This window comes from Pseudomonas sp. NPDC087612 (genome assembly GCF_044743505.1).
Lineage (GTDB): Bacteria > Pseudomonadota > Gammaproteobacteria > Pseudomonadales > Pseudomonadaceae > Aquipseudomonas.
Genome location: NZ_JBIUWO010000001.1, coordinates 1 through 111,925 on the forward strand (window position 1 = coordinate 1; position 111,925 = coordinate 111,925).

Annotated in this window: 103 protein-coding genes, 1 pseudogene and 3 riboswitches (1 of these 107 cut by a window edge); of the genes and pseudogenes, 43 read left to right on the top strand and 61 right to left on the bottom strand. The window is 63.3% G+C overall.

What is annotated here, in order from left to right; translation table 11 throughout:
- From ACIOVF_RS00005 to ACIOVF_RS00015, 3 genes are all read left to right on the top strand, one after another.
- On the top strand, nt 1-267 hold a 267-nt coding region (locus ACIOVF_RS00005; RefSeq protein ID WP_401286460.1), incomplete at its 5' end, for a hypothetical protein.
- Nucleotides 267-1,232 carry a fimbrial protein gene (locus ACIOVF_RS00010; protein WP_401286462.1) on the top strand — a complete coding sequence of 322 codons (966 nt, stop codon included), beginning with the start codon at nt 267-269 and terminating at the stop codon, nt 1,230-1,232. The genes ACIOVF_RS00005 and ACIOVF_RS00010, both read left to right, overlap by 1 nt.
- Before the next feature lie 6 nt (nt 1,233-1,238).
- Nucleotides 1,239-1,436 (top strand): hypothetical protein, encoded by a 198-nt coding sequence (locus ACIOVF_RS00015; RefSeq protein WP_401286464.1) that lies wholly within the window; start codon nt 1,239-1,241, stop codon nt 1,434-1,436.
- A gap of 276 nt (nt 1,437-1,712) precedes the next feature.
- On the opposite strand, the gene ACIOVF_RS00020 is transcribed toward ACIOVF_RS00015, so the two are convergent.
- A complete protein-coding gene (locus ACIOVF_RS00020; RefSeq protein WP_401286465.1) occupies nt 1,713-2,729 on the bottom strand; it encodes an AraC family transcriptional regulator ligand-binding domain-containing protein in 1,017 nt (338 codons plus the stop codon).
- Between the two features lie 185 nt (nt 2,730-2,914).
- On the opposite strand from ACIOVF_RS00020, the gene ACIOVF_RS00025 reads away from it, so the two are divergent.
- The 4 genes from ACIOVF_RS00025 to ACIOVF_RS00040 all read left to right on the top strand — a co-directional run bounded on the left by ACIOVF_RS00025 (nt 2,915) and on the right by ACIOVF_RS00040 (nt 7,496).
- Nucleotides 2,915-3,931, top strand: a complete 1,017-nt coding sequence (locus ACIOVF_RS00025) for a hypothetical protein (protein ID WP_401286467.1) — start codon at nt 2,915-2,917, stop codon at nt 3,929-3,931.
- Nucleotides 3,932-4,119: 188 nt separating this feature from the next.
- On the top strand, nt 4,120-4,548 hold the full coding sequence (locus ACIOVF_RS00030) for a site-specific integrase (protein WP_401286469.1): 429 nt from the start codon (nt 4,120-4,122) through the stop codon (nt 4,546-4,548).
- A gap of 20 nt (nt 4,549-4,568) precedes the next feature.
- A complete protein-coding gene (locus tag ACIOVF_RS00035; protein WP_010226270.1) occupies nt 4,569-6,155 on the top strand; it encodes an ABC-F family ATPase in 1,587 nt (528 codons plus the stop codon).
- 150 nt (nt 6,156-6,305) lie between these two features.
- Nucleotides 6,306-7,496, top strand: a complete 1,191-nt coding sequence (locus tag ACIOVF_RS00040; RefSeq protein WP_093382364.1) for an MFS transporter — start codon at nt 6,306-6,308, stop codon at nt 7,494-7,496.
- Here the strand turns inward: ACIOVF_RS00040 and ACIOVF_RS00045 are convergent.
- Both ACIOVF_RS00045 and ACIOVF_RS00050 read right to left on the bottom strand, forming a co-directional pair.
- A complete protein-coding gene (locus ACIOVF_RS00045; RefSeq protein WP_258606862.1) occupies nt 7,490-8,521 on the bottom strand; it encodes a dienelactone hydrolase in 1,032 nt (343 codons plus the stop codon). The two genes, ACIOVF_RS00040 and ACIOVF_RS00045, sit on opposite strands and share 7 nt — an antisense overlap.
- 140 nt (nt 8,522-8,661) lie before the next feature.
- Complete coding sequence (locus tag ACIOVF_RS00050; RefSeq protein WP_093382354.1) at nt 8,662-9,273, bottom strand: FMN-dependent NADH-azoreductase; 612 nt, start codon at nt 9,271-9,273, stop codon at nt 8,662-8,664.
- Between the two features lie 128 nt (nt 9,274-9,401).
- Between ACIOVF_RS00050 and ACIOVF_RS00055 the strand changes: the two genes are divergently transcribed.
- Nucleotides 9,402-10,310 (top strand): LysR substrate-binding domain-containing protein, encoded by a 909-nt coding sequence (locus ACIOVF_RS00055; RefSeq protein WP_401286473.1) that lies wholly within the window; start codon nt 9,402-9,404, stop codon nt 10,308-10,310.
- Nucleotides 10,303-10,662, top strand: a complete 360-nt coding sequence (locus tag ACIOVF_RS00060) for an MmcQ/YjbR family DNA-binding protein (RefSeq protein WP_045198357.1) — start codon at nt 10,303-10,305, stop codon at nt 10,660-10,662. Before ACIOVF_RS00055 ends, ACIOVF_RS00060 begins: the two co-directional genes overlap by 8 nt.
- Here ACIOVF_RS00060 and ACIOVF_RS00065 read toward each other — a convergent pair.
- Both ACIOVF_RS00065 and ACIOVF_RS00070 read right to left on the bottom strand, forming a co-directional pair.
- Nucleotides 10,655-11,101, bottom strand: a complete 447-nt coding sequence (locus tag ACIOVF_RS00065; protein WP_401286475.1) for a DUF1294 domain-containing protein — start codon at nt 11,099-11,101, stop codon at nt 10,655-10,657. The genes ACIOVF_RS00060 and ACIOVF_RS00065 overlap by 8 nt on opposite strands.
- Nucleotide 11,102: 1 nt before the next feature.
- Nucleotides 11,103-11,933, bottom strand: a complete 831-nt coding sequence (locus ACIOVF_RS00070) for an undecaprenyl-diphosphate phosphatase (protein WP_093382336.1) — start codon at nt 11,931-11,933, stop codon at nt 11,103-11,105.
- Nucleotides 11,934-12,325: 392 nt separating this feature from the next.
- Between ACIOVF_RS00070 and ACIOVF_RS00075 the strand changes: the two are divergent.
- From ACIOVF_RS00075 to ACIOVF_RS00090, 4 genes and pseudogenes are all read left to right on the top strand, one after another.
- Nucleotides 12,326-13,012: pseudogene (locus tag ACIOVF_RS00075) on the top strand (cache domain-containing protein); the annotation flags it as partial.
- Between the two features lie 123 nt (nt 13,013-13,135).
- On the top strand, nt 13,136-13,870 hold the full coding sequence (locus ACIOVF_RS00080) for a methyl-accepting chemotaxis protein (protein ID WP_371128679.1): 735 nt from the start codon (nt 13,136-13,138) through the stop codon (nt 13,868-13,870).
- Between the two features lie 112 nt (nt 13,871-13,982).
- Nucleotides 13,983-14,549 carry a nicotinamide riboside transporter PnuC gene (gene pnuC, locus ACIOVF_RS00085; RefSeq protein ID WP_045198353.1) on the top strand — a complete coding sequence of 189 codons (567 nt, stop codon included), beginning with the start codon at nt 13,983-13,985 and terminating at the stop codon, nt 14,547-14,549.
- Entirely contained in the window at nt 14,546-15,070 is a 525-nt protein-coding gene (locus ACIOVF_RS00090; RefSeq protein ID WP_401286478.1) for an AAA family ATPase, read from the top strand. Before pnuC ends, ACIOVF_RS00090 begins: the two co-directional genes overlap by 4 nt.
- A gap of 151 nt (nt 15,071-15,221) precedes the next feature.
- Here ACIOVF_RS00090 and ACIOVF_RS00095 read toward each other — a convergent pair whose 3' ends face one another.
- On the bottom strand, nt 15,222-15,416 hold the full coding sequence (locus tag ACIOVF_RS00095; protein ID WP_156160209.1) for a hypothetical protein: 195 nt from the start codon (nt 15,414-15,416) through the stop codon (nt 15,222-15,224).
- On the opposite strand from ACIOVF_RS00095, the gene ACIOVF_RS00100 reads away from it, so the two are divergent.
- The 6 genes from ACIOVF_RS00100 (at nt 15,394) to ACIOVF_RS00125 (ending at nt 20,637) form a co-directional block, all read left to right on the top strand.
- Complete coding sequence (locus tag ACIOVF_RS00100; protein ID WP_093382321.1) at nt 15,394-15,837, top strand: hypothetical protein; 444 nt, start codon at nt 15,394-15,396, stop codon at nt 15,835-15,837. The genes ACIOVF_RS00095 and ACIOVF_RS00100 overlap by 23 nt on opposite strands.
- A gap of 1 nt (nt 15,838) precedes the next feature.
- Nucleotides 15,839-16,411, top strand: a complete 573-nt coding sequence (locus tag ACIOVF_RS00105) for a hypothetical protein (RefSeq protein WP_045198343.1) — start codon at nt 15,839-15,841, stop codon at nt 16,409-16,411.
- 52 nt (nt 16,412-16,463) lie between these two features.
- Nucleotides 16,464-17,780 (top strand): hypothetical protein, encoded by a 1,317-nt coding sequence (locus ACIOVF_RS00110; RefSeq protein ID WP_045198342.1) that lies wholly within the window; start codon nt 16,464-16,466, stop codon nt 17,778-17,780.
- 63 nt (nt 17,781-17,843) lie between these two features.
- On the top strand, nt 17,844-18,524 hold the full coding sequence (locus ACIOVF_RS00115) for a C39 family peptidase (protein WP_045198341.1): 681 nt from the start codon (nt 17,844-17,846) through the stop codon (nt 18,522-18,524).
- Between the two features lie 33 nt (nt 18,525-18,557).
- Entirely contained in the window at nt 18,558-19,310 is a 753-nt protein-coding gene (locus ACIOVF_RS00120; protein WP_045198340.1) for a hypothetical protein, read from the top strand.
- Nucleotides 19,311-19,356: 46 nt separating this feature from the next.
- Nucleotides 19,357-20,637, top strand: a complete 1,281-nt coding sequence (locus tag ACIOVF_RS00125) for a hypothetical protein (RefSeq protein ID WP_045198339.1) — start codon at nt 19,357-19,359, stop codon at nt 20,635-20,637.
- A gap of 59 nt (nt 20,638-20,696) precedes the next feature.
- Here ACIOVF_RS00125 and ACIOVF_RS00130 read toward each other — a convergent pair whose 3' ends face one another.
- The 4 genes from ACIOVF_RS00130 to ACIOVF_RS00145 all read right to left on the bottom strand — a co-directional run bounded on the left by ACIOVF_RS00130 (nt 20,697) and on the right by ACIOVF_RS00145 (nt 29,109).
- Complete coding sequence (locus ACIOVF_RS00130) at nt 20,697-22,022, bottom strand: sigma-54 dependent transcriptional regulator (protein WP_045198338.1); 1,326 nt, start codon at nt 22,020-22,022, stop codon at nt 20,697-20,699.
- Nucleotides 22,023-22,256: 234 nt separating this feature from the next.
- On the bottom strand, nt 22,257-22,616 hold the full coding sequence (locus ACIOVF_RS00135) for a chitin binding peritrophin-A domain-containing protein (RefSeq protein WP_082075449.1): 360 nt from the start codon (nt 22,614-22,616) through the stop codon (nt 22,257-22,259).
- Between the two features lie 43 nt (nt 22,617-22,659).
- The gene (locus ACIOVF_RS00140; protein ID WP_045198337.1) at nt 22,660-25,782 is read right to left on the bottom strand and encodes a hypothetical protein; all 3,123 of its coding nucleotides are present in this window, start codon (nt 25,780-25,782) and stop codon (nt 22,660-22,662) included.
- Between the two features lie 138 nt (nt 25,783-25,920).
- Nucleotides 25,921-29,109 (bottom strand): hypothetical protein, encoded by a 3,189-nt coding sequence (locus ACIOVF_RS00145; RefSeq protein WP_401286482.1) that lies wholly within the window; start codon nt 29,107-29,109, stop codon nt 25,921-25,923.
- A 280-nt stretch (nt 29,110-29,389) separates the two neighbouring features.
- Between ACIOVF_RS00145 and ACIOVF_RS00150 the strand changes: the two genes are divergently transcribed.
- On the top strand, nt 29,390-29,656 hold the full coding sequence (locus ACIOVF_RS00150) for a hypothetical protein (protein WP_045198333.1): 267 nt from the start codon (nt 29,390-29,392) through the stop codon (nt 29,654-29,656).
- A gap of 110 nt (nt 29,657-29,766) precedes the next feature.
- On the opposite strand, the gene ACIOVF_RS00155 is transcribed toward ACIOVF_RS00150, so the two are convergent.
- The 4 genes from ACIOVF_RS00155 to cobW are packed head-to-tail and all read right to left on the bottom strand — an operon-like array spanning nt 29,767 to nt 36,264.
- Nucleotides 29,767-30,507, bottom strand: coding sequence for a VWA domain-containing protein (locus ACIOVF_RS00155; RefSeq protein WP_082075448.1), 741 nt, complete (start codon nt 30,505-30,507; stop codon nt 29,767-29,769).
- On the bottom strand, nt 30,432-31,433 hold the full coding sequence (locus ACIOVF_RS00160; RefSeq protein WP_045198329.1) for an ATP-binding protein: 1,002 nt from the start codon (nt 31,431-31,433) through the stop codon (nt 30,432-30,434). The genes ACIOVF_RS00155 and ACIOVF_RS00160 overlap by 76 nt, the downstream gene beginning before the upstream one ends.
- 1 nt (nt 31,434) lies before the next feature.
- Nucleotides 31,435-35,193 carry a cobaltochelatase subunit CobN gene (gene cobN / locus ACIOVF_RS00165; protein WP_401286485.1) on the bottom strand — a complete coding sequence of 1,253 codons (3,759 nt, stop codon included), beginning with the start codon at nt 35,191-35,193 and terminating at the stop codon, nt 31,435-31,437.
- Nucleotides 35,194-35,196: 3 nt separating this feature from the next.
- The gene (cobW, locus tag ACIOVF_RS00170; RefSeq protein ID WP_045198466.1) at nt 35,197-36,264 is read right to left on the bottom strand and encodes a cobalamin biosynthesis protein CobW; all 1,068 of its coding nucleotides are present in this window, start codon (nt 36,262-36,264) and stop codon (nt 35,197-35,199) included.
- Nucleotides 36,265-36,359: 95 nt separating this feature from the next.
- Nucleotides 36,360-36,559: riboswitch (cobalamin riboswitch) on the bottom strand.
- Nucleotides 36,560-36,619: 60 nt separating this feature from the next.
- A riboswitch (cobalamin riboswitch) is annotated at nt 36,620-36,847 on the top strand.
- Nucleotides 36,848-36,944: 97 nt separating this feature from the next.
- On the opposite strand from cobW, the gene ACIOVF_RS00175 reads away from it, so the two are divergent.
- The 5 genes from ACIOVF_RS00175 to ACIOVF_RS00195 are packed head-to-tail and all read left to right on the top strand — an operon-like array spanning nt 36,945 to nt 39,301.
- Nucleotides 36,945-37,130: a CbtB domain-containing protein gene (locus tag ACIOVF_RS00175; protein WP_036995824.1), complete on the top strand. Its 186-nt coding sequence runs from the start codon at nt 36,945-36,947 to the stop codon at nt 37,128-37,130.
- 11 nt (nt 37,131-37,141) lie between these two features.
- Entirely contained in the window at nt 37,142-37,834 is a 693-nt protein-coding gene (locus ACIOVF_RS00180; protein ID WP_045198325.1) for a CbtA family protein, read from the top strand.
- A gap of 2 nt (nt 37,835-37,836) precedes the next feature.
- A complete protein-coding gene (locus ACIOVF_RS00185; RefSeq protein ID WP_401286488.1) occupies nt 37,837-38,235 on the top strand; it encodes a cobalamin biosynthesis protein in 399 nt (132 codons plus the stop codon).
- 30 nt (nt 38,236-38,265) lie between these two features.
- A complete protein-coding gene (gene cobM, locus ACIOVF_RS00190; protein ID WP_045198321.1) occupies nt 38,266-39,012 on the top strand; it encodes a precorrin-4 C(11)-methyltransferase in 747 nt (248 codons plus the stop codon).
- Between the two features lie 43 nt (nt 39,013-39,055).
- A complete protein-coding gene (locus ACIOVF_RS00195) occupies nt 39,056-39,301 on the top strand; it encodes a DUF1272 domain-containing protein (protein WP_045198320.1) in 246 nt (81 codons plus the stop codon).
- A 213-nt stretch (nt 39,302-39,514) separates the two neighbouring features.
- Here the strand turns inward: ACIOVF_RS00195 and ACIOVF_RS00200 are convergent, their stop codons facing one another.
- The 20 genes from ACIOVF_RS00200 to ACIOVF_RS00295 all read right to left on the bottom strand — a co-directional run bounded on the left by ACIOVF_RS00200 (nt 39,515) and on the right by ACIOVF_RS00295 (nt 61,383).
- The gene (locus ACIOVF_RS00200) at nt 39,515-40,357 is read right to left on the bottom strand and encodes a CsgG/HfaB family protein (protein ID WP_045198319.1); all 843 of its coding nucleotides are present in this window, start codon (nt 40,355-40,357) and stop codon (nt 39,515-39,517) included.
- Nucleotides 40,358-40,385: 28 nt separating this feature from the next.
- Nucleotides 40,386-40,805 carry a curli assembly protein CsgF gene (locus tag ACIOVF_RS00205; protein ID WP_045198317.1) on the bottom strand — a complete coding sequence of 140 codons (420 nt, stop codon included), beginning with the start codon at nt 40,803-40,805 and terminating at the stop codon, nt 40,386-40,388.
- Nucleotides 40,802-41,197 carry a curli production assembly/transport protein CsgE gene (gene csgE / locus ACIOVF_RS00210; protein WP_045198315.1) on the bottom strand — a complete coding sequence of 132 codons (396 nt, stop codon included), beginning with the start codon at nt 41,195-41,197 and terminating at the stop codon, nt 40,802-40,804. The genes ACIOVF_RS00205 and csgE overlap by 4 nt, the downstream gene beginning before the upstream one ends.
- Nucleotides 41,194-41,724: a type II secretion system protein gene (locus tag ACIOVF_RS00215; protein WP_045198314.1), complete on the bottom strand. Its 531-nt coding sequence runs from the start codon at nt 41,722-41,724 to the stop codon at nt 41,194-41,196. The genes csgE and ACIOVF_RS00215 overlap by 4 nt, the downstream gene beginning before the upstream one ends.
- On the bottom strand, nt 41,699-42,073 hold the full coding sequence (locus tag ACIOVF_RS00220; RefSeq protein ID WP_045198313.1) for a type II secretion system protein: 375 nt from the start codon (nt 42,071-42,073) through the stop codon (nt 41,699-41,701). Before ACIOVF_RS00220 ends, ACIOVF_RS00215 begins: the two co-directional genes overlap by 26 nt.
- A 5-nt stretch (nt 42,074-42,078) precedes the next feature.
- Nucleotides 42,079-42,555 carry a prepilin-type N-terminal cleavage/methylation domain-containing protein gene (locus ACIOVF_RS00225; protein WP_401286491.1) on the bottom strand — a complete coding sequence of 159 codons (477 nt, stop codon included), beginning with the start codon at nt 42,553-42,555 and terminating at the stop codon, nt 42,079-42,081.
- Between the two features lie 3 nt (nt 42,556-42,558).
- On the bottom strand, nt 42,559-44,382 hold the full coding sequence (locus ACIOVF_RS00230) for a secretin N-terminal domain-containing protein (protein WP_045198310.1): 1,824 nt from the start codon (nt 44,380-44,382) through the stop codon (nt 42,559-42,561).
- Nucleotides 44,379-44,879, bottom strand: coding sequence for a hypothetical protein (locus ACIOVF_RS00235; protein WP_401286493.1), 501 nt, complete (start codon nt 44,877-44,879; stop codon nt 44,379-44,381). Before ACIOVF_RS00235 ends, ACIOVF_RS00230 begins: the two co-directional genes overlap by 4 nt.
- Nucleotides 44,879-45,427 (bottom strand): pilus assembly protein PilO, encoded by a 549-nt coding sequence (locus ACIOVF_RS00240; protein WP_401286495.1) that lies wholly within the window; start codon nt 45,425-45,427, stop codon nt 44,879-44,881. The genes ACIOVF_RS00235 and ACIOVF_RS00240 overlap by 1 nt, the downstream gene beginning before the upstream one ends.
- On the bottom strand, nt 45,414-45,956 hold the full coding sequence (locus ACIOVF_RS00245) for a pilus assembly protein (protein ID WP_045198305.1): 543 nt from the start codon (nt 45,954-45,956) through the stop codon (nt 45,414-45,416). Before ACIOVF_RS00245 ends, ACIOVF_RS00240 begins: the two co-directional genes overlap by 14 nt.
- Before the next feature lies 1 nt (nt 45,957).
- Nucleotides 45,958-46,785: a hypothetical protein gene (locus ACIOVF_RS00250; protein ID WP_093382252.1), complete on the bottom strand. Its 828-nt coding sequence runs from the start codon at nt 46,783-46,785 to the stop codon at nt 45,958-45,960.
- Complete coding sequence (locus ACIOVF_RS00255) at nt 46,736-48,436, bottom strand: GspE/PulE family protein (protein WP_195884247.1); 1,701 nt, start codon at nt 48,434-48,436, stop codon at nt 46,736-46,738. Before ACIOVF_RS00255 ends, ACIOVF_RS00250 begins: the two co-directional genes overlap by 50 nt.
- 53 nt (nt 48,437-48,489) lie before the next feature.
- On the bottom strand, nt 48,490-49,026 hold the full coding sequence (locus ACIOVF_RS00260) for a response regulator (RefSeq protein ID WP_401286498.1): 537 nt from the start codon (nt 49,024-49,026) through the stop codon (nt 48,490-48,492).
- A 229-nt stretch (nt 49,027-49,255) separates the two neighbouring features.
- Nucleotides 49,256-49,903, bottom strand: a complete 648-nt coding sequence (locus ACIOVF_RS00265; RefSeq protein WP_401286500.1) for a SurA N-terminal domain-containing protein — start codon at nt 49,901-49,903, stop codon at nt 49,256-49,258.
- The gene (locus tag ACIOVF_RS00270) at nt 49,900-51,435 is read right to left on the bottom strand and encodes an ABC transporter substrate-binding protein (protein ID WP_401286502.1); all 1,536 of its coding nucleotides are present in this window, start codon (nt 51,433-51,435) and stop codon (nt 49,900-49,902) included. Before ACIOVF_RS00270 ends, ACIOVF_RS00265 begins: the two co-directional genes overlap by 4 nt.
- Nucleotides 51,436-51,438: 3 nt before the next feature.
- Nucleotides 51,439-52,062 carry an SCO family protein gene (locus ACIOVF_RS00275; RefSeq protein ID WP_401287558.1) on the bottom strand — a complete coding sequence of 208 codons (624 nt, stop codon included), beginning with the start codon at nt 52,060-52,062 and terminating at the stop codon, nt 51,439-51,441.
- Between the two features lie 17 nt (nt 52,063-52,079).
- Nucleotides 52,080-52,727, bottom strand: a complete 648-nt coding sequence (locus tag ACIOVF_RS00280; protein WP_401286504.1) for an SCO family protein — start codon at nt 52,725-52,727, stop codon at nt 52,080-52,082.
- Nucleotides 52,724-54,703 (bottom strand): YncE family protein, encoded by a 1,980-nt coding sequence (locus tag ACIOVF_RS00285; protein WP_401286506.1) that lies wholly within the window; start codon nt 54,701-54,703, stop codon nt 52,724-52,726. The genes ACIOVF_RS00280 and ACIOVF_RS00285 overlap by 4 nt, the downstream gene beginning before the upstream one ends.
- Nucleotides 54,704-54,717: 14 nt before the next feature.
- Entirely contained in the window at nt 54,718-60,597 is a 5,880-nt protein-coding gene (mnxG, locus tag ACIOVF_RS00290) for a manganese-oxidizing multicopper oxidase MnxG (protein ID WP_401286508.1), read from the bottom strand.
- A gap of 186 nt (nt 60,598-60,783) precedes the next feature.
- Complete coding sequence (locus ACIOVF_RS00295) at nt 60,784-61,383, bottom strand: lytic transglycosylase domain-containing protein (protein WP_045198280.1); 600 nt, start codon at nt 61,381-61,383, stop codon at nt 60,784-60,786.
- Nucleotides 61,384-61,560: 177 nt separating this feature from the next.
- Between ACIOVF_RS00295 and gspG the strand changes: the two genes are divergently transcribed.
- The 4 genes from gspG (at nt 61,561) to tenA (ending at nt 64,737) form a co-directional block, all read left to right on the top strand.
- A complete protein-coding gene (gene gspG / locus ACIOVF_RS00300) occupies nt 61,561-61,983 on the top strand; it encodes a type II secretion system major pseudopilin GspG (protein WP_045198278.1) in 423 nt (140 codons plus the stop codon).
- Nucleotides 61,984-61,998: 15 nt separating this feature from the next.
- Entirely contained in the window at nt 61,999-63,186 is a 1,188-nt protein-coding gene (locus ACIOVF_RS00305; RefSeq protein ID WP_045198276.1) for a type II secretion system F family protein, read from the top strand.
- 38 nt (nt 63,187-63,224) lie between these two features.
- Nucleotides 63,225-63,339, top strand: a riboswitch (TPP riboswitch).
- 81 nt (nt 63,340-63,420) lie between these two features.
- Entirely contained in the window at nt 63,421-64,068 is a 648-nt protein-coding gene (locus ACIOVF_RS00310) for a TenA family protein (RefSeq protein ID WP_045198274.1), read from the top strand.
- A gap of 3 nt (nt 64,069-64,071) precedes the next feature.
- The gene (gene tenA / locus ACIOVF_RS00315; protein ID WP_401286511.1) at nt 64,072-64,737 is read left to right on the top strand and encodes a thiaminase II; all 666 of its coding nucleotides are present in this window, start codon (nt 64,072-64,074) and stop codon (nt 64,735-64,737) included.
- Between the two features lie 147 nt (nt 64,738-64,884).
- On the opposite strand, the gene xerC is transcribed toward tenA, so the two are convergent.
- Entirely contained in the window at nt 64,885-65,799 is a 915-nt protein-coding gene (gene xerC / locus ACIOVF_RS00320; protein WP_401286513.1) for a tyrosine recombinase XerC, read from the bottom strand.
- Nucleotides 65,800-65,980: 181 nt separating this feature from the next.
- Nucleotides 65,981-66,787 carry a hypothetical protein gene (locus ACIOVF_RS00325; protein ID WP_156160208.1) on the bottom strand — a complete coding sequence of 269 codons (807 nt, stop codon included), beginning with the start codon at nt 66,785-66,787 and terminating at the stop codon, nt 65,981-65,983.
- A 115-nt stretch (nt 66,788-66,902) separates the two neighbouring features.
- On the opposite strand from ACIOVF_RS00325, the gene ACIOVF_RS00330 reads away from it, so the two are divergent.
- A complete protein-coding gene (locus ACIOVF_RS00330) occupies nt 66,903-67,550 on the top strand; it encodes a DUF1345 domain-containing protein (protein ID WP_093382204.1) in 648 nt (215 codons plus the stop codon).
- Here the strand turns inward: ACIOVF_RS00330 and ACIOVF_RS00335 are convergent.
- Nucleotides 67,476-68,732 (bottom strand): pyridoxal phosphate-dependent aminotransferase, encoded by a 1,257-nt coding sequence (locus tag ACIOVF_RS00335; RefSeq protein WP_258606902.1) that lies wholly within the window; start codon nt 68,730-68,732, stop codon nt 67,476-67,478. The genes ACIOVF_RS00330 and ACIOVF_RS00335 overlap by 75 nt on opposite strands.
- A 308-nt stretch (nt 68,733-69,040) precedes the next feature.
- On the opposite strand from ACIOVF_RS00335, the gene ACIOVF_RS00340 reads away from it, so the two are divergent.
- Nucleotides 69,041-69,301 (top strand): DUF1652 domain-containing protein, encoded by a 261-nt coding sequence (locus ACIOVF_RS00340; protein ID WP_045198261.1) that lies wholly within the window; start codon nt 69,041-69,043, stop codon nt 69,299-69,301.
- Here the strand turns inward: ACIOVF_RS00340 and ACIOVF_RS00345 are convergent, their stop codons facing one another.
- From ACIOVF_RS00345 to ACIOVF_RS00355, 3 genes are all read right to left on the bottom strand, one after another.
- Complete coding sequence (locus tag ACIOVF_RS00345) at nt 69,302-71,386, bottom strand: bifunctional diguanylate cyclase/phosphodiesterase (protein WP_093382198.1); 2,085 nt, start codon at nt 71,384-71,386, stop codon at nt 69,302-69,304.
- A 207-nt stretch (nt 71,387-71,593) separates the two neighbouring features.
- Nucleotides 71,594-72,529: a hypothetical protein gene (locus ACIOVF_RS00350; protein WP_401286517.1), complete on the bottom strand. Its 936-nt coding sequence runs from the start codon at nt 72,527-72,529 to the stop codon at nt 71,594-71,596.
- Between the two features lie 207 nt (nt 72,530-72,736).
- Nucleotides 72,737-72,982, bottom strand: a complete 246-nt coding sequence (locus ACIOVF_RS00355) for a hypothetical protein (RefSeq protein WP_401286519.1) — start codon at nt 72,980-72,982, stop codon at nt 72,737-72,739.
- Between ACIOVF_RS00355 and ACIOVF_RS00360 the strand changes: the two genes are divergently transcribed.
- Entirely contained in the window at nt 72,981-74,117 is a 1,137-nt protein-coding gene (locus ACIOVF_RS00360; protein ID WP_093382190.1) for a hypothetical protein, read from the top strand. The two genes, ACIOVF_RS00355 and ACIOVF_RS00360, sit on opposite strands and share 2 nt — an antisense overlap.
- A gap of 91 nt (nt 74,118-74,208) precedes the next feature.
- Here ACIOVF_RS00360 and ACIOVF_RS00365 read toward each other — a convergent pair whose 3' ends face one another.
- The 8 genes from ACIOVF_RS00365 to ACIOVF_RS00400 form a co-directional block, all read right to left on the bottom strand.
- On the bottom strand, nt 74,209-75,693 hold the full coding sequence (locus ACIOVF_RS00365; protein ID WP_093382187.1) for an efflux transporter outer membrane subunit: 1,485 nt from the start codon (nt 75,691-75,693) through the stop codon (nt 74,209-74,211).
- A complete protein-coding gene (locus ACIOVF_RS00370) occupies nt 75,690-78,797 on the bottom strand; it encodes an efflux RND transporter permease subunit (RefSeq protein WP_258606905.1) in 3,108 nt (1,035 codons plus the stop codon). Before ACIOVF_RS00370 ends, ACIOVF_RS00365 begins: the two co-directional genes overlap by 4 nt.
- A 121-nt stretch (nt 78,798-78,918) precedes the next feature.
- On the bottom strand, nt 78,919-82,014 hold the full coding sequence (locus ACIOVF_RS00375; RefSeq protein WP_045198253.1) for an MdtB/MuxB family multidrug efflux RND transporter permease subunit: 3,096 nt from the start codon (nt 82,012-82,014) through the stop codon (nt 78,919-78,921).
- The gene (locus tag ACIOVF_RS00380; protein ID WP_045198251.1) at nt 82,011-83,294 is read right to left on the bottom strand and encodes an MdtA/MuxA family multidrug efflux RND transporter periplasmic adaptor subunit; all 1,284 of its coding nucleotides are present in this window, start codon (nt 83,292-83,294) and stop codon (nt 82,011-82,013) included. The genes ACIOVF_RS00375 and ACIOVF_RS00380 overlap by 4 nt, the downstream gene beginning before the upstream one ends.
- A 234-nt stretch (nt 83,295-83,528) precedes the next feature.
- A complete protein-coding gene (tpx, locus tag ACIOVF_RS00385; RefSeq protein ID WP_195884259.1) occupies nt 83,529-84,029 on the bottom strand; it encodes a thiol peroxidase in 501 nt (166 codons plus the stop codon).
- 159 nt (nt 84,030-84,188) lie between these two features.
- Nucleotides 84,189-85,466, bottom strand: a complete 1,278-nt coding sequence (locus tag ACIOVF_RS00390; RefSeq protein ID WP_045198247.1) for a serine/threonine transporter — start codon at nt 85,464-85,466, stop codon at nt 84,189-84,191.
- 250 nt (nt 85,467-85,716) lie between these two features.
- Nucleotides 85,717-86,910, bottom strand: coding sequence for an aromatic amino acid transaminase (locus tag ACIOVF_RS00395; RefSeq protein ID WP_401286523.1), 1,194 nt, complete (start codon nt 86,908-86,910; stop codon nt 85,717-85,719).
- Nucleotides 86,911-87,041: 131 nt separating this feature from the next.
- A complete protein-coding gene (locus ACIOVF_RS00400) occupies nt 87,042-88,067 on the bottom strand; it encodes an Ldh family oxidoreductase (protein ID WP_401286525.1) in 1,026 nt (341 codons plus the stop codon).
- A 150-nt stretch (nt 88,068-88,217) separates the two neighbouring features.
- Here ACIOVF_RS00400 and ACIOVF_RS00405 point away from each other — a divergent pair, with 150 nt between their 5' ends.
- The 7 genes from ACIOVF_RS00405 (at nt 88,218) to ACIOVF_RS00435 (ending at nt 94,859) form a co-directional block, all read left to right on the top strand.
- Nucleotides 88,218-89,087 carry a MurR/RpiR family transcriptional regulator gene (locus tag ACIOVF_RS00405; protein WP_045198460.1) on the top strand — a complete coding sequence of 290 codons (870 nt, stop codon included), beginning with the start codon at nt 88,218-88,220 and terminating at the stop codon, nt 89,085-89,087.
- Nucleotides 89,088-89,121: 34 nt separating this feature from the next.
- A complete protein-coding gene (locus tag ACIOVF_RS00410) occupies nt 89,122-89,880 on the top strand; it encodes a transporter substrate-binding domain-containing protein (RefSeq protein WP_045198241.1) in 759 nt (252 codons plus the stop codon).
- A gap of 143 nt (nt 89,881-90,023) precedes the next feature.
- Nucleotides 90,024-90,743, top strand: coding sequence for an ABC transporter permease (locus ACIOVF_RS00415; protein ID WP_045198240.1), 720 nt, complete (start codon nt 90,024-90,026; stop codon nt 90,741-90,743).
- Nucleotides 90,740-91,450, top strand: a complete 711-nt coding sequence (locus ACIOVF_RS00420) for an ABC transporter permease (protein ID WP_045198238.1) — start codon at nt 90,740-90,742, stop codon at nt 91,448-91,450. Before ACIOVF_RS00415 ends, ACIOVF_RS00420 begins: the two co-directional genes overlap by 4 nt.
- A gap of 25 nt (nt 91,451-91,475) precedes the next feature.
- On the top strand, nt 91,476-92,717 hold the full coding sequence (locus ACIOVF_RS00425) for an NAD(P)/FAD-dependent oxidoreductase (RefSeq protein WP_401286528.1): 1,242 nt from the start codon (nt 91,476-91,478) through the stop codon (nt 92,715-92,717).
- Nucleotides 92,718-92,735: 18 nt separating this feature from the next.
- Entirely contained in the window at nt 92,736-93,524 is a 789-nt protein-coding gene (locus ACIOVF_RS00430; RefSeq protein ID WP_401286530.1) for an amino acid ABC transporter ATP-binding protein, read from the top strand.
- A 189-nt stretch (nt 93,525-93,713) separates the two neighbouring features.
- Nucleotides 93,714-94,859, top strand: a complete 1,146-nt coding sequence (locus tag ACIOVF_RS00435; RefSeq protein WP_401286532.1) for a DUF1624 domain-containing protein — start codon at nt 93,714-93,716, stop codon at nt 94,857-94,859.
- Nucleotides 94,860-94,902: 43 nt separating this feature from the next.
- On the opposite strand, the gene ACIOVF_RS00440 is transcribed toward ACIOVF_RS00435, so the two are convergent.
- Together ACIOVF_RS00440 and hpaR are read right to left on the bottom strand one after the other, a co-directional pair.
- Nucleotides 94,903-95,196 carry a hypothetical protein gene (locus ACIOVF_RS00440; protein WP_010222003.1) on the bottom strand — a complete coding sequence of 98 codons (294 nt, stop codon included), beginning with the start codon at nt 95,194-95,196 and terminating at the stop codon, nt 94,903-94,905.
- Nucleotides 95,197-95,357: 161 nt separating this feature from the next.
- Nucleotides 95,358-95,780, bottom strand: coding sequence for a homoprotocatechuate degradation operon regulator HpaR (hpaR, locus tag ACIOVF_RS00445; RefSeq protein WP_401286534.1), 423 nt, complete (start codon nt 95,778-95,780; stop codon nt 95,358-95,360).
- A 367-nt stretch (nt 95,781-96,147) separates the two neighbouring features.
- Here hpaR and ACIOVF_RS00450 point away from each other — a divergent pair, with 367 nt between their 5' ends.
- Nucleotides 96,148-96,963 (top strand): gamma-glutamyl-gamma-aminobutyrate hydrolase family protein, encoded by an 816-nt coding sequence (locus ACIOVF_RS00450; RefSeq protein ID WP_045198229.1) that lies wholly within the window; start codon nt 96,148-96,150, stop codon nt 96,961-96,963.
- 47 nt (nt 96,964-97,010) lie between these two features.
- Here the strand turns inward: ACIOVF_RS00450 and ACIOVF_RS00455 are convergent, their stop codons facing one another.
- Nucleotides 97,011-97,934, bottom strand: a complete 924-nt coding sequence (locus tag ACIOVF_RS00455; RefSeq protein WP_258593650.1) for an EamA family transporter — start codon at nt 97,932-97,934, stop codon at nt 97,011-97,013.
- A gap of 154 nt (nt 97,935-98,088) precedes the next feature.
- A complete protein-coding gene (locus ACIOVF_RS00460) occupies nt 98,089-98,796 on the bottom strand; it encodes an MOSC domain-containing protein (RefSeq protein WP_401286537.1) in 708 nt (235 codons plus the stop codon).
- A 38-nt stretch (nt 98,797-98,834) separates the two neighbouring features.
- Between ACIOVF_RS00460 and ACIOVF_RS00465 the strand changes: the two genes are divergently transcribed.
- Entirely contained in the window at nt 98,835-100,145 is a 1,311-nt protein-coding gene (locus ACIOVF_RS00465; RefSeq protein WP_401286539.1) for an RES family NAD+ phosphorylase, read from the top strand.
- A gap of 45 nt (nt 100,146-100,190) precedes the next feature.
- On the top strand, nt 100,191-100,577 hold the full coding sequence (locus ACIOVF_RS00470; RefSeq protein WP_176794330.1) for a hypothetical protein: 387 nt from the start codon (nt 100,191-100,193) through the stop codon (nt 100,575-100,577).
- Nucleotides 100,578-100,581: 4 nt separating this feature from the next.
- Here the strand turns inward: ACIOVF_RS00470 and ACIOVF_RS00475 are convergent, their stop codons facing one another.
- The 9 genes from ACIOVF_RS00475 to ACIOVF_RS00515 form a co-directional block, all read right to left on the bottom strand.
- The gene (locus tag ACIOVF_RS00475; protein WP_401286541.1) at nt 100,582-103,023 is read right to left on the bottom strand and encodes a TonB-dependent siderophore receptor; all 2,442 of its coding nucleotides are present in this window, start codon (nt 103,021-103,023) and stop codon (nt 100,582-100,584) included.
- A gap of 87 nt (nt 103,024-103,110) precedes the next feature.
- Nucleotides 103,111-104,085, bottom strand: a complete 975-nt coding sequence (locus ACIOVF_RS00480; RefSeq protein WP_401286543.1) for a FecR family protein — start codon at nt 104,083-104,085, stop codon at nt 103,111-103,113.
- Entirely contained in the window at nt 104,082-104,588 is a 507-nt protein-coding gene (locus tag ACIOVF_RS00485) for a sigma-70 family RNA polymerase sigma factor (protein ID WP_401286545.1), read from the bottom strand. Before ACIOVF_RS00485 ends, ACIOVF_RS00480 begins: the two co-directional genes overlap by 4 nt.
- Before the next feature lie 104 nt (nt 104,589-104,692).
- Nucleotides 104,693-105,121 carry a MarR family winged helix-turn-helix transcriptional regulator gene (locus ACIOVF_RS00490; protein ID WP_038994982.1) on the bottom strand — a complete coding sequence of 143 codons (429 nt, stop codon included), beginning with the start codon at nt 105,119-105,121 and terminating at the stop codon, nt 104,693-104,695.
- Nucleotides 105,114-106,190, bottom strand: a complete 1,077-nt coding sequence (hemE, locus tag ACIOVF_RS00495) for a uroporphyrinogen decarboxylase (protein WP_045198217.1) — start codon at nt 106,188-106,190, stop codon at nt 105,114-105,116. Before hemE ends, ACIOVF_RS00490 begins: the two co-directional genes overlap by 8 nt.
- Before the next feature lie 44 nt (nt 106,191-106,234).
- Nucleotides 106,235-106,918 carry a ribulose-phosphate 3-epimerase gene (rpe, locus tag ACIOVF_RS00500; RefSeq protein ID WP_401286547.1) on the bottom strand — a complete coding sequence of 228 codons (684 nt, stop codon included), beginning with the start codon at nt 106,916-106,918 and terminating at the stop codon, nt 106,235-106,237.
- Between the two features lie 12 nt (nt 106,919-106,930).
- Nucleotides 106,931-107,857, bottom strand: coding sequence for an alpha/beta fold hydrolase (locus tag ACIOVF_RS00505; RefSeq protein ID WP_045198213.1), 927 nt, complete (start codon nt 107,855-107,857; stop codon nt 106,931-106,933).
- A gap of 45 nt (nt 107,858-107,902) precedes the next feature.
- On the bottom strand, nt 107,903-109,480 hold the full coding sequence (locus tag ACIOVF_RS00510; protein WP_093382133.1) for a class I adenylate-forming enzyme family protein: 1,578 nt from the start codon (nt 109,478-109,480) through the stop codon (nt 107,903-107,905).
- A complete protein-coding gene (locus ACIOVF_RS00515) occupies nt 109,467-111,077 on the bottom strand; it encodes a phosphopantetheine-binding protein (RefSeq protein WP_045198211.1) in 1,611 nt (536 codons plus the stop codon). The genes ACIOVF_RS00510 and ACIOVF_RS00515 overlap by 14 nt, the downstream gene beginning before the upstream one ends.
- A gap of 451 nt (nt 111,078-111,528) precedes the next feature.
- On the opposite strand from ACIOVF_RS00515, the gene ccoN reads away from it, so the two are divergent.
- Nucleotides 111,529-111,925, top strand: partial view of a cytochrome-c oxidase, cbb3-type subunit I gene (gene ccoN / locus ACIOVF_RS00520; RefSeq protein WP_045198209.1) — the 5' end (the start) only. Its footprint extends 1,031 nt past the window's final position; 397 of the gene's 1,428 nt are visible here — the first part of the coding sequence; its start codon is at nt 111,529-111,531; its stop codon lies off the right edge, out of view.

A 111,925-nucleotide genomic window follows, 5' to 3' on the forward strand; every position in this document is an offset into this window, starting at 1 on the left:
CAAGCAAGCAAGCAAGCAAGCAAGCAAGCAAGCAAGCAAGCAAGCAAGCAAGCAAGCAAGCAAGCAAGCAAGCAAGCAAGCAAGCAAGCAAGCAATTATAAGCTAAATCCAGCTTTCCTCGCAAGTTTTTTTACTGCGCTTTCTGGGTGTGCGTCCCCTGACCAGCATATAAAACCCGAGCCAACCGGCTTTACTCACTACTACGACAAAATAAAGTCTGAAAACCCCGATTATCACTGGGAATTCATTGAGGGGTCATCCAAATAATGGCCCTTAAAAAGAACTTCTTGTTTATGGCTTTAGTTTGCGCATGGTTCGACGCCTCGGCAGACTGCAAATATTATGAGGGCCACCAACAAAATTCCATAATTTTTGATATACCTTCAACACTTTCAATCCCCAGGGACACAGCAGACGGCACGACCATCTATCAAACAAACACCGTGACATTTCAAGGAAACAGCTCACACAATTGCACAACCACATTCGACAAGGGGATCAAGAATAACCTAGGAACAACCCTCCCCACCTCAGTCATATTCCCTATTAGCAATAGCGGCCTGGCTTGGCAATGGATAAGGGAGACTGGCCCAGTCAAAGGGTTTGGCGGTAGCTTTGGGGAACCTGGGGGATATGGCTTCAATGGCACAACCCACACACTACATCTACTTAAGATAGCCCCGCTCAAGGGAAACTTAACCATCCCAGCAGGGGATATTGGTTATTACCAGATAGGTACGCTGCAACCTCTGGCAATGCGCATATCCAAAAACGTATCGATTGTAGCTCAGTCCTGCGAAACCCCAGATGTAAACGTTGAAATGGGACAGTATGATCTTGGCGTTTTTTCCGACATTGGTGACACTTCGAAAGCAACTGCATTCAACATCCTACTCAACAACTGTCCCAGTGGAATAAATAAGGTTATGTACAGTTTAGCTCCAAACCCGACCACCCCAGCCTGGGATGCAGGCCAGGGCATCATCGAGCTAAACAAGACCTCAACGGCCAAAGGCATTGCCCTACAAATACTAGACAGCAATCAAACCCCTCTGGAACTAAACAAAGATCACGCATTCAGCGACTACACCTCTACAGGCGGAAATTTCCGGATACCACTGAGCGCACGATATTATCGAATACTTCCCGCAAGCAACGGCGGCAAGAATGACTCAGGGGTAAGTCCTGGAACGGCTAACAGCGAGGTGTCATTCGTTATGAGCTATCTATGAACCCTCGTGGAGGCAACAACCGCGAACATCCGGCGCATTATCGTCGATGGCCAGCCGGAAGACCGGATCAAGACCCAGCAGCACCGGGTGATCCTGCTCAATGAGCGCGCACTCCTCGCCTTGCGCCAGGCCCGGCGCCTGGCCGATCTGCGCCGAATCGCTGCGAAGTCCACGACACCCACCAGCCCATTTGTTCCTTCTTGAACGCATAGCCTGTGCTTTGATGTGAGATCACTGATGCCAGACAGTGTATCCCACCGAATGTCTACCCTGGGTTGTGGATTCAGCCAATCTGTTGCATCGACCGGTTGAATCCACAACCTATAGCTGCCGGTCGCGACGGGCAGAAATCGGCCAGAAGCGGACTGATTCGCAGCAGGCCAGTCTCCTGCATTGAGGTTCGCAGGCACCTACCTTTTCAGGGGCAATTCAATCGCCTCGCTTAACGCGCCATTGGCGCCGAAAGCGGCAAGCCCACTGCTAGTCTCGAAAGGCTCCCGGAGGGCGGTCGAACCAGCGCTTGAAGGCACGGTGGAAAGTGCTGGTATCCCTGAACCCCAGCCGCTCGCTGACCGTCGCCACGGGCAGCCCCTGGCGAATCAGCTCCGCGGACAACTCGCGACGTACCTTCGCCACCAGCGCGCTGAAACTGGTGCCCTCTTCCTTCAAGCGTCGGTAGAGGGTGGTGCGACTGACGTGCAACGCCTGGCAGGTTGGCTCGATGCTCACGCCTTCTGGCAGGCTTGCGAGAATCAAGCGACGCACCGTGCCGGCAAGCGTATCTGCGTCTTGCAGCTGCGCGAGTGTCGCCCTTGCACGAGACTCCAGCATCTGTCGCAGGTAGTCGCTGGCGCCGAGAATGGGATGCTGCAGGAAGTCGCGCGGCAGGTGGAGGCTGTTTCTCTCGCTGTCGAAGCGCAGCTCGCTGCCGAACAGCTCGACATAGTGCGCATGGTAGGCCGGGGATGGGAAAGCGAACTCGCAGGCCAGAGGCCGCAGCTCTACGCCGGTCATCTCCCGGCTCCAGCGCAGCACTGCACTCATGCTGCGTTCGATGGCCGCCTGCGGGTAGGTTTTGCCGGGGGCGAAGGTGATCTCCAGCACCAGAGCATCTGCCGTTTCACTGTACTGCCAGCTCTCCGAAGGGTTCATCAGCGCGATATGCCGCTGGAACACTTCCAGCACCTCGCTCACCCGACTGCATTGGCGCAACCAACTAGCCAGCACGCCATGCGTGGCGGGGTTGAAGGTCTGCCCGATCAGCAGGCCGATATGCGGCAATTGCGTGTTGTTCGCGGCGAACTGCCACAGCGCCAGTAACTGGGTCTCGTCGACACGCTGCTCCTGGATCGGCGATGCCGCAGCCCCCTGGTCGAGAAGTTTGGCACCCTCCACCCCGGCCTCCCGCAACTGGGTTGCAGTGACCACGCCGAGATTCAGCAACTGGTCGTGCAGATCCAGCACTGCGACGGCAGATACGGTGGTACTTCTGACCATCGGACTTGCTCTTGGTAGTTGCTTGGGTAACGACTCTAACGCACGGTGCAGAGCGGCGGCCAGCCGTCGGCCGTGCAAGTGCAGGTTGCAACCAAAAGCCATGCAGGTTGAACCGCAGAGCCATGGCTAGCCGTCATCGGACTGCCTAGCATCGACGACACGACCATGGCACAGGAAGACCTGCTATGCCCGAGCACAGAATCGAATCGTTAAGCGCCTTGCGCGCACTGATTCCGCCACCACCGGCGATGATGCACAAACGACTGCAGCGCAAGTTGGATGAGCACTGCCTGCTGATGATCCGCCAAGCGACGGTTTGCGCCGTCGGCTTCGCCGACCCGCGGTTAGATATCGAGTACCTCGATTTGCGCCACCATCCAGTGTTACGGGCCGAGGGCCAGGACATCTTGCTGCCCTGGCCGGCAGACAAAGCGATCTCACAGCAGCCGATAGAGGAAATGGCCTGCAGTCTGTATTTCATCCTGCCCGGCGTGGGGTTCAGCCTGCGCGCCAATGGCCGGGGCTCTCTGCGGGCCGGAAAGCTGTTGGAGTTTCGCGCCGAGGCGCTGTTCCTGCACTGTTCGCGAGCCAAGGTACGCGCCGATTTCTGGCGGGCCAGAGAGTACACCACGCCCTTTTTAGCTGACACAGGGCAGGCCTTGTCCGAGCCAGCGCAGGCCTTTATCGCCGCCTCGCCGTACCTGCTGATGCTTACGCAGCGCCAGGCCGACGCCACCGAGATGTCGCCACGAGGTGACCCGGCTGGTTTCGTACAGGTACTGGATCGCCACACTCTGCTGGTACCGGAACGCCCTGGCAACAAGGTTGCCTGCAGCCTGAGCAATATTCTCGTCGATGGCGCCTTGCGCCTGTCCTTCCTTCAGCCCGGCGCCGACACGGTTTTATCTGTGGCCGGGCGCGCCTGGTTGAACAACGACTCGAACTTGCTCGCCCCACTGGCAATCAACGGCAAGCCACCTCGGGTCGCTACCGTCGTGAACGTCGAGCGCTATCGCTTCCAGCACTGCCCAGCACTGCTGGCCGCGGGCTTGTGGGATCGCGCAACACACCTGGACGAAAGGCAGATTCCAGCCTTTTCCAGGATGCTGTCCGAGCACATGAACGGTACGGGCCTGTTGGGCAAGGCCACCAGCCTGGTGGTCGATGCGGTGGTCAAGCATGACCTGCGCCATCTCTACTGAGGTGACGGGGTAGGCGACGGCTTAAATGCCCTTCTGTACCTTGCCCAGCCGGATGCTTATTGCTGTCCGTCAGCATCCGAATCCACTGCGCTTTCTAGCGAGGTTCTGCTCTAGCCGGTCAGATCACCGCCAGGCTCTACAAGCACCCGCACTGGCCAAGCCAGATCTACGCGGCGTTCTTCGAGTTCGTGTTCTTCAGCGGCGTACGCCTGTCGGAGGGCCTGGCGCTGCGCTGGGATGCTGTCGACTTGGAGAAGAAGGTTGCCCATGTGAAGCAGGAAAGGAAAGGGGCGGGTCACGGAGTCACCGTTCATTTCCCCCCATCGAAGAACGCAGAGTACGTCCGGCAGACCTCTGATCTGCATCATCAGTGGCGGCCGGTACTTAAAGAACTGGGGATTCGTTACCGTCCGCCATACAACTGTCGTCACACCTATGCGACAATATGCTTAATGTCTGGCCTCAACCCCGCATTTATCTCCCAACAGCTCGGCCACAGCGTGCAAATGCTGCTGTCGACGTATGCGCGTTGGATTAACTCAAGCTCCGACTGGAGCGAGCTGGAAAAGCTGCAAATTGGTATCAAATCGGTATCAGCCGCAATGCCAGCGACGTAAGCTATTGATAGGTAAGCCCTTTGATCTCCACCGCTAACATCACCATGCAGTTCGGCGCCAAGCCCTTGTTCGAGAACGTCTCGGTCAAGTTCAACAACGGCAACCGCTACGGCCTGATCGGCGCCAACGGCTGCGGCAAGTCGACCTTCATGAAAATCCTCGGCAACGATCTGGAGCCGTCCGCCGGCCAGGTCATGCTCGAGCCGAACGTGCGCCTGGGTAAATTGCGCCAGGATCAGTTCGCCTACGAAGAGTTCACCGTGATCGACACCGTGATCATGGGCCATGAAGAGCTGTGGAAGGTCAAGGCCGAGCGCGATCGCATCTATTCGCTGCCGGAAATGACCGAAGAAGACGGTATGGCCGTCGCCGAGCTGGAAACCGAGTTCGCCGAGATGGACGGCTACACCGCCGAATCCCGCGCCGGTGAGCTGCTGCTGGGCCTGGGTATCCCGCTGGAACAGCATTTCGGCCCGATGACCGAAGTCGCGCCAGGCTGGAAACTGCGTGTATTGCTGGCCCAGGCGCTGTTCTCGGACCCGGAAGTGTTGCTGCTCGACGAGCCAACCAACCACCTGGACATCAACACCATCCGCTGGCTGGAAAACATTCTCACGGCGCGTAACAGCACCATGATCATCATTTCCCACGACCGCCACTTCCTCAACAGCGTCTGCACCCACATGGCCGACCTGGACTACGGCGAACTGCGCCTGTTCCCGGGCAACTACGACGAGTACATGACCGCCGCGACCCAGTCGCGCGAGCAGCTGCTGTCGGACAACGCCAAGAAGAAGGCCCAGATCGCCGAACTGCAGACCTTCGTCAGCCGCTTCTCGGCCAACGCCTCGAAAGCCAAGCAGGCCACCTCGCGCGCCAAACAGATCGACAAGATCCAGCTGGCCGAGGTCAAGCCATCGAGCCGGGTCAGCCCGTTCATCCGCTTTGAGCAGACCAAAAAGCTGCACCGCCAGGCCGTGACCATCGAGAAGATGTCCAAGGGCTTCGACGGCAAGACCCTGTTCGAAAACTTCAGCTTCACCGTCGAAGCCGGCGAACGCGTAGCGATCATCGGCCCCAACGGTATCGGCAAGACTACCCTGCTGCGTACCCTGGTCGGTGAACTGAGCCCGGATGCCGGCGCGGTAAAGTGGACCGAAAGCGCGGAACTGGGCTACTACGCCCAGGACCACGCCCACGACTTCGAAGAGGACCTGAGCCTGTTCGACTGGATGGGCCAGTGGACTCAAGGCGAGCAGGTAATCCGTGGCACCCTGGGGCGCATGCTGTTCTCCAACGACGAGATCCTCAAGTCGGTCAAGGTGATCTCCGGTGGTGAGCAAGGCCGCATGCTGTTCGGCAAGCTGATCCTGCAAAAGCCCAACGTACTGGTGATGGACGAACCGACCAACCACCTGGACATGGAATCGATCGAGGCGCTCAACCTGGCGCTGGAGAACTACCCGGGCACGCTGATCTTCGTCAGCCACGACCGTGAGTTCGTATCGTCGCTGGCCACCCGCATCATCGAGCTGAGCCCGAGCGGTGTGGTGGACTTCAGCGGCACCTACGATGACTACCTGCGCAGCCAGGGTGTGGTGATCTGATCCAGATCTGATCGCGGGGCAAGCCCGCTCCTATAATCCTGTAGGAGCGGGCTTGCCCCGCGATGCTGGAAAATCCGTTAGCCTGCTTCCTTTTCTCTTCGCACCCGGCGATCATGGGCCCTCTCCCACCGCCCGCCAGCGAACGAGCTCATGTCCGCGCAAGCACCCGCCCCCGTCGATACCGGGTCGATCACCCGGCAAATCCTTTCGATTGTCTTTTATACCTTTATCGCCTTCCTCTGCATCGGTTTGCCGATCGCGGTGCTGCCGAGCTATGTGCATGACCAGTTAGGCTTCAGTGCGGTGATCGCCGGTATCACCATCGGCCTGCAATACCTGGCCACCCTGCTCAGCCGGCCGCTGGCCGGACGCGCGGCAGACAGCCTGGGTACCAAGCGGGCAATCATTTACGGCCTGATCGGTATTGCCGCCAGCGGTGTGCTGACCTTTGCTTCAGCGCTGACAGTCGATGTGCCGTTGCTGAGCCTGCTGGCGCTGCTGGGCGGGCGCGTGCTGCTGGGCATCGCCCAGGGTCTGATCGGCGTCGGCACCTTGAGCTGGGGCATCGGTGCGGTGGGCGCCGAGCACACCGCGCGGGTGATTTCCTGGAACGGCATTGCCTCCTACGGGGCCATCGCCATCGGTGCGCCGCTGGGCGTGGCACTGGTCGACCGAGTCAATTTCGCCACCCTGGGCCTGGCCTTGAGCGTCCTGGCAGTGCTGGCCCTGTTGGTAATCCGCAACAAACCGTCGACGCCGGTGGTACGTGGCGAGCGCCTGCCGTTCTGGGCCGCATTCGGCCGGGTTGCGCCGTGCGGGGTCAGCCTGACTCTGGCGTCGATCGGCTACGGCACCCTGACCACTTTCGTCACCCTGTTCTACCTCGAGCAGGGCTGGAGCGGCGCAGCCTGGTGCCTCAGCGCATTCGGCGTGTGTTTCATCCTCTCACGGCTCTTGTTCGTCAACGCAGTCAACCGCTTTGGCGGCTATCCCGTGGCGATGGCCTGCATGGCCACCGAAGCCCTGGGCCTGGCCTTATTGTGGCTGGCACCCAGCCCGGTGCTGGCATTGATTGGCGCAGGCTTTGCCGGTTTCGGCCTGTCGCTGGTGTATCCGGCGTTGGGTGTCGAGGCGATCAAACAGGTGCCCAGTTCCAGCCGCGGTGCAGGCCTGGGCGCCTATGCGGTGTTCTTCGACCTGGCCCTGGCGATTGCCGGGCCATTGATGGGTGCGGTGGCCCTGCACCTGGGCTATGCCTGGATTTTTTGCCTGGCTGCTTTGCTTTCGCTGCTTGGCGTCGGCCTCACCCTCCTGCTGTCACGGCGCGCCGGCAACTACTGATCGGCCATGTGCAGGCCGCCCTGATGGCGGTCAGCCAGGGTGTGGTTGAAAAACCGCGCAGCCTCAGCCTGTAGCGTCAGGTGAATATCCTCACGGTCGACGCCGTCCGGGTCGTTGCACAAGGCGGCCATTTTCTGGCGCTGCTCGTCGTCGCACGGCGCCATGAACACGAAGTGCCCGGCACCGGCCAACAGCTTGTAGTTGGGCGTGACCGGCAGCTTGCGCGCCAGGGCCTGGGCATTCTTGTCGATGGCCAGCAACTGGTCCTTGTCGCCGCTGTAGATCAACGCCGGGACCTTGACCTCGGCCAACGCATGACGGCCGAACATCAGGCTCAGCGGCGCCATCAACATCAGCGCCTTGACCCGCGGATCGGGCGCGGCACGCAGGTCGGCGCGGTCGGCGATCAGCACGCCCTTGGTTTTGCAGGCATCGGCATCCAGCGGCCGCTCCTGGCAGTAGCGCTGCAAACGCTCCAGGTCCGGTTGCGCCCCGGACAGGATCAAGGCGGTCTCACCGCCAGCCGAATAGCCGATGACGCCCACCTGCGGGCCATTGATGTACGGCGCCAGAAAGCTATCGCCGAGGCTGGCGGTGATCGCTGCGCTGATCTGCAACGGCCGCCCGTAAAGGTTGCTCAAGGTGCCCAGGCGGCTGTGGTCGCGGGCATTATCGCCCGGGTGGGTGACGGCGACGACGATAAAGCCGCGCCGCGCCAGGGCGGTGGCCAGATCGTGCAAGGCCAGCGGCGTGCCGGTATTGCCGTGGGACAGCATCAACAGCGGATAACGGCCGATAACCATCGGCGCACCTTCCCAAGCCTGGACCCGGTAGCCGTCGATGCGGCTGCTGCGCTCAACTGCACTGGAAGGATAGAACGCCAGGGCCTGCACCGGCTGCGCATCGAGCGGGTCGGCGAAACTGAGGCGATGCACGCCGACACTCCAGTGCGCAGCCGGCTCGGCCTGCACCATCAGCGGGCTGCCCAACAGGACTAACAGGAGTAATGCGCCAAGACGCCGCATCGTATTGCACCTTAAGCAACGCTATCGATCAATGCTGATAGTGCGCAGCATAGAACGGGCCAGCCCGGCGCAGATGAAACCTCAATGAAAAAACCGACTGCAGGCGCTGCCGGCAGTCGGTTTGATTACTGGCCCAGAGATCAGGCGGCGACGAACAGGTCGGTGCTGATCTGCACTTGCGCGGCGTTCAGGGCCTTGGCCCGGTGCTCATCGCCATAGGCCAGGCCATGGGCACGGACGATTTCCAGGTCGGTGATGCCGATGAAACCAAGGAACACCTTGAGGAACTCTTCATGGCCGACCGCGGTAGGCTGGCCGGCGTGCAGGCCGCCTGCGGTCGATACCAGGATCACCTTCTTGTTGCCGCACAGGCCTTCAGGGCCGGCTTCGGTGTAGCGGAAGGTCTTGCCGGCCACTGCGACGCGGTCAATCCAGGCCTTGAGCTGGGTCGGCACGGTGAAGTTGTACATCGGCGCGGCCAGTACCACGGCGTCGGCGTCGAGAAACTCCTGCAGGGTTTCGGCGCTGAGTTTGGCTTCATGCTGCTGGGCGGCGTCGCGCAGTTCTTCCGGGGTGCCGGCGGCGACCAGGGTCGCGGCCGAGAAGTGGCTGATGGCGTCGCCGGCCAGGTCACGGTAAGTCACTTGCAGCGAGGGCTCGGCGGCTTTCCAGGCTTCAACCACGCTGCGGCTCAGCTGACGGGAGGCGGAATTATCGCCCAGGATGCTCGAATCGATATGCAACAGTTTCATGGGACTCTCCTGAATGAAGACCGCGAGTGGGCGATCACGATGGGGAGAATCCTACTTGGGTGGCGAATAGCTGATAAGTCAGCAAAAATGCGTTAGTTTGTCCTACTGGCAGGACAATGGTGACGCACATGCAAGACCTCAATGATCTGTTCTACTTCGCCCGGGTGGTCGAAGCCGGTGGTTTTGCCGCCGCTGGCCGTGTGCTCGGGATTCCCAAATCACGCCTGTCGCGACGTATCGCCGAACTCGAAGAGCGCCTGGGCACGCGCCTGCTGCAACGCACCACACGCCAGTTGAAGCTGACGGCCGTGGGTGAACGTTATTTGCGCCACTGCCAGGCCATGCTGCTGGAGGCGGAAATGGCCGACGAAGCGGTGGCGAGCATGACCAGCGAACCGCGCGGGCGCTTGCGGGTGTCGTGCCCGGTGGGCCTGGCCCATGAATTTTTACCGAACGTGATCAGCCGCTTCCTGCAGCAATACCCGCAGGTGCAACTGGACATGATCCTCCTCAACCGTCGCGTCGACCTGATCACCGAAGGTGTCGACGTTGCCCTGCGAGTGCGCGACCTGGGCGATGAAGACCCGGCGCTGGTCACCCGGCGCCTGCGTCAGGCGCAGATGCTGCTGGTAGCCGCCCCGCAGTTTGCTGCCGCGCAGGCGCTCAACCACCCGCAAGACCTGGCCAGCCTGCCGGTACTCGGTGCGGTGGATGCCGACCGCCTGGTGCATCTGCGCCTGCTCGATGGCCAGGGCCACAAGCACGAACTGGCCCTGGAGGCACGCCTGGCGATCGACGACTTTGTCGTGCGCAAAGCCGCCGCTGTCGCCGGCCTTGGCTTTACCACGCTGCCGATCATGCACTGCGAAGAAGAACTCGAACGTGGCGAGCTGGTGTGCCTGCTGCCAGACTGGTCGCTGCCCGGCGGTTATCTGCAGGCGGTCTACCCCCATCGGCGCGGGCTGCTGCCGGCGGTGCGGGTATGGATCGATCACCTGGTCGCGGAATTTGCCCAATGCGGGGAGCGTTATGTCTGACAAGAAAATCAGCGAAGAACAGGTCGCGGCCTTCTGCCTGAGCCTCCCGGGTGCGCGCGAAGACTACAAATGGGGCGGCATCCGGGTGTTCTCGGTGGCCGGCAACAAGATGTTTGCCGTGCTTGACCTGGGCGGCGCCGGGTTGTCGTTCAAGGTCGATAGCGAGCTGTTTCTCGGCTACGTCGACCGCCCCGGCGTGCGCCCGGCGCCTTACCTTGCGCGCGCGCACTGGGTCAGCATGGCAGCACCCTACCCCATGGGCCGCGCCGAGCTGACCGAATTGCTGCAACGCTCCCACCAACTGGTGGTCCGGCGCCTGCCCAAGCGCCTGCAGCCAGGCTTGCTTATCTGAGGATTGGCGCCAGGGCAGCGCCAAGCCAGCGGCCGCCGAGCAGCAGGTGGTCGATCCAGAACAACTGATGCACGCCGACAATGGTCCAGAAACTGAACTGAAACGACAGTTTGCGGGTCTTGTGCCGAAAGCGTTGCTGGGCCAGCAAGGCGCCCGGCCAGCCGCCGCACAGCTCACTGGCGTGAAGGACTTTCTCTGGCGTGCGCCAGGCCTGGTTGCGGGCCTGCTGCTTGTCGCGCCAATACAGCACAAAGCTCACCAGGCTGGCCAGCGGATAGGCCAGCGCCGGCACCCAGGACTGCCCGCTCAACAGCATCTGCAGGGCCCCGCCCACGGGCAGCAGGCACAGGGCGACAAAAACCAGCAGCTTGCTGCGCGGGTTTTGCATGGCGCCGCTGGCAGAGGCTGCGCGGCGCTGTTGGCTCTGGCTACGGCTCATCTCAACCGTGCGCCGTGGTCCAGTCGACCCAGCCGAACAGCCAGGTGCCGAGGATGATCAAACCGAACACGATACGGTACCAGGCAAAGGCCGCGTAACTGTGGTTGGCAATGAACTTGAGCAGGCCGCGTACCGCGATCATGGCGAAGATGAACGAGACCACAAAGCCGATGGCGAACACCGGGAAGTCGTCTGGCTGGAACAGATCGCGGTACTTGTAGCCCGAATACACCGCCGCACCGACCATGGTCGGCATGGCCAGGAAGAACGAGAACTCGGTGGCTGCTTTGCGCGACAGGCCGAACAGCAGGCCGCCAATGATGGTCGAGCCGGAGCGCGAAGTACCCGGGATCATCGCCAGGCACTGAGCGCAACCAATCTTCAGGGCGTCGGACCAGCGCATGTCGTCGACCTGGTCAACGCGGATCACATGCTCGCGGCGCTCGGCCCAGAGCATGATCACACCACCAACCACCAGGGCGGCGGCCACGGTGATGGGGTTGAACAGGTACTCATGGATCAGGTCAGCAAACAGCACCCCCAGCACCACCGCCGGCATGAAGGCGATCAGCAGGTTGACCGTAAAGCGCTGGGCCTCACGCTGACGCGGCAGCCCCACCACCACCTCGAAGATCTTGCGGCGAAATTCCCAGACCACCGCCAGGATCGCGCCCAGCTGGATGATGATGTTGAAGGCCATGGCCCGCTCACCACCGAAATTGATCAGGTCGGCCACGACAATCTGGTGGCCGGTACTGGAGATCGGCAAGAACTCTGTCAAGCCTTCGACAATACCTAGAATGACAGCCTGCAGGCCGGTCCAAAGATCCATGCTTCCCCCGTGGGGCAATGCCTGTGGCATGCCCCTTTATAGTCTTTTAGTTGCCAATGGCTGTTCAGCGCCTGGCCGTTTTACAGCGACAGTTGGTCGCAAAGCCAGCAGAAAAGTTCACGCGGCCTTCAGGTTTATCCCGTCGAGGCCGAAATCCTATCAGACCTCTCGGATAAACGCTGCTGGGACGACGCAACAGACCTCAACGAATCAAGCACTTAGTCCTTGGTCGAGTAGGTGGCGGGAGGCAAAGCATGCTTGGATGTGGGCAACAATAAAAAAGAACTCGAGGTAAGCATTCCATGAAGACTCTTCGCAGTATGTCGATCAGCCGGCGTTTGTGGCTGATCCTGGTAGTGGCAGTGGTGATGCTGGTAACCCTCGGTTTGCTGATGCTGCGCCAGATTCATGGCGACCTGTACCAGGCCAAGGCGGAAAAAACCCGCCATGTGGTAGAAACCGCCGCCGGCGTGCTGGCCTATTACCAGACCCTGGAAGCAGCCGGCACATTGAGCCGCGACGCGGCCCAGCAACAGGCCCTGAGCGCGGTGCGCGGCTTGCGTTACGATCAGAATGACTATTTCTGGATCAACGACCTGGGGCCGAAGATGATCATGCATCCGACCAACCCCAAGCTCGACGGCCAGGACCTCTCGGCGATCCGCGACCCGGACGGCTTTGCCCTGTTCAACGAAATGGCCGCGCTGGCCAAGGCCAAGGGCGCCGGCAGCATCGACTACCGCTGGCCCAAGCCCGGCGCCAGCGAACCGGTGAAAAAGACCTCCTACGTGCAGCTGTTCAAGCCCTGGGGCTGGGTGATCGGTTCGGGCGTTTACATCGATGACATGCAGGACGAGTTTTTGCGCCAGTTGCGCGATGCCTCGATCCTCGGCCTGGGCATCGCCCTGGTCATGACCCTGCTGGTGGTGCTGATTGCCCGCAGTATCGCCCGGCCGCTGCAGGAAGCGGTCGATGCCATGGCCACCATTGCCAGTGGCGAGAGCGACCTGACCCGGCGCCTGGATACCCACGGCAACGATGAAGTCACCCAGCTGGGCATCCACTTCAACAGCTTTACCGGTAAGTTGCAGGGCGTGATCAGCCAGTTGCAGGGTGCGGTGCATGCCCTGGCGCAATCGGCCAGCGATGTCGGCAACAACGCCGGCCAGGCCCAGCAGCGCAGCGAGCAGCAATCCCAGCAAATGGAGCAGGTGGCCACGGCCATCAACGAAGTGACCTACGCCGTGCAGGATGTGGCGAAGAATGCCGAACAGGCGTCCAGCGAAATGCATGACGCCCAGTTGCGCGCCGAACAGGGGCAACACAGCATCCACGGCAGCCTGCAGCGCATCGACCAACTATCGACGACCATCGATGAAGCGGTGCAGGTGATCCGCGCCCTGGCCGGCCAGAGCACGCGCATCGGCAGCGTACTGGAAGTGATCCGCTCGATTGCCGAACAGACCAACCTGCTGGCCTTGAACGCCGCCATTGAAGCGGCGCGGGCCGGTGAACAGGGCCGCGGCTTTGCCGTGGTGGCCGACGAAGTGCGCCTGCTGGCCCAGCGCACCCAACAGTCCACCGCCGAAATCCAGAGCATGATCGAACACCTGCAAGGCCAGTCCGAGGCGGCCGTCAAGGCCATCGACGCCAGCAGCGAAGCCTCGCGCCAGACCGTCGAACAAGCCAGCGAAGCCGGAGTCAGCCTGGACGCCATCAGCCAGGCGCTGCACAACCTGACCGCGCTCAATGCCTCGATTGCCAGCGCTACCCTGCAGCAGTCCCATGTGGTCGAGGAGATCAACCGCAACGTTACCGAGACGGCCGACCTGTCGCGTCAGACGGCAACGGCCGCACAGCAGTCGAGCAGTGCCGGCGTGGCCTTGAACCGCCTGAGCGAGCAACTGGATCGAACCCTCAGTCAGTTCCGGGTCTGACAGTTGGGCCCCGGGGAGCGTACCTGCGGCTACTTCGCCAGCGCACTAGTGGCGCTTGGCGTGCCACAAGGTACAATCCCCGCCCCACTCTCGAACCTACCAAGGAACGCCGATGTCCGGCCTCGAACTGTTCGCCGCCGTGCTCGGCGTTATCGCCGTGTGGCTCACGACCAAACAGAACCCCTGGTGCTGGCCGATCGGCCTGGTGATGGTGTTGCTGTACACCTGGGTTTTCTATGACGTGAAGCTGTATTCGGACATGCTCCTGCAACTGGTCTATGCCGTGCTGCAACTTTATGGCTGGTGGCAATGGACCCGGCCGGGCAGCACCCGCGAAGCCCGCCAGGTCAGCCTGTTGCCGGCGCATTCGGTTGCCTTTGGCCTGGGCATTGGCTTGCTCGGCAGCCTCGGCCTGGGCGCGGCCATGGCCACCTGGACCGACGCCGCCCACCCCTGGCTGGACGCCGCGCTGACCGGTTTTAGCCTGGTGGCGCAATGGTGGATGGCGCAAAAGCGCCTGCAGTGCTGGCCGCTGTGGGTGGTGCTTGATGTTATTTTCGTCGGCCTGTTCCTGTCCAAGGCCATGTACCTGACCGCCGCGCTCTATGCCCTGTTCACCTTGATCGCGGTACAGGGCTGGCGCGACTGGCGACGCGATCCGGCGTTGACCTACGCATGAAGGTAGTGGTACTCACCGGCCCTGAATCCAGCGGTAAAAGCTGGCTCAGCTCCGAAATCCAGGCGCACTTCGGTGGCGAACGGGTGGGCGAGTACGTACGCCACTTCATTGACGAGCAGGCGCGTGACACCTGCTATGCCGACATCCCGGCCATTGCCCGCGGGCAGTTGGCCTGGGAAGACGCCGCACGTGCGCGGCAACCGGCGCTGCTGATCCTCGACACCCACCTGCTGAGCAACATGCTCTGGAGCCGCACGCTGTTCGGCGATTGCCCGGCGTGGCTGGAACAGGCGCTGCTGGCCCGTCACTACGACCTGCACTTGCTGCTCAGCCCCGAGGCCGTTGCCTGGCACGACGATGGCCAGCGTTGCCAGCCGCTGCTGGCCGAACGTATGGCGTTTTTCAATACCACGGGCGAGTGGCTGGCGCAGCACCAGCAAGCGTTCCAGGTCGTGCAAGGCGACTGGGCGCAGCGCCGGCGCGCAGCCTTTGCCGCGGTTGCGCAGTTGCTCAAGACCTGAGCAACTGCGCGCTTCACAGTGTCCATTCCTGAAACACTCTCACCTGCGCAAAGCCGCGAGCTAAAGCGGCCAGCCCGTGCCCGGAGAAAAGTGTTAAGCCGCTGAAACAATCCCCGGGCATGCCTGTTGCCGGGCCGTGGCGCCCGCAGTATCAGGCGCTGAACAGCGCCGGTGTCTCAGCGGCGTTACAACATTTTTTTGACCCTGGCCAAGCATAAAACCAAGCCATTGTTTTCGCTTGATAAATAAAAACCGGCACACCTTCTGCTCTCTTCTTCGCAACGCTGAACAGGGCCAGCGCACCATAAGAAGGAATTGCCATCGTGGGAAAGATTGATAAAGGCATCTACCGCCTCCTGCTGCTTGCCTGTGCAGTGAGTTCAAGCCTGAGCTTGAGCCTGCCGGCCCAGGCCGAAAACGGCATCGTCGTCATCACCCGCGATGTGCAGCCGCGCAACGCCATGCGCCCACCGCTGGCGCCCGACCCTTATCCGACCACGGTCAACACCAACCCGTCGGCGCAGATCCTCAAGCAAACCAACGAGCTGAGCGACGGCGATTTTGCCTCGATCACCAGCGGCTCGGGAATTGGCGCCATGGTCACCCAGCAGACCAATAACCTGGGCAGCAACATCAATAACCAGACGCAACTGCCGAACCTGGCCGGTGGACGTTCCGGCAACTCCGGCAACGGCATCTCCAACATGGTCAATTCCAGCGTGCAGAAAGGCCTCGCGCCCCTGCAGATCCTCACCGGAGGCAAGTGAGATGAAGCACTCGTTGCTGATTCTGGCCATGTTCTGCAGTGTACCGGCCTTCGCCCAGCCCCCCGTGGTCAATAACGCCAACATCGACAATTCCGGTGCCCAGTACCAGGGCAACCTCACGGTCAACCAGGCTGCCGGCGATCAGCAGCAACAGGCCAACGCCCGGGCCATCGCGGTGGGCCATGGCGCCAGCGCCAGTACCCAGATCCGCCAGCGCCTGCGCACAACGGTAGACCCGAGCATCGATGCCCAGTCGAACATCCAGGGCAACTCTTTCAGCCACGGCAGCGGCGCCCTGGGCGTCAACCAGAGTGCCGGGGCCAGCAACCAGCAAGCCAACGCCATGCGGATCAGCATCAGTTCCGGTCCGCAAAGTATCGACGACAGCGTCCTCATGCAACAGAACGTGGCGCTGCTCAACAACTCCGACTCAGCTGACTCCGCACCCGGCTTTCGCCAGGTCACTACCAGTGACCAGGCCTTCACCGGTAGCCGTGGGGTGATTCAGCTGAATCAGAGTGCCGGGGTGGGAAACCGAACGGCCAACACCCTGAGCATCCGGGTCGCGGACTGACCCAAACAGCTAGGAACAACACTTAACCTAAAATAAAGTACGGAGAATCACCATGAAACCTTCGATGGCACTCAAGCCTCTGGTTTTCGCAATTGCTGCGGTCATGGCTGTTGCTGTACAAGCTGGGCAGAACGAACCACGTGGCCATGGCCATAACGGTCATCACAACAATGGCCACCACACCCCTCCTCCTCCCACTAAAATCTCGATCAACGCGACCGCCAACGCGTGGGACAAACAAAGCAGCACCAACAATCGCATCCGCAATGAAGGCACGGTGAACGAAGCCGAAATGAGCAGCTCGGCCACCGGCACCAGCGGTAACGTCGGCGTCAACGTGGCTGCCGGTGCCGGCAACCAGCAAGACAACGCCGCCGCCATCGCCAACGCCGCCACCGACAACTCGGAAATCGACAACACCTTCGTGTTCGGCAACGCAACGGCGACCGCCAAGGTCTCGCAATACAGCAACAACAACCGGGTCGACAACTACGGCAGCACCAACTCGGCGGTCATGGGCGGTTCGGGCAACAACGGCAGTGGCAACATGGGCATCAACATTGCCGGTGGCGACCTGAACCAACAGAAAAACACCATGGCAATTGCCAATACCAACGCTGCACTGGGTAACGCAACCGCCACCGCCTCCGCCGAGCAAAGCGGCCCTGGCCTGACCGTCAACAACAACGCTGACCGTACCTATCGTGTCGACACCCTGACGGTGACCAAAACCGCCAGTGGTAGCGCCAATTACGATAAATCCATGGAAGCCAGCGGCAGCAAGAGCAACTCTTCGAGCTTCGAGCTCGCCGGCGCCAACAGCTTCAATGCCAGCGGCTCGCACAACTCCGAAGCTAGCGGCTCTAAAAACCATGAAGCCAGCGGCTCGAGCAGTGCTTCTCTGACCGCTTCGCTGGATGCATCGGTTGAAGCCAGCAGAAACTCGTCCTATGACTATGGCCGTCATCACAGCGGCAGCAGCTCGCAGTCGGCCGATGCTTCGCTGACTGCCTCGCTGGATGTTGATATCGACAAGTCGTGGAACAAAGAGTCCAGCTCTTCGTACGATAAGTCCAAGAGCTCTTCGTTCGAAAAAGCCTTCGATTCTTCGTTCGAAAAATCGGGCAGCAAATCCTCCGAGTCTGAGTACAACAAAGCGAAAAGCTACAGTGAAAGCAGCTCTTATGATTTGAGCAATACTTTCTCTTATCAAGTGCTGACTCCAACCGGCTGGGCCAACCCTGTAACCAACACTGCAACCCTGAGCGGTTCGGTGAACGGCGGCAGCGGCAACCTGGGCGTCAACGTAGCAGCCGGTGTGGGCAACCAGCAAAGCAACTCGCTGGCCATCTCCAACACCTCGATGTAAATGCTGTGATCTGGAGGCCCCCTTCGGGGGGCCTTTTTCAACACCATCAGGGGGGCGTCGGACATGCGCGTTATCGCCTTGGCATTTTTGCTCTGCCTGAGCAGCATCAGCGAAGCGGCGCAATTGCCGCTTTCGGTATTACCGGGTGGTGCTGTGGTGTTCAAGCCCATCCAGAGCGTGCGTGAACGCAAATTCGCCGACCTGGTGCAACAGAAAACCGATTTCAGCTGTGGCGCCGCGGCATTGGCGACCATCTTGCGCCAGGCCTACTGGCTGGACGTCAGCGAAGAACAGATCATCGAAGGCATGCTCGCCCACTCCGACCACGATGTGGTGCGGGTCCAGGGCTTTTCCATGCTCGACATGAAGCGCTACGTCGAAAGCCTCGGGATGCGCGCCCGCGGTTACCGGGTACAACTGGACGCCTTGCAGAGCGTGCGCATTCCGGTGGTGGTGCTGATGGACGTGCGCGGCTACAAGCACTTCGTGGTCATGCAGAAAGTCCACAACGGCTGGGTGTACATCGGCGACCCGGTGCTCGGCCATAAACGCTACAAGATCGAAGACTTCGTCAAAGGCTGGAACGGCATTCTCTTCGCCGTCATCGGCCGGGGCTACGACAAGGCCAACGCCTTGCTCGACCCACCACTGCCGCTCACGGCCAAGAACCGCATCAATACCTTCACCCCGGTGCAAGACGCTGAGTTGATGGATTTCGGCTTCATCCAAAGCGACTTCTTCTAATGACAAGGGAGCATGAGGCTCCGGGAGCATCCCATGAAGACTTCTATCTGGCTCGCCGTGCTTTGCCTGGCCGCCAGCCTGCCAACCCAGGCCCAGACGCTCAAGCCCATTGAACTGAAGGATCAGGAACTGGCCAACCTGCGCGGCCGCTTTGTCATGCCCGGGCGGATCATCAGCTTTGGCATTGTCATGAGCAGCACCTGGCAAAACGCCAATGGCGAAGTGATTGGCGCCAGGTCTTCGATGCAAATCCAGCAAACGACGATCAAGCCGCAGTTCTACGTGTCGATGATCGACGAAAAAGGCAGCGGCGCGGCGCGCTCGCAGAGTGTCGGCAGCGGTAGCGTCACCGGTGGCAGTGGCCTCAACAGCACCGAGGGCGTGACCCAGGTGGTGCGCGCCGCCGGCGACAACAACAGCGCCTACAACAACGTCGATATCAACGTCACCAAGGCCAACCAGGCGCCCGCAGCAGCCACGCAGCCACAGGGCGAGGCCCTGGCCGCAGGTTCCACCCTGGTCGGCGCCAACGGCGCGGGTTCGCTGAGTGTGTCCTCAACCGGCAGCGGCGTGCAATTCAACATCATCGCCAACAACAACCAGGGCAGCACCGTGCAGCGCCTGGCCCAGGGTGGGCTGATGCAGAACACCACCTTGCTCGGCGCTGGCAACAAGGTCAGCAACCTCACCTCCCTGAACGTCGTGCTGCGTGACAACGTGCCGAGCGCCGGGGCGCTGAACGGTAACCTGGACCAGCTCAAAGGCCTTCGCACTCTCGGTTTCTGATCTACGCTCTGTCTCATCACTTGTAGTCAGAAGGGACGGCTAACCCATGCACCGATCGTTAACCTTCAGAGCTATCGTCTGTTTGAGTAGCCTGACCCCGGCCACATTGCTCTACGCAGCAGCCGACCCCCAGGTCGAAGCACTAAAACAAGAACTCATGGAGTTGAAACAACGTTACGAAGCCCAGCAGAACGCGTTGATGGTCCTCGAACAACGCGTTCGCCAGGTCGAAACAGCACCGGCAGCACCCGCGCCCAGACGCCTGACCAAATCCCCCGCCGAAACCGTCAAGGGCGGCCAGACCGTGGCCACCGGTGCGCCGGGAACCACCGGCAGCTCTTATGGGCAGTCGCTCAAAGACGACTCGGAACCGGCGCAAAGCGTTTCCAACCTGTATGACGAAGCCAGCGGCTTTTTTGGTGGCGGCAGGTTCAGCGTCGAAACCGGCCTGACCTACACCCACTACGACACCCGCGCCCTGGTCCTCAACGGTTTTCTGGCGCTGGACTCGATCTTCCTCGGCAACATCAACCTCGACCGCATCAAGGCCGATAACTGGACCCTGGACCTGACCGCCCGCTACAACCTCGATCAGCGTTGGCAGTTCGATATCAACGTCCCGGTGATCTACCGTGAATCCACCTATTCCTCCGGCGGTGCCGGCGGTGCCGGCCCGGTTACTTCCGATGCCACCGTCAGGCGCGATCCAACCATTGGCGATGTCAACGTCGGCATTGCCTACAAGTTCCTCGATGAGTCGGAAAACTGGCCCGACGCGGTCGCCACCCTGCGGGTCAAGGCCCCCACCGGCAAAGACCCCTACGGCATCAAGCTGGTCAACGACCCGACCAACGACAACCTCTCGGTGCCTGAGAGCCTGCCCACCGGCAACGGTGTCTGGGCGATTACACCGGGTATCTCGCTGGTCAAGACCTTCGACCCGGCAGTGCTGTTCGGCAGCCTGTCGTATACCTACAACATGCAGGACTCGTTCAGCGACATCAGCCCGACGATCAACACCAAGGTCGCAGGGGACGTGAAACTGGGCGACTCCTGGCAGATTGGCGCCGGTATCGCCTTTGCCCTTAACGAGAAGATGAGTATGTCGTTCTCGTTCACTGACCAGTTTGCCAGCAAGAGCAAGATCAAACCCGATGGCGGTGACTGGCAATCGGTGCCCAGCAGCGACTACAACGCGGCCAACTTCAACATCGGCATGACCCTGGCCGCCACCGACAACCTGACCATCGTCCCCAACCTGTCCATTGGCCTGACCGACGACTCGCCGGATTTCTCCTTCAGTCTGAAATTCCCTTACTACTTCTAAGGTTCACAGCCATGAAAAAGCCCGCTTCAGCGGGCTTTTTCATGCGCATTGGTCACGACTCAACGAATCTGATGCTTGTGCAGCAGCCGGTAAAAGGTCGGCCGGGAAACCCCCAGCACCTTGGCTGCGATGCTCAGGTTGTCGCTGTGGCGGTTGAGCACGTCGCACAACGCCTGGCGCTCGGCCCGGTGCTTGTAGTCTTCAAGGGTGCCCATGCTCGGGGCGAACTCGTGCTGGCCCAGCAAGCCCAGATCCTGTGCCTCGATCTGCCGGCCTTCGGCCAGAACCAGGCCGCGGCGCACGCGGTTGGCCAGCTCACGGACGTTGCCGGGCCAGTCGTGCTTGCCCATGGCCACCAGGGCGTCTTCGCTGAAGGAGCGGGGCCGGCGGCCGGTTTCCAGGCTGTAGAAGTGCGAGAAATGACTGGCCAGCATCGACAGGTCACCATGGCGGTCGCGCAGCGGCGCGGTGACCACCTGCAGGACATTCAGGCGGTAATACAGGTCTTCGCGAAAGCGCCCGCTGTCAATGGCTTTTTCCAGGTCGACGTGGGTCGCTGCCAGTACCCGCACATCGACGGCTATCGGCTGGCTGCCGCCGACCCGCTCGATGTGTTTTTCCTGCAAAAAGCGCAGCAGATTGGCCTGCAGCTCCAGCGGCAGGTCACCAATTTCATCGAGAAACAGCGTGCCACCGTGGGCGGCTTCGATACGGCCGATCTTGCGTTGATGGGCGCCGGTGAAGGCGCCTTTCTCGTGGCCGAACAACTCGGACTGGATCAGGTGCTCGGGGATGGCGCCGCAGTTGATCGGCACGAAGGGTTTGTCACGGCGCTGAGACTGGCGATGCAAGGTGCGCGCCACCAGCTCCTTGCCGGTGCCGCTCTCGCCGCGAATCAGCACCGGCGACTCGGTGGGCGCCAGCTTGCTCAGCAGCTTGCGCAGTTCGCGAATCGGCCGGCTGTCACCGAGCAGTTCGTGCTCCGGTTCATCGACATGCACATAGCCCTTGCCGCGCAGGCGCGCCATGCCGAACGCGCGGCCAAGGGTGACCTGTACCCGCGAGACATCAAAGGGCAAGGTATGAAAGTCAAAAAACCATTCGCAGACAAAATCGCCGACATTCTGCGCCCGCAGCTCCTGCGGACTGAGTACGGCGATCCATTCGGTATTGCTGCGGCTGATCAAATCCTTGACCGCATCCGGGTGCTGCAGGTGCGAAGCCTGCAAACGCAGCAGCCCGACGTCGCAGGGATGTTCCAGGGCCGAGTTCAAGGTGCAGCTGTGTACATCCCAGCCCACACTGCGCAAGCCAGGCAATAGACGATGGCAGTCATCGCAAGGATCGACGATCAGCAGGCGGCGGTTGGATGCAGGCTCTAGCATGACCTATTCCTTGGCGCCAATAGTTGGAATTTTAAATAGAAACAGTGTGTTGGCAGGCCCGTTTTAACAGTAGCAACGATGCGTCAATCGCCCACTACCGTCTGTCTGCTGGAAGGGAGTATTTGTCGAGCAATTGCGGTCAAAGGCGGCGCCGCAACGAGCTGGATACCGGGTCGGTACCCCTGCGGCAACCTTGAAATTTTGCTGACGCTAGAACGCCTGGATCCTCAGTATTCAGCGTACCAGCTGGCGGCGTTCGGGCAAGCCCGGGTCGAGCTGGCCGGTGGCGGGTTGACCGGCACTCGGGCAACTGCTGGCCACTACGCATCGCTGGGCCGACGGGGAATAGAAGCTGCCGGCCGGGCAACTGTAGGAAAAGCGATGCCACTTCCCACCTATTAGCTGACACTGGAAATAGCGCGTGCAGTCGCTGGGGTCTGGATGGTAACCCGCCCCGACCGCCGCGCAGCTCACCTGAACCTCGTCGTTGCTGACGCCCCCGGATGAGCTGCAGCCTGCTAACAAGGTAAATGCTGATGCGACTACCAGACGCCCCAAGGTACGACTTGCGGTAAAACGTGAACGGTATGACATGATGCACCTCTTGGTGGTGTGAATGCTCGAATCAAGCTGCCGCTCATGGCGACGGATTGCCTACGGTCAGGTACCAGCCGCCAGCATTGGTATTCTGGGAAATACAGCGAAATGTGTGAGCCGAACCCACCTCGTAAATACGCTCGGCGCCAGGGCATTGACCGTTGGTGAACAGGAAGAAGTAGCGGCGTAGCAAATCAGGGAAAGGGTGCCCATAATGCTGCTGCAACAGCGCTTCATCAGCCGCCGATAGCGGGTTGCCGCCATTGCGTTGCATCACTGCGTAGCCGGTGGCATAGGAGGTTGAGCTCTCATCGATATTCAGCCACCTGACATTGTTGACCTGAACGCTGTAGGAGGCAGAGCGCTGGTCCGCATCGCGCACGGTAATCACCGTGCTGCCATTGCGCGCCCCGGTGACTTTGCCTTGCGTATCGACAACAGCAATACCGGTATTGGCGGAGTGGTAGGTGTAAGGAGGACGTCCGCCGGTTGCTTGGCGCACCGCCGTATTGGCCGGGAAGTCGCGAATCAGCTGCCAGTTCTTTTGCACCCTGATCGCCGAGCCATTAAGCACCAACGGCTCCGGGGCGATGGAAAAGCCGGCTCGCAGGGTCAGGCGCAGAACCGGAAAGATCAGCGTATCGGCTTCATTCTGGGCTTGCGCGAAATTGACCTTCAGTTCAACCCGCAGTTCGCTATTGTCTCGTAACATCAGCAGGCGGTCGCGGGTCAAAGCTCTGCTTATACCCGCACTGACTTCACCGGGGTCAAGCGCTTCGCCGACGATCAGATCGATGATATCCGGGTCACCGTTCAATTTGGTGCCATAGCAGCGCAGCCAGATACGTTGGCCTGCCCTGGCAAAATTCCAGGCAGCCACCGACACTCGGGTGTTGCCGCTAAAGCTATCCAGGTCCAGCACCAGACCAACCGCATAGTCGACCTGTAGCTGCGTCAACCCTGTCAACGGCTGCACCCTCAGGTTCAGCAGTTGCGACTCCTGCGGCTGGCTGGCTCCTTGACGCAACACGGAGTAACGAACCTGCACCTGACGCTGGAGCGCACCGATATTCGCACCAATGTACAAGGGCGGTATGGGCACCGATAGCTCACCGTTGGCATTGCCAACAAGCGGTCCCACCGAGGTTGACCCCAAGGGCGTGCCGGTCCAGGACAGGGTGATGCGGTCTTGTGTCGACATACCGGTGTAATGGATCAGTACCGTCGCGCCCGATGTTGCCTGCAGCGGGTCAAGCAGGCCGCCAGGCGCTTGTAGCACGGTAGGCGCCAGCAGTTCGAGATCTGCCTGGCTGATCAGCAGCGTCAGCGTAAACGAATAGCGTGTCCTTACCCCTGCTTCGACCACCCAGTAGCGGACGTATACCTCGCGATTGAGGCTCGGTGTAATAAAGCCTATAGGGACGCTAATGGTAAACGCCCCTGGCGCTGTCACCTCGACGCTGGTGGTGAAATGACCACCTTGCGCACTGCCCAGCCACTCAAGGTGCACGGTCTGCCCCTGCCGCATATTGGTGTAGCTGGGGATGCGTACAGTCGCGCTGGTGAGTCCGGTCGGATCAAACACGCCATTCTGGGCGCCATCCACACTGGCTTGCTGCAGTTCGGGTGCGGCCTCGCCCACGTGCAAGAGCAAGCGTTCGGAGTCAACGCTGGGTCCATTGTCATGTATCACCCGGTAGTAAAGCTCCAGCGTGCCGCCAGCGAGCGCAATGATATGTTGCGCTGCCACCACGATGATGATTTCCTCGCCTATATGCTCATCCCTGATGATGCGATGTTCCTCATGAAGGTAGGGTTCATGGTCGGCACGCGTGCCGTCCCACACCAGCACCAGGCGCTGATCCTTTGCCATCCATGAATAAGGTGGAACCCTCACGGTCGCTTGAGCCGCGTCATCTGGCAGGTACTGGTCTGGCGCTTCATCCACGATTGGCCGTTGCAGCTTTTGCGGCTCGCCGACAATCCCGACCGATTTGCTCTTGGAGCGCAACACGCTGCCGTTTATTCTCTGCACCTCGTAAGACACCGCGGCCCGCCCGCGCGCGATCCCCTGCACCTCGGCGTTCGGAATGCTGAAACTGGCAAAATACGGCAGGAACGGAATCTCGAAGGGTTGCGGCAGGTAGACGATCGGCCCTACCCCTTGCTCGGTGAACCCGCGCCATTTCAGGTGGATGACATCACCGACTCGAAAGCCAAACGAAAGGTCGGCGAAAACCTGTACGGTCACATCCTTGCCAGCGAGTTTGTCCAGGTCGATCAAACCATTGGCGTCGGCGTCAGCGACAAACGGCGCCGGTAAATCTCCACCGATCTCGACCCAGGCGTGGCTCACCGGTGACCAGTCCGCGGAGTAGTTGCCGACGTCGTCGATCAAGCGATAGATCAGCACCAGCTGGTCGGCGTCACCTGCCTCGACGATGGTGTCGTAATCGACAATGATCTGGATACGTTGATCGACCTCGTGGCCCTGCACCCGATGGCGAACAAACACACCGCCCCAACTCAATTCAATGACGTCGCCCCAGGCCATGTTCTCCCAAGGGAAAATGTATACCTCTACACCCAGGTGGGCATGCTCCTCGCCGATCAAGTCCGGGGTCACCCGCGGTGGCTGCAAGCCCTGGTGGCCCGGCGTACCGAGATCCGGGTCGAGCCCACCCGGCAGCAGACGCCTGACCTTGACCCGCAAGCGCATCGACCGGCGAATATTGCCGCTCAACGGCCGGACCTGATACCAGACCTCTGAGATACCTTCCGGTATCCGCTCGACAGGTAGTAGCCGGACAATCAAAAAATCCGGCTTGTCGAGATCTTCAGGCCGCACGATGTAAGGCGACGGGCTGGCCGGCTGCTCCGGATCCCCCCAATACACACTGATCGCATCACCAGGCGCCATTTGCAGATAGCGTGCAACCACCACTTGCAAGCCGTGCGGGCTGGTTTGCAACAACGCCTGGGTGATACCGCCGTCAAGATTGTCCGGATGGTCGACCAGCGGCGTCATGTACGGAACATGCACACGACTGGCTTCCACCGAGTGAATTTCGTCACCGCGCAGGTAATCAGGGAGCAGATCCGCGTCGTCCAGGCCGGACAGATCCGTCAGCTTGAGTGTTGAAAAAGGCAGGTCTTGGTTCATGGGTCGCCTCTGCAGACGTGACAATCGGAGCAATGACCCGGTCCTGCCCATGAAAAAAAGGACCGACTGGGAAACTGCAGTCGGTCCTTATTCAATACCCTCTTTTGTTGCCTCGCTACTGGCAAAAATGTCAGGTGTTCAGGCGGTAAATGTCATGGTCTTGGTGAAGCGCGCCCAGTTGCCTTGGGTTAGCAGTTGGAAGGTAACCGAGATCGTCTCCGCTTGGGTATTGACCACGTCGATCATGGCATCAAACGTACCGTTGCGCAGAGGCACGTCGGCCACTTGGCCTGGATAGTTGGTAAATCGCGCGCTCCCGGTCAGGGTCACACGTACGGAACCTATACCCGTTATAGTCACCGTGTCGTAACTGATCCGGTTGCGAGAATGTCCGTCAGCGAACGCACCGGTGGCAAGATTGGCCTTGGCTTGAAAATTTCCACTGGCGCCATCTGCCGGGAAGCTGCCGCGAAAGGCGATCTGCGCCGTGACGGTGGGTCTTCCTGCCTGGGTTGCACTCAACGTCGTACTGGTGGCGGTACAGCTGATCGCCTGCCGTGCGACGCCAACGCCATCTAGCGTCACCTGGACGGTTTGCAGGTTACCGGTAAACCTTGCCGTGCCCGACAGGCTAAGCGTTACCACAGCCCCCGGCTGGCCCACGACAGCAACGTGGTTGGTTTCTCTCGCATGCGCCCAGTCATGGGGCAACGCCCCTGTGGTCAGGCCGCCACTGGACACCACAAGACGTACCGGTGATGACCTGAACGTATAGGTACGCGTCGGAAACACTGTCCCGGTATTTTCATTACTGCTGCCGTCCAGGGTAACGGTGGCCTCCACCGTGAGGCTGGCATTGTCGGCCAACTCAAGCAGGCGGTTGCGCGGCAGGCTTCGGATGATGCCGGTCTGCAGTTCTGAGGGCTGCACCAACACGCCGTTTGCCAGGGTTACCAGCCAGTTGTTAGGACCTCGACAGCGCAGCCAGACCCGCTGCACCGTACTGATACTGCGCCATGGGTCGAGGCTGACGGTTGCGTCGCCAGTGAAGTTTGCAAGGTCAACCACGTTACCACTTGCCTGGTTAATTCTTGGCGTCGTGAGCAGCACCTGTTGCACCACGTAACGTGGTTGAGGAAAGGCGATGCCCTCGGCTTCATTTTGGCTGCCATAGGGCGTAACGGTCATTTCAATGCGCAGCTCACTGAGGTCCCTCAGTTGATGCAGGTCCGAGCGCAACAGGGGTCGGCGGATGCCCAGGTCGACTTCGCCGATCTGCACCAGCACGCCATTGGCCAAAATAACGGTTTTATCCGCCCCGGAAGCAAGCCTGCCCACAGCCCGCAACCAGAAACGCTGCAGGGTGTTGATACCGCGCCACGCCTCGACGGCTACCGTGGCATTGCCGGTGAACCGCGCCAGATCAAGCAGATTGCCCTCGGCTTGCTCGATGAAAGGCGTGGGCGGGTTTATCAGCATGACACCTACCCACAGGGCCAGATCGTCGGAATAGCGCGTACGTTGCCCAGGCTCGGTTACCCAGTAACGTACGTAGACCTCACGGTTCAGACTTGGAGTGATGAACTCGATCGGCACCCGGGCCGTCAGTTCCACCGCGACAGTTACCGGGATGCTGAGGTTGTAGGTGCCTCCCGCTGCAGTACTCGACCACTCCACATGGACCGTCTGCCCCGCCAGCATATCGTCATAAATACGAATCCGCACAGTTGCGAACAAATGGCCTGTGGGGTCAAAGGCATCATTTTCGGCAAAGTCGACCGTTGGCTGGACCAGCTCCGGCACCGCGTCACCGACATGCAGGAACAGAGGTTCCGAATCCTGGGGTTCGTTACCGCTGACCAGTACCCGGTAATGTACATTCACCGTCCCCCCCTTCAGCAGCGCGATATGCCTGGATGGCACGCGAAAGTCGAGATAGTCCCCGACCATGTCCTCAAGGATCAGACGCTCCTCGGCATGGTGATACGCCTGGTTATTCGACTGCCGGCCATCCCAGATCATGCGTACCACCTGATTACGGGCCATGCCCGGGTAGGCCTCAATCCGTACGGTTGCCTCAGGCAGCGTATCGGGCAGAAGGCCGTCTGACGCTTCAAGAACACTTGGCGCCCGCAGCCCACTCAATTCACCCAGGATTCTAACCACCCTGCGTAACGAAAACGCCGAACCGCCGGCAAACTTGCGCAGCTCATAAGTGACATCGGCATAACCCTGGGGTATGTCCTGCAGCCGTTGATTGGGGACCGTGAAGGTTGCGATATAGGGTAACGTCTGCAGCTCGAAAGGTTCGGGCTCATACAGCAGCGGCCCAAGGCCAGTGGCGGTAAACCCGCGCCATTGCACCTGAATGATGTCCCACACCCTGAACCCCCCCGTAAGCGATGCATACACTTGCACCGTCACATCGAGGCCGTCGAGCTGTTCAAGGTCGATGTAGCCATTGGCGTCTGCCTCGCGCACCACAGGCGGCAACAGGCGACCGCCCCCGGCCTCGACGTGGGCGTAACTGGAAGGTGACCAACCGGCAGAAACGTTACCGACATCATCAAACAAGCGGTACTTGACCTCCAGCGCCTCAGAGTCCCCGGCGGCGATAATCCGCTCATAGTCGACGATCATTTCGATGGTCTGATTGACCTGGCCCAACCTGACCTCTTGACGCAGTATCACTGAGCCCCAGCTCAGCTCGATGACATCGCCTACCGCCATATTGGCCCACGGCAGGATGTACACCTCCACCCCCAACTGCGCATATTGCTCATCAATCAGATGGGGCGGTACCACCGGGGCTGCAAGCCCCTGGTGTCCAGGTTCGCCTGGATGCGGATCCGGGCCACCGGGCAGTGCCCGTTTGACCTTGATTCGCAACCGTGCCGAAGACCGGACCGGCCCCACGGCAGGTCGTACTTCGAACCAGACCTCGCTGATGCCATTGGTAATCCTGTCTACTGGCACATTGTCAAACAGGGCCTGATTCAGATTCTTGTCGGTAATGATGATGGGCGATGGCAAGACCGCTTGGCCTGCTCCCCAGTAAACCTGCACCTGGTCATTGAGCGCCATGCCCAGGTACGCCTCGATGATCACCAACAGGCCATCAGCGTCAGTGGCAAGCGCTGCCGCGGTGATACCGCCATCCAGGTTCTCCGGGTGACCAGTCAGGGGGTTCCAGTAGGGAATGATCAGAACGCTGCTTTCGATCAAGCGTACCTGGCCGAAGCGCAAGTACCATGGCCTCGGATCGTGCGCCTGTTGCGAGTGATGTGCAGCAGCGTGTAGTACAGGTAGTTGCGGGTCCTGGCTCATAGGGCACCTTGGCGTGGGTCAATGAAGCAGCCCCCTGCACCGTCCACAGACCAGGACCGACCGGGAACTGCGGTCGGTCCTTATTCAATACCCCCCACTCCCTGGCCGCTACTGACAAAAATGCCAGGTACCCCGGCATCAACCGATGAACGGCATTAAAATATTTTTAAAAGAAGTGTGACTTGTCCCCCGGTCGGGGGCATCAGTACAAGTAACTTACCGCTATGCAAACAAGCGCGCGGTTATATTCGATGTTTGGGCCCACAGAGAGACCGAACCCATGAACGCCCCGCTCCGTGTCAACGAAGCACTGCTGATTGCCGACCACGCCTTCGAACCGTTCCAGTGTGTTGCCTGGGATGCGCCCAATGGCACCGGTGAACTAAGCCTGGCAGTTATCGACCGGACCAGTACCCGCATTGGCAGCAAGCAGGTGCCGAGCAGCACCTACTCCGACCCCGCCCAGTGGGCTGATCTGATCGAGCAAGTGCGCGCCGAGCTGAGCGAAAAAGGTTATGACTTGCAGCCTTGGTCGATGCCTAGGTAACGACCGGTTAATTACCAAAGGCGCGGCCCAGGCGCCCGTCTTTGGTAACGTTGTTATAACTCGCCGATAAACTGCGACACTTGGCCGCAGTTATATTTATTGATGCCTGATTATTTGCCGAGTACTGCCAGCGTTTCCAGGTGCTGGTAATCGGCGTGCAGTTGTTGTGCAAGTAACTGCGCCCTGCCGAGCTTTACCGGCGAACTTTCAATATCTACCAGCAACGCTTGGCACGGCAGCGGCTGCAGCGCCTCCCAGGCCTTGAGCCGGCCATCGGTGACAATCAGGCAACGTTGCAGTTCTGCCGGATAACGCCGCTGACGCTCCTGCAGCCAGTCCCGTGCCTGCGCCAGTGCCGCCAGCAATGGCGTTCCGCCCCCCGCCCCCAACGCCTCAAGCCATGGCTGCAAGCTCGCCGAAGCCTTGAGCCCGTGTCGCTGCCAGTGGGGTGCATTGCCGCTGGCGGTGAGCAGGGTCAAGCGCGCGCGGTTGCGGTAGGCCTGGTCGAAGAAACTCGCCAGCATGCCCTTGGCCCGGCTCAGCGCCTGGTGTCGGCGGGTCGACGCCGACGCATCGACAATCACCAGCCAAAGCTCATGGGCGCTGGCCGTGCGCTGTTGCCAGCACAGCGCGTTACGCGTGCGCGGCCGGCCCTTGAGCAAGGTGGCCGGCCAGGCCACCGCGCCAGATGCCGCCTGTTTGCTGCGCCCACGCGGGCCTGCGGCAAGTGCTCCGGGCCGGGGTCTGGCATCCGCGCTGCTGCGGCGGCGGATGCTCAGGGCTTTTTTGCCCAGCTCGGCACCTCGCGCCGGGCGCCGCTCGGTGTGGCTTGCGGCGGTAATTCGCCCCATTGGCCCTGGCCTTGCTGCCCGGCCGCAGGCGGCAGCGCGGCACCGTTATCTGGCGCTTGCGATTGTGGCGCCGGCGCCTCGCGACGCCGGTGGCGCAAGGCGAACTCGGCCACCGCATCGATATCCTCAGCCTCGATTACCTGAGCACCGCGCCAGGCTGCATGGGCGCGGGCGGCGCGCAGCCAGACCAGGTCGGCACGCAGGCCATCAACGCCCGCAGCAAAACAGCGCTGGGTAATCTGCGCCAGGGCCTGGTCGTCCAGGGCAATCTGCGCCAAGCGCTCGCGAGCACCATGGCAACGCTCGCGCAGGGCCGCCTGAGCAGGCGCCCATTGGGCGCAAAAGGCCTCGGGATCACTGTCGAAATCCAGCCGGCGGCGAATGATCTGGCCACGGGCTTCAGGCAGCGGCTGGCCTTCGAGCATCACATTAAGGCCGAAGCGGTCGAGCAATTGCGGGCGCAACTCGCCCTCTTCCGGGTTCATGGTGCCGATCAGCACAAAACGGGCGCTGTGGCGGTGGGAAATACCGTCGCGCTCGACCCGGTTGGTGCCACTGGCAGCGACGTCCAGCAACAGGTCGACCAGATGATCCGCCAGAAGGTTGACCTCATCCACATAGAGCACGCCACCGTCTGCCTTGGCCAGCACCCCGGGGGAAAACTGCGCCTTGCCCTGGCCCAGCGCCGCATCCAGGTCGAGGGTGCCGACCAGGCGCTCTTCGCTGGCACCCAGCGGCAAGGTCACGAACGGCCCTTCGCCGAGCAAATCAGCCAGGCCCCGGGCCAGGGTGCTTTTGGCCATGCCGCGCGGGCCTTCGATCAGCACGCCGCCGATCTTCGGGTCGATGGCGGTCAGGCACAGCGCCAGTTTCAGCTCATCGGCGCCGACCACGGCGGCCAGGGGAAAATGTGCAGGTTCGCTCATGTCAATTCTCTTCTTCGCCGTCCAGCAGCTGTTCTTCCAACGCTTCACGGTAGTCGCCCGGCTCCTGCCAGAGCCCGCGCTGCTGGGCTTCGAGCAGGCGCTCGGTGATGTCGCGCAAGGCCTCGGGGTTGTGCTGGCGGATAAAGTCGCGGGTCGCATCGTCGAGCACATAGGCGTCGGCCAGCGACTGGTAATGGTGGTCGTCGATCAGCTGCGTGGTGGCATCGAAAGCGAACAGGTTGTCGACGGTGGCCGCCAGCTCGAAGGCACCTTTATAGCCGTGACGCTTGACCCCGTCGATCCACTTGGGGTTCAGCGCCCGGGCGCGAATCACCCGGTTCAGCTCTTCTTTCAGGGTGCGGATGCGCGGCCGGTCCGGCTGGCTGTGGTCGCCGTGATAACTGGCCACCCTGCTGCCGCCCAGGCTCTCCACGGCGGCGAGCATGCCGCCCTGGAACTGGTAGTAGTCATTGGAATCGAGCAGGTCGTGCTCGTGGTTGTCCTGATTTTGCACCACCGCCTGCACCTGGCTCAGGCGCCGGGCAAAATCGGCGCGCGCCGGTGTGCCGTCATCGGCGGTGCCATAGGCATAGCCACCGTGATTCAAGTAGACCTCGGCGAGGTCCTGGCGGTCATTCCACAACCGTCCGTCGATAGCATTCTGCACGCCGGCGCCATAAGCGCCCGGTTTGGCCCCGAACACCCGCCAGCCGGCCTGGCGAGCGGCCTGTTCGGCGTCCAGGCCCTGGGCCAGCAGTTCTGCGCGCTCGCTACGGACCTTGGCCGCCAGCGGATTGAGCTCATCCGGCTCATCCAGCGCCGCCACCGCTTGCACCGCCGCATCGAACAGCTTGATCAGGTTGCCAAAAGCATCGCGGAAGAACCCCGAGACGCGCAAGGTGACATCCACCCGTGGCCGGTCGAGCAGGCTCAAGGGCAGGATTTCGAAGTCGTCGACGCGCTGGCTGCCGCTGGCCCACACCGGCCGCACGCCAAGCAGGGCCATGGCCTGGGCGATATCGTCGCCGCCGGTGCGCATGGTCGCCGTGCCCCACACCGACAGGCCGAGCTGGCGCAGGTGATCGCCATGGTCTTGCAGGTGACGTTCGAGGATCAGGTTGGCCGAGGCAAAACCGATGCGCCAGGCGGTGGTGGTCGGCAGGTTGCGCACATCGACGGTATAGAAGTTGCGCCCGGTCGGCAGTACGTCCAGGCGCCCGCGGCTTGGTGCACCACTGGGGCCGGCAGGCACGAAGCGACCGTCGAGAGCCGCCAGCAAGCCGTGCATTTCTGCCGGGCCGCAGTTGTCCAGTTGCGGCGCGACCTGCTGCGCCAGCGCGTCGAGAATCGCCTGTACCTGTGCCCATTCAGGGCCGCCGACCAGCTGCACGCTGCCATCGAGGGTCTGTTCGATCAGTTGGCTGGCGTACAGCTCAAGGCGCTCGCGGGTATCGCCGGCGGTGCGCCAGGCTTCGTCCAATGTCGCCAGGAGTGCGGGCCGAGGGCCTTGCCAGGGCTGGCCGAGGTCGCAATCGAGCGGGTCGAAGCCCAGGTTCAGCGCCTTGGCCAGGGCCCGCAACAAACTGCCGTTGGCCCCGCGCCCATCACCGCGTTCCACCCGCAATAGCGCCAGCAAGGTGTCGATACGCAGGCGCCCGGCCGGCGACTCGCCGAACACGTGCAGGCCATCGCGGATCTGCGACTCCTTGAGGTCGCACAGGTAGGTGTCCAGGCGCGGCAGCCAGATCGCGGCATCGTCCAGGGCGCCTTCGATCTGCAGTTCGCGATCGATATGGTTGTCGCGCACCAGCGCCAGGATGTCGCGCTGCAGCTCGCGGGCCCGGCGCGGGTCGAGCAGCTGCGCCTCGTAGTACTCGTCGGCCAGCAGCTCCAGGTGGCGCAACGGCCCGTAGGTTTCGGCGCGGGTCAGCGGCGGCATCAGGTGGTCGATGATCACCGCCTGGGTACGGCGTTTGGCCTGGGCGCCCTCGCCCGGGTCGTTGACGATAAACGGGTAAATGTTCGGCAGCGGCCCGAGCAAGGCGTCCGGCCAGCAGCTATTGGACAGCCCGACACCCTTGCCCGGCAGCCATTCGAGGTTGCCGTGCTTGCCGACATGGATCAGCGCATCGGCGGCAAAGCCATGGCGCAGCCAGAAGTAGAACGCCAGGTAGCCATGCGGCGGCACCAGGTCCGGGTCGTGATAGACCGCGCTCTGGTCCAGCTGGTAGCCACGGGCCGGCTGGATGCCGACAAAAGTCAGGCCATAGCGCAGGCCGGCGATCATCATCCGCCCGCTGCGCAACATCGGGTCCTGGCTCGGTTCGCCCCAGCGCTCGCGCACAGCGAGCTGGTTGGCCTCGGGCAAGGTAGCAAAGGCCGCCAGGTAATCGTCCAGGGCCATGCTCTGCATGCACGGGCGCAGGTCAAGGCTGTCCAGGTCATTGCTGACGCCACCGAGCAAGGCCTGGATCAGCGCTGTGCCGCTGTCGGGCAAGGGCGCCAGCGGATAGCCCTGGGCCTGCAGGGTGCGCAGGATGTTCAGCGCCGCTGCCGGGGTATCGAGGCCCACGCCATTGCCGATGCGACCATCGCGGGTCGGGTAGTTGGCGAGGATCAGCGCCACGCGCTTCTGCCCGTTGGGTATCTGCGCCAGCGCACACCAGCGCCGCGCCAGCTCGGCGACAAAGTCCATGCGTTCGGGCTGGGCGCGGTAGCAGACCACGTCGGACTGGCTGCGCTCGCTGCGCCAGGCCAGGTCCTTGAAGCTGACCGGGCGGGTGATGATGCGCCCGTCCAGCTCCGGCAAGGCGATGTGCATGGCCAGGTCACGGGCACCCAGGCCCTGCTCGCTGGCCTGCCAGGCCGGTTCGTTGTCCTGGGCGCAGATCGCTTGTAACACCGGGATGTCACGGCGAAACGGGCGCAGGTGCGGCTGCTCGGGGCTGGACTGGGCAAAGCCTGTGGTGTTGATGATCAGCGCAGCGTCGACCTGGTCCAGCCAGTCTTCGACCTGCTGCAGGCACGCAACCTCCTTGAGGCTGGCCACGGCAATCGGCAAGGGGTTGAGCCCAGCCAGCTGCAAACGCTCGCAAAAGGTGTCGATAAAGGCCGTGTTGGCCGCCTGCAGGTGCGAGCGGTAGAACAGAATCGGCACCACCGGTTGCTCGACCTGCCATTCGCCGAACCAGTCCTGCAGCGCCGCAGCGGCCTTGCGCGGGTGGTACACCGCGGTGCGCGGCAGTTGCTGCGGCGCGCTCCACGGGTAGTCGCGCTGCAGGTACTGGCTGGCCAGGCAGTTGAACAGGTTCAGGGCATTGGCCTTGCCGCCCTGGCGCAAGAAGTGCCAGAGCCGTTCGGCCTGCTCGGCCGGCACCGTACTCAGGCCGGTCAGTTCCGGGTCGGGGCGGTCGTCGCCGGGCACCAGGATCAACTGCACGCCACGGGCGGCCAGTTCCAGCAGTTGCTCCACACCATAGCGCCAGTAACCGACGCCGCCGTGCAGCGACACCAGGATAACCTTGGCATGGCGCAGCACCTGGTCGACATACAGGTCGACCGAGGCATGATTCTGTACCTGCATGGGGTTGGCCAGACGCAGGCTGGGGAAATCCTCGGGCAGCTGCTGGGCGGTTTCGGCCAGCAGCGCCAGGTGCGAGTCACCGCTGCAGAGGATTACCAGCTCGGCCGGGGTCTGGCCGAGGTCGGCAATGCTGTCGTCCGGTACAAAACCACCGGGCTGGGTCCGCAGCAGGTGCATGGGTCAGGCGCCCAGGGCGGCGCGCAGGCTCGCTTGCAACTGCGGCGCATCCAGCTCCTGGCCGATCAGCACCAGGCGCGTGGTGCGCGGCTCTTCGCTGCGCCAGGCGCGGTCGAAGTGCTTGTCGAAACGGGTGCCTACGCCCTGGATCAGCAGGCGCATCGGCTTGCCCGGGATCGCCGCAAAACCTTTGACCCGCAGGATGCCGTGTTGCACCACCAGTTGGGTCAGGGCGTCGAGCAGCAGGCTTTCGTCGGCTTGCGGCAGCTCGATGGAGATCGAGTCGAAGGCGTCGTGGTCATGGTCGTCGTGATCGTCACCGTCGTGGTGCGAGTCGTGGTGGGTGCGGCGGCCATCGATGTGCGCCTCGGATTCGGCGCCCAGGCCCAGCAACACTTCCAGCGGCAGGCGACCGCTGCTGGCTTCGATCACCTTGACCGCCGGCGGCAGCTCTTCTTCGACTTCAGCGCGAACCTTGGCCAGGTCGTCGGCGGCGATCAGGTCGGCCTTGTTCAGCACCACCAGGTCGGCGCTGGCCAGCTGGTCGGCGAACAGCTCGTGCAGTGGCGATTCGTGGTCAAGGTTGGGGTCGAGCTTGCGCTGCGCATCGACCTGCTCCGGGTAGGCGGCAAAGGTGCCGGCGGCGACGGCCGGGCTGTCGACCACGGTGATCACCGCATCAACGGTGCAGGCGTTACGGATTTCTGGCCACTGGAAGGCTTGTACCAGGGGCTTGGGCAGGGCCAGGCCGCTGGTTTCGATGAGGATATGGTCGAGGTCGCCGCGACGCGCCACCAGCTCGCGCATCACCGGGAAGAACTCTTCCTGCACGGTGCAGCACAGGCAGCCGTTGGCCAGCTCATAGACGCGGCCGCTGGCCTCTTCTTCAGTGCAGCCGATGCTGCATTGCTTGAGGATTTCGCCGTCGATGCCCAGCTCGCCAAACTCGTTGACGATCACCGCGATGCGCCGCCCCTGGGCGTTGTCGAGCATGTGCCGCAGCAGCGTGGTCTTGCCCGAGCCGAGGAAGCCGGTAACGATGGTGACGGGGAGTTTGGCCAGTGTTTTCATTTCGATGCCCTTGGCAGGATGGCGGGCATGCGGGACGAGCGCCAAAGGTGTTGTGTACCTGGCCTGTTCGCCACCGGATCACCCCGCCCGGTTGAATGTCGGAAACTGTTCGAGGCAGGTCTCCTGGCTTGCATTGCACCGGCGCCGTGGCCAGTCGAACGACGCCTTCCCGCACGTGCTGCAGTGGCTGTGTCGAACCCTTCAATGCTTACAGTTGCGGGGGCAGCCGCGGCTTGAACCGCGTTCCCGTCTTAGCTTCGGCCAGCGCCGAAGAACCTCGAAGCGGCTAGGCTACGCAGTGCCCGGTGAGCGGTCAACTGCTGTCACGATTGACGCCTGCCCGCGCCCGTGATTTGCTAACGCCATTCGTTTGGGTGCCCCTTGAGGGTGAAACTGGGAAACCGGTGCGTCGTACGCTTCTTTAAAAGGTGTATGGCAAGTCCGGTGCTGCCCCCGCAACGGTAAGTGAGAAAAGCGTCAGAGCCACTGTGCCCGCTGTCTGGCATGGGAAGGTGACGCCTGTGGTGTGGCCAGCGGCCAACCCTCACCAGCCCGGAGACCGGCCCAACGCTTGACCGAACAAACCCGCGGTGGGCGGGCGCTGTTACAACCCCTGGGCGAACGCCGCGCAGGGGTTCGCTGCGCTTGCCTGTTGCCGACAACACCAAGAGGAAAGCGCCATGCGTACCAGTACCGCCATTAACCAAGCCGTTACCCCGTCAAGCCTCAGCCAGCGTCTGCTGGTGGCTGTCGGCGCCTCGCTGCTGGGCCTGTGCCTGGTGTACTTCGCCGGTTTCTCGCACATCGAAGCAGTGCACAACGCTGCCCACGATACCCGCCACAGCGCCGCCTTCCCTTGCCACTGAGTGCTGCCCCGATGATCAAGCGTATTGCCAGTACCGCAGGCTTTACCGGCCTGCTGGCCGCCCTGCTGCTGACCCTGCTGCAAAGCTTCTGGGTCGCGCCGCTGATTCTCCAGGCGGAAACCTATGAAAGCGCCGCGCCTGCGCTCGAAGCGCCCCATGAACATGCCGCCGGTACCGCCGAGCATCATCACGACAGCGAAGCCTGGTCGCCGCAAGACGGCTGGCAGCGGGTGCTGTCGACCACCGGCGGCAACCTGGTGGTGGCGGTCGGTTTCGCCCTGATCCTCGCCGCGCTCTACACCCTGCGCGCACCGAAGACCGTGATCAGCGGCGCGCTCTGGGGCCTGGGCGGCTTTGCAGTGTTCTGCCTGGCGCCGACCCTGGGCCTGCCACCGGAACTGCCGGGCACCGCAGCCGCCGATCTGGCCCAGCGCCAGGCCTGGTGGGTCGGTACTGCTGCTGCCACCGCCGTGGGCCTGGCCTTGATCGTGTTTGCCCACAACTGGCTGCTGAAGATAGTCGGCGCAGTCTTGCTGGTAGTGCCGCATGTAATTGGCGCGCCACAGCCGGAAGTGCACCAGATGCTCGCCCCAGAAGCCCTGGAAGCCGAGTTCAAGGTCGCCTCGCTGCTGACCAACGCCGCGTTCTGGCTGGCCCTGGGGCTGATCAGCGCCTGGCTGTACCGCCGTTCGAGTCAGGCCTGAGGATGCAGTTGTACCTCGGCCTGGGTTGCCGTCGCGGCTGCCCGGCCGATGCCCTGAGCGAGCTGCTCAACCGCACCCTGCTCGCCCATGACCTGCCGCCCGGCGCGGTCATGGGCCTTGCCAGCATCGACCTCAAGCACGACGAACCCGGCCTGCATGAACTGGCCCGGCGCCTGGGCGTGCCGCTGCGGTTCTACAGTGCGGCGCAGCTGGCCGCTTTCGAATCACAGCTGAGCCATCACTCTGCGCTAGCCTTCCAGCACAGCGGCTGTTATGGCGTGGCCGAGAGCGCCGCCCTGGCCCTGGCCGAGCAGCTCGGCGGCCCGGCCCGGCTGCTGGTCACTCGCACCCTGCAGGCCGACGCCAGCCTGGCATTGGCCTGCACCAGCGGTTTTCGCTGATAATCAGCCCTTTACCCGCAAGGACACCCCATGACCGTCTATTTCATCGGCGCCGGCCCCGGCGATCCGCAGCTGATCACCGTCAAGGGCCAGCGCCTGATCCAGCGCTGCCCGGTGATCATCTACGCCGGCTCCCTGGTGCCGGCCGCAGTGCTGGAAGGTCACCGCGCCGAGACCCTGATCAACAGCGCCGAACTGCACCTGGCGCAGATTATCGAAGCCATCAAGAGCGCCCACGACAATGGCCAGGACGTCGCCCGGGTGCACAGTGGCGACCCCAGCCTGTATGGCGCCATCGGAGAGCAGATCCGCTACCTGCGCGAGCTGGGCATTCCCTACGAGATCGTCCCGGGCGTCACCGCCGTGGCCGCCAGCGCCGCCCTGCTCGGCTGCGAGCTGACCCTGCCGGACATCGCCCAAAGTGTGATCCTCACCCGCTACGCCGACAAATCACCCATGCCGGCCGGCGAGCAACTGGCCGACCTGGCCCGCCACCAGACCACCCTGGCAGTGCACCTGGGGGTCAAGCACCTGGCTAAAATCGTCGAAGAGCTGCGCCCGCACTATGGCGGCGACTGCCCGATTGCCGTGGTGCACCGCGCAACCTGGCCGGACCAGGACTGGGTGCTGGGCACCCTGGAGACGATTGTCGAGCTAGCGGCAGCCAAGGATTTTCGCCGTACCGCGCTGATTCTGGTAGGCCGGGTGCTGGGCAACGACAGCTTCAGCGAGTCGGCGCTGTACCGCGCTGGCCACGCCCACCTGTATCGGCCCTGAGCGTATACACTGACGATTCCGTTCCGCCTGTGAGGACCTGACCATGCTCGAATTGCGCCCCAACTGTGAATGCTGTGGCAGCGACCTGCCCGGAGATAGCGCGGATGCGTTGATCTGCTCGTTCGAATGCACCTTTTGCCGTGACTGCAACGAACGTCAGCTCAAGGGCCAGTGCCCCAATTGCGGCGGTGAGCTGGTCAAACGCCCGGCACGCTCGGCGGCCAAGCTGGTCAACAACCCGGCCTCGACCCAGCGGATCGTCAAGGAACAGGGCTGCCCGAGCCATTGAGGTAAACCTGATTGGCAAGGCGTTGCCTTGCATCGCCGGCAAGGCTCCACACAATGGATCTGCATGCGCCGGACCTGTGGGAGCTGGCTTTGCCAGCGATCGAGTGCGCAGCGCTCGTAATCCAGACGCCACCTGATGTGCTGGCTGTACCGGCCTCATCGCCGGCAAGGCCGGCTCCCACAATTTTGGGAGCTGGCTTGCCAGCGATGGGTTTCACGGGGTTTGATACTGGCTGAGGTACTTGTCCAGGGTCGCGCTGTCTGCGCTGCCATCCCCCGCCACCTGCCACAGGCGCCGTTCAATGCCCTGGGCCAGCAAGTGCCCCACCGCCGCCTCGATCGCCGACAGCACGCACAGCTGCGCCGGCTCGTTGGTGGTGTAGCCGACCTCGGCTTCCAGGAGCTTCTTGAATTCGATGAACTTGAACACCCCGGCGCTGCGCCCGACCGAGTAGATGGTCTTGCTGGTCATGACGTTGGCCAGCACCTGGCCGCTGCGCACGTCCACCGCCCGCAGGTTGACCGAGACCTGGTCGACCCGGTACTCGCGCGACAGGTCGATACCCAGGTAGCGCGCGCCCTCGCCGCCGCTGCGCACGTTGGTGTCGTAGGCGATGATGCCGCCTTCGAGCATCAGGTTGGCCGCCTGCAGCGGCGGCAGCTCGCCCTGGATATTCACCGGGGTGTCGGGCTTTTTCTGCGAGGCGCGAATGATCTTGCGTTCGGTCAGCAGGTTCTGCAGCCCTTCGCGCTCGAGCACCACGAACCAGCCGCTGGCCTGCAGGGCGTCCATCAGCATGCTCGCCGCGCCCTGGGTGACGCTGGTGGAAAACGAGCTGGCCGGGGTCGGCTTGTATTGCCCGGTCTGGTCGCGAAAACCATACACCACCGCCATCAGCCGGCCCTTGGGCCGCGGCATGTTGAGCAGGTCGTAGTAGGTCGAGGCCCGTGGCGTCAGGGTCGGGCTTTCGCTGTCCTGTTCGGCCGGCATCGGTTCGCGCAGGCTGCAGCCTTGCAAGGCGGCCAGGATCAGCAGTGTGCTCAGAAATCGTTTCATCGCTGTTTCTCCCCGTTGTCCTGGCCCTTCAAGGGTTCAGGCCGTTGACCTGAATTTCCGAGATTTCCCCGGTTACCCGGTCGGTCACCTGAATGCTCAGGGCCCCCGAGTCGTCGATGACGTTGATGATGAAGGCGTCGGTCTGCAGGCTGCCGGTGTTGCCGTTGTTGATGTTGGTCAGCAGTTGCGAGAGCAGGCGCGACTCCAGCTGGCTGGTGAAGCGCTCCAGTGCCGAGGTGCTGGCAAAGGCCGAGGTGCGGTCCTTGATAGCCGGGTCTTCGTGATCGTTCTGCGCCTGGGCGTTGTTGAGCAGCCAGGTGCCGTTCAGCGGGTTGCCGCCAAACGCCGGGTTGACCGGGGTGTAGACCAGTTCCGTGGCGCTGGCTGCACTGGCGAGGCTCGCCAGCAATACCAGCGAGGCCAGGCTGCAGGTTTTGTTGTTGTTCATAGCTCGTCCCTCTCCAGATCAGTGGTGTCCTGCAGCAGCATCTGCAGCTTGCGCTGGATGATCTGCGCCTTGACCAGGTCCGCAGCCTCGTAGGCGGCGTCCTTAAGCTCAGTGGTGTTGGGTGGCAGAAAACGCCGGTACAGCACGCGTTGCTCGTACTCGACCGTCACCAGGCTGCCCCAGCGCGGGTCGGGTCGTTCACGTACCACCAGGTTGAAATCCAGGCGGCTGGTGGCACGCAGCCGCTCGGCAAAGCTGTAATAGAAGTCGTGGCCGATGTGCGAGATGGTGTTGTCGACGATAAAGCCCATCATCTCGTCCTCGGCGCCGCCCCGGGCGGTGCCGGCCAGCAGCACCAGGGCCAGGGCCAGGGCACTGAGGCGGCGGTTCATTGCCCGGCTCCCTGGGCCAGGCCCTTGCGGGCGCCGGCGGCGCTTTCGTTGAAGGCCTTTTCGGCGACGAACTGCCAGTCGCTGTAGTGCTCAAGGCCGTCGAACTCCGACCATTGCCCGGCAAAGCCGGTGCGTTTGAGCGGCAGGGCCTGGGAGCGGCTGTAGACGCCGGTGATGCGCCCGTCGATCGAGCGCAGCAGGCCCCAGTCATCGCTGGCGGTGATCGGGTCCGGGTACAACTTGCGCAGGTGCCGCTTGGGGTTGGGGTAACGGCTATCCTCCAGCAGCTCCTCAAGGCTCTGCGGGTATTGGGCCAGGCCAGGTGAGGCGCGAAAGTAGCTGCGCAGGGCCTGGGCATACTGGCCGCCGACCCACAGCAGCTCGCGTTCGCGCTCGCGCTGGGCGACGGTCGACCACAGCGTGCCGGTGGCCGCCAGGGCCATGCCGGTGACGGCAATCAGCAACAGCACGCCCAGGTAGGTGAAGCCTGCCTGCCCGGCATTACCACTCGGCATAAAGGCTGCCATCACGGGCCCTCCCGGTTGAACCGCTCTTGATGTCGGCGACGGCGCCGGCGACGCCTTCGGGTGGCGCCACCAGCAACCAGCCGTCGCGGCGTTCGGTGATCGGGTCCAGCGGCGCGCTGCGCAGGTAGCGCTGCTCGACCAACTGTTCCAGCGACTCGGGGTAGCGGCCGGTGTCGCCGTAGTAGTGGTCCAGCGCCTCGCGCATCACCGCCAGGCTCTGGCGCAGGGTGGCCTCGCGCGAGGTCTCGAGGCTGTTGAAGTAGCGCGGCATGGCGATGGTCATCAGCGTGGCGATGATCGCCATCACCACCAGCAATTCGATCAAGGTAAAGCCCTGGTTGCGTTTCATGCTGCTCACCACTGCCCGTAGGCGATGCCGTTGAGGCCCTTGCCGCGGGCCCGGGAGTACACATCAAAAACGTCTTCACCATCACGCGGGCTCTGCGCCGGGCTGTCGTAGGCGCGCAGGCCCCAGCCGCCCTGCTCGTCGTCCTTGCGCGCGGCCAGCAGCGGGTCCTGGGGAATGCGCCGCAGAAAGTAGAACTTGGCGCCCTTGGCACTGCGCACATCGCGCACGCCATCGACCAGCACCTGCAGGTTCGGCGGGTAGCCGCTGGCGTCGAGGGACTTCTCGATATAGCCGGCGTCGAAGGCGCGCTTGTAGGCGTCGATGGCATCGCGCAGTTGGTACAGCGCGGTGCGCAGCTCCTGCTCCTTGTTGCGCCGCACCAGGGTTTCGGTCAGCGGCGCGGCAATCGAGGCCAGCAACCCGAGCAGCGCCAGGGTCAGGATCACTTCGATCAGGCTGAAACCTGCCATCGGGCGTTTCATGATTTACGGCCTCACCGCGGTCGGTACCGCCGCAATGGGTTGCTCGTCGTCAACCTCGATGCTGCGGTTGAGGTTGCGGATCTGCATGCTGGTTTCAGTGCCGGTGGCAAACTCCATGTCTGACGGGCTTTGGTACGGCAGGTTGCGGATAATCCGCGGGGTGATCGACAGCACCAGCTCCGACTGGCTGTTGTCGCTGCGGTTGCTGCCGAACAGCCGGCCCAGGCCGGGGATGTCGCCAAGCCCCGGGATCTTGTTGCCGCTGCCGCCCTGGTCGTTGCGCATCAGCCCGGCCAGCACCTGGGTTTCGCCGTCGTGCAGGCGCAGGCTGGTCTGGGCGTTGCGGGTATCGACCTGGACCGGGATGGTGCCCTGGCGGGTCGGCTCCAGCGGCTTGGCGTTGCTGACTTCCAGGGCCACCTTGATCGCCACTTCGTTGTTCAGGTGCACCACCGGGGTCACTTCGAGCTTGAGGCCGACGTCCAGGTAGGTGACGCTTTCGGTGATCACCGGGCCCTGGGTCGAGGGCACCGAGGTGGCGCTGATGATCGGCACCCGCTGGCCAATGTGGATGCGCGCCTGTTCACGGTTGCTGACGCGGATCACCGGGCTTGCCAGGGTGTTGATGTCGTTGTCCTGGGCGTTGATCTTGGCTTGCGGGGCCGGGGCAATGCTGATGCGCGAAGAGTTGATGCCGCGCAGTTGGTCGAGGGTGCCCACCGGGTTGCCATCGGCGTTGAGGATGCCAAAGGTGTTGGGCCACTGCAGGCCGAGTTCGAGGATCCGCGAACGGGCAACCTCCATCACTTCCACCTCCAGCACCACTTCCGGGTTGGACTGGTCTTGGGATTGCAGCAGTTTCTCGGCCATGCGCACGGCGTCGGGGGTGTCGCGCATGGTCAGGGTGTTGAGGCGCTCGTCGACGAACACGTCGCGGGTCTTGAGCATGGTCTTGACCATGTTCAGCGCGGTGTTGGCGTCGATGCTGGTCAGGTAGAAGGTGCGCATCACCAGTTCCTGGTAATCCTTGATCTTCTGCGGCGAGTCCGGGTAAATCAGCAGCGTGTTGTCGTTCACCACCTTCTGGTGCAGCTGGTTCTGTTCCAGCAGCAGGGCCACGGCGTCTTCGATGCGCACGTCACGCACGAAGATGGTCGCCTTCATGTCCGGGCGCAGGTCCTTGTCGAAGATGAAGTTCAGCCCCGCCACCTGCGACAGCACCTCGAAGATGGTCTTCAGGTTGGCGTCGCGAAACTCCAGGGTCACCGGCCGTTCGAGCTTGCTGCGCAGTTGCGGGTTGGGCTGGGCGGTGCGGCTTTGCACCAGCTCGATGTCCTTGCGCAGGGCCAGGCCACCTTCGTTCTGCGGGTCGAGCAGCAGCACTTCGCGCATGTGCCGCTCGGCGCCGAACAGGTCGCCGCTGCGCAACGCCGCCTGGCCCAGGGCAATGCGCTCGCCCAGGTTGCGCATCTGCTCGATCTGGCGCACCGCATCCAGGGCCCGGCGGTTGTTCGGCTCCAGGGTCAGCACCCGCCCGTAACCTGTGCGCGCACCGCCGAAGTCATGGCGGCTGCGGTCGCTGTCGGCCTGGGTCAGCAGCGCCTCCACCGCCTGGCGCCGGCCCTGGATCAAGGCGATGTTCAGTTCGGTGTCGCGCGGGTGTTCCTTGAGCGCGTCTTCAAGCTGGGCGATTCCGGCTTCGTACTGGCCCTCACCGATCAGGGCCTGGGCGTCCTTGCGCACACCCGAAGTGCCGCATCCGGCCAGGGCGACACACAGGGCAAGCATCAGGTACGGCGCTTTGTGGCTGAGCCTTGGCGAATTCATGGTGCGCTCCCTACAGACAAGGTCTGGGACAGGTGCAATGGCAGGTAGACCAGGCTCAGCTCCGTGGCGGAGATCTGCTCGATCCGGTAGGTGTCATCAATCACGTCGCCGCGGCGCACGACGTAGAGTTTTTCGCCGCTTTGCAGGAACACCTGCTGGTCGTCGCGATCATCCAGGCGGCCAACGAACTGGAATGGCAGTGCCGGGGCGACAGGCGCCACGGCCAGCGGAGCGATGACCACCGGTTGTTCGGTGACGGTGGTGACCTGCACCGCAGGCTTCCAGCTCTTGCTCGGGAACAGGTCGCGCGGCTGCAGGGCTGCCGGCCTTGCCGCCATCTGCGCAGTCGGCGTCAGCGGTGCAGAAGCCTTGCCGGCGACCTCAACAGCCGCCTCGGCGTCTTCAGCGACGTCGTCGAAGAAATACCCCGGTGCCCAGGCCAGCACTGCGGCGGTGCCGAGAAAAGCCAGCCAGGCCAGGCTGCGTTGAGTGTTCATCATGACCTCGACAGGTAAAGGGTCATACGGATGCGCCCGGTCAGCTCGCGGTCGCCGATCTTCTTGCGCTGCAGGTCAATGTCTTCGAGCACCAGTGCCGGCAACTGGCCGAGCAAGGCATGCACGTAGCGGCGGATTTGCGGGTAGCTGCCGCGCACCGGCAGGAGGATCTGGTAACGCGCCAGCTGAGTCTTGGGATCGACCCCCAGGGCGTACTCGCCGCGGGCCAGGGTGATCTGCTCGGCCTTGGCCAGGGCATAGATGCGGTCGATGGCCACAGTGGCCTGAGGCTGGGCCGGCAGCTGTTTGTGAAAGTCTTCCAGCTCGTGCCTGGGCACCTGCGCCAGCTTCAGCGTGCCCTGCTTGAACTGCGCGACCTGCAACAGCGCCTGATCACGCTGCTGCTCCAGCTGTTGCAACTGCTGCCATTGGCCGAGCAAGGCAGTAACGCCATACAGCAGGGCCAGGGCCAGCAACCCGGTACCGGCCAGGCCCACTACGCCGAGCTGGCGGGCGCGTTCATGGAGGATCAGGCTAGGGATGCGCATTGCCGTTCTCCCAGGTGGCCGACAGGTTGAACTGCACCGGATGCTCGGCCTGCTTGGCGATGATTTCGTGGTTGAGCAGCGACACATCGCGCAGCTCGTCGCTGGCTTCCAGACGCTTGTGGAAGGCCAGCATGGCCTCCAGGTCGCGGGCTTCGGCGCTGATGCGCAGTTGGCCCTTGCGCGCATCGGGGGTCAGGGTGAGCAAGGCAACGTCGTCTTGCGGCAGCCCTTCAAGCATGTTGAACAGGCGCTCCCACGGCCGTTGCAGTTGCTGCGAGACGCTGCGCATCTGTGCCAGTTTTTCGGCCTGCTCGCGGCTTTGCGCGGCATTGAGCGCTGGCTCGGCCTGGGGCCGTTTGCCCAGTTGCCGGTCGAGCTGTTCAAGTTGCTGTTCAAGCCCGGCCTGTTGTTGATCGAAGCCCTGCTGCAGCAGCGCAGTGCCGAGCAGCAGGCTCAGTGCGCATGCCAGCAGCGCCCAGGCGGGCCAACCTGTGCGGGCGGGCTGCAGGTCCAGCATCAGGCGGCGCATTTCAGGCCACCGCCCGTGACATGCTGCACAGCACGTCGCGTACCGCCAGCGGCGCTGGCGCCAGCTCGCACAGTTGCACGCCCGCCAGCGCCGGTACTGGCTCAAGGCGCCCGGGCGCATGCAGGTACACCGGCAGTTGCCCCTCGCCCTGGTGCAACTCGCTGTGGCGGGCGATCAAGGCTTGCAGGGCCTGGTCACTGTCGCTGCAGCCCTGGGCACTGACGTGCTGCCAGGCGCCGTTTTGCGCCAGCAGGCAGACGCTGCGTTGCGGCTCGGCCAGGACGAAGAGAAAGTCGCCCTGCCCCAGTTGCTCGGCAAAGTGGTTGTAGGCCGCCATCAGGTAAGGCCGCGTCGAGCGCAGGCGTAGCCCGAGGTTGCGGCACAGGGCCTCAAGCTGATCGAGCAAGGCCTGCGGCGTGGCGCTGGCGATGCGCGGGCAACCGCCGGCTTCGGGGGATACGACAATGCGCCAGCCTTCCAGGCTCTGCCCGTAATGCGCCTCGAAACAGGCGCGGGCGTACTGCTGCAACTCGTCCGGGCGGCTGATGGCGGCGCTCCAGGGCACCAGGCAGAAGCGGCTGTACTGGGCCGAGAGCAACACCTGCAACTGCGCACCCTTGCCGGCATGTTCAACCAGCAGGTGCTGCAGCGACTCCAGGGCCACGGCCCAGGCCAGGCTGCGCTCGGCGATAAAGTCCAGGCTGGCGAGCCAGCGTTGCTGTTGACCCTGGCGTTGGCACAGGCCCACACCCTGGGCGCCGAGCACGGCGATAAAGCGATCAGGCGATAAAAGTGACACGATTGATCTCCTCCAGGGTGGTCCGGCCATCACGCACCAGCTCCAGCGCCGAGCTGCGCAGCAGGCGCAGGCCGCGTTGGCAGGCCAGGGTCTTGATTTGCGCCAGGGGCTTGCGCTCGACGATCATCTGGCGCAGGTCGTCATCCAGGTGCAGCAGCTCGGCAATCGCCGTGCGCCCGCGATAACCGCTGCCCCGGCACTGGCCGCAGCCACTGCCGTGAACGAAGCGGTAATGGCCGACCTGGCCGGGCTCCAGGCCCGAGGCGACGAGTTCTTCATCACTGGGTTGCTGGGCAGCGGCGCAGTGCGGGCAAACCAGGCGAATCAGGCGCTGGGCCAGCACGGCGTTGAGCGCCGAGACAAAGCTGTAGGGGTCGACCTGCATCTGGCTGAAGCGGCCGATCACATCGAAGACGTTGTTGGCGTGGATGGTGGTGAACACCAGGTGCCCGGTGAGTGCCGACTGCACGGCGATTTGCGCGGTGTCCGGGTCGCGGATTTCGCCGACCATGATCTTGTCCGGGTCGTGGCGCAGGATCGAGCGCAGGCCGCGGGCGAAGGTCAGGCCTTTCTTTTCATTGACCGGGATCTGCAGCACCCCCGGCAACTGGTACTCGACCGGGTCTTCGATGGTGATGATCTTGTCTACGCCGTGGTTGATCTCGCTGATCATGGCGTAAAGGGTGGTGGTCTTGCCGCTGCCGGTGGGGCCGGTGACCAGGATCATCCCGTAGGGTTCGCTGGCCAGCCGGCGCAGGCTGCGCAGGGTCTGCTGTTCAAAGCCCAGGGCCTGCAACTGCACGCCGCTGACGCGATCGGCCAGGTCCTGTTTGTCGAGCACCCGCAACACCGCGTCTTCGCCGAAAATGCTCGGCATGATCGAGACTCGGAAATCGATCTGCCGGGCGCTGATGCCGATCTTGAAGCGGCCGTCCTGGGGCACGCGTTTCTCGCCGATGTCAAGCTCAGCCATGACCTTGATCCGCGAGATCACCTGGTCGGCGAACTCGCTGCCACTGACCTTGCTGATGCTGTTGAGTACGCCGTCGATGCGGTACTTGATCACCAGGCCGCTGCCGGTCACGCCCAGGTGAATGTCGCTGGCGTGCATCTTCAGGGCATCGTAGAGGGTCGAGTTGACCAGCTTGACCACCCGGCTCTGGTCTTCGCTGATGCTGGCCAATGACAGGCTCTGCAGGCTGTCGAGCTCGTTGGCGGTTTCGTTCTCGGTGTCCAGCGAATCGACCGCGTGGAAGCTCTCTTCGTGGCGGGCCAGAAAGCCCGTGAGCTCAGCGGCTTGCACCAGGTACAGCGGTGCGCCTTGCAGGCAGTCGTCGATCCAGGCCAGGCGGGCGTCGTCGAAGGGGTCGGCGAACACCCCGAGGGTCTGGCCGTCATGCTGGAGGAGGATGAATTCGCGTTTCAGGCACTGGGCCAGGCTGACCCGCTCGAACAGCGGCGTGGCGGCGAACAGCGCCGGGCCGTCGAGCAGCGGGTAATGCAGGGTGGCGCCCAGGCACTGGACAAACGCTGCCGGCTCAAGGCCGCTGAGCGATTGCAGGGTATCGAGCAGGCGTTCGCCGCTGAGTTCGGCACTGGCCCTGGCCTGGGCCAGCAGCGCACGGCCAAGGGGCGCCGGGGTGCTGGCTACAACGGGAGGAACGAGCGACAACGGTTCCATGGCATGCTCTCCGACGCGGGGCGCGGAGAGCCTGGTTCAGCCCTGCTCGCGCGTTATTCCCCGGTGAGCAGTTGGTCGTCGTCGGGCCCCGGCGGCCGTGCGCCATTACGTCGGCGATCGGCCAGGACCCAGCTACCGTCGAACAACTGCAGGGGGAAACTCTCACTCCTGCTCTGGCGTCGTTCGACGAACCCTGTGTCCTTGTCGGCTGCGCGCCGGTTTTCTCGCTTGATGCCCATCAGGTCGAGGACTGCGCGGGCCAGTTCCGCCAGGGGAAAAGGCTTGAACAGGATATGGCTGACACCCAGTTGGCTGGCCCGCTCACGGACCTCGGCGGTCGGGTGGGCGGTGATCAGCACGAAATGACAGCGCGTACCTTGTTGGCGCACAGTCTCCAGAACCTGAAACCCCTCCATATCGGGCAAGCGATAATCCAGCACTACCACTTCGGGCCGGGTGCGTTCGGCAGCGCCGATGGCACTGGCTCCGTCGTGGGCAACATGGACGTCGAGGCCTTGCAGAACCAGGTAATCCTGGATATTGCCGGCAAGGGTCTGTTCGTCATCGACTACCAATACTCTGTTCACCAAGGTCCACTCCCTGAAGCATCGCTGGCCCGGTTTCCCGGCCCGGCACGAGTGCGGCCTTGTAGAGGCTTACGCATGCTTCGTGCCAGACGTGATACGGCGCAAATCACTGTGCTATGTCGTTGATTCTGTAAGCATAGACGCAAACGGGTGCTAGCCCCTTCCCCAATCCCGGGGGACAGATGGCGTTTTGCCCCTAGTGCTGCCCCCAATAGTGGGGGCGGCGCTGCGCTCAGTCGATACGCTGCAGTTGACCGCTGTCGCGCAAGCGTTGCAACAACGCCTGACGCGCCTGCGTCTGCAGTTGATCGATAAGAAGGGTTTTAGCCATTGCAAGTCCTTGCTCCCGTTGGACAGGGTCGCCCTGGCTTTGGTTCTGCCCACCGGCAAAGGTTTTCGCGTTGGCTTGATAGAACGCCGACACCTGCGCCGCGCTTGGCTCCGGCACGCGGCTGGCGGCCAGGAACACTTGCTGCGCGGCCATTTCCTGACGGGTATAGGCGGCAAAGCTCTGGGGGTCGAAACCGGCCTCGGCCAGGCGCCGCTCGAACACTTCATTGCTGCCGAACGCCTGGCGCAGGTGGCCGATGCGCGCCTCGACCTCGGCATCACTGACCGTCACACCCTGGCGCTGGGACTCCTGCCACAGCAGCTCGCGGTCGATCAGGTCGTTCAGCGCCTGTTCGCGCAGGCGCTTGTACACGCTGGGGTTGCGGATACTGGTCAGCGCCCTGCCCTGATCCTCAAGATACTCGGCAAAATAGCGCTCCAGGCGCATCTGGCTGATCTCCACGCCGTTGACCCGCGCCGCCGGCGGCCCGTCCGCGGCGTGCAGCGATACAGCCAACAGGCACAGCAGCAACGGCATCAGGCGGTTCATGGCGACCTCGTCTCAAGGACACTCTGGTAGGCGGCAACCGGATAGAACACCGGGCCGGGCATTTCAACGGTGACCACATGCGCACCGTTCAGGCCCTGGCGCCGGCCCGGGCCAAAGCCCAGGGCCGGGGTCAGCCCGGTGTGCACGTCGTGCAGGCCTTCCAGGGCCTGGGTGAGTTTCTCGCGGCTGGCATCACGGCCGGCGCGCTTGAGCGCTTCTTCAAGCAATTGCATGGCGCACCAGGTACTGACCTGCAACAAGCCCTGGCGGCCATCCAGGCCCTGGCGCTGGCGCAGGGCGGTGAGCGCCTCGCGGCCCTGGGCGGTCCAGTCGCTGGGGATGAACGGATAGGCCAGGAACACCCGCCGCGACCACGCCTGCGGCACCAGCAGCAGCTCGCTGGCGACCTGGCTTGAGGCGGCGAACAGGTAAGGCGTGCGCCCGGCCTGCTGCAAGGCTTCGGTCAGGCGGCTGAAGCCCGAGGCCTTGCCGAGATAGAACAGCGCCTGCCCGGTCGGTGCCTGCTGCTCGAAGGCCTCGACCTTGACCTGGCTCCAGCCGCGCGCCAGCAAGGCCTCGCGCAGATTGGCCGCCAGCGCGGCCTGGCTGGCTTCGGCATAGACGATAGTCACCTGGGCCTGCTGCAACGACAGGCTGCCCTGGGCATAGTCAGCCAGGCTCAGCAGTTGCTCGCGCAGCCCGGGCAAGGGGTCGAACACCTGGCGGCTGCCGGCCAGCTGCGGGGCGGCGCCGATCAACGGCAGGCGCGCCTGCTCCAGGCGCTCGCCCAGCGTGGCATCAAGGGCCGGCGCCATCGGCGCGACCAGGGCGAATACCCGCTGCTGGTCGAGCAGTTGCGCCAGCGCCTGCTCGGCACTGGCCTGGTCGGGGCCGGGGTCGAGGTTGACCAGCTGCAAGCTGCGGCCATGAATGCCGCCCTGGCGGTTGATCTGCTCGATACGGTCAGCCAACACCGCCGCCACCACCCGCGCAGGCTCGGCCAGGGTGCCCTGGGTTGGCAGCAAGGTGCCCAGGCGCAGGGTCTGTTCCTCCAGCCCCGGGTCGCGGTCATCGGCCAGGCGCTTGAGGTAGGCACTGAGGTTGCGCTGGTCGGCCATGCTCAGGACAAAGCGCGGCATCGCCGGGTCCAGGCGGTTGCCGGCCGGGTCACGACCCTCCTGGATGGCGCGGGCCAGGCTCGCCTCGGTGTAGACCGGATAGCGGCGGCCATTGACCTCGCGCATGCCCTGCCCGCCGGCCAGGCGCTGCCAGTTCAACGACGGCGGACGCACTCCGCCCTCGGCCCGGCCCAGGCCATCGTTGCCGTGGCAACTGGCACAGGGTACGACGCTGGCCGGCACCAGCATGTCGGCGGCGCCAACCCGCGCCGACACCTGGGCATCGCTGCTCGACAGGCCTTCGCGGTACAGGCGCTTGCCGGCCTGCTCCTGCGGGCTGAGCTCGATGGCGCTGGCCAGCGGGCTGACCAGCAGCACGCTCAGCAGCAGGCCGATACCCAGGCACGCGCCCATGGCTCAGCGCCCCGCCAAGGGTTGCGACAGCAATTGCAGACGCTGGGCGATGGCTTGCGCCGGCGCGTCCGGGCGGATCTTGCTCCAACGCTTGTTGGCCACGTCACCGGCAATCAACTGGGTCGAATGCTGCTCGGGGCTTGGAATCAGGTGGCCCAGGCGCGCCAAGACTAGGTCCATCTGCGCCTTGTCACCGGTGAGGAACAGCCAGTTGGCGCTGTCCACCCCCTGTTTTTCAGCAAAGGCCTTGAGCACCGCCGGGGTGTCGTTCTGCGGGTCGCTGCTCAGGGAAATGAAGGTGACCTTGCTGGCTGCGTCTTCGCCCAGGGCTTCGCGCACCTCGCGCAGCTTGCGGGTAATCAGCGGGCAGGCGTCATTGCAGTGGGTGAAGATCACATTGAGCAGCACCACGCGGTCTTTCAGGACGTCTTGGTAAAAGCGCAGGTTGCGACCGTTCTGGTCCTGCAGCACGGTGTCGGTGAAGTACGTGCGGGCGTCGCGGGTCCCGCCCTCGGCCGTCGCCGGGGTGGCGTTGGGCGGTGGTGAGCCATGGCCTTCATGGGCCAGGGCCACTGCGCTGAGGATCCACAGGCACAGCGCCAGGGCCAGCCAGTCGGTGCTGCGCATGCCACGGCTGACGGCGCTCATGGTTGCACCTCCTGGGCAATGGCGGTGTGCTTGGCGTGCACCCGGCGGGCGCTGAGGCGGTCGATCTCGCTGATCAGCAGCTGTGGGTCGGTAAAGCCGTAATAGCGCGTCCAGTGGCCGCTGTGGCCGTCACCGACGAGGATCAGCGGCGGATGCTGGCCAAGGTCGGCGCTGAAGCTGCCCAGGCCCTTGAGGGTTTCGTTGATGGCATACGGGGTGCCGGTCAGCCAGCTCCAGCCCGGGCCGTTCTGGAACATCTGGGCATAGCCGAGCAGGCGCTTGGGATCATCGCGCTGCGGGTCGACGCTGATCGACACCAGTTGCACCTCGGTGCCGACCCGGCCGCCCAGCTGCTTCTGCACCTTGGCCATGATCGAGGAAACCACCGGGCACACCGTGGTGCAACTGGTGTAGATAAAGCCCATGACCACCAGGTGATCGGCCACCAGGTCCTTTTCCAGGCGCACCGGCATGCCGTTCTGGTCGAGCAACGAGACATCGGCAAAGCGCACCGAGGTCTTTTCCTGGTGGGCGGCGGGCGCGCCATGGCCGCTGTGGTCGACACCGTTGTGGGCCTGGGCGATACCGCAACTGGCGGCGAGCAGGCAGAGGCTGAACAGTCTGCAGCGATCGAGCAGTTTCATTGCACACTCCTTGGTCCGGCGTCGGATGCTTGCTGTGCGCCGGCGGGCATTACCCGCAGGCTGGTGTAGTTGTTCTCGGCAAAGCGCTTGCCCAGCGACGGCGCCTGCACGTGCAGGTACCAGGCGCCGGCTTCAAGTTGCTCCAGCGGCGCCTCGTAGATGCCCTCGCCCACTTCGCGGACCACGCTGGTGCGGGCGCGCGAGGTGGGCGCGAGAAAGTAGCGCAGGCTCAGGTCCTTGATTCCGGTGCGCGGCGTGCCGTTGCCCTCGCTGATGCGAAAGCGCGCGATCAGCGGCCGGCCCTGGTCGACCACCGAGGGGCCGATAAGGAACTCCACCCGTGGCGTCTGCCGGTGCGGGGCGCTGCTGGAAGCCGCCACTTCGGTGCTGAAGCAATGGATGATCTGCGGCTGGTTGAGCAAAAAGGCGACATCGAAGGTACCGGCGGCCGGCAGCTTGATGGTCGAGCTGTACACTCCCGGCGCCACCTCGCGCAGGCTGCGGTCGATGACCAGCGCGGCGCGGGCGCTGTGGCCACGGTTGGCGTAGCCGGACATCGGCGCGTTCATGCCTTCGGCGTAGAAGTAGGTGGTGTTGTCCACCGGGTTGACCACAAACACCGAGTTCTCGTCGCGGGCCACGGTCAGGCCCTGGGCCAGCGGCAGGTCACCGGCCTGGCGCGGCGCCGCGGGCCCGGCTTCGAAGCCCTGGACGATCGGCTGGCGGCCTTCGCCGAGGCTGCTGAGGTTGATCATGCTGACCTTGGGCGAGGCCAGGCCGCGGATATAGGCATAGGCCTGGGTGAAGGTCAGCTGGTAGGGTTCGGCGGCCACCGGCAGGCTGTGGATCAGCCGGTCGCTGCTGGCATCGATGACCATGGCCTGGCTTTGCAGGGTGTTGAGGACGATGCCGAAGCGCCCGTCATTGCTGAAGCGCATCGGCCCCAAGCCCTGCTTGCCTTCGATCAGGTGGCGCTGGGTGTGGCTGCGGGCATCGATGACGCTGATGCTGCCGTCGCGGCCATCGGCCACGTACACCGCCTGGGACAGCGGCGAATAGGCCACCGACAAAGGGTGCGAGCCGACCTTGAGGGTTTTCACCAGGCGCATCTCGCTGGCGTCGATCACGCTCAGGGTGCCGCTGTCGCGGTTGCTGACAAAGGCGTAGCGCGAATCGCTGCTAAAGGCGATTTCGTGGTGACCGGCGCCGGTGGCGAAAAACTTCAGAGTCTTGCGGCTGGGCACGTCGATCACTGTCACCCCGCTGCTCTGGGCGTCGCGGGCATTGTTGCCGACCCACAGCAGGCGCTGGTCGGGCTGCATCGCCAGGCGCAGCGGCTGCTTGCCGGCCGGCAGGTTGGCGACGCGCTGGAAGGTCTCGGTATCGATCAACGCCACCTCGCCGCGCTCCGGCATCGACACGTAGACCTGCTTGTCATCCTTGCTCGCCACCCAGTCCATCGGTGTGCCCGGCAGTTCGATGCGCGCCAGGGTGCTGGTGACCCCGCCCACCGACACCGACGGATCAATCACCGTGAGGCTGGCGTCCTTGTTCAGCACCAGCAGGAAGTAGCTGTTCAAATCGAGCAAGGGCCGTGCGCCGATGCTGCTTTTGAGAAACAGCGCCACCCGTGCCTTGCAACTGGTGCTGCGGTCCTTGGCCGCTTCGCCGGTCAGCGCCGGGTCCAGCCAGGCGCCGGGGGATACCCCCGACAATGGCTGGCCGCTGTTCTGGTCAGTGATCTTGAAGCGCACATTGGCGAAGCTGCCTTCGGTCAAGGTCCCGCCGCTGCCCAGCGGCCGCGCCTCGAACTCGACGCTGACGCCGTCGCGGCTGAAGCTATGCAGGCCCTGGGGGTCACCTTCGGCCTGCTCGCTGCGCGGGTCGCACCACAGGCTTTCGTAACTCACCCCCAGGCCGATCAGGGTCAGGCCCACCAGCAGACCCAGGTACAGCGGTCGATTCTTGTTGTTCATGACCTTCCCCTCACTCACTGTGCTGGCGGCGTGGCCGGTGGTGTTTCGTTGGTCACCCGCAGGATCCCCCACAACCCGGAGGCGTTGCCGTAGGCGGCGTAGTCGCGGAACAGGTAGTCACCCGGTACCGCGTTGCTGCCGCCGGCGCTAGGCAGCATGAAACTGAAGTGCGCGGCCGGCAGCACGCTCTCCTGGGCGCCGATGTACATGGCCTGCGGGTTGTAGCCAAAGCGCACCGAACCGATACCGGGCTGGTACATCGGGTAGCCACCGGGGTCGGCCTTCTCCGGCTGGTAGGCGTGCAACGGCCACAGGTGCCCGTCGAGCTGGTAGGTAATGCCGCGGCTGCCGCCGGTGGGCATCAGCACGTGGTTGCGCAGTGGCTGGCCAGGCTTGGCCCAGAGCACCGGGGTTTGCGGATCGCCGCCGACCAGGGCGTTGCTGTAGGCCATGTGGGCATTGGCTACATCGGCCCAGCCATTGCCATCGGCATGGCCGAACGGCGCATCCGGGGCCAGGCCGAAGCGGAACCACAACGGCTCGGTCTTGTAGTTGATGGCCATGTTCGAGTTGTCCTTCGGATCGCCCGGCACGCCGTTGCCTTCAGTGGCAATGCCCTCCACCGGCCGGCCATCGGCCCAGCGCATGTTCAGCGAGCGCTGCCAGAGGGTGGCGAAGTCGCGGTAGGCGGTTTGCCCCGGCACCTGCACAGTGGCCGAGGCGCGGCTGGCCGTGTCTTCGCTCCAGGTGGCACCCAGCGGCAGGATGCTCATGGCGCCGATCAGGCCCTTTTGCCCCTGCTTGATGACATCGGCCGGGGTGATGTTCAGGCCGCCGAACTCGATGGCGGTGGTGTTGATGTTGTCCACCGCACGGCCCATCTGCAGCACCGGCTTGCCTTCGCGCTCCAGGTGCCCGGCGTAGTACTGGTAGACCTTGCTCGGGTAGGCGCCGCTGTTGCCGGCCCGTGGCGGCACGGTCTGCACCGGGTTCTGGCCGACGTTGGCGCCGTCCGACTTGGTGATGTCGTAGGCCAGCAACTGGGCATGCAGGCCGACATGGCTGGAGGGCCGCATGAGGTTGTTGTTGAAGGCGGTGGAGCCTTCACTGCCATTGCGGTCGCGCTTGACCACGTTCTGCATCACGGCGGTACTCGGCAGGTCGGGCATTACCTGCGGCAGGCGGTTCTCCAGGGTGACCTTCAGGCACTCACCGGCAGCGGCGCGCAGCACCAGCGGCTCGATCGGCACACCGGGCTTGAGCTTGCCGGTGCCCGGATCGAGGTCGGCCTTGCGCACATAGAGGATTGCCGTCGGGTCGTGCAGCGGGCCGCTGTGGCCGCCGATGGTGAAGGTCTCGCCATCTTCGGGGTCGGTCACCGTCACCTGCGGGATGCTGGTGCGCCGGCTGTTGTACACCAGAGTGCCGCCGTTGGCCTTGAGCGGGCCGCCGACGTGCTGGCCGGCGCCGGCCGGGTCGGTGATGCTCACACCCAGCGAGTTGCCGAGGATATCGTTGGCCAGGGCGGCGACGACTTCATAGCTGCGCTGCACCGTTGGCCGGGTGCCGATGCCATTGGTGTTGGCGGTAAAGCGCGGGCAGATGCCGTCGAATGCCACGGTATTGCGCGCCGCCATCGGCAACGGGTTGTTGGGCAGGGCAAACAGGTCGTTGCGGCTGTTGCTGTAGTTGCGCATAACGCCCCAGATGCCATTCCAGTAGCCTTCGTGGGCGGCGTCCAGCGAATACAGGTAGTCACCGTTGGGCGCCGACGCGCTGGAGATCATCGACACCGGTGCCATGAAGCCCAGTTGCTCGGAGATCCCGACCATCTGCGAGGCCTTCCAGCCGGAGTTCGAGCTGTTGCCGAAGCCCGAGCCGTTCTGCAGCCATTTGACGCCATGCAGGGTCACGTTGTGCTCCTCTTCATGGCCACCGGCATGCATGCGCAGGCGCACGTTGTCGCCGGAGTAGGTGCGTAGCATCGGCGTGAACGGGTCGCCCGGCTCGGCCCCGGCGGCGTTGATGTGCGGCGGGAACAAGGTGGTGCCACCGGTTGGCCCCACGGCTGAGGTAACAGCCGCCGGCGACAGGTTCATCGCCGGGATGGCGCGGTCGGTGCGGCTCTGCATGGCATAGGCGAGATCGCCGGCCAGGCCGTCGGCCTGCATGCCGCGCTTGCCGTCGGGGGCGACCTTGTTGGGGTCGTAGACACGCAGGGCCAGCGGCTCGTTGCGGTAGTTGACGACGAACATCCCCGGGTCATCCACCGAGATCGCCTGCGGGCACGGCCGGCTCGGGCAGCCCGGATTGAGCCCGCCGCGCGACTCGACCACCGATTCCAGCAGGTTCGAAGCCTTCTGCCGCACCGGCGGGTTGATCGCGTAGCGAAAGCTGTCGGCACTGGCCGGGTAAGCCTGGGCATTGGGGATGCCGTCCGGGCCGGCACCCACGTAAACACCGGCCTCATAGGCGTGCTGGAAGTCGCTGTACTCGAGGAAAAACTCGCGGTAGCTGTCGTTGCGCCCGTCACCGTCAAGGTCGCCGGTTTTCACCACCGCCTGCCACGAGGTCGGCCCGCCGTCTTCGCGCAGGGCACTGTTGTACAGCAGCTCTCCGGTTTCGGCGTGGTACCAGGTAGAGCCGGCAGGCTCGGCCAGCACGGTGGCGTACAGGCCCAATTGCTGGTGGGTCGATGGGCCGAGGTGGTCGTGGGTAAAGATGGTGCCCAGGCCACGGTCGACGTTATGCACGTTGACCACCGGGTCGACGAACCAGCGCTGCATGGCCGTGCGCGCGCCCAGCCAGTCGGCGCGCCCGTAGCGGCCGAAGAACGGGTGCGCCTTGGCCACCGGGCACTCGGCCGTGCCTTCGCGCGGGTCGCCGGCGCGGCACTCGTTGAACTCGCGAATCGCGTGGATACGCTCGACCACGGTGCCAGGGGAAAGGATACCGTCCTCGTAGTTCCAGCCGTTGGCCGAACCATCGGCGGCGGTCAGGTCCCATTTTGGCAGGTGGATGTGCTGGCCGATAACGTCGGTTGGCGTACGCACCTGGTAGTCGTCCATTTCATAGTACGAGGGGATCAGGTTGGTGTGCTGGTACATCACGCAGTCGAAGGTGTTCATGCGCATCACCAGCGGCTCCGGAGGGCGCTGCTTGTTGATCACCGCCCAGGCGTCTTCCCAGAGGCTGATGATCCGCGCCTGCGGGAAGTGGTAGCCGACCTTGTTGTACACCGCGTCGAACTGGATGTTGGCGCCTTTGTAGATGCGCGGGCGGTCGGCGGTGAAAGTCGAGCTGCCGGTAAAGCTCATGCCGTCCAGGCGCTCGCCGCTGTTGAACTCACCGGCGCCGGACAGTTGGGTCAGGCGCTTGGCGCGATCATCCATGCACGGCTCGTAATACGGCGCGCCGGCGGTAGGTGCGGCGCCGTTGGTGCGAAAGTTGCGCGCCACGGTCTGCTTGCCAGGCAGCACGGCATAGCTTGGGTGCTCCAGTTTGGAATGGAAGCTCATCGCCGCCTGTTCGACGTCGGTACCCTCCTCGGGCAAAAACACCGCCTTGGCCTTGGTGATCGCCTTGGTGAAGTCCAGCGCAGTGGTGGTCACCAGCGCCTCGCCGCCGGCCGACAGGCCGTCCAGGGCATGGCGTGGCAGGCCGCCGTCCCAGCCACCGACCTGGGCCGGGTCGAGGTTGGCCCACAGGGCGTTGCCGGAGTTTTTCAACTGTTGCGCCTTGGCCGGGTCGAGCATGTCCAGCGGCGGGGTTGGCGGGCGCTGACCGACGGTGTTTTCCATGCCGCCGATCCAGAACGGGAAGCCCGGGTTCTTCAGGCTGCCGTCGGCGTTGCGGTTGGCCTCGCTGCGATCGACCAGGGCCAGCGAGCCGACTGCGCGCGGCGCGGCGTCGTCATGGCCAGCGTCATCATCGCCCTCTTCTTGCTCATCGTCGTGATGGTTTGCGGCAACCAGGGTTTGCGCCAGCTTGGGAATCACCGCGACCTTGCCGGGCATCGGCGCCATGGCCTTGCCGGGCAACGGCACGATGGCCGGGATTGGCGTACCGGCGACGATCTCGCCGTCCGGCAAGGCCCGGGCGCCCGCGGCCGGCTTGCCGCTGCGCAAGGCGAACGGCACGCTGTGATAGCCGTTTTCGCTCTGCCCGGAGACTTCCAGGCGGGTGCCTTCTTCGAACACATCGTGGACCCGCCACATGCTCCACATACCCTGGGCAAAGTGCGGGTAGAAGTGGCAGTGATAGATCGCATCGCCGGCCACGCGGTTACGGTTGCCCGAGCCGCCGTTGGCGATTTCGTAGGTGTAGCCGACACCCGGGCCGATGCCCTGGGCGTCGACATAGTCGGAGTTGTCGTCATTGGGGTTGAACAGCCACTGGTGGCCGTGCAGGTGAAAGATGTGCTGCTCGTGGCCGTTGTGGGTGTTGCGGAACTTGACCATGTCACCGATGTAGCTGTGGTTGACGTTGGCCGGTTCCGCCGGGTACAGGGCCATGGTCGCCTTGACCCCGACCTGCTCGGCGCTCGGGGTCTGGCCCGGGCGGATGTTCTCCAGGCCGACGTTGGCCGGTACGTCCACCAGCATCGCCACGTCGCCGACGGTGTGCGAACTCAAGAAGAACTCTTCATAGGCGCATGACAGGCAGTCATGCATCGGCCCCACGCCCAGGCGGTTGGCCACAACCTCGGCGCCCATGCCGCCGGAGCCATAGTTGATCATGAACGAGTCGCGGGTCGGCTCCAGCACATGGCCCATTACCGGGTCTGCCCAGTAACCGGGGAAGGCCTGGGTCGAGGCGGCTTCGTCGGTGAATTGCGCGGCGAAATCACGGAACGGCTCCAGGCGGTTGGGGATCGCCGGGTTGCGTTTGCCGATGCTTTCCAGCGGGTAGGTCGAGGCCGGGAAACTGCCATCGGCGTTGGGGCCCATGACAATTGCGTCGGATTCGCTGGAAATGATCTCGTTGCCATCGGTCATGGCAATGATCGGCGAACCGGCCTTGCCTTCGCGGATCCACGGCTCCTGCTGCGGGTAGCGCGCCTGGTAGTCGACGATCGGCTGGCCGGTGGGGGTGCGACCGCTGCTACTCAGGCGCATCTCTTCTTCGGTCAGGGTATTACGGAAGGTGCGCCCACCTTTGGGCACCACCACCACCTGGCCGAACAGGCCATTGGCGACGTTGCCGGCACCGCCCTCGCCGCCAAAGGTCGCGCCCTGGCTGGTGGCGGCAAACGCGCCTTCACGCTCGGCGTAAAGGGTGTAGGAACGGCTGGCGCCGGGGGCGATCAGGAAGTTGCCGTTGCGCCCGGTATTGGCGGCGATGTCACCGATACTGTTGACCGCCTGCATGCCGTTAACCTGAAAACCGACATGACGGTCGCTGACCTGCTCGTCGGCGACAAAATGCTCGCCGCCCTGTTCGTTGCCCTCGCCCGCTTCGTTCTCAGCGCCTTCGTTTTCCTCGCCTTCGACCTCGTTCTCTTGCTCGTGGTCGATGCCGTGCTTGTTCGGGTTGGCCTGGTAGGCCAGCAGGTTTTGCAGGTTGATGGTCAGGCAGTCGCCCGCCGCCACCCGCAGCACGATCGGCCGCGGGCGTTTGTCCGGGCGCAGGCTGACTTTACCCGGTACCGCGGCGCCGCCAGTGGCCAGCGACACCTGGTGCTCGTCGACCACGTCGCGGCGCAGGGCGAACATCATGCCGTTGGCATTCTGCGCACCGAGGCGGTTGAACATCAGTGGCTGATCGAGCGCCACCACATTGGCCACCAGGTTGCGTTCGCAGCGCACGGCAGCTTCGCTGAGCGGTTGCCAGGCAAGGCTGGCGGCCGCAAGCAGCAGGGAAGTCAGGACTGAGCCTTTGATTGGAGTCATCATGGCGTGCCTCGGTGGTGCAAGGGGACTCTGGAGGGGCCGGAGCAAGGCCCATGCCAAATTTTTTATTGTTGTTTTTCAGTAGTTTATAAAGCTGAATGAATCTTGATTGGGGGTGATTCCCCGGTATTCCCCACTAATCGGGGGTTGCCTCATCGCGGGGCAAGCCCGCTCCCACAGGTTTTGCGATTACAACGGATCATCCACCGCCAGGCCCTGCAGCCGCCGGTACTGGCGCAGCACCTTGGGCACGTAGCGCTGGGTTTCGGCAAACGGCGGTACTACCCGACCGCGACGCAGCACCGCATCTGGCCCGGCGTTGTAGGCGGCCACGGCCAGGGTGATGTCGTTGTCGAACAGGGTCAGCATGCGCTTGAGGTAGCGCGCCCCGCCCTGCACGTTCGCGGCCGGGTCGAGGACATTCTTCACGCCCATTTCCTTGGCGGTGTCGGGCATCAGCTGCATCAGCCCGGCCGCGCCGCTGGTCGAGCGGGCGTTGGGGTCGTAGCGCGATTCGGCCTGGATCACTGCGTGCAGCAAGGCCGCCGGCAGGTCGTTGGCCTGCGCCGCTGCCGCCACCACTTCGGCGTAGGGCATGCCGGTGATCAGTTGCGGGCCGTTGCTGGCCAGGCTCACGGCCTCGCTGATGACCCGCTGGTAGGTTCGCCCCGGCCGGTGGACGTTGCTCAATACATAGCTACCATCGGCCTTGATCGAGATGTACACATCGGCCTGAGCCGGATTGACTATGGCCAGCCAGGCCAGGATTGCCGCAGTGAGCCAGCGCATCGTGCCACCCTCCCCGTTGCGTCCCCCAGAAAGTGGGGCATATGCCCCGATTGCCAGGGCGTTACCCTTCTGACGCAAGCACTGTGCCGCCTTGCCAGGCCCGTGCGGCAAAGGCCCGGCGCAGACGCGCACGGCAATTGCATAAGGCCTTGCAGCGCACCTGTGGAGGGCCTGGCTATGAACAACAACCATCGCGCGCAACGCGGCTTCACCCTGCTCGAACTGCTGGTAGTCCTGGTAGTGCTGGGCCTCTTGGCCGGCATCGTTGCCCCCAAGTACTTCAGCCAGTTGGGGCGCTCGGAGGCCAAGGTCGCCCGGGCGCAGATTGAAGGCCTGAGCAAGGCCCTGGACCTGTACCGGCTGGAAGTGGGGCATTACCCCAATTCCGAGCAAGGCCTGCAGGCACTGGTGGCGGCTCCCAGCGACGAAACCCGCTGGTCGGGCCCGTACCTGCAGAAAAAGGTCCCGCAAGACCCGTGGGGGCGTAACTACATCTACCGCCAGCCCGGTGAAAACGGTGAGTACGACCTGCTGTCGATGGGCAAGGACGGCCAGCCCGGCGGCGATGGCGAGAATGCCGAGATCACCAGTTGGCAATAACCGGAGGGCTTGCGCATGCGCTATGAACTCAAGGCCCTGGGCAAGGCCGGGGTGGTCTTGCTCCAGGTCGACGCCCAGGACCCGGGCCAGGCCCGCGAGCAGGTCGAGCAACAAGGCTTGCGGGTGGTCAGCGTGCGCAGTTGCCAGCGCCTGGCCGGTCTGCGCTGGCGGCGTGGCGAGGTGTTCAACCTGGTACTGTTCAGCCAGGAGCTGACCACCCTGCTCAATGCCGGCCTGCCGCTGATCGACGCCCTCGAGAGCCTGGCCGAAAAAGAGACCGCGCCCCAGGCACGCAAGACCCTCGGCGAACTGGTGCGCCTGCTGTATGAAGGCAAGTCGTTCTCCCAGGCCCTGGCGCAGTTGCCCAGCGTGTTCCCGCCGCTGTACGTGGCGCTGGTGCAATCGAGCGAGAAGACCGGCGCCCTGGGCGATGCCCTCGGCCGCTATGTTGCCTACCGCCAGCGCATGGACGAAGTGCGCCAGAAGATCATCAGCGCCTCGATCTACCCGCTGCTGCTGTTGCTGGTCGGCGGCGGCGTGGTGCTGTTTCTGCTCGGCTATGTGGTACCGCGTTTCAGTCTGGTGTTCGAAGGCCTGGGCACCGAGCTGCCGTGGATGTCGCGCTGGCTGATGCAGGCCGGGATGTTCCTGCACGCGCATCAGCTGGCCATGGCCAGCAGCTTTGGGCTACTCATGGTGCTGCTGTTCATGCTGCGTCGCGAGCCGCGGGTGCGGCGCTGGCTGAACCGCCAGCTGGAACGCCTGCCGGCCCTGCACAAACGCCTGGTGATGTATGAGCTGGCGCGGTTCTACCGCTCGCTGGGGATCCTCCTGCAGGGCGGCATCCCGATTCTCACCGCCATGGCCATGGCCCGCGGCCTGCTCGGCGCGGCCAGTGGCCTGCGGCTGGAGCAGGCCTGTGAACGGGTCAAGGAAGGCCAGTCGCTGTCGGCGGCGCTGGAGGCCGGGCACCTGGTGACGCCAGTGTCGTTGCGCCTGCTGCGCGCTGGCGAGCAGTCGGGCAACCTCGGGCAGATGATGGAGCGCAGCGCCGACTTCTACGACGAGGAGATCAGCCGCTGGATCGAGTGGTTCGTGCGCCTGTTCGAGCCGCTGCTGATGACCTTCATCGGCCTGCTGATCGGCCTGATCGTGATCCTCATGTACATGCCGATCTTCGAGCTGGCCTCGAGCATCCACTAGCGCAACGCGTGACAATCCAGGGCCCTTGCTGTATAGATTCGGCCACCAAGGGGAGCCCGGCAACGGGCTGAGAAACCGCTGGCATGTGCAGCGCGGTGACCCTTCGAACCTGATCCGGATCATGCCGGCGAAGGGATGGGTATTGTGCACCTGCCTTTTTGCCGGCCTCACTGCGGGGCCGACCATGCCAGCCATCACCGGCCCCGCTGTCGTCACGATAAAAAGGACAACAGCATGACCGCGCGCTTCACCGACAGCCTTCGCCAGCAAAGCGAGCCGAGCTGGACCCAGTGCATCGAACACCGCTTCGTCAATGAACTGCTCGACGGCAGCCTGGCCGACCCTGTGCTGGTCAACTACCTGATCCAGGATCACCGTTTCATCGATGCGTTCCTGACCCTGCTCGGCGCCGCCATCGCCAGCGCCGATACCTTCGAGGCGCGGATTCGCCTGGGGCGCTTTACCGGGGTGATCGCCGGTGAAGAGAACACCTACTTCCTGCGCGCTTTCGAAGCCCTGGGCGTCAGCGAGGCGCAGCGCCTTGAGGCACCGGACTCAGCGCCGACCGCAGGCTTCAAGGCGATCATGCGCGAAGCCGCGGCCACCCGCTCCTACGCCGCCGCCCTGGCGGTGCTCAACGTCGCCGAGGGCCTGTACCTGGACTGGGCGCTGCGGGCCAACAAGCAACTGCCGCCGCGCTTCGAGCACGCCGAGTGGATCACCCTGCACGACAACCCGGCGTTCCAGGATTTTGTCGCCTTCCTGCGCGCCGAGCTGGACCGCGTCGGGCCTGCACAGGCACAGGTCAGCCGCGACTTCTTCCTGCGCAGCGTGGCGCTGGAACAGGCGTTTTTCGACGCCGCCTACGACATTGAGGGCTAAGCCATGGATATCTTCGAGCGCCTGAAACAGGCCGCCAGCGCCGACTGGCACAGCTACGTCGAGCACGACTTCGTTCGCCAGATGGGCGCCGGCACCCTGGCGCAACCGGCGTTTCGCAAGTACCTGGTGCAGGACTACCTGTTCTTGATCCAGTTCGCCCGTTCCTGGGCCCTGGCCGCCTACAAGAGCCGCACCCTCGCCGACATTCGCGCCGCCCAGGCGGGGCTGGCGGCGATTCTCGACGAAACCGAGCTGCACGTGCGCCTGTGCGAGCGCTGGGGGCTGTCGGCTGACGATCTCGCGGCGACCCCGGAGCACCAGGCCACTGTGGCCTATACCCGCTTCGTGCTGGACTGCGGCGCCGCCGGTGACCTGCTGGACCTGCACGTAGCCCTGGCGCCGTGCGTGATCGGCTATGCCGAAATCGGCCGCAACCTGACCCCCGACGGCGTTCAGGCACTGGGCGATCATCCTTACCGCGAGTGGATTGGCGAATACGCAGGCGCCGGCTACCAGGGCGTGGCCACCGCTGCCCGCGCGCACCTAGATGACCTGGCCGCGCGAACCATGACCGAGCGCCGCTTCGAGGAACTGGTCAAGGTCTTCGCCCAGGCCTCGCGGCTGGAAGCCGACTTCTGGCAGATGGGGCTGGAGGCCGCGAGGCCGTAATACTGCACCGGCTCCTGTGGGAGCTGGCTTGCCAGCGATCGAGTGCAAAGCGCTCGCATTCCAGTCAGTACATGGTGCACTGACTGTACCGGCCTAATCGCTGGCAAGCCAGCTCCCACAGGGGGCGTAGGCTGCAGGGCCCACAGGTCAGTAATCGTAGCGATCCACCGCCCGCCGCCGCTCGTTGTCATCGCGCATGTCGTAGTTGGCGGTGGTCTGGATGTTGGTGTGGTGGGCCAGCTTTTGCGCGATCGACAGGTCATGCTCTTCGATCACCCGGGTGATGAACGAGCGGCGAAAATCGTGGGGCATGATCTTTACCCCTACTTGAGTGCCGCGCTGGCGGGCGATGTAGTAGATCGCGTGCTTGGTGATGCGCTCGCGGGTGATGTGGCTGCCACGGCGGATACGGTTGAACAGGAACTCGTCGTCGGCCCGCCCTTCAGGCAATTGCTCGCGGCGAAACGCCAGCCAGGCGTTGAGCTTTGCAAACGCCCAGGGCGGCGCGTACTTGATCAGTTGCTTGTTGCCCTTGCCCAGCACCTGCAGGCTGCGTTCGCTGAAGTCGACCTGGCTGAGGGTCAGGTTGACCGACTCGGACTTGCGCATGCCGGTGCCGTACAGCAAGGCGATCACCGCCGCATCGCGCAACCCCTGCGGGCGCGGGTCGGCAGCGCAGGCGTCCATCAGCTCACGAATCAGGCTGCGCTTGAGGTTGCGCCCGGCCGGCAGGCGCGTGCCCTGGGTCGGCTTGACCGTGCGGATCTTGAGCAACTGCTCCTGGCTGATCAGGCTCAGGCGCCAGGCCTCGTTCATTACCCCGCGTACCGCGTTGACGTACAGCGACGAGGTGTTCGGCGCATAGCCATCGGCGCGCAAGGCCGCCACCAGCGCGGTGACATGCCCGGGCTCGAGCTGGTGCCAGGGCACCTCGGCGATGTCGCAATCCTCGAAGCCCAGGCGGTCGGCAGCATCCTGGAGGATGTACTTCATGGTCAGCTGGCTGGACGGCGCCAGGCGGGCGAGGTATTGCAGCAAGGGGTTTTGCAGTGAATCGGACAAACCGGGAATCCTGTAGAGCGCAGCTGAGGTCAGGGGCCTGCAACGGGCCAGTCTGACTCGTGACAACACCGTGGCCACTGACCTGCATCACAATCAGGTCATTGATTGGCAAGTCTTTTTAGCCACGGCAAGAATCCCGATAGTACCTCATCGACGCCCCCGGAATCGATTGAGGGCATTTTCATGGCACCGAGTCATCCAGGTACAGCTTCACGGTTTCGCGGGTCAGCGACATGACTTCATGGGTCAAACCGTTGAAATCCGTCTCGCCATGCTCCAGGTAGCCGTCACTGCGCTTGACCACATAGGCCACGTGGCCGCGTGGGCGGCCGGTGTCGTTATCGATGATTTGCAAGCGGTCACTGTACAGCGGCAACGGCTCGATCCGCGGCACCAGCGGCGAACGACCGATGACAATCGGCTCGGGCTGCCACTGCACCAGGCGCTCGCGGTGCCGGGCCACTTCGGTGAGCACCTGGTCGACCGGCAATTGCAGGGTTTTCGAGTAGTAGGCATCGTAAAGAAACGCGGTAATACTCAGCTTGCAGGGGATATGCGCCTTGTCCGCCAGCAGGCGCTGGATCGCCGGCTTGAGCAGTTCGGTCTGCGTGCTGCGGTCCGGGGTGGTCTTGTAGAAATGCGCGTTGACCACGTAGTTGTAGCCCTTGATTTCGGAGATGCCCTCGAAATCGACACCGCCAACCAGGCTGTAGATCATCGCATGGCCAACGGTGAAATCCTGGTCATCGTCCAGGGCGCAGGTAAACCACTCGCCGATCTGCCCGTCGCCGGTATGCCGTTCGAACAGGCTGATAATCTCTTCGTCGCTGCGAAAGCGCAGGGAGTAAGAACCATCGTGATAGGTGAACGAGGTGAATTCCAGCGGCATCGACTCGATACCGTGGCTGCAACCGCCAAGCGCTAGCGCAGCGCCCAGGGCGCACGCGGCGAGGCGTAAAGAGGGGGCGAACAAAGGGGCGTCATCCATGAGCAAGCGAGGCGCGCAAGAATGCCCAAGGCCGCGCCCGCCAGCAAGCATTTCCGCGCCCGCAGGCGGCAACGATGGGCTACAGTTGCCGAGGAACCCCCTGCCCCGAGGCCCCATGGCTTTCCATCGACTGACCCGCACCCACCCGCGCCTGAGTTTTTCTGCCGTTGCCGGCTGCCTGGGCGGCTGGCTGATTCCCGCCGACAATCTGGTGCAGCACATCCTCACTGGCTGGAACATCGGCGTCTGGCTGTACCTGCTGCTGGTGCTGTGGCTGACCCTGCGCGCCAGCCCCGAGAAGGTACGCGAAGTGGCCTGTGTCGAAGATGAAAACGCCGGCCTGGTGCTGCTCACCGTCAGCATCGCAGCGATCGCCAGCCTTGCCGCAGTGACCCTGCAACTGGCCGCCAGCCGCGGCCTTGGCGGTGGCCCGCAACTGCTGCACTACGCCTACACCGGCTTTACCATTGCCGGCTCCTGGCTGATGATCGGCACCATCTTCAGCCTGCACTACGCCAGGCTGTTCTACACCGCCGGCAGCAAGGAGCCTTTGCTGCGCTTTGCCGATGGCGAGCTGAACCCCGACTACTGGGACTTCCACTACTTCTCGTTCACCCTCAACGTCGCCGTGCAGACCTCGGACGTGGGCGTTGCCGACCGGCAGATGCGCCGTATCGTCCTCGCCCACTCATTGGTGGGTTTCGTGTTCAACACCGCGATTCTGGGCTTTACCATCAACATCGCCGCCGGCCTGTTGAACTGACGGCACGCCTTCAAGCACCTGCATGGCGCAACGGGCGATGCGCTGGCAGGCCTGCTCCAAACGGTCGCTGTCGAGCACCAGGCCAAAACGCAGGTGGCCGGCGGCGCTGGGGCCGAAGGCGTCGCCAGCGAGCACCGACACCCCATGCTCCTCCAGCAGACGCTCGGCAAAGGCCTGGGCGCCAATGCCGGTCTCGCGGATATCGATCATCACGAACATGCCGCCATCGGGCTTGTGCACGCGGATGCCCGGGCAGCCGTCAAGGCTTGCGCAAACCCGGTCGCGCCGCTCGCGGTAGCGCTCGCGCATCTGCCGCACCTGGGGCAGGTCTTGCTCCAGGGCCACCTGGGCGGCGTCCTGGATAAAATCCGGCAGGCCGTACAGCATGCACAGCGCCAGGTTGCTCAAGTGCTCGGTCAACTGCTGCGGGCCGATCACCCAGCCGACCCGCCAGCCCGACATGGCATGGGACTTGGACAGACTATTGATGGTCGCACTGCGTTCGGCCATGCCCGGCAGGCTGGCCGGGCTGAAGTGCTCGCCCTCGTACAACAGCTCGCTGTAGACCTCATCGGAGATCAGCCACAGGTCGTGGTCGATGCACAGCTGCGCCAGGCGCTGCCAGGTGGCCTTGGGCAGGCTGGCGCCAGAGGGATTGTGCGGGCTGTTGAGCAGCAAGGCGCGGGTGCGCGGGGTGATACGCCGGGCGATGTCGTCAGGGTCGACCCTGAAGCCCTGCTCGGGGCGTACCGGCACCGGCACCAGCCTTGCGGCGCAGGCACCGAACACCGCTTCGTAGGTGACATACATGGGCTCGGCGACGATCACCTCGTCGCCCGGGTCGAACAGGCACTGGGCCACGCCATACAACGCGCATTGCGCCCCGGCCAGCACCACCACTTCCAGCGGGTCGACCGGCTGGCCGCTGTGGCGGGTGTGATGGGCGGCGATGGCGCGGCGCAAGGCCTCGCTGCCGCGCACATCGGAGTAGTGGGTATGGCCACCGCGCAGGCTGTCGATGGCGGCGTCGACTATCGGTTGCGGGGTGTCGAAGTCCGGGTCGCCAATCGACAACAGGATGATATCCCGGCCCTGGCCTTGCAGTTCGACGGCGCGGTAGTGGATGTTCCAGGCAGCAGCACCGTCACCGGCGATACGTTGGGTGAGCGCGGAATAACGCATGGACGGTCTCCTTGACTGAACCTGGACGCGCCATTGGTCTGAAACTCCCAGGCAAGCATCCCAGCCGACTGTCGGTAAAAATAGCAGAGCGGCGCCATAGCAGGCGGGGAAATATTGCCAGCAAACGTTTGCCGCCAATACCAAAGTGGTCGCCGCGCCTGCTGGGGAACGTGAGCTGGGTCAAACTCTCGACAAACCGTCATCATCCTGGGCCGACACTGGCGCCATCAATGCTATGTTTAGGTTTCCCGCCGGGTCGCACCGACCCGCCCATTCTTGCGTGAGGTTCACCGTACAAGGAGGCCGGCATGAACAAGCTGACGTTCCCCAACGCCTGCCAGATGATGCGCTGGCATTTCCATCCGCTGGGCTTCGAGGCCAGCATGGACGCCCCGCGCAGCATGGTGGCGCGCCTGTTCGACCGGGCCACCGGCGAAACCTTGCTGGCGATTGCCGGCATTCCCTGCGCCACGCTTATGCACGCGGCAGACGTCGAGCGCATCATCGAAGCGGTGGAGGCCGAACTCGACGCCTTCGAACCGTCCTGCAACCTGCGCGCGGTCGGCTGATCAGCTGACAACCCGGGGCTCGCGCCCGCGCTCGATATCGGCGATAAAGCGCTCGGCCGGCTGTGGCTGGCCGAGCAGATAGCCTTGCAACGAGTCACATCCCAGGCGGGTCAGGAAGCTCTGCTGGCGGTCGGTCTCGACCCCTTCGGCCACAATCCGCAAGCCCAGGGCCTGGCCCAGCGCGACGATGGCCGAAACGATGGCAGCGTCGTCGCTGTCCTGCTCCAGGTCTCGCACGAAGCCGCGGTCAATCTTCAATTCGTTGGCCGGCAGGCGCTTCAAGTACATCAGGCTCGAATAGCCGGTACCGAAGTCATCGATAGACAGGTCCACACCCATGTCCGAAAGCCGCTGCAGCACCTGCATGCTGGCGTCGGCATCGCGCATGGCGGTGGTTTCGGTGATTTCCAGGGTCAGGCTGTTGGCCGGCAACTGATGACGCGCCAGCACCCTGGCAACGCTCTCGACCAGCCCGGTGTGGCAGAACTGGATGGCCGACAGGTTAACGGCGATGCGCCAGTTGCTGTGGCCCCGGTCGATCCAGATGCGCATCTGCCGGCAGGCCTCGTCCAGCACCCATTCGCCGATGGGGATGATCAGGCCGGTTTTTTCCGCCTGGATGATGAACCGGTCAGGCAGCAGCAGGCCATGTTGCGGGTGTTCCCAGCGCAGCAAGGCCTCGGCGCCGATCGGCTGGCACTCGAGGGCGTCGAACTTGGGTTGGTAGTACAGGCGGAACTGGCCCTGCTCCAGGGCCACGCGCAAATCCTGCAGCAGTTGCAGTTGCAGGCGGGCGTTGCTGTTCATCGACACGTCGAAGAAGCTGTAGCCGTTCTTGCCGGCGCTCTTGGCGTGGTACATGGCCGCATCGGCGTTGCGCAGCAGTTCGTGCTGGTCGATACCATTGCCCGGGTAGAGGACGATGCCGATACTCGCCGAGATCTGCAGGTTCTGTTCAGCAACGCGGAAGCTGCGCGAGATCAGGTTGACCTGCTTGGCCGCCACGCCCACGGCGTCGTCGGCTTCCTGCAGCTCGACCAGCAGCACGAACTCATCGCCGCCGATCCGCGCCAGGGTGTCCTGGCTGTGCAGGTGGCCGCGCAGGCGCAGGGCGACTTCCTTGAGCAACTGGTCGCCCATGTGGTGACCGAAGGCATCGTTGACCGGCTTGAAGCCGTCCAGGTCGATGAACATCAGCGCAAAACAACCGCCCTGCTCGGCCACCTTGCTGATCGCCTGGTCGATACGGTCGGCCAGCAGCGTACGGTTGGGCAGGCTGGTGAGGGTGTCGTGCAGGGCCAGTTGGGTCAGTTCCTGGTTGGCCAGGGTCAGCGAGCGGGCAAGCTCGGCGGTGCGCGCTTCCAGGCGCGCATCCAGCACCGAGGTCAGCAAAGCTGCGGCCAGCACTGCCAGGGTGGTGATCAGCACCAGGTAATCCAGGCCGTTGCCGCTCAGGCCGCCGCCCAGGGCGCCGCAGTAACTGCCTTCGGGGAAGTTCGCCGCGGCCATGCCGGTGTAATGCATGCCGACGATCGCCACGCCCATGATGATCGCCGCGCCGCCACGCAAGTGGCGCACGTACAGGGTTTGCTGGCGCAGGCGGAAGGCGATCCACAACGCCGCTGCCGAGGCGCCGACAGCGATCAGCAGCGAGGCGCTGAACAGCGCGGGGTCGTAGTCGATGCCCGGGGTCATGCGCAGCGCGGCCATGCCGGTGTAGTGCATGCTGCTGATGCCGGTGCCCATGATCAACGCGCCAGCGCCCAGTTGCAGCCACGGCAAGGTCGGCTGGCTGACCAGCCACAGGGCGAAACCCGACGACAGCCCGGCGATCAGCAGCGACAGCAGGGTCAGGGTAATGTCATAACCGAGCTCGATCGGCAGGTTCAGGGCGAGCATGCCGATAAAGTGCATCGACCAGATCCCGATGCCCATGGCCAGCGCCCCGCCACCGATCCACAGGTACACCGCACGGCCTTTGGCGGTGTTGATCCGGCCGGCCAGGTCGAGGGCGGTATACGAAGCAAGGATGGCCACACACAGCGAAATCAATACCAGCGACGAAGAGTAACTACCGATCAGCATGAGGCCTTCCACAACCCGTAGACCGGGCACTGGCGAGGCCCGGATAAAAGCCGATGATTGTACTCAACCTTTGGCGAAACGCACGGAGTTTTCGGTGGGTTGGAAAACCAGACCCAGCCAGTAAAAGACAGCGGATAACCTTTGGATTTCCCTCACTAACGCGGGTGACCCAAGGCCGAAGACGGTTGCGCAGCGCCCGTCTCGCCCTTAATGCTGACATTTGCTGGAAAACGCTAACTCGACCTCAGGAACCAACAGGTCAATGTGGTACCCAGAGGCTCCGTCGCCAATGGCAACATGAATGCCCTCGACACCTTCATTGAGCTGAGAGTTGAGCTTATAGTCGATAAAACGAGCAATCGATTGATTCACACCGATAGCAAACTCGGTAAGTTGTAGACCTCTTTTGCCTGCGGCAACTGCCAATAAATCAGAACACTCTTCCCCCGCCACTAAAAAAGATACAACAGTATTATCTACAATCTTCAGAATCGCACCACATTCAGCCACCGAGCGAGCAAGACCCTCGAGTTCACCCTTGAGTTCGGAGCGTAGCGCCCAGCCCTCATTCCTTATGACACTCAGCATTCCTGCCACTTGCAACTGCCCAGTAAAACTAAATGGGCAAGGCGCTTCCGCTTGCATATGAGCGTAGTGAACCTCAAAAAACTCAGCGACAGAATGAATGTAGTCCCCTTCTGCATCATCCCTTATCATGGCGTAAGGCACAGCGTCTGAATGGATCAATGCTTGCCCTGTGTTAAAGCCGCCTGAAACAACAATGACATTTGCATCGTCGAGCTTGGCCAAGAGCTTTTCTTGTTGAGCCAACGAAGAACTGAAATCACTTCCAACGATTGCTTTGATCGCATATTCCGCATGCTGCACAGACGCCTCAAAAACATGCAACGCACAAAAAATGCACTTCCTGCCGACCCCGTGTGTGGCAATTTCAAAGGTATGCCTGGATGCCTCTTTCGAAAACGAGAGCACCAGGCTTCTTGGCGGCAACTCGGCCAGTTCCAGCAGGCTCTGTGTGGCGACCCCTCGCCGTTGCAAAATTGATTGAAGCTCAGACGAGTCGGTAACGATGACTGCCTCGCCATTGCGAACCCAGTCAAACCCGGATAGATCAGCAGACATCTGTCACCTCCTTTGTTTCATGGTAGAGAGGCGCGCCTCTCTACCATGACTCACGGTTTAGTCTTCAACATGAGCCCAGGCAAGTGGTGCCCAGCCGAAATTGTCAGGACCCGGCGCCATGCGCTTTAACGTGGACGTTGTAGCTTTCATCGCATTCTCCTTCAATAAGTTCCGATGGCACCCCTCCAAATGAGGAGCGATCTATTCTTAGGCCTTCAATAAAGCCGATGCAATTATTTTCATCAACTTCTTTAGATTAATTTCAACTACGCCTTCCAGCAGATGTTTGCCCAGCCGTTTAACACCCAACGCCACATGTAGCCGAACACCGAAAGAAACTTCCTTTTTTCCGATAACCACTTGCCGAAGAAAAAACCAAGAGTACGTTTTTTGATCTCCCGATGAAAAACAGTTAAACATCACGCCACCCTTAGCCCAGGAACTACAGCGCATGCCTACAAACCGTACAATTCCGACAGAAAAACTAAAATATTCTTTAGAACTTAAAGACCTATCGGAAAAGTCATCGCCTTCTCACGCAATTCATTTGCTGCAGCAGGAAATAATTTCAGGCCTGCGCCACAAAGGATGGCCAGAGGCTCAACTTGTTACCGGGCCCAGAGTCGTGACCGCAGAGGAAAACTACGGCTTGCTGGGATACAGCCCTGACGAAATAACGCTTGGTAGTGCGCACACTCGCTGGGTAGATGAATTGACCTTGTTGCGAACTCAGACCACCAGCCAGATTCCCGCAGCGCTGCAGGCCGCAGCGAGATGCCGGGGCCCTGAAGAACTCATCATGATTGCTGCGCCCGGCATTACCTTCCGGCGCGACACGCGCGATCGCTGGCATTGCGCAGAACCCCATCAGATGGACATTTGGGTCCTCGGCGACCCTGCCCTGTCATCCCGAACCGAACTCCTGCGACTGGTCCGCGATATCCTTCACATTGCGGTGCCGGACATGGCCTGGATTTACAGCGACAGTCCGCATCACTACACCGAAGGCGGAATCGAGGTGAACCTTCTTGCAGAAGAACAGCCGGTAGAAGTGCTTGAATGCGGATGCATCGCCACATCGCTTCTTCAACGCCTGGGTATCGACCCGAATCAACATGGCGGACTGGCACTGGGCATGGGCCTGGATCGCCTGACCATGCTGCGTAAAGGGATTCCCGATATACGACTGCTCAGAGACGAGCATCCCCGCGTGCAAGCGCAGATGCACGACCTTCTTCCCTGGAGCCCCGTCTCCCGCCTGCCTTCCATCACGCGTGATATTTCCCTTGCCGTATCGCCCGGCCAAAGTGAAGAAGAGCTCACTGAAAAAATGCTGGTGGCTGCTGCGGACAGGGCAAACTGGATCGAAGAAATGCAAGTAAAAGGACGCTGGGCGGCAAGCGACTTGCCAACTCAGGCAATCGATCGTCTCGGCCTGTTGCCGGGGCAAGAAAACGTATTACTCAGCGTAGTGCTACGGGACAGCTCACGATCTATCGCAACCGAAGAGGCCAATGCGCTTTACGAACGCATTCAGGCGGCGCTGCATGAAGGTACACCCGGCGGCGGATACCGGATGAACCATTGAGCGAGTTTTGTTGCCAGCCAAGCGTAATTGCAGGGCGGCTCAGGCCCCCAGCAGTATTTCAGCTGAAGCCTTCTGGCTGAGTGCTCGCGCTTTACTGCTCGGCAAACGCCGCCTGCGCCTCCCAGCCCCCACCCAGCGCCGCGATCAACTGCACGCTCGCCACCAGCCGCCCCTGTAGCAGGTTGAGCACGCTGCGCTCGTTGCTCAGGGCGGTGGTCTGCACGTTGACCACGTCCAGGTAGGCGATCAGCCCGGCCTTGTACTGGTTGTTGGTCAGGCGCAGGGATTCGCGGGCCGAGGCCAGGGCTTCGCTGCGCACCCGCGCTTCGTCTTCATAGACCTTGAGCTGTACCAGGTAGTTTTCCACTTCCTTGAAGCCGTCGAGCACGGTCTGCCGGTACTGGGCCACGGTCTGGTCGTAGACCGCTTCGCTGCGGTCGACTTCTGCCGCGCGCTGGCCGGCGTCGAACAGGGTCATGGCCAGTTGCGGGCCGACCGACCAGAAGCGGTTCGGCAGGCTGATCCAGTCGCTGAAGCTGCTACTGCTGTAGCCGCCGCTCATGCTCAGGGTCAGGTCCGGGAAGTAGGCGGCGCGGGCCACGCCGATGCTGGCGTTGGCCGACATCACGTTACGCTCGGCCTTGGCGATGTCCGGGCGGCGCTCCAGCAGTTGCGAAGGCAAGGCCAGCGGCACTTGCGGCAGGGCCGGGATGTCCTTGCTGTCGGCCAGGGCGAACTCGGCCGGGGCCTTGCCGAGCAGCACGGCAATGGCGTTTTCCAGCTGCGCGCGCTGCCACACCAGGTCGATCAGGTCGGCCTGGGTGCTTTTCAGCTGGGTCTGCGCCTGGGCCACGGCGTCCTTGCCCGAGACCCCGGCACGGTACTGGTTCTCGGTCATTTTCAGCGAACGCTCATAGGCCTCGACGGTGGCCTCGAGCAAGCGCTTCTGCTCGTCGATCACCCGCAGTTGCAGGTAGTTCTGCACCAGCTCCGACTGCAGGCTCAGGCGGATCGCCGCCATGTCGGCGAGGCTGGCCTCGGCGCTGGCCTGGTTGGCGGCCAGGCCGTCACGCAGTTTGCCCCACAGGTCGGCCTCCCAGCTCACCCCCAGCTGGGTGTTGTAGGTGTTGCGGATGCCGCTGCTGTTGTTGCTCAGGCTCGAACTCGAGCTGCCGGTGCCCTGGCTTGAGCGGGTCTTGCCGGCCGACAGGTCGAGGCTTGGGAACAGGGCGCCGCGGGCGCTACGCACCAGGGCCTGGGCCTGGCGGTACTGGGCTTCGTACTGGGCGACGGTCTGGTTGCCGGCGTTGAGCTGCTCGACCAGGCCGTTGAGCTGGGCGTCGCCGTACAGCTCCCACCAGGCGCCGCGGGCGATGGCGTCCGAGGGGTTGGCCTGGGTCCAGCCTTCGGCGTGCTTGAAGGCCACCGGCGCCGGGGTTTCGGGCCGGTGGTAGTCCGGGCTCAGGGTACAGGCGCTGAGCATCCCCAGGCACAGGGCCGAGGCCAGCAGGCGCGAGCCGCGGGCAGCCAGCAACGGCTGCAGCGAACGGTCGGAAAGAAGCGGACGTCGGGTCATAGCGGGGTTTCCAAAGCAGCGTCGGTACGCACGCCGCGCCAGCGGTTGAAGCGATGGCGCAGGCGGTCCAGATAGAGGTAGACCACCGGGGTGGTGTAAAGCGTGAGGATCTGGCTGAAGACCAGCCCGCCGATGATGGTCAGGCCCAGGGGCTGGCGCATCTCGGCGCCTTCGGCGTGGCTGAGCAGCAGCGGCAAGGCGCCGAGGATGGCCGCCAGGGTGGTCATCAGGATCGGCCGCAGGCGCAACAGGCAGGCACGGCGGATCGACTCCTCCGGGCTCAGGTGCTCGTGGCGCTCCAGCTGCAGGGCCAGGTCGATCATCATGATCGCGTTCTTCTTCACCACGCCAATCAGCAGGAACAGGCCCAGCAGGGAGATCAGGCTGAACTCGCTGCCGACCACATACAAGGTCAGCAAGGCCCCTACCCCGGCCGATGGCAGGGTCGAGAGGATGGTCAGCGGGTGAATGTAGCTTTCGTAGAGAATGCCCAGCACCAGGTACACCGCCAGCAAGGCGCCGAGAATCATGAACGGCTGGCCCTTCTGGCTTTCGGCGAAGGCATCGCCGGTACCGCCGAGCTTGGCGATCACGTCCTCGGGCAGGCCGACCTTGGCCACTGCCCGCTCCACAGCGGCCAAAGCCTGGTCCTGGCTGTAGCCTTCGGCAATGTCGAAGTTGATGCTCTCGGAGGCAAACTGGCCTTCGTGGCTGACGCGATCATCGGCCAGGCTGTTCTGGTAATGGGCGAAGGTGGACAGCGGTACCCGCGCGCCATCGGCGGTAATCACCTGGACCTGCTCGAGGGTGCGCGGGTCCTGGGCATATTTGGGGTTGATCTCCATCACCACCTGGTACTGGTTGAGGCTGTCGTAGATGGTCGAGATCTGCCGCTGGCTGTAGGCGTTGTTGAGCACCGAGGTGACCATGCTCATGTCGATGCCCAGGCGCTTGGCCTGCTCGCGATCGACCACCAGGGTGATCTGCTGGGTGCCGCCGCCTTCACGGGCGTCGATGGCGGTCAGCTCCGGCAGGCTCTTGAACGCCGCGACCACCTTCGGGTACCACTCGCGCAGGGCCGAAAGCTCGCTGCTTTGCAGGGTGTAGAGGAACTGCGAGCTGCTCTGATCGCGACCGCCGCCGAACTGCAAGTCCTGGTCGGCCATCAGGAACAGCCGCCCGCCGGGCACCTTGGGCATCTCTTTGCGCAGGCGCTCGATGATCTTCTGCGCCGAGACCTTGCGCTCGCTGATCGGTTTGAGGCGCACCAGTACCATGGCGTTGTTGGTGCCGCTGTTGCCACCGATGAAGCCGGCAACGCTTTCCACTGCCGGGTCGGCCAGCAAGGCGCGGCGGAAGATCTCCATCTTCGGCTGCATGACCTGGAACGACAGACCGTCGTCGCCGCGGACAAAGCCCATCAGCTGGCCGGTGTCCTGCTGCGGCAAAAAGGTCTTGGGCACCACCACGTACAGGGCGATGTTGACCGCGATGGTCACCAGCAGGCTCAACAGGGTCAGGCGCCGGTGGCGCATGACCCAGTCAAGGCTGCGCCCGTAGCCGGCCATCATGCGCTGGTTGAGCTGCTCGCTCCAGCGTTGCAGGCGGGTCTGTTGCCCCTCGGCGTGGGGCTTGAGCCAACGTGCGCAGAGCATCGGCGTCAGCGTCAGCGACACCAGCAGGGAGACCAGGATCGCCACTGCCAGGGTGATCGAGAACTCGCGAAACAGCGAGCCGACGATGCCGCCCATGAACAGGATCGAGACGAACACCACCACCAGCGACAGGTTCATCGACAGCAAGGTGAAGCCCACCTCCTTGGAACCCATGTACGCCGCGCGCATCGGCGGTACGCCTTCGTCGATATGCCGGGAGATGTTCTCCAGCACCACGATGGCGTCATCCACCACCAGGCCGGTGGCAAGAATCAGCGCCATCAGCGACAGGTTGTTCAGAGAAAAGCCGCACAGGTACATGGCCGCGAAGGTGCCGACCAGCGACACCGGCACCGCCAGGGTCGGGATCAGCGAGGCGCGCAGGTTGCCGAGAAACAGGAACACCACCAGTACCACCAGCACCACGGCGATGATCAGGGTGTGCTCGGCTTCCTTGAGGGTCGCCTTGATCACCGGCGAGCGGTCCATGGCCACGTCCAGTTTGACGCTGGCCGGCATCAGCGACTCCAGGGCCGGCAACTGCTCCTTGATCTTGTTGACGGTCTCGATGATGTTGGCGCCGGTCTGGCGGTTGATCACCAGCAGCACCGCGTCCTGGTCATTGAAGAAACCACTGTTGTAGCGGTTCTCCACCGCGTCGCTGACCCTGGCCACATGGCTCAGGCGCAGCACCGCGCCATCCTGGTAGCGAATCACCAGCGGCTCGTAGTCCTTGGCTTTCTCCAGCTGGTCGTTGGCCTGCACCTGCCAGTTGCGCTGGCTGTCTTCGACAAAGCCCTTGGGCCGGCGCTGGTTGGCGTTGGCGATGGTCTGGCGCACGTCGTCCAGGGACACGCCGTACTGGTTGAGCAAGTGCGGCTCGAGCTCGACCCGCACCGCCGGCAGCGAACTGCCGCCGATCTGCACTTCGCCGACCCCCGGCACCTGCGACAGGCTCTGGGACAGGATGGTCGAGGCCAGGTCGTACAACTGGCCCTTCTGCAGCACGCTTGAGGTCAGCGCCAGGACCATGATCGGCGCCTGGGACGGGTTGTATTTCTTGTAGGTGGGCATGCTGCGCATGCCGCTGGGCAGCAAGTTGCGCGAGGCATTGATCGCCGCCTGCACCTCGCGCGCGGCGGCGTCGATGTCGCGGCCCTGGTCGAAACCGAGGATCACCCGCGTCGAGCCCTGGCTCGAGCTGCTGGTAAGGGTGGTCACCCCGGAGATCGCGCCCATCGAGCGCTCCAGCGGCGTGGCCACGGTCGAGGCCATGACCTCGGGGCTGGCGCCCGGCAGGTTGGCCTGGACCACGATCACCGGGAACTCGATCTGAGGCAGCGGCGCCACCGGCAACAGGCCAAAGCTGACACCGCCAAGCAGCATGATCGCCAGGCTCAGGAGCATGGTCGCCACTGGGCGGGCGATGAACGGAGCTGAGAGGTTCATGGGCGGCCCCAGTTGCAAGCTGCAAGCTGCAAGCTGCAAGCAACTTGAGGTGACCTTCGATCCACAGATCGAACACCGGACCGCTTGCAGCTTGTAGCTTGCAGCTTGTAGCTGGCCCCGATCACACCAAGTCTCCAGTCAGGCCACGGGAGCGAAGGCGCCTCGACAACCGATCAAAGTACAAATAGATGACAGGCGTAGTGAACAGCGTCAGCACCTGGCTGACCAGCAGCCCGCCAACCATCACCAGGCCCAGGGGCTGGCGCAGTTCGGCCCCCGAGCCGCTGGCGAGCATCAGCGGGATGGCGCCGAACAGTGCTGCCAACGTGGTCATCAGGATCGGCCGGAAGCGCAGCAGCGCGGCCTGGTAGATGGCCGCTTCCGGGGCCATGCCCTGGTTGCGCTCGGCCTCCAGGGCGAAGTCGATCATCATGATCGCGTTCTTCTTGACGATACCGATAAGCAAAATGATGCCGATGATGGCGATCATGCCTAGGTCGTTACCGGAGAGGATCAACGCCAGCAAGGCGCCCACCGCCGCCGACGGCAGGGTCGAGAGGATGGTCACCGGGTGGATGTAGCTCTCGTAGAGCACGCCAAGCACGATGTACATGGTCACCACCGCCGCCAGGATCAGCAGCAAGGTGCTCGACAGCGAGGCCTGGAAGGCTTCGGCCGCGCCCTGGAAGCGGGTTTGCACGCCCACCGGCATGCCGATGTCCTGCTGCACCTGCTCGATGACCTTGACCGCCTCGCCGAGGGCCACGCCGTCGCCAAGGTTGAACGACATCATCACCGCCGGGAACTGGCCGATATGGGCAATCGCCAGTTGCGCCTGGCGCTGCTCGATGCGCGCCAGGCTCGACAGCCGCACCTGGCCGCCGTCGGCAGCCTTGACGTGAATCTGCTCGAGCACCTGCGGGCCGATGCTCGACGCCGCCTCGGCCTGCAGCACCACGCGGTACTGGCTGGCCTGGGTGTAGATGGTCGAGATCTGCCGCTGACCGAAGGCATCGTAGAGGGCGTTGGTGATGTCGGCGACGTTGATGCCCAGGCGGCTGGCGGCGTCGCGGTCGATCACCAGGAATACCTGCAGGCCCTTGTCCTGCAGGTCGCTGGCGACATCGGTGAGTTCCGGGCGTTGCTGCAGGGCATCGACCAGCTTGGCGCTCCACTGCGCCAGCAGCTCGGCATCCGGCGAGGACAGGCTGAACTGGTACTGAGTGCGGCTGACCCGGTCTTCGATGCTCAAATCCTGCACCGGCTGCATGAACAGGCGGATGCCGACCAGCTTGTCGACCTCCGGTTGCAGGCGGGCAATCACCTGGGCTGCGGTGAGGTCACGCTCGCCATGGGGCTTGAGGTTGATCAGCAGGCGACCACTGTTAAGCGTGGCGTTGTCGCCATCGACGCCGATGTACGACGACAGGCTCTGCACCGCAGGGTCCTTGAGGATCACCGCGCTGAGCTGCTGCTGGCGCTGGCTCATGGCGCTGAACGACACCGACTGCGGCGCCTCGGAAATACCCTGGATCACCCCGGTGTCCTGCACCGGGAAGAAGCCCTTGGGCACCACCAGGTACAGCAGCACGGTCAGGCCCAGGGTCGCCACGGCCACCAGCAGGGTCAGCGGCTGGTGGCGGAGCACCCACTGCAGGCCACGGCCGTAGTAGTCGATCATCCAGTCGATCCAGGCGCCGCTGGCACGGTAGAAACGCCCCTGCTCTTCCTCCTTCGGTTCGCGCTTGAGCAAGCGCGCGCACATCATCGGCGTCAGGGTCAGCGACACCACCAGGGAAATCAGGATCGCCACCGCCAGGGTGATGGCGAATTCGCGAAACAGCCGGCCGACCACATCGGCCATGAACAGCAGCGGGATCAGTACCGCAATCAGCGAGAAGGTCAGCGAAACCAGGGTGAAGCCGATCTGCCGCGCGCCTTTGAGCGCCGCCTGCATCGGCGTTTCGCCCTCTTCGATATGCCGCGAGATGTTCTCCAGCATGACGATGGCATCGTCGACCACAAAGCCGGTGGCGATGGTCAGGGCCATCAGGGTCAGGTTGTTGATCGAGAACCCGGCCAGGTGCATGACCGCAAAGGTGCCGATCAGCGACAGCGGCACAGCCACCGAGGGGATGATGGTGGCGCTGAAGCGGCGCAAAAAGATGAAGGTGACCATGACCACCAGGGCGATGGCGATCAGCAGCTCGTGCTGCACGTCCTTGACCGAGGCGCGGATGGTCTGGGTGCGGTCGGTGAGCACGCTGACATCCAGGCCCGCCGGCAGGTTGTCGGTGATCGACGGCAGCATCGCCTTGATCCGGTCGACCACCTCGATGACGTTGGCCCCGGGCTGGCGCTGGATGTTCAGCAGCACCGCCTGGTTCTGGTTGGCCCAGGCCGCCAGGCGCTCGTTTTCGGCGCCGTCGACGATCTCGGCGACATCCTTGAGGCGCAGCGGCGCGCCGTTGTTGTAGGCGAGAATCAGGTTGGCGTATTCCTCGGGCGAACGCAGCTGGTCGTTGGCGTCGAGCATCGATACGCGCGTCGGGCCATCGAAGTTGCCTTTGGGCTGGTTGACGTTGGAGGCGCCGATCAGGGTGCGCACGTCGGCCAGGTTGAGCCCGGCCGAGGCCAGGGCGTCGGGGTTGACCTTGATCCGCACCGCCTGGCGTTGGCCGCCGGCGATGCTGACCATGCCGACGCCGCCGATCTGGGCGATTTTTTGCGCCACGCGGGTGTCGACCAGGTCGTTGAGCTTGGGCAGCGGCATGGTTTTCGACGAAATCGCCAGAGTCAGCACCGGCGTGTCGGCCGGGTTGACCTTGTTGTACACCGGTGGCGCCGGCAGGTCGCTGGGCAGCAGGTTGCTGGCTGCGTTGATCGCCGCCTGCACCTGTTGCTCGGCAACGTCCATGTTCATGTCCAGGCTGAAGCGCAGGGTCAGCACCGAGGCGCCACCGGAGCTGGTCGAGGCCATCTGGGTCAGCCCGGGCATCTGCCCGAACTGGCGCTCAAGCGGCGCAGTGACCGCGCTGGTCATCACTTGGGGGCTGGCGCCGGGGTACAGGGTCATCACCCGGATGGTCGGGTAATCGACCTGGGGCAGCGCCGCCACCGGCAGCATCTTGTAGGCGATCAGGCCGGCCAGGACGATGGCCAGCATGCTCAGGGTGGTCGCCACCGGGCGCAGGATGAACAGCCGCGAGAGGTTCATGCGCCGGCCTTGCCCTGTGCGCCGTCAGCGGCGGAGGCTTCTTTCTTGTCCTGGCCCTGCAGGTGCTGGCCAGGGGTGACCGGCACTTCGGCGCTGTCGTTGACCACCTCTACCTCGCTGCCATCACGCAAGCGGTCGGTGCCTTCGAGCACCACCCGCTCGCCCTTGGCCAGGCCTTCGTTGACCACGGTGAGATCACCATCGCTGGCGCCCAGCGTGAGCTTGCGGATGCGTACCTTGTTGTCGCCTTCCATGACATAGACGAACGAGCCGTCGGTGCCGAACTGGATCGCCGCCGACGGCGCCATCACCACATCCTTGAGGGTATCGGCGAGCAGGCGCACGTTGACGAACTGGTTGGGGAACAGCGCTTCGTCCTGGTTTTCGAAGAAGGCCTTGAACTTCAGGGTGCCGGTGGTGGTGTCGATCTGGTTGTCGAGGCTGCGCAGCACGCCTGCCGCCTGTTGCTTGCTGTCGCTGCGGTCCCAGGCCTCGACCGGCAACTGCGCGCCGCTGCGGTAGCGCGCCAGCACCGTGTTCAGCTCTGTTTCCGGCAAGGTGAAGGCCACGGTGATTGGCTGGGTCTGGGTGATGACCACCAGCGCGGTGGTGTCGTTGGCCGCCACCAGGTTGCCGACGTCCAGCTGGCGCAGGCCCAGACGGCCGCTGATCGGCGCGCGGATGCGGGTGAAGTCGAGGTTGAGCTTGGCGTCGCCTACCGCCGCCTGGTTGGTCTTGATCGTGCCCTGGTACTGGCCGACCAGTGCCTCCTGGGTATCGAGGGTCTGCTTGGCGATGCTGTCTTCGGCGAACAGGCCTTTATAACGCTGCAGGTCGATCTGGGCGTTTTTCAGTTGCGCCTGGTTCTGCGCCAGGGTGCCTTCGGCCTGTTGCAGGGCGATCTGGTAGCTGCGCGGGTCGATCTCGGCCAGCAGGTCGCCGGCCTTGACCTTCTGGCCTTCCTGGAAGTTGACCTTGACCAGTTCGCCACCGACCCGGCTGCGCACATTCACCGTGTTGGTCGCGGTCACCGTGCCCAGGGCCTTGAGGTATACCGGGAAGTCGCCAACCGTGGCCGGCTCGACCCGTACCGGTACCGGCCCGCCGAACGCGCCAAAACCCGGCCGCCCGCCCTTGCCGCCCGGCGCGGCACCGGCCTTGTGCGCCGCCGGCGACGGCCACAGCCACCAGCACAGGCCGGCGACCAGCAGCAGGATCAGCAGGCCGACAAGCCAGCGACGGGAGGAACGGGAACGAGAAAGCATCGGTTGATCGACCATTGTGCGGGAAAGAATTCTTTTCAGGAGGCTGAACGATAAGCACTGCAGACAGATAAGCAAAGCGCCTTTACCGGCACTTTACCTTGAGCTTACGTAGCTAACGTAATGAACTATAAATAAAAACGGCCTGGACGAGGGCCAGGCCGTTACAACTCTTAGCAATTCTTCGCGGGGCAAGCCCGCTCCTACAGGGATGGTGTAGGAGCGGGCTTGCCCCGCGATCGGCTGTCACTGTTACTTCAGAACAGCCAGGGCAGCCTCATAATTCGGCTCTTCGGCGATTTCGCCAACCAGCTCGCTGTGCAGCACCTTGTCGTTCTCGTCCAGCACAACAACGGCGCGGGCAGTCAGGCCGGCCAGCGGGCCGTCGGCGATTTCAACACCGTAGTTGCCGAAGAATTCACGGCCGCGCAGCAGCGACAGGTTCTGCACGTTCTCCAGGCCTTCAGCACCGCAGAAGCGCGCTTGCGCGAACGGCAGGTCGGCGGAGATGCACAGGACGACGGTGTTGTTCAGCTCGTTGGCCTGGGCGTTGAACTTGCGAACCGAAGTGGCGCAGGTCGGGGTGTCGACGCTTGGAAAGATGTTCAGCACTTTGCGCTTGCCGGCCAGGGAAGCCAGGGTCACGTCGGCAAGGCCTGCACCAACCAGGGAAAACGCAGGTGCCTGGGCGCCGACTTTCGGCAGTTCGCCTTTGACCTGAACCGGGTTGCCTTTAAGAGTCACTTGAGCCATGAACGAAGTCCTTATGCGGGGGTGATTAAAGGACCAGAGTTAACCATGAAAGTGCCCGTCTACCTATGGGCGAATGTTAAATTGTTGAATTGCCAGACAACTTTTGTGGACAATCTTTAGTTGTCCGGGAGCCGATTGCCGGCTCCCGAATCAGGCATTTCAGCTCAGCAGCGAGTACACCAGTGCCGAGATGGCCACCAGGCCCACGGCGACGACGAAGACGTTGGACATCTGCCCGCGGTACTTGCTCATCGCCGGCACCTTGCGGATGGCGTACATCGGCATCAGGAACAGGATCGCGGCGATCACCGGGCCGCCGAGGGTCTCGATCATGCCGAGGATGCTCGGGTTGAGGGTGGCGACGATCCAGCAGATGATCAGCATGAAGGCTGCGGTCATGCGGTCCAGGGCCTTGGCGCCCGGGCGCTTGCCGGTCTTCAGCACCAGGCCTTTGAGGCCTTCGCTGGCACCGATGTAGTGGCCCAGGAACGACTTGGCGATGGCGATGAAGGCAATCAGCGGCGCGGCGAAGGCGATGGTCGGGTTGCTGAAATGGTTGGCCAGGTACGACAGGATCGACAGGTTCTGCGCCTTGGCTTCGGCCAGTTGCGCCGGGGTCAGGGTCAGTACGCAACTGAACACGAAGAACATCACCATGGCCACCATCAGCAGGTGGGCGCGGCACAGGATCTGCCCGCTGCGCTCATCGGCATGCGCGCCATAACGGCGCTTCTGGTCAACGGCAAAGGCCGAGATGATCGGCGAATGGTTGAACGAGAAGACCATCACCGGAATCGCCAGCCACAGGGTATGCAGGAACGCCGAGCCCGAAGGCATTTCAGTGGCGGTGCTGAGGATACCGCCACTCCAGTGCGGAATCAGGAACACCGCGAGGAACGCCAGGGCGACGATGAACGGATAGACCAGCCAGCTCATGACCTTGACCGTGGCCTGCTCGCCGCAGCGCACGATGGCCAGCAGGCCGAGGATCAGCACGAACGACAGCAGCGCGCGCGGTGGCGGCTCGATGTGCAGCTGGTGCTCCATGAAGCTGCCGACGGTGTTGGTCAGGGCCACGCTGTAGATCAGCAGGATCGGGAAGATGGCGAAAAAGTACAGCAAGGTGATCAGGGCACCGGCACTCAGGCCGAAATGCTCTTCGACCACGTCGGTGATGTCGGCGCCGTCGCGCCCGGAGAGCACGAAGCGGGTCAGGCCGCGGTGGGCGTAGAAGGTCATCGGGAACGCCAGCAGCGCCAGGATCAGCAGCGGCCAGAAGCCGCCGAGGCCGGCGTTGATCGGCAGGAACAGGGTCCCGGCGCCGATCGCCGTGCCAAACAGGCCCAGCATCCAGGTAGTGTCCTGACGGGCCCAGCTGCCGAGGGCGGCGGGGGTCGATTCGAAGCGTTGTTCAACGCTTGGGGCCTGCTCATTCATCCGGGTGCAACTCCACTCGCAAGACTGCAACAGGGCCAGGAGTGGCTAAACAGACGCTTCGCCCCTCTTGACCATACAAAGAGGGGCGCGATTGTGCGCCGATTGGTTGCACTTGCAAAGCCCTGGCCGAGGAGTGGTTGCACCTTGGGTTGAAAGCATCGCGGGTCAAGCCCGCTCCCACAGGAGCTACCCCATCCTTGAAATCAGCTGAGTCACTGTGGGAGCGGGCTTGACCCGCGATTAAAGTTACTTATTGAACCGCAGCGAACGCCTTGGCCACCTGTTGCAGGTTGTCCGGACGCAGGCCGGCCATGCACACCCGGCCGCTGTCGATCAGGTACACACCGAACTCGTCACGCAGGCGACGCACCTGCTCGACGCTAAAGCCGGTGTAGCTGAACATGCCGCGCTGGCGCAGGAAGAACTGGAAGTCCTGGCCCGGCAGCAAGTCACCCAGGGTATCGACCAGGGCCTGGCGCATGTCGAGGATACGCAGGCGCATCTTCTCCACTTCCGCTCCCCACTGGGAATTGAGCTCGGCATCACCGAGCACCGCGGCCACCAGCTGGGCGCCAAAGCTTGGCGGGCTGGAGTAGTTGCGGCGCACGGTGGCCTTGAGCTGGCCGAGCACGCTTTGTGCAGTATCGCTGTCGTCACAGACCACCGACAGGCCGCCAACCCGCTCGCCATACAGCGAGAAGATTTTCGAGAACGAGTTGCTCACCAGGCACGGCACGCCGGCGCGGGCCACTTCACGGATGGCGTAGGCGTCTGCGTCCAGGCCTTCGCCAAAGCCCTGGTAGGCGATGTCGAGGAACGGGATCAGGTTGCGCGCCTTGAGCACTTCGATCACTTGCTGCCACTGCGCCTGGCTCAGGTCGACGCCGGTGGGGTTGTGGCAGCACGGGTGGAGCAGGACGATGCTGTTGGCCGGCAGGCCGCTGAGGCTGCCAAGCATGCCGTCGAAGTCGACGCCGCGGCTGGCCGGGTCGAAGTACGGGTAGGTGTTGACCTTGAAACCTGCGCCTTCAAAGATCGCCCGGTGGTTGTCCCAGGTCGGATCACTGACCCACACCTGCGACTCGGGGAAGTAGCGCTTGAGGAAGTCGGCACCGACTTTCAGCGCGCCGGAGCCGCCGACGGTCTGTACGGTGGCCACACGACCGGCCTCGACCGCCGGGTGGCCGGCACCGAACAACAGCGCCTGGATCGCCTGGCGGTAGCTGTTCAGGCCTTCCATCGGCAGGTACATCGAGGCTTCGTGAGGCTGGGCGGCAAAGCGCTGCTCGGCTTCGCGCACCGCGGCCAGCTGTGGCACCACGCCTGCGGCATCATAATACAGGCCGATGCTCAGGTTGACCTTGGCGCCGCGCGGATCGGCCTTGAAGGTCTCCATCAGGGAGAGAATCGGATCGCCGGCATAGGCATCGACATGTTTGAACACAGCGCACAGCTCCTTGGGTCAGGACAGTTCGGACTAAAAGCTGTGTCGAGGATACCTGTACTGGCGGCCGAGGAACATTACCCTTGGTGCAACTGATTTATGCATGTATGCACGGTAATCGGCTGGCTGCCCTACCCCGCCAAGCCCTGCAGCTGCTCAAGCTCCGCCACTGTCAGGTTCACGCCCTCCTTCGCCGACTGCTCGCGCTCGCGAAAACGCCGCTCACCCGGCATGCGCTGCAGGCCCACCGCCTGCATCTGCCGCACCAGCTCGCGGCTGCGTTCAGCAAAGCGGTTACCCACTGAGCGGGCCGGGTCGATGACGATGATCAACTGCCCGCTCCAGGGCGTTTTCGCGCCTGGGTGCTGCGACCAGTCGAACTCGAACGAGAAGTTGCCGCCGGTCAGCGCCGCCGCCAGCAGTTCGACCATCATCGACAGCGCCGAGCCCTTGTGCCCGCCAAACGGCAGCAGCGCGCCGCCATCGAGAATCGCCTGCGGGTCGCAGGTCGGTTCGCCTTTATTGTCGACGCCCATGCCTTCGGGCAGCCGTTCACCCTTGCGCGCGGCGATCTGCACGTCGCCATGGGCCATGGCGCTGGTGGCCATGTCGAAGACGATCGGGTCGCTGCCGGCGCACGGCGCGGCAAAGGCAATCGGGTTGGTGCCAAACAGCGGTTGCCGGGCGCCATGGGGCACCACGCAGGTCATGCTGTTGACCACGCTCAGGGCCACCAGGCCTTCATCGGCAAAAGGTTCGACATCCGGCCAGAGGGCGGCGAAATGGTGCGAGTTATGGATCGCCAGCACGGCAATGCCGGCGCTGCGGGCCTTGGCCACCAATAGCTCGCGCGCCGCGGCCAGGGCCGGCTGGGCAAAGCCGCCCTTGGCATCGACGCGCACATAACCGCTGGCGAGGTCTTCGACAGCGGGTACGGCCTGGCCATCGACCCAACCACTTTCCAGGGTCGAGACATAACCGGGAATACGGAACACACCGTGGCTGTGGGCGCCATCGCGCTGGGCGCTGGCGCAGTTGAAGGCCAGGGCCTGGGCGACCGCTGCGCTGCAACCATGACGGACGAAAATACGCTGCAACAAGGCCTGCAGGTCGGCAAAGGCGATCTGCACGACAGCAGTGTCGGGACGTGCGGACATCTGAAGCTCCCTTATTGGATTTGGAATGGGCGACAGCGATGGGCAATGGCCAGACTTTCCTCCAGTGACAGCAAACTGTCAAATGTTGACTTGATGACAGAAAACATTCATTTTCTGTTTCCACGGACCACCGCCTTCGAGTATCGCCCTGTGAGCCAACCGATCAAACAGCGCCTGGAACACAGCCTGCACAACGCAGCGGCGTCGGGGCGCAAGATCGCCAGCTACATGCTCGCCCACCTCACCGACCTGCCGTTCGAAACCTCCGCAAGCCTGGCGGCGAAAATCGGCGTCAGCGAGTCGAGTGTCGGGCGCTTCTGCCGCTCGCTGGGTTACGAGCACCTCAAGGCCCTCAAGCACGATCTTAAGGACGACCTCGGCGAAGGCCCGTGGCTGGTCGGTGATCGCCTGCAAGAATTTCGCCAACGCCATGGCCAGGATGCCGCCGGCCTGGCACGCAGCCTGGAGCAGGAGGTCGGCGCCCTGGTGCGGGTTTACGAATACAGCCGCACCCCGGCCTGGAATACCGTCAGCCAGCGGCTGGCGCAGCGGCGCAAGGTGTTTATCGCCGGTTTTCAGACCGAGCGCGGCATCGCCCAGTGCATGGCGCACCTGCTGCAATACCTGCGCGACGGCGTGCAGGTAGTCGATGGCAGTGCCGGGCATTTTGGCGAAGTGCTGCTCAGTGACCCGGCCGACTGCGCCCTCGTGGTGTTCGAGGCCCGCCGCTATTCCCGCCATGCCCTGAACCTGTGCCGCAAGGCGCATGCCGCGGGCATTGCCGTCACCCTGGTGACCGACACTTTTTGTGACTGGGCCGATGCCAACGCCAGTGAGGTGTTTCGCATCCCCACCGAATTCAATCTGTTCTGGGAGTCCACCGCGACGATGCTGTCGTGGGTACACCTGATGGTCAACGAGGTCTGCAAGAAGCTAGGACCGGATGTTGAAAAACGCTTGGAAGCAACTGCAGCTCTACACAACGAATTCGTTGGCTACACGTCAACGAGCAAACAATAGCAAGAGTGCAAACAACAACAGATCGAGGTGTGTCATGAAACCTGTTATCCGCTTCGCAGGGGCTTGCGCCCTGCTGCTCGCCGGCTCGACCCTGGCCCAGGCCGAAACCCTGAAGATCGCTACCGAAGGCGCTTACCCACCGTTCAACTACGTTGATTCGGATAACAAACTTCATGGCTTCGACGTCGACATCAGCCACGCCCTGTGCGAACAGATGAAGGTCGAATGCACCCTGGTGGCCCAGGACTGGGAAGGCATCATCCCGGCCCTGATGGCCAAGAAGTACGACGCCGTGGTGGCGTCGATGATCGATACCGAAGAGCGGCGCAAGAAGATCGCCTTCACCAACCACTACTACAAGACCCCGTTGTCGGTGGCCGTGGCCAAGGACAGCGACATCACCGACGCACAGACCACCTTCAAAGGCTACACGGTCGGCGCGCAATCCTCCTCGACCCAGGCTATCTATGCCGAGGACGTCTATGGCAAGGCCGGTGCCGACGTCAAACTCTACCCGACCCTTGATGAAGCCAACGCCGACCTCGCCGCCGGGCGCCTGGACGGGGTGATTGCCGACAAGTTCCCGCTGACCGAATGGTTGGGCAAGGCCGGCAAGGACTGCTGCAAGATCCTTGGCGACGTCAACGGCACCAAGGCCGACGCCTCGATTGCTGTGCGCAAGGAAGACCAAGCGCTGCGCGAACGCCTGAACAAGGCCCTGGACGAAATCGTCGCCAACGGCACCTACCAGAAGATCGCCAGTCGCTACTTCGACTTCGATATCTATCAGTAAATCTCACGTCCTGTGAGGGACCTGTGGGAGCTGGCCTTGCCAGCGATGCAGACGCCGCGCACTGACTGACTGCGTGTCGATGCCATCGCCGGCAAGGCCGGCTCCCACGGGGCTGTGTGTCTGTCTTGCGAGAGGGTTTGAGCATGCTCGAACAACTGTCACTGCTTTCCTTCGCCAGCGGCGGCTGGGGCCAGGCTTTGCTGGCCGGCGCCCTGGTGACCATTTCCCTGGCCCTGGCCTGCCTGCCCATCGGCCTGCCGCTGGGCCTGGGCGTGGCCCTCGCCGCCCGCTCCTCCAGGCGCTTCCCGCGTGCTGCGGCGACGGTGTTCTCTACTGTGTTTCGTGGCCTGCCGGAACTGCTCACGCTGCTGATCATCTACTACGGCTGCCAGATTGCCGCGCAGAAAATCCTCCTGGCCATGGGCTATGAAGGCGAAGTGCTGATCAACACCTTCCTGGCGGCGATGATCGCCTTCAGCCTGGTGTTCGCCGCGTTCTCCAGCGAGATCTGGCTGGCCGCGTTCAAGACCGTCGCCAAGGGCCAGTACGAAGCCTCGGCGGCGCTGGGCTTGAGCAAGGCCACGACCTTTCGCAAGGTGGTCTTCCCGCAACTGGTACGCATCGCCCTGCCGGGCCTGTCGAACAACTGGCTGTCGCTGCTCAAGGACACCTCACTGGTCTCGACCATCTCCCTGGTCGACCTGATGCGCCAGACCAACCTCGCGGTCAGCGTGACCAAGGAACCGATGTTCTTCTACGGCGTCGCCTGCCTTGGCTACCTGTTGTTCTCGGCGCTGTCGGGACGGGTGTTCAGCTTCATCGAACAGTATTTCAGCCGCCATTTGCGGGGGGCACGGACATGAGCTTCGAACAACTGCTGGCGCTGGTACTCGACCCCGACCTGCTGGAACGCTACGGCCCGCGTTTTATCGACGGCCTGCTGGTCACCGGCAAGCTGGTGGCACTGTCGTTTACCCTCGGCGCCCTGCTCGGCATGCTCCTGGCCCTGGCCCGGCTGTCGGACAAGCTGGTGCTGCAACGCCTGAGCGCCGGCTACATCTACTTCTTCCGTGGCTCGCCGCTGCTGGCCCAGCTGTTCTTGCTGTACTACGGCCTGGGGTCGCTCAAGGGCTTCTGGCAAGAGGTTGGCCTGTGGTGGTTCTTCCGCGATGCCTGGTACTGCACGGTGCTGGCCTTCACCCTCAACACCGCCGCCTACCAGGCGGAGATCTTTCGGGGCAGCCTGCTGGCGGTCGCCCCCGGCCAGTACGAAGCCGCCAAGGCCCTGAGCCTGAAGCGCTCGACCACCTTCTTCAAAGTGATCCTGCCGCAGTCATTGATCGTTGCCATCGGCCCGCTGGGCAACGAACTGATCCTGATGATCAAGGCCAGCGCGATTGCCTCGCTGGTGACCATCTACGACCTGATGGGCGTGACCAAGCTTGCGTTCTCGCGCAGTTTCGACTTCCAGATCTACCTGTGGGCTGCCGTGCTCTACCTGCTGATCGTCGAGATCGTGCGGCGCAGCCTGAAACACATCGAAGCCCGCCTGGGCCGCCACCTGCGCTGATCGCCTGTTTGTGAGGACCGCTCCAATGCATTGTCAAACCATCGTTCTGGGCGCCGGCATCGTCGGCGTGTCCACGGCCCTGCACCTGCAGGCACGCGGGCGCAAGGTGATCCTGATCGACCGTGAAGAGCCCGGCAGCGGCACCAGCCATGGCAACGCCGGGCTGATCGAGCGCTCCAGCGTCATCCCCTATGCCTTCCCCCATGAGCTGTCGAGCCTGTTGCGTTACGGCCTGAACCGCCAACCCGACGTGCGCTACAGCTTCACCCACCTGCCGCGGATCGCCCCGTGGCTGTTCAAATACTGGAAGAACTCCTCGCCCGCCGGCCTTGCCGTGGCCACCCAGGCCATGCTGCCGCTGGTGCAGCGCTGTGTCGAAGAACACGACGCGCTGATCGATGCCGCAGGCCTCGGCGAGCTGGTCAAGGCCAGCGGCTGGATCGAGGTGTACCGCAATGAAGAGGCCTACCGCAAAGCCGTGGCCGACGCCCATGCCCTGAAAGCTTATGGCTTGAAGTACGAAATTCTCGACCGCCAGCAACTGCACGCGCGCGAAGTGGACCTCAGCGACAAGGTGGTCGGCGGTATTCACTGGCTCGACCCCAAGACCGTCAGCAACCCCGGCGGCCTGACCCGCGGCTATGCGGCGCTGTTCGTCCAGCGTGGCGGCCAGTTCATCCACGGCGATGCCCGCACCCTGCGCCAGATCGGCAGCGACTGGCAGGTCGATAGCCGCCAGGGGCCGATCAGCGCGCCGGAAGTGGTGATCGCCCTCGGTCCGCAGTCGGCCGAGCTGTTCAAGCCGCTGGGTTATCGCATTCCGCTGGAAATCAAGCGCGGCTACCACATGCACTATCGTGCCCGTGACGGCGCCGAGCTCAAGCATTCGATCTGCGATGCCCAGGGCGGTTACGTGCTGGCGCCGATGGCCATGGGCATCCGCCTGACCACCGGCATCGAGTTCGCCGCCAGCAGCGATGCCGCCAACCAGATCCAGTTGCAGCGCTGCGAAGCGTTGGCGCGCAAGGTCTTCCCGCTGGGCGAGCGGATCGATGCCGAACCCTGGCTGGGCCGCCGCCCGTGCCTGCCGGACATGCGCCCGGTAATCGGCCCGGCCGCGCGCCACAAGGGCCTGTGGTTCAACTTCGGCCATGCCCACCACGGCCTGACCCTGGGCCCGGTGACCGGCCGCCTGCTGGCGCAAATGATCACCGGCGAAACACCCTTTACCGACCCTGCGCCGTACCGCGCGGACCGCTTCAACTGATCGCGGGAGAATAACAACATGACCGCTTCACTGAGCCTTGCTACCCCAACCCCTGCCCTTGCCGCCGACCCGCGCAAGGTCGTGGTGACCATCGAGGGCCTGAACAAGCACTACGGCGCCTTCCATGTGCTGCGCGACATCAACCTGCAGGTGCGCGAGGGCGAGCGTATCGTCTTGTGCGGCCCTTCCGGTTCGGGCAAATCGACGCTGATCCGCTGCATCAACCGCCTGGAAATCGCCGAACAGGGCAACATCCGCGTCAACGACACCGATCTTGCCCTGACCACCCGCCAGGCCGCCGAGGTGCGCAGCGAAATCGGCATGGTGTTCCAGCATTTCAACCTGTTCCCGCACATGAGCGTGCTCGACAACTGCACCCTGGCGCCGATGAGCGTGCGCGGCCTGTCGCGCAAGGAGGCCGAAGACCGCGCGCGCTTTTACCTGAACAAGGTCGGGATCGAAAGCCAGGCCGGCAAATACCCCAGCCAGTTGTCTGGCGGCCAGCAACAACGGGTGGCGATCGCCCGGGCGCTGTGCATGAAGCCGAAGATCATGCTGTTCGACGAACCGACCTCGGCGCTGGACCCGGAGATGGTCGCCGAAGTGCTGGATGTGCTGGTGAAACTGGCCGATACCGGCATGACCATGCTCTGCGTTACCCATGAAATGGGCTTCGCCCGCCAGGTGGCCGAGCGGGTGCTGTTTCTCGATGGCGGGCAGATCATTGAAGACGCAGCGCCCGAGACGTTCTTCAGTAACCCGCAGAGTGCGCGGGCCAAGGGCTTTCTGGCGCAGATACTGCACTGAGGCCTTTGGGCAAGGCTTCGCCTTGCATCGCTGGCAAAGCCAGCTCCCACAGAGATCTCTGCAGCACTGAGGATCTGTGGGAGCCGGCCTTGCCGGCGATGGGCTGCGTAGCAGCCCTGGTTTGCTTGCGAGAAATACTAGTTATGTTATAACGCATCACCCAATCACTCAGCGACCGCCACCTCACCCATGCCACCCGCCACCCACCGCCTGCTTTGCATCGACGCCCTGCGCGGCCTGGTCATTGTCTTCATGCTCCTTGACCATGTACGCGAAACCTTCTTTCTGCACCGCCAGGTCAGCGACCCGATGGATGTCGCCAGCACCGACCCCTGGCTGTTCCTCAGCCGTACCCTCGCCCACCTGTGTGCGCCGGTGTTTGTCCTGCTGACCGGTTTGTCGGCTTACCTGTATGGCGAAAAGCACCAGGGCAAGGCTGCGGTTTCGGCCTTCCTGTTCAAGCGTGGCCTGGTCCTGGTGCTGCTGGAGTTCACCCTGGTCAGCCTGGCCTGGACCCTGGAACTGCCGCCCAAGGTGATCTACCTGCAGGTGATCTGGGCCATTGGCTTGAGCATGATCGCCCTGGCCGGCCTGGTGTGGCTGCCGCGCCCGCTGCTGGTGGTAATCGGCGTGCTGATCGTCGCCGGGCACAACCTGCTCGACCCGCTGCACTTCGCTGCGGGCTCGGCGCTGCATGTCCCTTGGGCGATCCTGCATGACCGTGGCTGGATCGAGGTAGCCGACAACTTGCGCCTGCGTACCTCGTACCCGTTGCTGCCATGGATCGGCGTAATTGCCCTGGGCTATGCCATGGGCCCCTGGTTTGCCCAAGGTGCAGATGCGCAGGCACGTCAGCGCACGTTGCTGCTGACCGGCCTCGGTGCCCTCGCCGGCTTCCTGCTGCTGCGATTGCTCAACGGTTACGGCGAAGCCCGGTGGCAGGTTGGCGAAACCACGTTGCGCACGCTGATGAGCTTTTTCAACATCACCAAATACCCGCCATCGCTGCTGTTCCTGGCCCTGACCCTGGGCGTCGGCCTGTTGCTGCTGCGCAGGTTCGAGCACCTGCAAGGCAGCCGTGCGATCCGGGTGCTGAGCGTATTCGGTGCCGCGCCGATGTTCTTCTACCTGCTGCACCTGTACGCACTGAAAGTGCTGTACCTGATCGGCGTCGCCTGCTTTGGCCTGAACCAGGGCAGCTACTTTGGTTTCGACGGGGTCTGGTCGGTATGGCTGACGGCGATGGCCTTGAGCGTTGCGCTCTATCCGCCGGTGCGCTGGTTCGCCGCGCTCAAGGCCCGGCGCCGCGATATCGGTTGGCTGAAGTACTTCTGAACAGGCCCGCCCCTGCTGCAATCAGGGGCAGGCCTGGCAAGGCTTACTGCGGGTGCATTTTTGATTTGATCAGGCCGGCGATGAAGGTGAGCACCGCGCCCCCTGCACCGCCGCCGACAATACTGCTGATCAGTGCCGGCAGGTCCAGCGAACCGCCCGCGGCCACCGCCGCACCGGGTTCACCGGTAAAGGCTGCGAGTATCTGCCCGACAATCACCCCACCCACTCCACCGAAGATCGAGTTGAGTAACGGGCCCATGCTTTGTTTACTCATACCGGCTGCGTTGCCGCCCACCACACCGGCAACAATCTGAATAATCAGACTGACAATATCCATGATCCAACCCCTTTGTAGCGTTATCAATTGACGACTCGCGTCCTGCTACTTCAGAAAGTCACGACCACGGGAACAGAGACGCCGCGCTCCGGTCAACGACGGCACACTGTTGCGGATAGGCACAGTATAGGTAGCCAGCGGCCAGTGCGCCAAAACGGCGCTCAGGGCTTGATGTTCTTCAGGCAGTTGAGCAGGCCCAGCAGCTCGTGCAGTTTGTCTTCGCCGAATTGCTCAAGGATGCGCTGGTAGTTGTGTTCCATGTCTTCGCTCATGTCGACGAAGCATTGCTGGCCCTGTTCGGTCAGGCCGACGAACACCCGGCGCTGGTCCTGGGTCGACTTCTTGCGCCGCACCAGGCCGTCACGCTCCAGGCGCGCCAGCACGCCGGTCATGCTCGGCTTGAGGATGCAGGCCTGCTCGGCCAGTTGGTGGCTTTCCAGTTCGCCTTGCTGGCGCAGGATGCGGATCACCCGCCACTGTTGTTCGGTCAGGCCATGGGCGTTGAGCAAGGGCCGGAAGAAGGCCATGGCGGCTTCGCGGGCTTGCAACAGGGTCAGGGTCAGGGACGGTCTTGGAGTGGGCATGGTTCAGGCTGGTAGTCATCGGTGACAGCCAGCTTAAGAGAAACCGCGCGATGCAGCAAAGCCGCGCAGGCGCTGGTTCGGCCATACACCGGACGCTTGTTAAATATAATGAACTGGCCGTAGCAGACGCCTTGCCGGTTATCGGGGGCTGCAGGCTGATAATTGCATCCAGGCAATCTCAAGCTTCGCCCGTGCAATCTGAAGTCGTTTGACATATTACACGGCTCTGGCAAGCTATATGACAGGTTTCGACCGGATACAGCCCCTTGCTTGGCGTACCGGCAGTGCTCGAAACCTCAGGCAGCGCAAAGGTTCCAGCAGCGCGCCTGCACAATAATGACAGGCTGCGCCTGTCCCAAGGTGACATATGCCCAACAGCAACATTGGCAATAAGAATCAAACCCTTCGCAAACCCGTCGTGCTGATGACCATGGGCTCCCAGGAGCGCAAAGGCCACGACTATCAGGTAATGACCCACAAATACATCGTACCGCTGGTTGAACACGCCGGCTGTGTACCGGTGCTGGTGCCGACCTGCTGCGGTACTGACGACCTCGAAGCCTACCTGGACATGGCCGACGGTGTTTACCTGACCGGCGCCGGCAGCAACATCGACCCGGCCCTGTACGGCCAGGAGAACGAAACCCCGGGCAAGGCCCAGGACCGCGACCGCGACCTGTTCGACCTGCCGCTGGTGCAACTGGCTATCGCCCGTGGCCTGCCGATCTTCGGCATCTGCCGTGGCATGCAGGAAATCAACGTGGCGCTGGGTGGTGACATCTACCAGAAGGTCTACGCCGAGCCAGGCTTCAACGACCACCGGGAAAACCCGGACGATCCGGTCGATGTCCAGTACAGCGCGGTTCACAGCGTCAAACTGGAGCAAGGCAGCTGGCTGCAAAAGTTGCTGCAGAGCGATGAAATCCGCGTCAACTCGCTGCACGGCCAGGGCCTGAAAAACCTCGGCGAAGGCATCGAACCCCTGGCCCGTGCCGAAGACGGCCTGGTCGAAGCCATCCACGCCCCGAGCCTGTCGCCGTTCCTCTTCGCGGTGCAATGGCACCCGGAATGGCAAGCGGCGAAAAACCCCGACTCGGTGAAGATGTTCCAGGCCTTTGGTGAAGCTTGCCGCAAGCAGGCTGCCAAGGGTCAGGTGGTGAAGAAGCTGGGTACGGCTGCCTGATTGTTGATTGAACTGGTTCCTTCGAGATTCGTTGGAGCCGGTTTGGTTTACTGGCGAAGCATGTTTTTCATTGCCGGCAAGGCCACGAGCAGCGCTAACAATAACCAGACAAACGATATGACTGTCGCAACGGTCATGTTGATCGACTGTTTATATACAACTACAGCCAGTACGAACTGAGTAGTCGGTAAAAGAAACTGGAATGTACTCATTGTCGTCAACGCCAGGCGTCTGGCCGAAAACGCGATCAGAAGTAACGGCACCACCGATACCAGCCCGGCAAACAGCAGGACAATCGACATCGACGTGGGCATCGTCACGGGCAACGCCATCTCCCATGAAGTAAAAAGCAGTGCTACCAGGCAAACCAGCGATAACAGCAAAGTTTCCAGTGTAGTTGCGCATAAGGCATCAATCGTCGATACCTTCTTCAAACACACATACCCGCCCCACGTAAGCGCTATCGCCAGATAGATGCCATGATTCAGCCCCTGTGCGTACACCGCCAAATAGGCCAGTGCGATGCCAATCAGAACGAAAGCGACTGTGTGCAGGCTGCTCAAACGCTCACTCAGCATCAGCACGCTGGCTGCGACCGTGATGCAAGGAGCAATCAAATACCCCAGACCAGACTCCAGGACAAAACCCTGAATAGAGGCGTAAATAAATAAGCCCCAGTTCGTCGCCAGGAGCAATGCAGCCACCCCGTGAACGACTACGCTGTTCAGCGTTAAATTCCGGTAGAGCGCACCCAGCTTACCCAGCAGCACCAGCGCCAGCATCAACACAGCCAGCGAGAGCAACACCCGGTAAGCAACGAGCACCGAGGGTGAAACCTCCCGCAGCGCCTTCCAGTACAGCGCCGAGCCCCCTAACCAAATATTGGCGCCCATCCCAGCGATGATTGCCAGCGTATTGCTCCTGCCTGTTGTTTGGTCAGGTTTGCGGGTCACGGTCTCTGAAGGCGACATGGAAGGACCAACCTGGGTCGATGGCAAGGGCTATCGATCCTAGTCGCAATTGCGACCGTCAGAGTTGAGATTAATCTGACATTGAGGAAGGATTGATCCTGTTTCTTCGGCTAAGGCAAGACCTGTAAACCGTGTCCCCGGTTTGCAATGTTTCTCACCCCTGCACTTCGACGCCAGGCCCCTGCAAACGCGGCGCCCAGTCCTCGACTTCGGCCTTTTCCAAACGTCGTGACAGGGTCCGGCGCCAGGAAGCCGCCAACGGCAGTTCCAGGCACTGGCGAATCACTTCGAGGTCGACCTGCCTGTCGAACAGCACCGACGACAAGCGCGCTACCGACCACTGCGGATGCGGCCGTTCGATCAGCTCGATGTTCATGCCGGCAGCCAATATGCCTTCTTCCAGCACCCGGTAGTACCAGCCGGTACGGCCGCTTTGCTGGACCCGCAACGACATGTCTTTTACCCCGAAGCGGTCATTGAGTTTCCAGCACGGCATGCGCCCCTGGGAAATCTCCAGCAGCGCGCTGCCAGCGCGAAAGCGGTCGCCCAGGCACACGGCTTGCTCGGTCCAGCCGCAGGTGCTTAAGTTTTCGCCGAAGGCGCCCGGAGCCTGCAGCAGCGGATGCTCGCCCAGCTCTGCAGCCCAGGCGGCATAGTGTTCGCGGGGGTAATGGTGGATGGCCTTTTCGACCCCGCCATGCACGCGCAAGTCGCCCTGCTCGTCGCCAACCAGGCCCAGTTCGGTGACCGCGACCTCGCCGTCACGCGGCATCTTGGCGATGGCACTGGATGAGCCCGGACGGGTAAAAGGCACGGCGCGCCCGGTCAATACGCTTTGCAGTTGCAGTTGTTGCCCTAGCATGGGCCTCACTCCTTTACAGACTCGAATTTAAGGCAAGCATGTCGTCGGCAAAAAACAGGCAATTTGCTACTCTTGGCGATTTTAATCGGCCAACCGATGCCCTCAATGGGCAAGCCTTACCGTCGGCCATTCACGAGAAAAACGCCTTGAAACGCACCCGATTATCAGCGCTTTTGGAAGACGATGACGCTGGCGGTTACGTCTGTACCGACTGCCTGGACGACGCTGCGCTTAAAAAAATGTTCAGCAATCGTTCCATCAAACAATGCAGGGTATGCCAAGGTTCCGATCACCCTGTAGTTCGCGTGCAGACGTTGGTAACCAGCTTGTTGCGCATTATTCCTGAACGCTTCGCCCATGCCGACAGAAACATTGCTGAACCTGGGCAATCGTTAGCGCGCGTGGTCCAGGAGGTCATCGCCTGCCCTGACACTCGTCTCACTGAGGAAATAGCCTCGCGACTGATCATGCTCGATGACAGCGTCTTCCAGGCCGGTACGCTGTACTGCAGAATTCCCGGCGAACTGGACAACGCCTTTGATACAAGGCAGTTCTTGGCAAACCACTGGCAAACCATCGCCGATGAGTTGACCCATCGCCAGCGCTTTTTCAACGACCGCGCACAGACATTTTTCGAATCATTGTTCAGAGAGGCAGCCCAAGCCGTTCGGCAATCGCTGTTTGATCGAAAGCCCGCCGCCATCGCGCAGCTCCAACCGGGTGAGATTTTGTTCCGCGCCCGCCGCTTTGACCACGTTGAAGACTTCTACAATTTCCAGGCAGACCCCGGCCAACATTTGGGGGCACCACCCAAACATAAAGCAGGTCACAATCGCATGAACTGTTCGGGTATCTCGTTGTTTTACGCGGCAACGAACATCGCTACCAGCATTGCCGAAGTACGCCCTTCAGTGGGTGATCACATTGCCGTGGCCCGGTTCAGAACCACGCGCCAGCTCAAGTTGTTCGACTTCACTGGCCTCGACCGGCCCCGCGAGCAACAACGTATCAGCTATTACAGCGACAACTACGAAGAGCGGCGCATTCATCAAGCCATGCTCAACGACCTGCATCGCCTGATTGCTCGCCCGGTGCGCCAGGAAAGCACCCAGTACATCGTCACCCAGGCGATGGCCGAATACCTCAATTACAAGCACGAAGAGCAATTCGACGGCATCAAGTTCAGCTCTTCGCAGGAAGCAGGTGGGGTGAACATTGTGCTGTTCGCAGACAGACCTGTATCAGCAGACATGTGCGTCGCCGACTGGGAGCCGGCCTTTCCTGTCGCCTACGACGACAAACTGAGTAAATACCAGGTTAAGACTGTTCAGTACGGCGGCGATTGGTAACGGGCCAATAGGCAAAAAGCCAACAGCCTCGCTATGCTGCAAGGCATGAACGCCACCCTGCCCACCCGCACCCCCTGCCCGCCCGGCGCTTGCGACTGCGGCCGCGAGACGCTGCAGGACCCACGCATCCTGCTGCTGACGCGCCAGGAAGAAAGGCGCCTGCTCGAACGCCTGGAAAACCTGCAGAGCCTGGACGACCTGGAGCACATGCAGCGGCGCTTGTATGAGCAGTTGGGGATTCGGCTGCAGATCACCCCGAGCTTCAACGAGGTGCGGACCATGCGCGGCATCAGCATCCAGATCGAAGACCTGCCGGGCTTGTGCCGCAAGACCCGGCAGAACATTCCGGCGGCGATTCGCCGGGCGTTGGAGAAGCAGCCGGAGATTGCCTACCGGCTGCTGGATGCCCATGACTTGTTGCGCGATACCTGAAGGCTTACCAGTTGTAGGTCAGGTCGGTGGTGATGGTCCGCCCTTCGCCGTAGTAGCAGTCCACGTCACTGGTGCAGCGGCTGACGTAGGTCTTGTCTTCGAGGTTCTGCAGGTTCATCTGCACCTTCACGCCCTTCAGGCGCAGCGGCGATTGCTGCAGGTCGTAGGAGAGCATGGCGTCGTACACGGTGTAGGACGGGATGCTGAAATGCCCGTCGGCAAAATCGGTACCGTCGCTACCGCGCACATAACGCGCGCCCAGGCCCATGCCGAGGCCAGCGACCTTCGTGTCGCCGGTGAAGTGGTAATCCAGCCACAGCGCTGCGGTCATCGGCGGCGTGCCGGACGGATGACGGCCTTCGCGGCCGTCGTTGTCCTTGGTGTAGACCACGTCGTTGCGCGACACCGAGGCGATCAGGCCGAGGTTGTCGCTGAGGCTGGCCTTGCCCTCAAGCTCGACACCGCGTGAACGCAGCTCGCCGACCTGGCTGTTGAAGCCGGGGTTGCTGACATCGGCGGTGAGGATGTTCTGCTGCTTGATCTCGTACACCGAGAGCTGGATGAAGCTGTCCTGGCCAGGCGGCTGGTACTTGATACCGGCCTCGACCTGCTTGCCGGTGGACGGCTCGAACGCTTTGCCGGCGTAGTCGGCGCCGGCCAGCGGCAGGAATGATTCGGAGTAGCTGAGGTAAGGCGTGACGCCATTGTCGAAGGCGTAGCCCAGGCCGGCGCGGCCGGTGAATTTCTCGTCCTTGACAGTGGTATGGGTGCCAGCGAGCGGCTCCTTGTTATCGGCCTCGGCCCAGTCATAGCGACCACCGAGGGTCAGGAACCAGTTATCCCATTTGAGCTGATCCTGCACGTACAGGCCGGTCTGGTTGATGGTGCGGTCCCATTTGAACGGCTGGCCGAAGTTCATAGGCTTGCCGTACACCGGGTTGTAGAGGTCGATGATCGGCGGATTGCGGTCGTACAGGCCGAGGAATCGGGAGTTGGAGTGGTAGTAATCGACACCGATCAACAGGGTGTGGGCGAGGTCGAAGGTGTTGAACTTGGCCTGGGCCATGTTATCGATGCCGAACACCTTGTTGCGCTGGGCCCAGTCGACGCCAAAGCGGGTCATGGCGCTCTGGTCGTCGGCGCCGGTGACCGGGTTGGGCACGAAAGCGTAGCCGTGCAGTGGCGCCCGAAACTTGTCATCGACGTAGGCGTAGCGGGTGTTCTGCTTGAGGGTCCAGACATCGTCCAGCTCATGGCTGACTTCGTAGCCGAAGGTGTACTGCTCGCGATCGTAGGCGTTGACCCCCGGTTCACCGATGAAGCGGCTGCGCTTGATCCGCCCGTTGGCGCTGGCGAACACCGTACCCACCGCCGGCAACCCCTGGGCTTCGGGTACGCCGTTGTCGCGCTGGTAATGGCCGTAGACGGTCAGGCGGGTCTGCTCGTTGGGGCTCCAGGTCAGGCTCGGGGCGATCATGTAGCGCTGCTGTTCGACGTAGTCGATTTCGCCGTTCTTATCCAGGCCCATGCCGGTGACCCGGTACTGGTACTCGCCCTGGTCATCCACCGGGCCGGCGAAGTCGAAGGCGCCATAGCGGCGGTCCTGGCTGCCGCCGCCAAGCTTGACCTCATGCAGCGGCGTCGCGGTCGGGCGCTTGGAGACCATGTTGACCAGCCCGCCTGGCTGGTTCTGGCCGTAGAGTACCGAGGCCGGGCCCTTCATCACCTCGATGCGCTCCAGCGCGTAGGGGTCGATCTGCAGGGCGCCACCGGTACTGCCACCGCCATACGGCAGGTGCAGGCCGTCCAGGTACAGCGGCGTCGGGCTGAAGCCGCGGGAGGTCGGTTCGTCGAAAATCCCCACCCGGTCGGAGAAGCCGCCACCGGTAATGCCCGGGGTGTAGCGCAGGGCCTGGGTAACGGTCTGCGAACCCAGCGCCGAGATTTCATCCTGGGTGATGACGTTGATGGTCTGCGGCACTTCCAGCACCGAGGTGTCGGTTTTGGTCGCGGTACCGGTGCGTTTGGCCACATAGCCCTGCACCGGGCCCCAGGCGTCTTCACTGGCGTTGGAGACGATCTGGGTCAGGCCCAGCTCCAGCGCCCCGCTGTGCTCGGCCGGCACCAGGCTCCAGGTGCCGCCGGCGGTGATATTGAGGTTGAGGCCGCTGCCATTGAGGGCCTGGCTGGCCGCTTGCTCGGGCGTGAACTGGCCGCTGACCGCCGCCGAGCGCTTGCCTTGCAGCAGCGCAGGCTTGACCGACAGCACCCGCCCAGACTGACGGGCGATGCGGCTCAGGGCTTCGCCCAGGTCGCCGGCCGGGATATCGAAGCGCTGGCTGGCGCTGACGCGGCTGTCGGTTTGCGCCACGGCGTACAGTGGCGCGCTGCTGCCCAGGGCGATGGCAAGGGCCAGCAGGCTGGGACGGATCATGGAGTCGGGCATGGAGGGGTTGGCTCGTTCAAAGTTGTTGTCGATAACGAGGACACGCCACGCAACAAACCCCCTCAAGGAAATCGCAATTATTTTTATTTAGATCACATCGATGCGAGTCAACCAGCCGCCAAAGCTGTCGACCCGGATCGGCAAGGTCTCGGCCAGGGAGCGCAAGGTGCGTTCGCTGTCATCCAGCGGAAAGCTGCCATAGACCCGCACCTGCGCGGCCTGCGGGCTGATGCGCAGCAGCCCGGCGCGGTACGGGCGCAAGGCTTCGATCAGCTCGCCCAGGGGTTCGTCGCGCACATCCACGCGGCCCTCGGTCCAGCTCGTCCGGGTACGCAGCGACGCGGCCAGCGGCTGGCTGGCGTGGCCATCGAAACGAAAGGCCTGGCCCTCCTCCACACGCAAGGCGGGCGCACTGCCGCTTCTGAGCAGCACGCTGTGCTGCTGCACCGAGACCAGGCTCTGTTGTTGTTCCTGGCGCACACTGAAGCGCGTGCCCAGGGCCTGCACCTGGCCTTCGCGGGTGGCGACGACAAAGGGCCGGCCCGGCTCTGCAGCAACCTCGGCTTGCAGCTCGCCGTCGCGCAGCAGCACCAGCCGTTGCCCGGCGCTGAAGCGCACATCCACCGCGCTGCGCGCATTCAGGCACAGCCGCGAGCCATCGGCCAGGGTGAAGGTACGCCGCTCGCCGGTGCCGGTGCGCAGGTCGGCGAGCAGATCGCCCAGTGGCGTCATGCGGTTGCCGAGCGCGCCGGCGCCCAAACCCAGCAACAGCATCGCCAGGCCGCCGCCCAGGGCCTTGCGCCGCGACGGCGACGGCAAGGCGCGCAGGCTGCGGCTGGCCATGGCCAACTGGCCGGGGCTACGCTGCTCGGCCTGCTGCAGGTCGGCCAGGGGTTCGCCGAGCAAAGCGTTGACCCGCTGCCAGGCGGCCTGATGGCCGGGCGATTGCTTGAGCCAGGTGTTGAAGGCCAGCAGCAACGGGCTGCCGGCCGGGGCATTCTCCAGCTTGAGCAGCCAGTCCACCGCTTCGTGGGTAGCGCGGTCCAGTGGTGTGCTGCTCATTCTGGCCTGGCGCCCAGGCAATGCAGGAAGGCCCGGCGCAGGTCACGCTCGACCGTCGCCAGCGACACCCCCAGGTGCTCGGCGATGGCCGGCTGGCTCAGGCCTTCGAGACGATGCAGGATGAACCCATGGCGCACCCGCGGCGGCAGGCCGTCAAGCAGGCGATCGATTTCAGCCAGGGCTTCGCGCACCAGCAGCACGTCTTCAGCCGAAGGCATGCACTGCTCGGGCAGGCTCGCCAGCTCGTCGAGGTAGGCCTGCTCCAGCGCCCGGCGGCGGAACAGATTGCTCAGCAGGCGGCGGGCGACAGTGGCGAGAAACGCCCGCGGCTGGTCAAGGGCGGGCAAGGCGCTACTGGTCATGGCCCGCACAAAGGTGTCCTGGGCCAGGTCCGCGGCATCGTCCGGGCAGTTCAGCCGCCGGTACAGCCAGGCACGCAGCCAGCGGTGATGGTCACTGTAGAGGTGGGCGACGATAGCCTTGGAGTCGACAGAGCTCGGCACGAGGGTGATCACACATTAATGGTAATTACTCTCATTATCATGATGCTGGAGTGATTGCACAATCCCCTTTCGCGGGGCAAGCGGACTTGCCCCGCGCGGCGGGCTCAGCGCAAACGCGCCCTGATCCGGTGGCAAACATCCAGCACCTGCTCCACCTCACCCTCTCCCAGGTCGATCTTGCAGGCCATGTTGCTGAACACCTGCGCCGCCTCGGCCTTGAGCTCACGGCCCTTGTCGGTCAGCAACAGGTTGCGCCGGCGACGGTCGTTGGGGTCGAGGTACACGGTGATGAAGCCGTTGTCGGCCAGGCGTTTGACGATCGGCGTCAGGGTGCCAAGGTCGAACAGGGTCAGCTCGCTCAGGGCGCTGATCGAGACATCGTCCTGGCCCCACAGGCCGGCCATCACCAGCAGTTGCGGGTAGGTTACGCCGCGCTTTTTCAGCGGCTCGGCGTAGTCGCGAACCATGGCGTTGGCCGTCGAGTACAGCGAGAAGCACAGCATCCGGTCGAAGTCGAAGGTCGGGTCAAGCATAGGCACCTCCGCGCACACGGCTCAGTTCATGCACGGCATTGACCAGCGTGGCCACCGCCTCGGGCGAGGTCGCCGGGGAAATCCCGTGGCCCAGGTTGAACACATGGCCAAAGCCCGCAGCGGGCGGCCCGAAGGCCTGCAGGGTACGCTGCACTTCATGGCGGATACAGGCCTCATCACCCAGCAACACGCTGGGGTCGAGGTTGCCCTGCAGGGCAACACTGTTACCCACCAGTTGCCGGGCCATGCCCAGGTCGCAGGTCCAGTCCAGGCTCAGGGCATCGGCGCCGCTGTCGGCCATCTCCGCCAGCCACGGGCTGCCGCCCTTGGTGTAGATGATCGACGGTACGCGCTGGCCGTGGTGGGTCTTGTGCAGGCGCGCCAGCACCTCGCGCATGTAGAACAGCGAAAACCGCTGGTAGGCGCCGTCGGCCAGCACCCCGCCCCAGGTGTCGAAGATCATCAGCGCCTGGGCACCGGATTCGATCTGCGCATTGAGGCTGGCCGCCACCGCCTGGCTGGTGACCTGGAGAATGCGCTGGAGCAGCTCCGGGCGGCGGTAGAGCATCTTCTTGATCAGCTGGAAATCGCCCGGCGGGCCGCCTTCGACCATGTAGCAGGCCAGGGTCCAGGGGCTGCCGGCAAAGCCGAGCAGTGCCACCTTGGGGTCAAGCTCCCGGCGGCTCTGGGCCACCGCCTGGTACAGGTAGTCCAGCGCTTCGGGCTCGGGCACGCGCAGGCGCTTGATGGCCCGCTCGTCACGCAGCGGATGGCGAAAGCGCGGGCCTTCGCCATGGCCGAAATACAGGCCCAGGCCCATGGCATCGGGCACGCTGAGGATGTCGGAAAAGACGATGGCCGCATCCAGGTTGAAACGCCGCAAGGGTTGCAAGGTGGCTTCGGTGGCGTAGTCCGGGGTTTTCACCAGGCTCAGGAACGACCCGGCCCGGGCCCGCAGCTCGCGGTACTCGGGCAGGTAGCGCCCGGCCTGGCGCATCAGCCAGACCGGCGTATGCGTTGTCGGCTGACGCAGCAAGGCCTTGATTAGGGTTGTAGTGTGCAAGGACAGGTAACTCGTACTGGATTCGCGAGAATCGTTGGAAAGACCGCCTATCAGTGGCGGTTGGGCAAAGCGTGGGCAATCTCGCGGCGCAAGGCCTCGATGCTGGCGCGGTAATCGCCCTGGGCGAAAATCGCCGTGCCGGCCACGAACATGTCGGCGCCGGCGGCGGCCACCTGGCCGATGGTGTCAAGGTTGATGCCGCCGTCCACCTCCAGACGGATCGCCCGGCCACTGTCGTCGATAAGCTTGCGCGCTGCGGCAATCTTGGGCAATACCGCAGGGATGAACTTCTGTCCGCCAAAGCCCGGGTTGACCGACATCAGCAGTATCAGGTCGAGCTTGTCGAGCACGTATTGCGCGGCGTCCAGGCCGCTGGCCGGGTTGAACACCAGGCCCGCCTTGCAGCCCAGGTCCTTGATCAGTTGCAGCGAGCGGTCCAGGTGCAGGGTCGCCTCGGGGTGAATCGAGATGTAGTCGGCGCCGGCTTCGGCAAAGGCCTGGATCATCGCATCCACCGGCGTCACCATCAGGTGCACGTCAATCGGCGCGGTGATCCCGTGGCTGCGCAGGGCCTTGCAGAACTGCGGGCCCATGGTCAGGTTGGGCACATAGTGGTTATCCATCACATCGATATGGATGACATCGGCACCGGCGGCCAGTACCTGCTCGGCTTCAGCGCCGAGGCGGGCGAAATCGGCCGCCAGAATCGACGGTGCAATCCAGAACTCTTTCACGGGTGTACTCCATTACTCATTGACTAATCGTTGCCGCGGCCCGGGTTCACGCTGAAGCAGCGCGGCGTTGATCTGCGCGATCAAGGCCGTGCCGGGTTCCTCCAGGTGAAAATGATGGCCGCCCTCATGCCAGTGCACCTGGGTGGCCCAGGGCAAGGCGTTTTTTCTTTTATCGAACTGGGCACCGGCAAACAGCCCCTGGCGCCCTAGCAGCAGGTGCAGCGGGCAGCTGATCTGGCGCAAAAAGTCGCAGGCCTGGCGCTCGGTCAGTTGCATAGGCTCAGGCAGCACCAGGCGTGGGTCGTGGCGCCAGCGGTAACCGTCGCCGACACTGAGCAGGTCGCGCATGGCCAGCAGCCGCGCGCCCTCGGCGCACAGGGTGCCGTCGATGCTGTTGCGCCGCTCGCCGATGGCCGCTTCAAGGCTGCCAAACTGTGCCGATTGCGGCGCTGAAAACCCATGCAAGCGGGTACGCAAGGCCAGGCGCAGCAGGCGCTGGGATTTTTTCAGGTGCTCGACGGTGTCTTCTTCGGCAATGGTAAAGGGCGCGCCCATGCCGTCGATGAACACCATGCTGTCGATCGACTTGTTCATCGCCGCCAGAATCGATGCAACCCCGGTGCCCATGGAGTGCCCCAGGACCGAAAAACGCTTCCAGCCCAGGCACTCGACCAGGGCGTTCATGTCGTCGGCGTGTTCCCACAGGTAATAGCCGCTGTCACCCCGACGGTGCTCGGAGCGGCCGTGACCGGCCAGGTCCGGGGCGACCACAAAGCAGTCCTCGAGCAGCGGCGCGATCCGTTCGAACGACGCTGCGTTGTCCAGCCAGCCATGCACGGCGAGCACCGGGTGGCCGCGCTCATTGCCCCAGATGCGCAAGGCGAAATGGTTGCCGTTGACGTCCAGCGATTGCTCGCGACCTCTGTTGCCCAGACTCATATCCGCACATCCTGTATGCCTGAATCACCGATAAAAAAGCGCCACTCAACCGGCCACGGCCAGTTGCGCATGGCGCGCTGTCTGTTGCAGTTGCTGCAAGTCGAACTTGCCATTGGCGGTGCGCGGCAGGTTGCCCTCGATGCTGATCGACAGCGGCACCTTGTGCGCTTCAAGGCCATGGCGGCAACGTTCGAGCAAGTGCTCGGCACTCAGGCTGACACCTTGGCCCAAGGTGACGAACGCCCATAGCCCCTCGCCGACCGAAGCATGTTCGATACCGACCACCGCCGCCGCTTCGACACCGTCGATGGCATACAGAAAGCTCTCGACCTCGCTGGGGCTGACCTTCATGCCGCGCGACTTGATCATGTGGTCCATGCGCCCCTGGAAGTACAGGTAGCCATCCTGGTCGAGGCTGCAATAGTCGCCGGTGTACAGCACGCTTTCCCCCGGGTACGGCCCCGGCTTGAGTTTTTGCGCGGTGGCCTGGGGGTTGCGCCAATAGCCGGCCATCACCGTGGCGCCGCGAATCACCAGCTGGCCGACCTGATGCGGCGTGTCGATGCGCCGGCCCTCATCGTCCACCAGCCACAGCTCGGTGTTGGGGATGGCGATGCCGACACTGCCCGGCTTGTCGTCGATGTCCTCGGGCGGCAGGTAGGTGCAGCGCTTGCACTCGGTCAGGCCGTACATCGAGAAGATCAGCGCCTGGGGGAACAGGCCCTTCATCTGCGCAATATGGTTGGCCTTCAAGGCCGCGCCGGTGTTGGTGACCATGCGTACCTGCGGGAAGGTCGCCTCGCGCTTGTGCGCATACTCGTGCAGGAGCATGAGCATGGTCGGCACGAACGGGATCACCGTGACCTGGTACTGGCGGATCTTCTTGATCAGGAAGATCGGCCAGGTGAACTCCTTCTCCAGCACCAGCGTGGCCCCGGCGCTCAGGGCCATGATCATCTGGTACAGGCCGTAGTCGAACGACAGCGGTAGCGAGCACAGCACATTGTCGCTGGCCTGGTAGCCCAGGTAGGTGTGCAACGAGTTGAGCGCCGCGAGCATATTGCGGTGGGTGAGCATCACGCCCTTGGGCGCGCCGGTGGAGCCGGAGGTGTAGATGATCGCCGCCAGGTCCAGGTCAAGGTTGCCGCACGGCAGCGGAATGCCGGCGCCCTGCCCCAGCAGGCTTTCGAGCGTGTGGGTATCGGCTGCGTCGGCTTCGCCGTCGAGCAATACAATGGCCTTGAGGTAGCTCAGCCCGGCGGTGCCGGGCGCCAGGCTGGCGAATTTCTCCGAGGTGGTGATCAGCACCGAGGCCTCGGCATCGCGAATGATGTAGTCGAGGCTGTCGGCCGGGGTTTCCAGGCCGACGTTGACCATCACCCCGCCGGCCCGCAGCACGCCCCAGAAGGCACAAACGGTTTCGACCCGGTTGCCCAGGCACACCACCACGCGTTCCTGGCGCAGCAGGCCATTGACCTGCAGGCCGGCGGCCAGGCGCCCGCTGGCTTCATCGAGCTGGGCGTAGGTGTAGGTTTCATCGGCGTAGATGATCGCCGCTTTGTCCGGGTGCAGGCCGTTGGGGGTTTCCAGCACCTGCTGCAGGAGGACGTCAGACGCCTTCATGCTGCACCTCGGTACGCGACCGGCGCGCGACCGCCGGTTGACGATGAGCGTCGATGTAGCCCGCCAGGGTCGCCACGGTGTTGAAGTGGCCCGGGGCGATGGTGTCGGGATTGACGAAGAAGCCTTCGATGTCGTCTTCGAGGTTGACCAGCAGCTCCATCGAGGTCAGCGAGTCCAGGCCCAGGTCGTCGCGCAGGTGCGAGTCGGCGCTGATCACGGTGTTTTCCGGCAGTTTCAGCACCACCCGCAGGATCTCGCCAAGCTGGCGCTGGGTCGCGGCCTGGGCGATCGGCGTCGGCTCGCCGGGTGCCGGTGCCGGTGCCGGTGCGGCGCCGAGCATGGCCGACAGTGGTACGTCGGCATGGCTGTCGCGGATGTCCAGGGCGGTTTGCCGGGCGCGGGCGAGGAACAGCTGGCCGTTGCTGACGATCACCTCGGCCGGGTGGCCATGGCTGTGGAACAGGGTGGGCGATGCGGACGGGCCATAGGCGCCGGAAGCGGTGACAGCGAGGATGTCGCCCTCGTGCAGGGTTTCGATCTGCAGGTCGCGGGCCAACAGGTCGTCGGGGCTACAGAGCGGCCCGGAGATATGGTATTCGCGCAGCGGTGCGCCGGTGCTGCCGGTGGCATGGACGATACGAAAGTTGCGCTTGAGCACCTGGCCGCTGCCAGCGGCGGCGCCATGGCAGTTGGTACCGCCATCGGTGACGGCAAAGGTCTTGCCGTGGTTTTCCTTGATGTTGTCGACCGTCACCAGCAAGGCGCCGCACTTGCCGGCGATAAAGCGCCCGGACTCGACGATGATGCGGGTCTGCGGGAACTGCTGGTTGAAGGCTTCGAACAGCGGCGCCAGCAGTTGCTTGAGCTGGCGGGTGTCGAGTTCGTTCTCGTTCTCGTAGTACTTGATGCCCAGGCCGCCACCGACATCGACCATGCTCATGTCCAGGTTGTAGCGCCGGGTCAGGCTGCGGAACAGGCCGAGGATGTACTTGGCGTTGTCGTACACCGATTGCGCATCGAGGATCTTGGTGCCGTTGTAGACGTGAATGCCCTTGATCTTCAGGTTGGGCAACGCTGCGTAGTCACCGAAATTGGCCACCGCGGTGTCTTCTTCGATACCGAAGTGGGTCGGCCGCCCGCCCATCTTCCACGGCGAGCCGGAGGCGGAGAAATTCGGGTTGATGCGGATCGCCACCGGCGCCACGCAGTTCAGCTCGCCGGCCAGGGCCGAGAGCTTGCGCAGCTCGGTCTCGGACTCGACGACGATGGCGAACACCCCGACCTCCAGGGCGCGCCGGTGTTCTTCAGGCTTTTTGTAGGGGCCGAGGAAAATGATGTCCTGGGGGTCGACCCCGGCCTTGAGGGCAATTTCCAGCTCGCCCAGCGAGCAGACTTCGGTGTTACCGCCGTAGGAGCGGATCAGTTTTACCAGGGACAGGTTCGGGTTGACCTTCAACGCATAGAAGATGTCCACACAGTCCGGCAATGCATCGCGCAACTCGTTGAAACTGTTGCGCAGCACGGCTTCATCGTAGAGGTAGGTCGGTGTCCCGAACGTTGCTTTTGCCTGGACGACCAGTTCCTTGGAAAGCTTCATCTGTTGCTCCCTTCGTTCTTATAGTGTGCCGCCGCTGCGCGCGTACCCCGTCCCGGCTCGAAAGCACCGTTACAGGGGCGAATAGCGGGATGGCGTCAAGGTTGGTTGCGCACCACTGCCGGACGTGTGCTGGCGTCCGGCATAAAACTTTGCGCGCAAAGTTTGTGAAATTCTGCGGCCGCATTTGCGGTGATGTCAAGATAATTCCACGGGGTTTTGGCTGCGACACAGCGACACGCATTTACCGGCACGATCAATGCAGAACAGCAGTAATTCACTACAGCTTGCCCATAACAGGTGCCGTATTGGCCAATGAATACGGGGGTTTGATCTGATCCGGTGTTAACGCAGGTTTCTGAGTCTGTTTTGTATGTCGGCAGCTTCCTAGAGTCTGCGCCTGTGCCCCTGCCCCACGGCAGGGCGAGCCATACAGGAACTGTGGAAACTAGCCATGAGCACACATCAACAGGCGCAGGCCTATAACTACAAGGTGGTCCGGCAATTCGTCATCATGACGGTGGTCTGGGGTATCGTCGGCATGGCCATGGGCGTCTGGATCGCCTCGCAACTGGTCTGGCCAGAACTTAACCTCGACTTGCCCTGGACCTCGTTCGGCCGCCTGCGCCCCTTGCACACCAGCCTGGTGATTTTCGGCTTTGCCGGTAGCGCGCAATTTGCCGCCAGTTACTACGCCGTGCAGCGCACCTGCCAGGTGCGGCTGTTCAGCGACAAACTCGCCGCCTTCACCTTCTGGGGCTGGCAGGCGACCATCGTGATCATGCTGGTAAGCCTGCCCCTGGGCCTGACCACCACCAAGGAATACGCCGAGATCGAATTCACCGGTGCGG

What these genes read in the sequence shown, in the direction of transcription:
- ACIOVF_RS00125 (WP_045198339.1), top strand. Translation starts at nt 19,357, where the DNA reads ATGCACCGATCGTTAACCTTCAGAGCTATCGTCTGTTTGAGTAGCCTG.
- ACIOVF_RS00050 (WP_093382354.1), bottom strand. Translation starts at nt 9,273, where the DNA reads ATGAAACTGTTGCATATCGATTCGAGCATCCTGGGCGATAATTCCGCC.
- ACIOVF_RS00135 (WP_082075449.1), bottom strand. Translation starts at nt 22,616, where the DNA reads ATGTCATACCGTTCACGTTTTACCGCAAGTCGTACCTTGGGGCGTCTG.
- ACIOVF_RS00440 (WP_010222003.1), bottom strand. Translation starts at nt 95,196, where the DNA reads ATGGATATTGTCAGTCTGATTATTCAGATTGTTGCCGGTGTGGTGGGC.
- ACIOVF_RS00115 (WP_045198341.1), top strand. Translation starts at nt 17,844, where the DNA reads ATGCGCGTTATCGCCTTGGCATTTTTGCTCTGCCTGAGCAGCATCAGC.
- ACIOVF_RS00480 (WP_401286543.1), bottom strand. Translation starts at nt 104,085, where the DNA reads ATGAGCAGCACACCACTGGACCGCGCTACCCACGAAGCGGTGGACTGG.
- ACIOVF_RS00045 (WP_258606862.1), bottom strand. Translation starts at nt 8,521, where the DNA reads ATGCGGCGTCTTGGCGCATTACTCCTGTTAGTCCTGTTGGGCAGCCCG.
- ACIOVF_RS00120 (WP_045198340.1), top strand. Translation starts at nt 18,558, where the DNA reads ATGAAGACTTCTATCTGGCTCGCCGTGCTTTGCCTGGCCGCCAGCCTG.
- ACIOVF_RS00370 (WP_258606905.1), bottom strand. Translation starts at nt 78,797, where the DNA reads ATGAACCTCTCAGCTCCGTTCATCGCCCGCCCAGTGGCGACCATGCTC.
- pnuC (WP_045198353.1), top strand. Translation starts at nt 13,983, where the DNA reads ATGTCCGGCCTCGAACTGTTCGCCGCCGTGCTCGGCGTTATCGCCGTG.
- ACIOVF_RS00425 (WP_401286528.1), top strand. Translation starts at nt 91,476, where the DNA reads ATGCATTGTCAAACCATCGTTCTGGGCGCCGGCATCGTCGGCGTGTCC.
- ACIOVF_RS00110 (WP_045198342.1), top strand. Translation starts at nt 16,464, where the DNA reads ATGAAACCTTCGATGGCACTCAAGCCTCTGGTTTTCGCAATTGCTGCG.
- ACIOVF_RS00295 (WP_045198280.1), bottom strand. Translation starts at nt 61,383, where the DNA reads ATGCGCTGGCTCACTGCGGCAATCCTGGCCTGGCTGGCCATAGTCAAT.
- ACIOVF_RS00475 (WP_401286541.1), bottom strand. Translation starts at nt 103,023, where the DNA reads ATGCCCGACTCCATGATCCGTCCCAGCCTGCTGGCCCTTGCCATCGCC.
- ACIOVF_RS00460 (WP_401286537.1), bottom strand. Translation starts at nt 98,796, where the DNA reads ATGCTAGGGCAACAACTGCAACTGCAAAGCGTATTGACCGGGCGCGCC.
- ACIOVF_RS00060 (WP_045198357.1), top strand. Translation starts at nt 10,303, where the DNA reads ATGTCTGACAAGAAAATCAGCGAAGAACAGGTCGCGGCCTTCTGCCTG.
- ACIOVF_RS00450 (WP_045198229.1), top strand. Translation starts at nt 96,148, where the DNA reads ATGCCCAACAGCAACATTGGCAATAAGAATCAAACCCTTCGCAAACCC.
- ACIOVF_RS00490 (WP_038994982.1), bottom strand. Translation starts at nt 105,121, where the DNA reads ATGCTTGACCCGACCTTCGACTTCGACCGGATGCTGTGCTTCTCGCTG.
- ACIOVF_RS00465 (WP_401286539.1), top strand. Translation starts at nt 98,835, where the DNA reads ATGTCGTCGGCAAAAAACAGGCAATTTGCTACTCTTGGCGATTTTAAT.
- tenA (WP_401286511.1), top strand. Translation starts at nt 64,072, where the DNA reads ATGGATATCTTCGAGCGCCTGAAACAGGCCGCCAGCGCCGACTGGCAC.
- ACIOVF_RS00360 (WP_093382190.1), top strand. Translation starts at nt 72,981, where the DNA reads ATGCCTACAAACCGTACAATTCCGACAGAAAAACTAAAATATTCTTTA.
- ACIOVF_RS00390 (WP_045198247.1), bottom strand. Translation starts at nt 85,466, where the DNA reads ATGAATGAGCAGGCCCCAAGCGTTGAACAACGCTTCGAATCGACCCCC.
- ACIOVF_RS00205 (WP_045198317.1), bottom strand. Translation starts at nt 40,805, where the DNA reads ATGAACAACAACAAAACCTGCAGCCTGGCCTCGCTGGTATTGCTGGCG.
- ACIOVF_RS00355 (WP_401286519.1), bottom strand. Translation starts at nt 72,982, where the DNA reads ATGCGCTGTAGTTCCTGGGCTAAGGGTGGCGTGATGTTTAACTGTTTT.
- ACIOVF_RS00230 (WP_045198310.1), bottom strand. Translation starts at nt 44,382, where the DNA reads ATGAATTCGCCAAGGCTCAGCCACAAAGCGCCGTACCTGATGCTTGCC.
- ACIOVF_RS00065 (WP_401286475.1), bottom strand. Translation starts at nt 11,101, where the DNA reads ATGAGCCGTAGCCAGAGCCAACAGCGCCGCGCAGCCTCTGCCAGCGGC.
- ACIOVF_RS00145 (WP_401286482.1), bottom strand. Translation starts at nt 29,109, where the DNA reads ATGAGCCAGGACCCGCAACTACCTGTACTACACGCTGCTGCACATCAC.
- ACIOVF_RS00150 (WP_045198333.1), top strand. Translation starts at nt 29,390, where the DNA reads ATGAACGCCCCGCTCCGTGTCAACGAAGCACTGCTGATTGCCGACCAC.
- ACIOVF_RS00215 (WP_045198314.1), bottom strand. Translation starts at nt 41,724, where the DNA reads ATGGCAGCCTTTATGCCGAGTGGTAATGCCGGGCAGGCAGGCTTCACC.
- ACIOVF_RS00195 (WP_045198320.1), top strand. Translation starts at nt 39,056, where the DNA reads ATGCTCGAATTGCGCCCCAACTGTGAATGCTGTGGCAGCGACCTGCCC.
- ACIOVF_RS00040 (WP_093382364.1), top strand. Translation starts at nt 6,306, where the DNA reads ATGTCCGCGCAAGCACCCGCCCCCGTCGATACCGGGTCGATCACCCGG.
- ACIOVF_RS00140 (WP_045198337.1), bottom strand. Translation starts at nt 25,782, where the DNA reads ATGAACCAAGACCTGCCTTTTTCAACACTCAAGCTGACGGATCTGTCC.
- ACIOVF_RS00415 (WP_045198240.1), top strand. Translation starts at nt 90,024, where the DNA reads ATGCTCGAACAACTGTCACTGCTTTCCTTCGCCAGCGGCGGCTGGGGC.
- ACIOVF_RS00505 (WP_045198213.1), bottom strand. Translation starts at nt 107,857, where the DNA reads ATGAGTCTGGGCAACAGAGGTCGCGAGCAATCGCTGGACGTCAACGGC.
- ACIOVF_RS00380 (WP_045198251.1), bottom strand. Translation starts at nt 83,294, where the DNA reads ATGGTCGATCAACCGATGCTTTCTCGTTCCCGTTCCTCCCGTCGCTGG.
- ACIOVF_RS00430 (WP_401286530.1), top strand. Translation starts at nt 92,736, where the DNA reads ATGACCGCTTCACTGAGCCTTGCTACCCCAACCCCTGCCCTTGCCGCC.
- ACIOVF_RS00245 (WP_045198305.1), bottom strand. Translation starts at nt 45,956, where the DNA reads ATGCGCCGCCTGATGCTGGACCTGCAGCCCGCCCGCACAGGTTGGCCC.
- ACIOVF_RS00095 (WP_156160209.1), bottom strand. Translation starts at nt 15,416, where the DNA reads ATGCCTTTATCAATCTTTCCCACGATGGCAATTCCTTCTTATGGTGCG.
- ACIOVF_RS00310 (WP_045198274.1), top strand. Translation starts at nt 63,421, where the DNA reads ATGACCGCGCGCTTCACCGACAGCCTTCGCCAGCAAAGCGAGCCGAGC.
- ACIOVF_RS00055 (WP_401286473.1), top strand. Translation starts at nt 9,402, where the DNA reads ATGCAAGACCTCAATGATCTGTTCTACTTCGCCCGGGTGGTCGAAGCC.
- ACIOVF_RS00305 (WP_045198276.1), top strand. Translation starts at nt 61,999, where the DNA reads ATGCGCTATGAACTCAAGGCCCTGGGCAAGGCCGGGGTGGTCTTGCTC.
- ACIOVF_RS00410 (WP_045198241.1), top strand. Translation starts at nt 89,122, where the DNA reads ATGAAACCTGTTATCCGCTTCGCAGGGGCTTGCGCCCTGCTGCTCGCC.
- ACIOVF_RS00160 (WP_045198329.1), bottom strand. Translation starts at nt 31,433, where the DNA reads ATGAGCGAACCTGCACATTTTCCCCTGGCCGCCGTGGTCGGCGCCGAT.
- ACIOVF_RS00335 (WP_258606902.1), bottom strand. Translation starts at nt 68,732, where the DNA reads ATGCGTTATTCCGCGCTCACCCAACGTATCGCCGGTGACGGTGCTGCT.
- ACIOVF_RS00185 (WP_401286488.1), top strand. Translation starts at nt 37,837, where the DNA reads ATGCAGTTGTACCTCGGCCTGGGTTGCCGTCGCGGCTGCCCGGCCGAT.
- ACIOVF_RS00325 (WP_156160208.1), bottom strand. Translation starts at nt 66,787, where the DNA reads ATGGATGACGCCCCTTTGTTCGCCCCCTCTTTACGCCTCGCCGCGTGC.
- ACIOVF_RS00070 (WP_093382336.1), bottom strand. Translation starts at nt 11,933, where the DNA reads ATGGATCTTTGGACCGGCCTGCAGGCTGTCATTCTAGGTATTGTCGAA.
- ACIOVF_RS00105 (WP_045198343.1), top strand. Translation starts at nt 15,839, where the DNA reads ATGAAGCACTCGTTGCTGATTCTGGCCATGTTCTGCAGTGTACCGGCC.
- ACIOVF_RS00130 (WP_045198338.1), bottom strand. Translation starts at nt 22,022, where the DNA reads ATGCTAGAGCCTGCATCCAACCGCCGCCTGCTGATCGTCGATCCTTGC.
- ACIOVF_RS00280 (WP_401286504.1), bottom strand. Translation starts at nt 52,727, where the DNA reads ATGAAACTGCTCGATCGCTGCAGACTGTTCAGCCTCTGCCTGCTCGCC.
- ACIOVF_RS00270 (WP_401286502.1), bottom strand. Translation starts at nt 51,435, where the DNA reads ATGGGCGCGTGCCTGGGTATCGGCCTGCTGCTGAGCGTGCTGCTGGTC.
- ACIOVF_RS00235 (WP_401286493.1), bottom strand. Translation starts at nt 44,879, where the DNA reads ATGAACACTCAACGCAGCCTGGCCTGGCTGGCTTTTCTCGGCACCGCC.
- ACIOVF_RS00025 (WP_401286467.1), top strand. Translation starts at nt 2,915, where the DNA reads ATGCCCGAGCACAGAATCGAATCGTTAAGCGCCTTGCGCGCACTGATT.
- ACIOVF_RS00250 (WP_093382252.1), bottom strand. Translation starts at nt 46,785, where the DNA reads ATGGCCGGACCACCCTGGAGGAGATCAATCGTGTCACTTTTATCGCCT.
- ACIOVF_RS00090 (WP_401286478.1), top strand. Translation starts at nt 14,546, where the DNA reads ATGAAGGTAGTGGTACTCACCGGCCCTGAATCCAGCGGTAAAAGCTGG.
- ACIOVF_RS00180 (WP_045198325.1), top strand. Translation starts at nt 37,142, where the DNA reads ATGATCAAGCGTATTGCCAGTACCGCAGGCTTTACCGGCCTGCTGGCC.
- cobM (WP_045198321.1), top strand. Translation starts at nt 38,266, where the DNA reads ATGACCGTCTATTTCATCGGCGCCGGCCCCGGCGATCCGCAGCTGATC.
- ACIOVF_RS00515 (WP_045198211.1), bottom strand. Translation starts at nt 111,077, where the DNA reads ATGAAGCTTTCCAAGGAACTGGTCGTCCAGGCAAAAGCAACGTTCGGG.
- ACIOVF_RS00265 (WP_401286500.1), bottom strand. Translation starts at nt 49,903, where the DNA reads ATGAACCGCCTGATGCCGTTGCTGCTGTGCCTGTTGGCTGTATCGCTG.
- ACIOVF_RS00175 (WP_036995824.1), top strand. Translation starts at nt 36,945, where the DNA reads ATGCGTACCAGTACCGCCATTAACCAAGCCGTTACCCCGTCAAGCCTC.
- ACIOVF_RS00510 (WP_093382133.1), bottom strand. Translation starts at nt 109,480, where the DNA reads ATGAAGGCGTCTGACGTCCTCCTGCAGCAGGTGCTGGAAACCCCCAAC.
- csgE (WP_045198315.1), bottom strand. Translation starts at nt 41,197, where the DNA reads ATGAACCGCCGCCTCAGTGCCCTGGCCCTGGCCCTGGTGCTGCTGGCC.
- ACIOVF_RS00375 (WP_045198253.1), bottom strand. Translation starts at nt 82,014, where the DNA reads ATGAACCTCTCGCGGCTGTTCATCCTGCGCCCGGTGGCGACCACCCTG.
- ACIOVF_RS00455 (WP_258593650.1), bottom strand. Translation starts at nt 97,934, where the DNA reads ATGTCGCCTTCAGAGACCGTGACCCGCAAACCTGACCAAACAACAGGC.
- ACIOVF_RS00010 (WP_401286462.1), top strand. Translation starts at nt 267, where the DNA reads ATGGCCCTTAAAAAGAACTTCTTGTTTATGGCTTTAGTTTGCGCATGG.
- hpaR (WP_401286534.1), bottom strand. Translation starts at nt 95,780, where the DNA reads ATGCCCACTCCAAGACCGTCCCTGACCCTGACCCTGTTGCAAGCCCGC.
- ACIOVF_RS00365 (WP_093382187.1), bottom strand. Translation starts at nt 75,693, where the DNA reads ATGACCCGACGTCCGCTTCTTTCCGACCGTTCGCTGCAGCCGTTGCTG.
- ACIOVF_RS00275 (WP_401287558.1), bottom strand. Translation starts at nt 52,062, where the DNA reads ATGCGCAGCACCGACTGGCTGGCCCTGGCGCTGTGCCTGTGGATCCTC.
- ACIOVF_RS00285 (WP_401286506.1), bottom strand. Translation starts at nt 54,703, where the DNA reads ATGAACAACAAGAATCGACCGCTGTACCTGGGTCTGCTGGTGGGCCTG.
- ACIOVF_RS00155 (WP_082075448.1), bottom strand. Translation starts at nt 30,507, where the DNA reads ATGGGGCGAATTACCGCCGCAAGCCACACCGAGCGGCGCCCGGCGCGA.
- ACIOVF_RS00345 (WP_093382198.1), bottom strand. Translation starts at nt 71,386, where the DNA reads ATGCTGATCGGTAGTTACTCTTCGTCGCTGGTATTGATTTCGCTGTGT.
- gspG (WP_045198278.1), top strand. Translation starts at nt 61,561, where the DNA reads ATGAACAACAACCATCGCGCGCAACGCGGCTTCACCCTGCTCGAACTG.
- ACIOVF_RS00435 (WP_401286532.1), top strand. Translation starts at nt 93,714, where the DNA reads ATGCCACCCGCCACCCACCGCCTGCTTTGCATCGACGCCCTGCGCGGC.
- ACIOVF_RS00340 (WP_045198261.1), top strand. Translation starts at nt 69,041, where the DNA reads ATGAACAAGCTGACGTTCCCCAACGCCTGCCAGATGATGCGCTGGCAT.
- ACIOVF_RS00470 (WP_176794330.1), top strand. Translation starts at nt 100,191, where the DNA reads ATGAACGCCACCCTGCCCACCCGCACCCCCTGCCCGCCCGGCGCTTGC.
- ACIOVF_RS00330 (WP_093382204.1), top strand. Translation starts at nt 66,903, where the DNA reads ATGGCTTTCCATCGACTGACCCGCACCCACCCGCGCCTGAGTTTTTCT.
- ACIOVF_RS00200 (WP_045198319.1), bottom strand. Translation starts at nt 40,357, where the DNA reads ATGAAACGATTTCTGAGCACACTGCTGATCCTGGCCGCCTTGCAAGGC.
- ACIOVF_RS00080 (WP_371128679.1), top strand. Translation starts at nt 13,136, where the DNA reads ATGGAGCAGGTGGCCACGGCCATCAACGAAGTGACCTACGCCGTGCAG.
- ACIOVF_RS00400 (WP_401286525.1), bottom strand. Translation starts at nt 88,067, where the DNA reads ATGTCCGCACGTCCCGACACTGCTGTCGTGCAGATCGCCTTTGCCGAC.
- ACIOVF_RS00020 (WP_401286465.1), bottom strand. Translation starts at nt 2,729, where the DNA reads ATGGTCAGAAGTACCACCGTATCTGCCGTCGCAGTGCTGGATCTGCAC.
- ACIOVF_RS00240 (WP_401286495.1), bottom strand. Translation starts at nt 45,427, where the DNA reads ATGCGCATCCCTAGCCTGATCCTCCATGAACGCGCCCGCCAGCTCGGC.
- cobN (WP_401286485.1), bottom strand. Translation starts at nt 35,193, where the DNA reads ATGCACCTGCTGCGGACCCAGCCCGGTGGTTTTGTACCGGACGACAGC.
- ACIOVF_RS00225 (WP_401286491.1), bottom strand. Translation starts at nt 42,555, where the DNA reads ATGAAACGCCCGATGGCAGGTTTCAGCCTGATCGAAGTGATCCTGACC.
- cobW (WP_045198466.1), bottom strand. Translation starts at nt 36,264, where the DNA reads ATGAAAACACTGGCCAAACTCCCCGTCACCATCGTTACCGGCTTCCTC.
- tpx (WP_195884259.1), bottom strand. Translation starts at nt 84,029, where the DNA reads ATGGCTCAAGTGACTCTTAAAGGCAACCCGGTTCAGGTCAAAGGCGAA.
- ACIOVF_RS00420 (WP_045198238.1), top strand. Translation starts at nt 90,740, where the DNA reads ATGAGCTTCGAACAACTGCTGGCGCTGGTACTCGACCCCGACCTGCTG.
- ACIOVF_RS00255 (WP_195884247.1), bottom strand. Translation starts at nt 48,436, where the DNA reads ATGGAACCGTTGTCGCTCGTTCCTCCCGTTGTAGCCAGCACCCCGGCG.
- mnxG (WP_401286508.1), bottom strand. Translation starts at nt 60,597, where the DNA reads ATGATGACTCCAATCAAAGGCTCAGTCCTGACTTCCCTGCTGCTTGCG.
- ACIOVF_RS00220 (WP_045198313.1), bottom strand. Translation starts at nt 42,073, where the DNA reads ATGAAACGCAACCAGGGCTTTACCTTGATCGAATTGCTGGTGGTGATG.
- ACIOVF_RS00350 (WP_401286517.1), bottom strand. Translation starts at nt 72,529, where the DNA reads ATGTCTGCTGATCTATCCGGGTTTGACTGGGTTCGCAATGGCGAGGCA.